The following is a 114,959-nucleotide window of genomic DNA, read 5'->3' as shown; positions in this document are numbered from 1 at the left end:
AGCGCGCCGCGCGCACCGTGCCGCGCGGTCTGCGGCGACGCGCGCACGCCGATCGCATAGCTGCCTGCGGCACCGACCTTGCCGACGAGCGCGCCATCGAAGGCCCGCATCAGCGCGGTGCAGAAACGATGTTCGCCGGCGACCAGTTCCGGGTAGGTGGTCATCGCGCGGTAGATGCGTGCGAGGGCTGCTGTGCGCGCATCCACCGCGTCTTCACGCGCGGTGCGGTCGGCGGCATCGGCGAGCTTCGCGAACAGCCGCGCGAGCCGGTCGAGCGGGAACGCGGGCGTCGGCAGATTGCAGCCGTCGATGCCCCATTGCACGGCGTCGTCGGGCAGATCGCAGACATCGGCGACCGTGTGCTTCACGCGAATCTGCAGCGGATGATCGGGAAGGTGATAATCGGCGATAGCTGCCCCGATCGCCTGCGCGCCCGCGAGCATCCCGGCGTGCTTGCCCGAGCAGTTGCTGCACACCGCGCCCGGCACGAAGTCGCGTTTGATCCACGCACGGTACACGTCGTCGGATATCGGCGGATGGCCGCCGCAGCGCAGGTCGGCTTCGCTCGCGTGCACTTTTTCGAGCATGTGCCGTACGCGCTCCAGATGGCGTTCCTCGCTGCTGTGCGAACCGCACATCAGTGCGAGATCGGCGTCGTCGAAACCGTAGCGCTCCAGCGCGCCGGTCTCGAGCACGGCAAGCGCCTGCGCGGGTTTTGCGGCCGAGCGCGGCAGCGTGACGCGCGACGGATCGCCGAATGCGTACAGCAATGTACCGTCTGCGTCGGTGATGGCGACATGGGCGGCGTGCGTGTTTTCGACTGCATCGCCGCGGTATTCGGTGGCGGCGATCGGTGGAACGGCGGGGGTCATTATCGGTCTCTGGAAGGGGGAGGCATCGGCATTGTACGGGTCGGTCCATTCCATGAGGGCAATCCGCGCACGTGGAATAAACCGGCGCGATCCGGCGTTATCGATAGGTCGCGGCAAGGTCAACGTTCCTCGACCGCCCTGTACAAGCCTGACGAAACCATCCGCTCAACCTTACATCTCGACGACGCAACTCCATGATTCCCGATACCCGAATCGAACTGTCCACGCAGCGGGCCGAGCCCGGCTCCGCGGCGCGCTACACGCGCACGGCGATGCTGCTGCACTGGATCATCGCGGTGCTGATCATCTGCAACGTGGCGTTGGGTCTTTCCGCCGACTGGCTGCCCGACGACTGGGTCCGCCCGGTGATCGACACGCACAAGTCGATCGGCATCACGGTGCTCGGCCTCGCGCTGCTGCGCATTCTGTGGCGCATCAGCCACCGGCCGCCCGAGCTGCCGAACGCGTTTCCGCGCTGGGAAAAGGCCGCGGCACACATCGCGCACGTGCTGCTGTATGCACTGATGATCGGCCTGCCGCTGTCCGGCTGGCTGCACGATTCCGCGTGGAAGGACGCGGCAACGCATCCGATGAGCCTGTACGGTCTGGTGCCCTGGCCGCGGATCGGTTACGTGATGCATCTCGCCCCCGCGCTGAAAGAGACGCTGCACGACCGTTTCGGCGCGCTGCACGCGTGGCTCGGTTATGGACTGTACGCGCTGTTTGCGCTGCATATCGGCGGCGCGCTTAAGCACGAGTGGATCGACCGGCATTCGGTTCTCAAACGCATGACTCCGTGACGCACGCGATGCGTCACGGCGGCCCGCGGTTTCGATGCGCGGCTTCGTACCGATTTAACGAGTGAGCATCTTGAAGACTTCTCTGGAACAGGCGCTGGCGGCCGCATCGCCGCGCATCGTGCCGCGCCCGGTCACGCTGACCGGGCTGCTGATTCACGGCAGCGTCGGCGTGCTGTGGTTGATCCTGTTTGCGCGCGCATTTTTTCTGCACGGCTTGGTGGCCTGGTCCACCGGCCTTGCGTACGTGATCTACGACACGCTGCTGCTCGTGTTCGTCACGCTGAAGGCGCTGCCGCTCGCATACGGCGCACGGCCCCGCAGTGTTGCGCCGGCCGGCGCAACACTGCCTTCGATGGGCGTGCTCGTCGCCGCGCACAACGAGGCATCCGTGCTGCCCATTACGCTGGCCGCGCTGCTACGCCAGGCGCATGGCCCCGCGCAGATCGTCATTGCCGACGACGGCTCGACCGACGGCACCGCCGCGCTGCTCGAACGCGAGTTCGGACTCGTCGCACCGCGCGAAGGCGAATTGAGTGCGCCGAGCACGCGCTATCCGAACCTGTACTGGCTACGCGTCGTGCACGGCGGCAAGGCGCGCGCGTTGAACGCGGCGATGACGCTGATCTCGACGGAAACCGTGATGACCGTCGACGCCGACACGCTGCTCGCCGACGACGCGACCTTCGCGATGCGCAGCGCGTTCGCCGAGCACGCGCGGCTTGTCGCGGCTGCGGGCATTCTCGTGCCGGTGTGCGGCAAGACCGTGTCGGGCCGGTTGTTCCAGTGGTTCCAGACCTACGAGTACATGCGCAATTTCATCTCGCGCTTCGCGTGGATGCGTGCGGACAGCCTGCTGCTGATCTCCGGCGCGTTCGCCGCGTTCAGACGCGATGCACTGCTCGCGGTCGGCGGTTTCGATCCGCAGTGTCTCGTCGAGGATTACGAGCTGATCCACCGGCTGCGCCGCTATTCGATCGATCGCGGACTCGGCTGGGATGTGCGCGTGATCGGCGATGCGCACGCGCGCACCGACGCGCCCGCGACGCTCGGCACGTTCCTGCGGCAGCGGCGCCGCTGGTTCGCGGGCTTCCTGGAGACGCAGTACTGGAACCGCGACATGACCGGCAATGCGCGCTACGGCAAGCTCGGTTTGCTGATGCTGCCGGTCAAGGCATTCGACACGATGCAACCGGTTTATGGGCTCACCGCGGTCGCGCTGCTGTTTGGTTTCGTATTCGGCGGTCACGGTGCGATCGTGCTGTCGATCTTTAGCGTGATCGGTTTGAAGACCGCGCTCGATCTCGCGTTCTATCTGTGGTGCGTGCATCTGTATCGCCGCTGGACTGGCGATCGCTCGAACTCCAGCCTGTGGGCGGCGACCGCCGCCGCGATTACCGAGCCGTTCACGTTCCAGCTGCTGCGTCATACGGGCGCGGTGCTGGGGTGGCTGCATTTTCTGCGCGGCGGGAAGTCGTGGGGGGTGCAGAAGCGGTCGGGGTTGGTGGCGGATGGTGAGTGAGGGCCTTCTTCGCATCACGCACGTCGGCCATCTAACGTGTCGAAAAGAGCCTCTACCATTCTGAGCGAAGCTCCTGCTGGTATTCAAGGCCATCGAGTTTCTTGTCTTTCCACAGCGCGAAAACGTCGACGTCGAGCGCATGTTTGTGCTGCGCGATATACGCGTCGATCGCCTCTCGGATAACAGCTGCCCTGGGGCGCCGTTCCGCTTCTGCGAGTGCAGTCAATTCTTCGACTTGCGCATCCGGCAGGTCGACCAGAATTCGACTCATCATCTTCTCCGCATCACGGCATACATGGCATATATCATGCGGCATGTTGGCACCAATACGCTTGCTGGAGCAAGTCGCTGGAGAGACAAAATCATGCAAGGCGATCGCCATTGACGCGCGCACTTTTCATCTGCAGCCGCAACCGGTTGCGTAGCCCCACGGCAGAAGAAGTATTCGCAAGCTGGCCCGGCATCGAAACCGATTCCGCGGGCCTTGCCCCCGATGCCGTGACGATCGTCTCCGCCGATCAAGTCGCATGGGCGGAGATCATCTTCGTGATGGAGCGGGCACACAAGGTGAAGCTGTCGAAAAAATTCGGCACGCACCTGAAGGACAAACGAATAGTCTGTCTGGATATTCCCGACAGGTACGCGTTCATGCAGCCCGAACTCATCGCGCTGCTGGAGCAAAAAGCTGGACGGTTTTTGCGGTCTTGAGCGAAGCGGCTTAAGCGACAGTCGACGCAGCCTCTACTTACCCAGCTCGTGTCCAATAATGCCGCCAGCCACTGCGCCGCCGACAGTTCCCACTGCGCTGTGGTTCGTGGCTTCATTCCCGATGACGCCGCCGGCTGCCGCACCGCCCAGCGTGCAGCCGCTGGCGACGCATAGCAGCAGCGCCGCGGCGCTCACGCGAATCGTTCGGAAGACAAAGCGACCTGTGCCATTACCGTTATTAATACAGATGCGATGCGTCATGACGTACTCCAAAAGCTCGATACCATCGAATCAGCAAACGGCGTGCCGCGCCGCCCCGCGTTGACCGTGTCAGCCGATAACAATTCGGCACTCATTGAATAGCCGATCGTCCCGATGTCGCATGCCGTACCGCATCGCGGCACCGCGGTTTGCCTGTGTCGGCACCGCTTGCTAGACTCCGATCGCGATCCGCCTGCGCCCACATTCGCGGCGCTTCCTGTCGGACTGACCACGGAGACTTCATGACTTACATGCTGCTCATCGTCGAACCCGCCGAACAGCGGAACGAGCGCACCGAGGAGGAAGGGCGCGCCCTGTACGACCGCATGCTCGGCTTTGCCGCGGATCTCAAGTCGCGCGGCGTGCTGATCGACGCGCAGTCGCTCGCGTCGACGAAACGCGCGGCGCGGCTGCAGGTGCGCGGCGGCGAGCGTCGGCTCGTCGACGGCCCGTTCGCCGAGGCCAAGGAAATGGTCGGCGGCTTCTTCCTGCTCGACTGCACAACCCGAGAAGAAGCGCTCGAATACGCCGCCGCGTGCCCGGCCGCGCAGTGGTGCACTGTCGAAGTCCGCGAAACCGCGCCCTGCTACGAGTAATCGCTGCGCTCGCTTGACCAGCGGCATCGATCGATCTCGGTATTTTCCCTGGGTACGCGCCAGTCATGTCGATTCGCCCGGGCGCCGTTCGTCGTGCGGGTAAGAGGCCGAGAACGGCTTCTTACCCAATACGGCCCACACCGAACGGAGAGAGTGCGATGCGATTCATGATCATGGTCAAGGCGAATGCGACGAGCGAAGCCGGCGGTATGCCCCCCGAAGAACTGCTCGCCGCGATGACGACCTATCACGAGGAACTGGAGAAGGCCGGCGTGCTGCTCGACGCCACCGGCCTGCATCCGAGCGCGAAGGGCTGGCGCATCCGTTACTCGAACGGGCGGCGCACCGTTCTCGACGGGCCGTTCGCCGAGACGAAGGAACTGATCGCCGGCTATACGCTGATCCAGGTGCGCACCCGCGAAGAAGCGCGTGAATGGGCGCGGCGCTTCCCGGCGCCGTTCGGCGAAACCGCGGACGGCGAAATTGAGGTGCGTCAGTTGATGGAACTGGACGACTTAGGGCCGAGCGACGCGGTCGAGCGGTTCCGCCAGATCGAAGCGGCCCGCTGAACGTCACGCGCTGATCGCACAAGGAACGTTTCATCATGCATCGACAAATCTACGTCAATCTCGCCGTCGACGATCTGAGCCGGTCGAAGGCCTTCTTCTCGCATCTCGGCTTCGAATTCGAGCCGAGATTCACCAACGATCAGGGTGCCTGCATGATCGTCGGCGAAAACATCTACGCGATGCTGCTCATCAAGCCGTTCTTCCAGAGCTTCTCGCACAAGCCGCTGTGCGATGCGTCGAAGAGTATCGAGGCGCTGATGTGCCTGTCGTGCGACAGCCGTGCGCAGGTGGACCGGCTGGTCACGAAGGCGGTGGCCGCGGGCGGTACGGCGACGCGTCAGCCGCAGGACTACGGCTTCATGTACGAGCACGGCTTCGAGGATGTCGACGGACACATCTGGCAGTTGATCCACCTCGATCCCGACGCGTCGGGCGCGGCTTCCTGAGGCCGGCCGTGTCGACGGCTGCGACTCATCGTGCGATCGAAGCGGTCTGGCGCATCGAAGCCGCGAAGGTCATCGCGCACGTCGCGCGCATCGTGCGCGACGTCGGGGTGGCAGAGGAGCTGGCGCAGGACGCGCTCGTCGCCGCGCTCGAACATTGGCCCGACGAGGGCGTGCCCGACAACCCGGGAGCGTGGCTGATGGCGACCGCGAAAAACCGCGCGCTCGACCGTCTGCGGCTCGACGCGCTGCAGGCGCGCAAACGCGAAGCGATCGGTCTCGACATGGATGCGCTCGAAGCGCACCTCGTGCCCGACTTCGTCGATGCGCTCGACGCTGCGCGCGAAGACGACATCGGCGACGACCTGCTGCGGCTCGTGTTCACCGCATGCCACCCGGTGCTATCGACCGACGCGCGCGTCGCACTAACGCTGCGTCTGCTCGGCGGCCTCACCACCGACGAGATCGCGCGCGGCTTCCTCGTACCCGAGCCGACCATCGCGCAGCGCATCGTGCGCGCGAAGCGCACATTGTCCGCCGCGAAGGTGCCGTTCGAAGTGCCGCAGGCGGACGCGCGCGCAGTGCGTCTCGCGTCGGTGCTCGAGGTGATCTACCTGATCTTCAACGAAGGCTATTCGGCGACCGCCGGCGACGACTGGATGCGCCCCGCGCTGTGCGAAGAAGCGCTGCGGCTCGGTCGCGTGCTGGCCGGCCTCGTGCCCGATGAAAGCGAGGTGCACGGGCTCGTCGCGCTGATGGAAATTCAGGCGTCGCGTACGCATGCGCGTGTCGACGCGCAGGGCCGTCCGGTGCTGCTGCTCGATCAGGACCGCGGCCGCTGGGATCCGCTGCTGATCCGTCGCGGACTCGTGGCGCTCGAACGCTCACAGGCGCTCGGCGGCGCGAGCGGACCGTACGCGCTGCAGGCGGCGCTGGCCGCGTGCCATGGGCGGGCGCGTACCGCTGCGGACACCGACTGGGTGCAGATCGTCGCGCTGTACGACGCGCTCGCGGAAGTCGCGCCGTCGCCGGTCGTCGAGCTGAACCGCGCGGTCGCGGTGGGGATGGCGTTCGGTCCGGCGGCTGGACTCGAGATCGTCGATGAGCTGGCCGCCGACCCGGCGCTCACGCATTACCACTGGCTGCCGAGCGTGCGCGGCGATCTGCTCGCGAAGTTAGGGCGGACCGACGAGGCGCGCGCCGAGTTCGAACGCGCCGCGGCGATGACGCGTAACGCGCGCGAGCGGGAGTTGTTGCTTGAGAGAGCGAGGGAGGCGGGAGGGCACGCCTGAGCGGGTGCTCCGGAAAGGGCAACAGGAAGGCAGCGCCCGGGCAGCGGACGCGCGCGGCGCTTTCGCTGCGACAGTTCTGGAGCGCAATGCCGGAGCCGCTGGAGTGTAACGACGCATCATGCACGGGAGCTGCGAGCGTGCACGCGATGCCCTCATGCACGCAGCGCTTATCGCAGAACCTGTCGCGGCACCGGCGGCTGGAACGGCAGATCGCGGGGCGGCGGCTCCTTCGGCGGCTCGAACGGCTCTTTCGGCGGCGTGCTCGACGTCATGCGTGCGGGGTTGCGGGCAGCGTGGTTCATGTTCGTGGCCTCCTGCTGTCGACCAGAGTTGGCGCTTTAGCGCTTACTCTGGTCCCATGCGCTTACTCTGGTCCCATGCAACATAGTGGCTGTCAATGCTTCTTGTGGGTCGGTGTCGGTGCGTGAACGTACCCGGTCGGCGGGCACCAGAAAACGTACCGGTCCTGCACGACGGGCGGCATGCTGCGGATGTCGACCGGTGCGGTGATTCTGATGTCCTGCGGCTTTTCGAAGTTCGTCTTGTTCAACCCGCCGAAATAGAACAGACCAAACACCACGACGGTCAGGATGGCCTCGACGAAAATCAGTTTGTTGATTCTCGCGATGTTCTTCGCGCGCTGATCGTTGATGCCGGCGTTGGTCTTCTGCGAATTCAAATAGTATTTGACCAGCAGTTTTTTGACTTCGCCGTCGGACGTCTTTCCGGCCGTCTCCTGAGGGTATTTTACGATCAGGTCGTCCCACTGCTTTTCGTATTCGACGAGTTCGAGCGAAGCGGGCAGGGTCTTGTAGGCGTCTTTCTGAAAGAACAGACCCGCGGAGGATCTGAAAAAGAAGGCGCCGGAAAGAGCGAGCAACGCGAACGTCACAAGCAGCAACGCGAAGAACACGTAGTCGAGCGTGTGGAACGCATGCCCGGTGTCGACGTTGCTGACGAGGAAACTGATCGCGCCGATCAGCGCAGTGGCGAGCGTGAACGATGCCTGGAGCCGCGTGTCGATCTTGTCGCGCATGTCCAGTTCGCGCCAGTGCGTGCTTTCGTACAGGTCTTCCGAAGTCAGCATGCCGCCTCCATAACGGTACCTGTCGCGAAAGGTCTTGTCGGACTCTAGCCGCGCAGCCGTCTCATTATAGTAAGCGGCCTTCGATCGCATATCGATCGAAACCCCTGGCGAGCGGTATTCAAAAGCAATTACTTGCGACCGGCTGCGTCTTGCTCTTTCCGGGAGTGGACGAAAGGCGGCACATCGCTTGTCGATCGCCGATCGCTAAATCGGCGAGCCTCGCCGCGCCGAACGGCCGACCCCGATTCTGTGCAACTGCGCGACGCGACGCACCTTGGCGGTGCAGCAGGATGTGGCAATAGCGGTGCTGCGCCCCATTGGATGTCACCGGATGCCGCCGCGCATCGGCATGGAAGTTGCGTTGTCTGCCTTGGCGCCTGGTTGTTCCGTCGTCGCAAGCCCTTGTTGGATGGGATTTCGCGATACGACGAAGTGCATGCCCGTCCGTGGACGAGGTAGCATGAGTGAGTTCAGGATCGGGCGAGCATCATGACTGACCGGCATGCGCCGTTGTGCTGCAACGACAACGCAACGGCAACGCACGCCGCCCCGATCGGAACCGCGTCGAGCGAGCGATGGCGAGTGCAACCAGGAGATGACGAGCTACCGCTCCGGCATGCACCTCAGAGGGAAGACCGGTTATGACGCAAGCATTCTTCAACGAGATGTTCGAACGCTCCGACATGCGGGCAACCGGATTGCCAGCGTCGGCATTTTCGGGCGCAGGCGATCCGCGTACGCACTATCGCGAGTTCTTCAGCTGGATGTGCGGGCAGAGCGAACGGCAGATCGCGAACAAGCGCGCGGAGGCGGAGCTCAACTTCCAGCGCGTGGGCATCACGTTCGCGGTGTACGGCGCGAAGGACGAAACCGGCGTCGGCACCGAACGCACGATTCCGTTCGACGTGATCCCGCGCATCTTCCCCGCTGCCGAATGGGCCTCACTCGAACGCGGCCTGCGGCAGCGCGTGAATGCGCTGAACCGCTTCATCCACGACATCTATCACGACCAGCGGATCATTCGCGCAGGCGTCATTCCGGCCGCGCAGATCATCGGGAACGCGCAGTACCGGCCCGAGATGCGCGGCGTCGACGTCGTGCGCGACATCTACGCGCACATCGCCGGCATCGATATCGTGCGTGCGGGCGAGGGCGAGTTCTACGTGCTCGAGGACAACCTGCGCGTGCCGTCCGGCGTGTCGTACATGCTCGAGAACCGCAAGATGATGATGCGGCTCTTTCCCGAGCTGTTCTCGCGTCACCGGGTCGCACCGGTCGCGCACTATCCGGACATGCTGCTCGACACGCTGCGCGCGGCGGCGCCCGAAGGCGCTGACAACCCGACCATCGTCGTGCTGACGCCGGGCATGTACAACTCCGCTTACTTCGAGCACGCGTTTCTCGCGCAGCAGATGGGTGTCGAACTGGTCGAAGGCCCGGACCTGTTCGTCGAGAACGACTATCTGTACATGCGCACGACCCAGGGACCGCAGCGCGTCGACGTGATCTACCGGCGCGTCGACGACGACTTCCTCGACCCCGAGGTTTTCCGTCCCGATTCGGCACTCGGCGTCGCGGGGCTGATCGGCGCATATCGCGCAGGGCACGTCACGCTATGCAACGCGGTCGGCACCGGCGTCGCCGACGACAAATCGATCTACCCGTACGTGCCTGACATGGTCCGCTTCTATCTCGGTGAAGAGCCGATCCTGAACAACGTGCCGACGTGGATGTGCCGCAAGCCCGACGACCTGAAGTACGTGCTCGACCATCTGCCTGAACTGGTCGTGAAGGAGACGCACGGCGCCGGCGGCTACGGGATGCTGGTCGGGCCGGCGTCGACGAAGGCGGAGATCGAAGCGTTTCGCGCCGCGCTGATTGCGCAGCCGGATAAATACATCGCGCAGCCCACGCTGTCGCTGTCCACCTGTCCGACGTATGTCGAGGCGGGCATCGCGCCGCGTCACATCGATCTACGGCCGTTCGTGCTGTCGGGCCACGACGTGCGGATGGTGCCCGGCGGCCTGACGCGGGTCGCGCTGCGCGAAGGATCGCTGGTCGTGAATTCGTCGCAGGGCGGCGGTACCAAGGACACCTGGGTGCTGGAGCGCTAGGCCGCCGCGAACGCTGGCCAATCGCGATCCAGTCCACGTCAACAAGCACTATCGGGAGCACCCATGCTAAGCCGCACTGCCGACCATCTCTTCTGGATGGCGCGCTATACCGAGCGTGCCGAGAACACCGCACGGATGCTCGATGCGAACTACCAGATGTCGCTGCTGCCGCAGTCCGACGAATACGCGGAACTCGGCTGGCGCGCGATGCTGTCCATCTCCGAGCTGAGCGGCGTCTACGCGTCCGCACATCAGGGAATGAAAAGCCAGGACGTGATCGAGTTCATGTCGCGCGACCTGTCGAACCCGTCGTCGATCGTCAGTTGCCTGCGCGCGGCGCGCGAAAACGCCCGCGCGGTGCGCGGCTCGACCACTACCGATCTGTGGGAAACGCTGAATACGACGTGGCTCGACTGCCAGCGGCTGCTGCTCGACGGCATCCTCGAGCGCGACCCGTACGAGTTCTTCGAATGGGTCAAGTTTCGCTCGCATCTGTCGCGCGGCGTGCAGCTCGGCACGATGGTGAAAGACGACGCGTTCTACTTCATGCGGCTCGGCACGTTCATCGAGCGTGCGGACAATACCGCGCGGATTCTCGACGTGAAGTTCGCGATGCTCGAACAGCGCGCCGATACGTCCGTGCAGTCACTCGATTACTACCACTGGGCCGCGGTGCTGCGTTCGGTGTCGGGCTTCGAGGTGTACCGCAAGGTGTATCGCGACGTGATTACGCCCGAGCGCGTTGCGGGCCTGCTGATCCTCAACGGCGACTGGCCGCGCTCGCTCGCGGCGAGCATGACGGAGGTCGAGCAGATCGTCGCGCGCGTGACGAACGGGCGCGGACGGGACACGGCGCGGCTCGCCGCGCAGCTGGCGACCGAACTGCGCAGCGGACGCATCGGCGACATTCTCGGCGGCGGCCTGCACGCGTATCTGGTGGATTTTCTCGCGCGCGTCAACGATCTCGCGAGCCGCGTGAGCCGCGATTTCCTCGTGCCGCTCGCGGTCGAGGAGGGAGTGGCCTGACGGCGTCGCGGAGGGTTACGGGGTGGCGGGCGGTTGCGGTTGCATTGCGGGCGCCTGCACCTGCACCTGCACCGGCGCTGTCACCCGTTCACCCGCCGCGATCACCCGATGCACGAAGCGCAGCTTGTCGACGACCGGCGGCGCGAGCGTGAACGGATAGCCGTCCTGCTGTCCGAGACTGCGGTTCAGGCTGTTGAGTACATAGGTCAGCGGAAACCAGCGTTTCATCAGGTTATCGAAGCTGGTTTCCTCGACGGGGGTGTGGTCGGTCAGCGTCGGCTCGTGCGGGCTGTCGGGGACGAGCCAGAGGCCACACGAGACGGCGGTGTCCAGGGTGTCGACGATATGCAGGTAATGAGCCCAGGTTTCCGCCCAGTCTTCCCACGGATGCATCGTCGCGTAGGCGCTGATGGAGCGCGCCGCCCAGTCGGCGGGCGCGCCTTCGCGGTAGTAGCGGTCGAGCGCCTGCGCGTAGTCGGTGCGCTCGTCGCCGAAGCACTTGCGAAACGGTTCGAGCCAGCGTGTGCCGGCAATCAGGCGATCGAAAAAATAATGGCCCGACTCATGACGGAAATGTCCAAGCAGCGTGCGGTACGGCTCGCCGAGCGCGGAACGGGTGCGCTCGCGGTTGGCGTCGTCGGCTTCGGCGATGTCGAGCGTGATGAGTCCGTTGTCGTGTCCGGTCGTCACGCTGGCGCCGCCAGGGTCCGCTTCGAGAAAGCGGAACTGCAGTCCGTACTGCGGATCGGTTTCGCGCGACCGCACCGACAGCCCGAGTGCCGCGAGCGTATAGAGCAGCCGCCGTTTCGCGGTCTCGAGCCGATACCAGTAGAGCCGGTTGTCGGGCGTGGTGAGATTCGGGATCGTGTCCGTCAATTGGCACGAGCGGCACAGCGTGTCCGGCGATTCGTCGGGGATCATCCAGTTGCAGACGTTTTCGACCGCGTAGTTGTGGCACTGCCGGAACAGCGCGCCGTTCGCCTGCGGATCAAGACTGCGCCAGCGACCGTCGCCGGCGTCTTCGAATGCGCTGATCTCGCCGGATTCGGGAACGTAGCCGAGCAGCGCGTCGCAACGCTCGCAGCGGATGTTCTCGAAGAAGACCATCTGGTCGCATCGGTTGCAGTGGAACGTTTTCATTCATTTGACCGGAAAGGGGGAGAGGAGCCGGCGTCGGGTTCGCCGGGTTCACCGGGTTTGCGTATCGACCCGCAAGGTCGTCGCAAGCTTCATGCCGCACCCACGTGTTTTCACACTTGTCATGCTTTTCCCGCGCGACGCAGGCATCATCGGCGGGGGCGCGGCCGCGCGACGCCGGTGATGTAGCCGGGCGCCGCGTCGCGACGGCAGGAATCGCTTATCGCTTTTTTACCGAGGAGTCCGGTGTGTCCATCAGAGTCGCATTGAACCATGTCACACACTACCGCTACGACCGTCTGGTCGCGCTGTCGCCGCAGGTCGTCCGGCTGCGGCCCGCGCCGCATTGCCGTACGCCGATCGTGTCGTACTCGCTGCGTATCGAGCCCGAAGAGCATTTCGTGAACTGGCAGCAGGACGCGTTCGCGAACTATCAGGCCCGGCTCGTGTTCCTGGAGCCTACGCGCGAATTCAAGGTGACGGTGGACCTTGTCGCCGAGATGGCCGTCTACAACCCGTTCGATTTCTTCCTCGAACCGGACGCCGAGGAGTTTCCGTTCACCTATCCGGACGAACTGAAGCACGAGCTCGCGCCGTACCTCGTCAAGCGCGAGCCGACGCCGCGCTTCGCGAAGTTCGTCGAGAGTATCGACCTGACGCCGCGCAGGACGATCGATTTTATGGTCGAGCTGAACCAGCGGGTGCAGCAGGACATCGGCTATCTGATCCGGATGGAGCCGGGCGTGCAGACGCCGGAGGAAACGCTCGTCAACGGTTCGGGCTCGTGCCGCGACTCGGGCTGGCTGCTGGTCGAGACGTTCCGCCAGCTGGGGATCGCGGCGCGCTTCGTGTCCGGCTATCTGCTGCAGCTCACGCCCGATACCAAGGCGATCGACGGTCCGAGCGGCACCGAAGTCGACTTCACCGACCTGCACGCGTGGTGCGAAATCTATCTGCCGGGCGCCGGCTGGGTCGGCCTCGATCCGACCTCGGGGCTGCTCGCGGGCGAAGGCCACATCCCGGTCGCGTGCACGCCGGAGCCGGGCAGCGCGGCGCCGATCTCGGGCGCGGTCGACGAGTGCGAAGTCGAGTTCGAACACACGATGACGATCGAGCGGGTGCTCGAAACGCCGCGCGTGACGAAGCCCTATACCGAAGCAACGTGGGACGCGGTGCAACAGATGGGTGCGCACGTCGATGCGCAGCTCAAGGACATGGACGTGCGGCTCACGATGGGCGGCGAGCCGACCTATGTGTCGGTGCGCGACCGCGACGGGGACGAATGGAACACCGATGCGCTCGGACCCACGAAGCGCGGCTACGCCGTCGCGCTGATGGACAAGCTGCGCGCGCGCTACGGCGCGAACGGCTTCCTGCACATCGGTCAGGGCAAGTGGTATCCGGGCGAGCAACTGCCGCGCTGGGCGCTGTCGCTGTACTGGCGCGCCGACGGCCAGCCATGCTGGCAAGACCCGTCGCTGTTCGCCGACGAGCGCGACCCCGACACGCGCACGTCCGACGACGCGGGGCGCTTCATCCGTCATCTGGCGGGCAAGCTGTCGGTGGACGCGCAGCACGTGCTGCCCGGCTACGAGGATGTCTTTTACTACCTGTGGCGCGAACGCCGGCTGCCGGTCAACGTCGACCCATTCGATTCGCGACTCGACGACGAGCTGGAGCGCGTACGGCTGCGTCGCGTGTTCGACGCGGGGTTGCCTTCGGTGACCGGCTACGTGCTGCCGCTCGGGCGCGAGGACGCATCGAGGATGGAGCCCAGCCGCTGGGTCAGCGGCCCGTGGTTCTTCCGTGAAGACCGCATGTTTCTGATCCCCGGCGATTCGCCGATGGGTTACCGGCTGCCGCTCGATTCGCTGCCGTGGGTATCGAAGGCCGACTATCCGTGGATTCACGAGCACGATCCGTTCGCGCCGCCGGCGCCGCTGCGCAGCGCGACCGAACTGCGGATGCAGTATCGCGGCGACGGGTTGAGCGATGCGGCGGATGCCGCGCGCGGTGACGGTGCGAACGGTGCAAAGGGCGACGCAGCTTCTACGGCCGCCCACTCGCACGAACACCCACCCGCGCACGGTGAATCTGCCAGAGAACTGCTGCGCACCGCGATCTGCGTCGAAGTCCGCGACCCCGCACGCGCGGCCGGTCCAAAAGTGGAGACCGCCGAGTTCGGCAGCGGCCACAAGATGCTGCACGTGTTCATGCCGCCGGTCGTCGCGCTCGACGACTACCTCGACCTGCTCGCAGCCGTCGAGGCGACCGCAGCGGACCTGAAGATGAGGATCATCGTCGAAGGGTATCCGCCGCCGCGGGATCCGCGGCTGAAGGTGCTGCAGGTCACGCCGGATCCGGGCGTGATCGAGGTGAACATCCATCCGGCGGCAAGCTGGGATCAGCTCGTCGACCATACCGAGTTTCTGTACCAGTCCGCGCACGAGATCTATCTGTGCCCGGAGAAGTTCATGGTCGACGGACGGCACACGGGCACCGGCGGCGGCAATCACTTCGTGCTCGGCGGCGCGACGCCGGCCGACAGTCCGTTCCTGCGGCGCCCCGACGTGCTCGCGAGTCTGATCACGTACTGGCATAACCATCCGTCGCTGTCGTATCTGTTCTCGGGGTTGTTCATCGGGCCTACGAGCCAGGCACCGCGCGTCGACGAGGCACGCAACGACCAGCTCTACGAACTCGAGATCGCGTTCAAGGAACTGCAGCATCAGATCGATCTGCTTGGCGGCCGCGAGAGCGCCGCGCTGCCGCCGTGGCTTATCGACCGGACGCTGCGCAACATCCTGATCGACGTCTCGGGCAATACACATCGCGCCGAGTTCTGTATCGACAAGCTCTATTCGCCCGACGGTCCGACCGGCCGGCTCGGTCTGCTGGAGCTGCGCGGTTTCGAGATGCCGCCGCACGCGCGGATGAGCCTCGTGCAGCAACTGCTGCTGCGCACGCTGGTCGCGCGGTTCTGGAACACGCCGTACACCGCGAAGCTCACGCGCTGGGGCACCGAGCTGCACGACCGCTTCCTGCTCGGCACGTTCGTGCAGATGGATTTCGACGACGTGCTCGACGACCTCGGTCACGCGGGCTATGCGTTCGAGCGCGAATGGTTCGCGCCGCACTTCGAGTTCCGCTTCCCGCTCGTCGGCGAATTGCAGACCAGCGGCATCGAGCTGACGCTGCGCACCGCGCTCGAACCGTGGCACGTGATGGGCGAGGAGGGCTCGCCGGGCGGGACGGTGCGCTACGTCGATTCGTCGGTCGAACGACTGGAGGTGCGGGCGCTCGGGCTGAACGGCAGCCGTCACGTGATTGCGGTGAACGGCGTGCCGTTGCCGTTGCAGCCGACGGGCCGCGTCAGCGAGCATGTGGCCGGCGTGCGCTTCCGCGCATGGGAGCAACCGACCGCGCTGCATCCGACGATCGACGTCCACGCGCCGCTCACATTCGATGTGATCGACACATGGACCGGCCGCTCGATCGGCGGATGCCAGTATCATGTCGCACATCCGGGCGGGCGTAGTTACGACACGTTCCCGGTCAACGCGTACGAAGCCGAAAGCCGGCGCCGCGCGCGCTTTTTTGCGATGGGACACACGCCAGGCGCGTCCATCGTCGAACCGCGCGAGCGCAGCCTGGAGTTTCCGTTCACGCTCGACCTGCGCTATCGTTGACGCGCGCCCGCACACCGGTCCGGACTCTGTATGCCCGGACCGGCGTGCGAACCGCACCGGTCGCCTGCCCTCGCCTTATTGCGATAGCAATTGGTATCGCAATAAGGCGAGGGCAGAACACGCAACCGTATAACGAACCCTTCGAAGCGACACGACCTTGGCTTTTCAATCTCAATCTCAATCGACCCTGCCTTTCGAGATTGCCGCGCCGCACGCGGATGCGCTTGCGCTGCTCCGCGCGCTGCCGGTCAGAGAGGGCCACTGGGACGAATTACGCGATACGAACGGCGCACTGCGCGGCTCGTGGCGGCAGTTCTTCGAGCTGCTCGGCGAAGAAGGCATAGCAGGCCTCGATCACGGGATTGCATCGGTCGCGCAACAGATCCGCGACAACGACATCAGCTACAACGTCTACGCCGACAAGGGCGAACCGCGGCCGTGGGCGCTCGACCTGCTGCCGTTCCTGATCGACGAAAACGAATGGGCCGCGATCGCGCGCGGCGTCGCGCAGCGCGCACGGCTGATGGAAGCGATCGTCGCCGACACGTATGGCCCGCAGACGCTGTTGCAGCGCGGGCTACTGCCGCCCGCACTGGTGTTCGGTCATCCGGGTTACCTGCGCGCGGTGCGCGGCTTTGCGCCCGCGTCGGGCCAGTATCTACAGATCGTCGCGGTCGATCTCACGCGTGCGCCGGACGGCGCGTGGGCGGTGATGTCGCATCGCACGGAGGCGCCGTCGGGGCTCGGCTACGCGCTGGAAAACCGCTTGATCGTATCCAGCCTGTTCGCCGACCCGTTCCGCGCGATGCGTGTGAGTCGTCTCGCGCCGTCGTATTCGCAGCTGATCGCAACGCTCGCGCAGGCCGCGCGCACGACGATGCGCGACGGCGAGCGCGGCGAGCCGCACATCGCGCTGCTCACGCCGGGTCCGTTCAGCGAAACCTATTTTGAGCACGTGTTTCTCGCGCGCTATCTCGGCGTGACGCTGGTCGAGGGCAAGGACCTCACGGTGCGCGACGACCGGCTCTATCTCAAAACACTGGCGGGACTCGAGCGCGTGCACGCGGTGCTGCGCCGCCTCGACGACGCGTTCTGCGATCCGGTCGAACTGCGCGCCGATTCGACGATCGGCGTGCCCGGTCTGTTGCAGGTGATGCGCGCGGGTAACGTAATGGTGTCGAACGTGCCGGGCGCGGGCTTCGCGGAATCACCGGCACTGCATGGCTTCCTGCCGGCCATCTCGCAGACGCTGCTTGGCGAGCCGCTCGCGTTGCGGTCGGTGCCGACGTGGTGGTGCGGCGAAGCGGCGGCGCGCGACGAGGCGTTCTCGCAGCGCGACACCGGTTTCGTGCTGCCGACGTGGCCAGGCCCGGACCAGGTCGCGCCGCAGGGCATCGCATCGGGTGCGCAGCGGCTTGCCGACTGGCGCGCGCGGATCGACGCCGCGCCCGATACGTTCACGATCCAGGCACCGCTGCCGTATTCGAGCACGCCGCGCTACGAAGAGGGCACGCTCGGCGGCCGGCCCTCGGTGTTGCGCGCGTATGCGATTGCCGGTCTCGACGGCGAGTGGAGCGTGCTGCCGGGCGGCTTCACGCGACTCGCGGCCGAGCGCCAGGCGACCGTGTCGATGCAGCACGGCGGCAGCAGCGTCGATACGTGGGTGCTGTCGAGCCACGCCGGCTCGACGTTCTCACTGCTGCCTTCGCCGATGAAACCCGGCGACCTCGCACGCAAGCATCGCACGGTGTCGAGCCGCGCGGCGGAGAACCTGTTCTGGGCCGGCCGCTATGGCGAGCGCGCCGAGAACAACGTGCGCCTGTGCCGGCTGATCCTCGGTTCGCTTGAAGGCAGCGACGCCGATGCGATGTTCGCGACGCTAGTCGAACTCGCGTCGCAGTGCGGGCTGATTCCATCGGTCGATACGCTCGCGCATACCTCGCCGCAGGCGTTCGAGCGCGTGCTGGTGGCTGGGCTCAACGAGAGCGGCGCCGCGACCAGCATCGGCCAGAACCTCGCGAGCCAGGCGCGCGCGTGCGGCGAAGTCCGTGGACGGCTGTCGAACGATCACTGGCGCACGATTCTCGCCGCGCGCAACGACTTCCGCGATTCGCTGCATCGCATTGCGCTTGCGAGCGGCGTCGGACGTTACGACCGCGTGATGCTCGCCGACGCGCTCGAATATCTCGCCACGCAACTGTCGGCGATCAGCGGCGCCCAGGGCGACCGGATGATGCGCGACGAAGCGTGGCGACTGCTGTTCGTCGGCCGGCATATCGAACGCATCGCGACGATGTCGACGTTCCTGCGCACGATCGCGGGCCAGGGCACGCTCGGCAAACCCGTGGGCTTCGATCTGCTGCTGCCGCTGTTCGACTGCACGCTCACGTACCGCTCGCTGTATCCGGGCCGCTTCGAGATGCCCGCGCTGATCGATATGCTGGTCGTCGACCAGACCAATCCGCGCGGCCTGTACGGTGTCTATACGCGGCTGCGCACGAAGCTCGACGAGATCGCGGCGGCTGCGGGCAGCACGCGGCGCATGCCGTTCGCCGAGCTGATGCCGCCGGTCACGTCGCTGCCGACGCTCGAGCAGCTGTGCGAAACCGATGCGGACGGCGGCTATCCGTTACTGATCGATCTATGCGACCGGCTGACGGGGCATGTCGTCGCGGCATCGAACGAAATCAGCGGACGCTATTTCAGCCACGCGAGCACGCCGTCCGCGCAGGTGTCCGCATGACGGCCGCTATGGGTTCAACTGGCGCAACGGTGCTCGCGGTGTCGCACCGCACCGCGTACCACTACTCGACGCCGGTCGAAACCGCGCAGCATCTCGCGACGATCCGGCCGCTCGCGTGTCCGTGGCAGCGTGTCGTGTCGCACCAGGAGCACATCGAGCCGGCACCGTCCTATCTGAACAGCCGCATCGACGCGTTCGGCAACGACGTGCTCTATTTTTCGCTCGACGCGCCGCACGAGTCGCTGCAGATGACGAGCGAGACCGTGGTCGAGCTGTCGCCGCGCTGGCACGCGCTCGACCCGGTCGCGACGCCGCCGTGGGAAACGGTCGCCGAGCGGCTGCGGTTTCGCGCGGGCAGCGCGTTTCTGCCGGAGTCGGAGTTCTGCTTTGCGTCGCCGAACATCGTGCTGCTGTCCGCGCTGCGCGACTACGCGTTGAAGAGCTTCGCGCCGGGCATGCCGCTCGTCGTCGGCGCGATCGACCTGATGCACCGGATTCACGCGGACTTCGAGTACAAGCCCGCGACGACGACTTTCGATACGCCCGCCGCGCGTGCGTTCGAGCTACGCATCGGCGTGTGCCAGGACTTCGCGCAGGTGATGATCGGTTGTCTGCGTTCGCTCGGGCTGCCGGCGCGCTACGTGAGCGGCTATCTGCGCAACGATCCGCCGCCGGGACAGCCGCGGCTGATCGGCGCCGATGCGTCGCATGCGTGGGTGTCGGTGCATTGTCCGGCGAGCGGCTGGATCGATCTCGATCCGACCAACGACGTGCTCGCGGACCTTGATCACGTGACGCTTGCCACCGGCCGCGACTATAGCGATGTGTCGCTGCTGCGCGGGATGATTCTCGGCGGTGGGGCGCATCAGGTGGAGGTGGGGGTTAGCGTGCTGGCGCTGTGAGGGCGCAGTCACGCTGCTGCTCACGAGATGGAACATCGGCAAGGGCAGGCGCCGCTCAAAACACAGTAGACCGAGTTTGGGATAAGCGGGTGAAAAGACGCCGGGCTTCGAAGCGCGAGAGGAAGGTCAGGCGGTGCCGCGCCGGCCTGATCGGGTTGCCCAGTTTCGGCAAAATGCCTGCAATAACTGGGCAAATTGCCAAACGAGGTGTGTATGTCGACCATCGCATTCAAGCCGACCGGCGCAGCGGATCCCCGCAGCACCGAATTCAGCATGCTCGAGCAGCTGCTGGATGCGCGCGTGCGCTCCGGTGCCGATCTCGCCGAACTCGCCAGCGCGCGGGTCGACGTCAGCCTGATCGACCGCCTGTCCGAACATGGGCTGAAATCGGATGAACTGGCGTTCATTATCCCGCGTCGCACCCTCACGCATCGCCGGCAGCATCAGGAATGTCTGTCGGCCGACGAATCGGACAAGGCGATCCGGCTCGCGAGGATTCTTGCGCAGGCGACGGCGGCCTTCGGCTCACCGGACAAGGCGATGACCTGGCTGCGTGCAGACCTCGTCCGTTTCGGTGGCAGATCGGCACTCGACATGGCGAGCACGGAACACGGCGCGCGTCTGGTGGAGGAGGCGCTGATCCAGATCGATGAAGGTTACGTCGCCTGATGTGGCTCTGGAGAATCAGTAACTACGCCGACCTGAAAGGCATCGGCGGGCTGCGCGCATCCGGGTGGTGGCACTACGCCGGGCAGCCCGTGGTCTATTTCGCGGAGCACCCCGCCCTGACCTTGCCACGTAGTGGAAGGCCATTCTCACGAAGCAAGGTCAGAAATCTCGAAGGTCGGAAGTGAAAGACTGAAATCGCGCGGAAGCGGGGGGCTCTGAAATCCTCGTGCGCAACGCACCGGGGAGTAACGGCGGGACTGCCGTTACGTTTGCTTCCGCAATGCTTCTATTTTCTCCTCTTCAATGTGCGCGCGCACCTGCCGAACGAACAAAGCCAATTCATCCCGGCTCTGTCATTTTCGGTGCCGAACTGCGACTTACGACCATGCCCGGCGCCGGGACGAGGCAAATTTCTGGCCGGTCCGAACGCGGGGCAGCGGGTTGCGCTTCTCCGCTGCGCAATACGTCTTTCAACAGTCACTCTAGCGGTGCACCAGACTTCGACGCTGCCATGGCACGCGCCGAACTCGCAGGAGAAACATCATGGAAAAGTCGACGTTTAGAATTCTGCTCGCCCGTGTCGCTGCCGTCTCACTCTGCGCGTGCGCTGCGACGTATGCGCAGGCTGGAGGCAATGGCAACGGTGGAAATGGCAGCGGTGGCGCTCACGGCGCGGCAACCGCAGGGATGACCTACCACGGCGAGCCCGTTTCAAGCCCGTGGAACCGGGTTCATGGCGACATGACAAAGAAGCCGCCAATGTCCGATATGGACATGCACGGTATGCCACGGGCCGATGATGGAATGCCTGCAAAGACCGTGCAGTAACTAGCTCAGGCAGATTGTCGGGCACCGCGCATCCCGCCCGCCAACCTGCCCGGTCGCATTCGTCAGACGTGTGGACGCGCCTGGCTTTCCTCACGTTCGCTTCCGTGTGAGCGCCGCTATGATCCGGGACACTTTCGATCGCATTGCCGGCTTCTGCGTTGCCAGTCGCTCGCTCTGCGTGCCGCTGCTGCTTTTCCTGGCGAGGCTCTGGTTTGGGCAGGTCGTGCTGGTACATCGCGTCATGGAGATGGCCACCGACGGAAATGCCGCACACGCGACCGCGATCCTGCGCGTGCCATCGGCCGTCGAAGCTGCCACACAGGGGGTGTTGCCACTGCTGCTGAGCGTCGGATTGTTCACGCGTCCTGTTGCGGTCATTCTCGTCATGAGTATGGCCGTGGATGCGTCCAGTCCCCTTGCGGCAGGTGCCATCGGTGCCAGGCTTGCGCTGCTAGCCTGGGTCGTCGTGAACGGGCCGGGTGCATTTTCTGTGGATCATCTGCTCGCCCGAGGCATGGCGTCGAGTCCGTTCGGTCCGCTGCGGATGATCTGCCAGCTGTACCAATGGATCACCCGCTTCGTGACACCGGTGATGCAGTTGCTGATTCGTGCCGGTCTCTTCCTGGCAATCACACCACTCACCGCGCTTTATGCTTCGTCGTTGCCGTTCGCGATGTTTGGCGATGCCACGTCGGCGCTGATCCGGCCGCAGTGGTGGGCACTCGTCATCGAAGGTGCGCTTTTGCTTGGTGCCGCGACGCGTGGTGCCGCGCTCGTGGTCGCCTTGACGATTCCACTGGCCGGCGTCGCGATGTCGATGGACGATCGCGCCGCGATCCTTCTGTTGCTGCTTTTGTTTGCGGCGTCGGGTGCAGGCGTGTTGTCGATCGATCAGTTACTCGATCTAGGCTTGCGCCGCTGGCTTCAACGCGGCCAGCAGGATGCGCAGAGCGCGCTGACGCATGTCGTCGTCGTGGGTGGAGGGTTCGGTGGCGTCGCCGCTGTTCGAGGTCTTCGACATACCAATTGCCAGATCACGCTGATCGACCAGCGCAATCACCAGTTGTTTCAACCGCTGCTCTATCAGGTTGCAACGGCCGCGCTGTCGCCCGCCGAAATTGCGGCGCCTATCCGAAGTCTGTTCCGTCGTCAGCGCAATGTGCGTGTCCGTTTGGGCGAGGTGACCGGCGTTGATTTCGCGGCCAGCGAAGTGCTGATCGACACGCTTCGCGTGAAATTCGATCGCCTGGTCATGGCCACTGGCGCGAGACATAGCTACTTCGGCAGGGATGACTGGGCGTCGTTCGCACCGGGGCTCAAGAGCGTCGAAGACGCAACCTCCATACGCGGCCGTCTGCTTCGCGCGTTCGAGGAAGCGGAGAATGCCGCCGATGAGCCCGCTCGGGTCGCGTGGCTTACGTTTGTGATCGTTGGCGGTGGCCCTACGGGTATCGAGCTGGCCGGGGCCATCGCTGAACTGGCCCGTCATGGCCTGGGTGACGAATATCGCGCGATCGATCCCGCGACTGCACGCGTGATCCTTCTGCAGTCCGGACCCCGCATCCTTCCTGCGTTTTCAGCGGCGTCGTCAGCGGCGGCAGAGCATTCGCTCAGGACTTTGGGTGTCGATGTGCGTTTGGGTGCGCGGGTGACATCGATCGACGGCGAAGGAGTCGATTTCGGTGGGCAACGTATCGCTGCGCGGACGGTGCTATGGGCAGCGGGTGTCGCGGCATCGCCTGCAGCCGAGTGGCTCGGAGTCGCCGCCGATTCGTCTGGAAGGTTATGCGTCGACCCGGACCTTTCCGTACCCGGTCGACCCGGGGTCTTCGCGATAGGAGATACGGCGCTTTCAACCGGGTGGAATGGAGCAGCGGTGCCGGGGCTTGCGCCAGCAGCCAAACAGCAGGGGGCCTACGTTGCCCGGGTCATCGATGCGTCGCTCAGAGGCCGTGCTGTACCACCGCCATTTCGCTACGCTCACGTTGGGAGTCTCGCCACGATCGGTCGACAGGCTGCTGTCGCCGAGATCGGCGGAATGCGGCTGTGGGGCGCGCCCGCATGGTGGTTCTGGGGCGCCGCTCACATCGCGTTTCTGGTCGGTGGCCGTAACCGGATGACCGTGCTTCTGGACTGGATCTGGGCGTTTCTGACCTATCAGCGAAGCACCCGACTGATCACGCGGTCGGGCAGGGAGTGATCGGTATGCCGTCGCGCGCTAGCGCACGGCGAGTGCGGCGACGAGGGCTTCGATGGCAGCGGTGGGACTGTCGAGCGCGATGCGGCCACGGCCGTTATGCAACCGCGTCGCGGCATCGGCCATCGATGCCTGCGCGAACGCGACGATGTGCGCGCCGCTGTCGTAGGCCTGGTCCGCGGCCTCGGCGATCGATGCGAGGTAGCCGGGCAGATCGCCGGCCTTGAAGCGGGCCCACGCGCCATCGATGAGACGCACGTCGACCGACGTGTCGGGCCACGCGGACGCGGCCACCGCGTCGGCGAACGTGCGGGTCGTGGGGACGAGCGTCGTTTGCACCGTGCACAGCACGACGACCGTGCCGCCTTCGCCTTGCGCCACCGCACGCTGCGCGAGCGCGGCATCGGCACGCAAGACCGGTACGGTCGAGCTTGCGGCGAACGCATCGGCGGCGGGACCAAGCGTCGAGCAGTTGAGAAGCACTGCGTCCGCGTCGCCGGCGAGCGCGCGCAGCGCGAGTTCGGTCTCGGCGGCGAGGTCGGGCGTCATCGCGCCTGCGTGTTCCGCGCGTTCGAGCAGATCGGCGCGGACCTCGTGTCGCAGCGCGAGCGGACGGCCGGCAGCAGCGGCGGCGCGCTCGAACAATGAGATGTTGCTGTGCGCGGTGTGCAGGCAGGCGATGCGGGCAGGGGTGGCGGGCAAAGAGGCTCCGGTGTCGAGGTGGATCACGTCCCGGAGTGCTTCAGCGCCGTGACTTCGATCTCGATCTTCATGCGTGGATCGGCGAGGCCCGCGGAAATCATCATCGCTGCGGGACGTACCGTTCCGAAATACTTTCTCAGCACGGGCCAGCATTGCTCGAACTCAGAGCCGTCAGGCAGCACATACGTGACGCGGACGACGTCCCGCAGGTCGGAACCTGCCTGATGAAGAGCCGCCTCGATATTTTTCAGGCATTGGTCGGTTTGCTCGACGATGCTGTCCGAGATCGTCATCGATGCGTAGTCGAAGCCCGTCGTACCCGAAACAAAGACCCAGTCTCCAGAAACCACTGCGCGCGAATAACCGATCTGCTCTTCGAAGGTCGAGCCTGAACTGATGAGTTGTCTCACTACGTGACTCCGTTGTCTGAAAATCGATGGATGGCATCGTGCATGGCTTAACGTGAACGGAATTATGCAGCGGATCGATGCTGGTCGCAGCATGCAGGAGTCTTCAAACCCACCCCTACCGCCCCTGGGTCAACTCCCCCAGCCTTCCCTCGATTCCCAGCTCCGCCTTCAATCCCGCCCACCCCACGGGCGTCACCTGCACGACGCGCGACGCCGACACCCGGCGCATCCAGCCGTTCTCGCACAGCGCGCTCATGAACTGCACGCCGAGCGGGCCGGCCAGGTGGTGCTCGCGTTCGGTCCAGTCGAGACACTGACGCGCGAGCCCGCGACGCGTGCCGCGCAGCCGGTCCATGTCGAGGCCGAGTTGACGGAACCATGCGGTGCCCGCGGGCGTCACATCGAAACGCTTGTCCGCTGCGGGTACGATGAAGCCGCGTAGCTGCAGCGCCTGCGCGATCGCCACGCCGACCTGTCCCGCGAGATGGTCGTAGCAGCAGCGCGCGAAGCGCAGGTTCTGCGCCTCGCGGCCGAGCGGCCGGCGGCGCACCGGTGCGACGGGATCGATCGCGGCGAGGTTTTCGAGCACGAGCGCGACATGCGGGCCGGATAGCCGGTAGTAGCGATGCCGTCCCTCGATTTCGACGGTGACGAGCCCGCCATCGAGCAGCTTGGCGAGATGCGTGCTGGCCGTCTGCGCGGTCACGCCGGCGGCATAGGCGAGCTCGCCGGCCGGCAGCGCCCGGCCTGCGACGAGCGCCATCAGCATGTTCGCGCGAGCGGGGTCGGCGATCAGGAACGCTGTGGATGCGATATTCGGTTGCGGGCACATGTCCGTCTCCTTCGATCCATCCATCATAGAGGAGGCGGTCTTCCGCACGTTTCGACGCGTATCGAAACGTGCCGGGCGGTGAAAACGCCCGCGAGGCCGATAGAATGCCCCATCACGTATCGAGACAGGTACCGCCAGATGAATAAAAACGAGGCGAGGCCGCAAGCCGACCGCCGGCAATTGCAGCAGATCGTCGCCGGCCTGACCGAGGGCATCGTCCTCATCGATCCGGACGGATCGATCGTCTGGGCCAACGAAACCGCGCTCGCGATCCATGGCGTCGAAGACGTCAACGGGCTAGGCGGCACACCGCGCGGCTTTCGCAAGACGTTCAAGCTGATCTATCGCAATAATCATCCGCTGCAGGCCGATCAGTATCCGATCGCGCGCGTGCTGGCCGGCGAACTGTTCAGCGACGTGATCGTCGAAGTAACGAAACCCGCCGACGAAGATTTCCGCCACGTGCACCAGGTGCGCAGCCTGGTTCTCGTGGATGCGGCCGGCGAGCCCGAGTCGCTTGCGCTCGTGATCCAGGACGTCACCGAACGCTTCAGCGCGGAGGAGCGCTTCGAGAAGACCTTCAACGCGAACCCGGCACCCGCGGTGATCTGCCGGCTCGCCGACCTGCGCTACGTGAAGGTCAATCAGGGTTTCCTGGAGATGACCGGCCACGCGCGCGAGAACGTGATCGGCCGCTCGGCCTACGAAGTGGACGTGCTCGAAGGCGCGGAGCGGCGCGAGCATGCCATCGAGAATCTGAACGAAGGGCGCACGATCGGTCAGATGGAAGCGATGCTGCAATTGCCCGACGGCACGACCAAGCTCGTGATAGTCGCGGGCCAGCCGATCGAGATCGGCGAAGAGAACTGCATGCTGTTCACGTTCATGGACATGGAGCCGCGCCGCAAGGCCGAAGACGCGCTGCGGCACACGGAAGAGCGCTTTTCGAAGGCGTTCCGGCTCGCACCGGTGCCGATGACCGTCAGCTCGCTCGACGACTTCGCGCTGATGGACGTCAACGATGCGTTCGCCGAAACGACCGGCTATGCGGCTGAGGAAGTCGTCGCGCGGACGTTCGACGAACTGGGTCTGTGGACCGTGCGTGAAGCATCGGCGGATCTGCAGGCGGCGATGGAAAAGCACAGCAGCGTGCGCAACTATGAGATCCAGTTGCAGACGAAGTCGGGTGCGACGATTGACTGCCTCGTGTCGGCGGAGGCGGTGACGATCCACGGACAGCGCTGCGTGCTGAGCGTGATCCAGGACATCACCGAGCGCAAGCGTTCGGAAGTGGAACTGCTTGCCGCGATCGAGGCCGTGATGAAGGACACGTCGTGGTTCAGCCGCACGGTGATCGAAAAGCTCGCGCAGATCCGTCAGCCGAACGGCGTGGCGGCGAGTGGTGGCGAATTGTCGGAACTGACGTCGCGCGAACGCGAGGTGCTCGGGCTGATCTGCCAGGGGTACGACAACGAGGAGATCGCGCGGACGCTGAACCTCGCGCCGAACACCGTGCGCAATCACGTGTCGACGCTGTACAGCAAGATCGGCGTGCACCGGCGCAGCGCCGCGATCGTGTGGGCGCGCGAGCGGGGCATCGTCGGTTACGAGAAGCCGCGGCGGCGCAAGGGTGGTACATAAGAACAGTACGCGGACAGGCGACAAATCAGTACGGAAGTACCGGTTCGACCGGTACTGCGTGATCTAGGCCGGCTTGCATCGCGACGGTACATTGGGCGTCATCCACACGGATCACAGGTGGATTGTCATTCGCACAACCGTACGGAGTCGTCATGGACAAGGATCGCATCAAGGGTGCAGCAAAGGAAATCAAGGGTTCGGTGAAAGAGGTGGTCGGCAAGGTGACCGGCGACCGCGCGACCGAAGCCGAAGGCAAGGTCGAGAAGGCCACCGGTACCGTGCAGCGCAACGTCGGCGAAGCGAAGGACAAGCTTCGCGACGCGATCGATAAAAAGTGACCCGCCGTCGCCGGCGGGCGTGGCTGCGAAGGCCACTCTCGCCAGCGATGTTTTTTCCTGAGCCGCCCCGGCGCATGCGTCGGGGCGGCTCGCACGCGTGCGAGAACATGAACGACGACGACCACTACAACAGCGACCGGCATCCGGATGACCGGAGCCGCCGCACCCAGAAGAGTTTCTACGCGCTGCTGTTCGCGGTTTCGCTGGCGCTCGTCTGGATCCTGCTGCCGTATTTCGGTTCGATCTTCTGGGGCACCATTCTCGCGCTGCTGTTCCAGCCGCTGCAGCGCAGCCTCACGGTGCGCTTCGGCAACCGGCCCAATCTCGCCGCGCTGACCACGCTCGTGCTGTGCGTGCTGATCGTGATCTTGCCGGTGAGTGTGATGATCGGCACGCTGGTTCAGGAAGTGGCCTTTGCGTATGCGCAGATCCAGCACGGTCAATGGGATTTCGCGCTGGTTTTCCAGAAGGCCGTGCAGGCGCTGCCCGAGTTTGCGCAACACGCGCTCGACAACGTCGGTCTCGCCGACATGCACGGCGTGCAGGCGAAGCTCGCGGACGGTGCGGCAAAGATCAGCCAGTTCGTCGCCAGCCAGATGGTCGTGATCGGACAGAACACGCTGCAGTTCGCGGTTGGCTTCGGCATCATGCTGTACCTCGTGTTCTTCCTGCTGCGCGACGGCGGCACGATCTCGCGACGCATCCGCGACGCGGTACCGCTCGAACGCTCGCACAAGGAACGGCTGCTCGCCCGCTTCGCGACGGTCGTGCGCGCGACCGTCAAGGGCAACATCGCGGTGGCCGCGGTGCAGGGGCTGCTCGGCGGGATCATCTTCGCCGTGCTCGGCATCAAGGGCGCGCTGCTGTGGGGCACGCTGATGGCGTTCCTGTCGCTGCTGCCGGCGATCGGCTCGGCGCTCGTCTGGGTGCCCGCGGCCGCGTACTTCCTGCTCGCGGGTCCGCTGTGGAAGGCCATCGTGCTCATCCTGTTCTGCACGCTCGTGATCGGCACCGTCGACAACGTGCTGCGCCCGATTCTGGTCGGCAAGGATACGAAGCTGCCCGACTGGGTCATACTGATTTCGACGGTCGGCGGGATGTCGGTGTTCGGCATCAACGGCTTTGTGATCGGGCCGTTGATTGCTGCGTTGTTTATCTCGTGCTGGGATATTGCGACGCCGCCGGGGGAGGGGGATGCGGCCGAAGTGGCGCTGCCTGGCAAGGGCGACAGCGTTGGTGTCGGTGTTGCGACTGATGCGAGCGCGTCGGATACGTCGAGGCCACCCGGCGCGTAGAGGTGCAATCGTCTCGGTTGGTGAACCGCTGGCTCGAGACGCCGCTCTATCATCCTTCGTTTCCTGCGGTGCGCGGCGCCGAATATTGCCGGAACGGGACGCCCTGACGTTCGTCAGGCTGTCACACCGCCGCTCGCGCCGGTTTCGCGCGGGCGGCGGTGTGCGAGTGCGTCACTCGTCGCTTGTCGGGCCGGCTGCCTTGCGCGCACGGCGCGGTCGCGGTGGCGACTTGCGAGCGGGCTTCTTTGCCGCGGGCTCTTCGGCGACGGGTGCGGGCGGCGTGTCGGTTGCCGCAGTCTTCTTTGCAGTGGTCTTGCCGCGACGCGGTGCCGCGCGTTTGCGAGCCGGTGCGCGAGGTTGGGTGGGCTCGGGCTGCGCGTCGGGTTGTGGGTCGTTGTGCGAGTCGCTCTGTGAATCGGCCCACAAATCGGGCTGCTGATCGTGATCGACGGCCCCATGCGCTTCAAAAAATTCCGTCGATTCCTCGTCAACCTCGTACCGCGGCGGTTCATCAGCATCGGCGAACACCGGCTCGACGGCTGGTCGCTGCCCGGAACCCGCGTCGTTGCGGCGACCCTTACGTGGCTTATCCTTGTTCCCCTGATTCTTCTTCGCGCGTCCTTCATTGCCCGTGTTCACAGGCGCATCGGCGGACGCGGGCGTCGACCGGTAAACGAACGCGCCCGACTTCTCGTCGCGGCCCACTTCGAACAAACCGCGTGCCTGCACTTCGTCGAGCAGATTGCCGAACGCGCGGAAGCCGTAGTACGACTCGTTGAAGTCCGGCTTGCGACGCTTGATCGCGCTCTTCAGCACCGATGCCCAGATCTTGCCGCTCTCGCCGCGTTCGGCTGCGAGTGCATCGAACGTCTCGACGGCGAGCGCGATCGCGCGCGCCTTGCGCTCCTCGACCTCCTTCTTGCGCTGCCGGTCTTCGTCGGGCGAGCGCTTCGGACCCGCGGCAGTACCGGTACCCGCGTCCTGATCGCGCCGCGCGGCGGCGCGCTGCTGTTCGCGCACGAGGTCGTCGTAGAAAATGAATTCGTCGCAGTTCGCGACGAGCAGATCGGAGGTGGATTGCTTCACGCCGACGCCGATCACTTTCTTCGCGTTCTCGCGCAGCTTCGATACGAGCGGCGAAAAATCCGAGTCGCCGCTGATGATGACGAACGTGTCGACGTGCGATTTCGTGTAGCAGAGATCGAGTGCGTCGACGACGAGCCGGATGTCCGCCGAATTCTTGCCGGACTGGCGCACGTGCGGGATTTCGATCAGCTCGAAGCTCGCCTCGTGCATCGCGGCCTTGAAGCCCTTGTAGCGATCCCAGTCGCAATACGCTTTCTTCACGACGATGCTGCCTTTCAACAGCAGCCGCTCGAGAATCGGCTTGATGTCGAACTTCTCGAACTTGGCGTCGCGCACACCGAGCGCGACGTTCTCGAAGTCGCAAAACAGCGCCATGCTGGCGCTTTCCTGTAATGAGGCCATGAATTCTCCAGCTGTCCGCCGCGGGTGCGGCAGAGGGTAATGTGCACATCATAGCGGGTTGCGCGGGACATTCCGTTTAGGGTGCGTTTAGCGCGTGCCGCGGGTCGAAGTGCGTACGAATGAAATGAAGCGCTTCACCACCGCATCGTCGCGGCCGGTTTGCCATGCGAGACCGACGTGCCAGCGCGTCGACGGATCGCGCAGCGACAGTACGCGTGCGTCGCGCAGCAGATAGCGCACGCGCGAAGGCAGCAGTGCCGCGCCGACACCCGCCGCGACGGCGGCCAGCACCGACTGGATGTCGTCGGCCTGCTGGATCACGCGCGGCACGAAATCGTGCTTGCCGCACCAGCGGTCGATCTGCGCGTTGAGCCCCGGCCCACGTACGCGTGACAGCGCGATAAAGCCGATCTCGTTCAGTTCGTTCAGATCGGCAGGCAGGCGTTTCCACCGTGCGTGCTCGGGGACTGCGAGTGCAAGTGCTTCGTCGACGACCGCGAACGCCGACAACCCCGTGTCGGCCGGCAGGCGCAGAAAGCCGACGTCGAGCGTACCCGCGAGAATGCGCCGGGTCTGCTCGGCCGACGACAGATCGTTGAGCGTCACACCGATGTCCGGATAGCGTTGGCGGAATTCGGCGATCAGCTTCGGCGTATGGGTGAGCGTGGACAGCCCGAGCCCGATGCGCAGATGGCCACGCTTCCCGGACGCCGATTCGCGGGCACGCGCGAGGATGTCGTCGGCCTGACGCACCAGTTGCTCCGCATCGCCGGCGAAGCCTGTACCGAACGCCGTCAGTTCCGCGCCGTGCCGGCCGCGCTCGAATAGCCGCGCGCCGAGCGATGCTTCGAGTGCCGCGATCTGCTTGCTGAGCGCGGGCTGGCTGACGTGCAGCGCATCGGCGGCGCGGCCGAAATGCCCAAGCTCGGTCACGGTCAGAAACGCACGCAGCAGTTTCAGTTCCATCCGGATTCCATTCTTTCAGGTAATCGAATCGGTAAAAACATTCATTTTACTTATCGAAGGCCGGGCGGTCCAATGGAGTTTATTGGTCGTTTTGGGAGTGCGTCGTGGCTGCATCGACGTTGCGGGTCGCATCGATACCGTTCGTTTCGCGTGACGGCGACAACGCGCACAACGCCGCACGGATCGCTGTGCTGCTTGGCGATGCAGCGCGCGAAGGCATCTCGCTCGCGGTGTTTCCGGAAAGAAGCCTGAGCGGGCATGCGAATACCGCGAGGCTGCAACGCGCACAGCTCAATGCGCTTGCGGAGCCGCTCGATGGGGCGTCGGTTCGCATGATTGCCGATGCGGTCGATCGGACTGGTGTTGCATGTGGTGCTGGGTTGATCGAGCGGGCGCCGGACGGGCGTTTGTTCAATAGCTACGTGGTGTGTCTGCCGGGTGGCGAGCGGCATTGCCATCGACAGTTGCATGCGGACGGACATCGGCGGATCAGCAGTGGCGACGCGTTCACCGTGTTCGATACTGCTTGGGGGATACGTATCGCGATCCTGATCGGCAGCGACAGTTATCCGGTCGAGAACGTGCGGATGACTGCGTTGATGGACGCGACGTTGGTTGTTGTTGCGCATCGGCGCGAGAGGGCGCGCGATGTCGTTGTCGACGATGTGCTGGACGCGGCGGCGTTGTCGGCGCGGGCGGCAGATAACGGGATGTTTGTCGTGTTTGCCGATAGCGCCGATGGCGTTGACGACGCTATGGCGATGATCGTCGATCCATCGGGACACGTGCTGGCTACGTGCAATGCGGCAGGAGCCGGCGCGGTAGCCGATCTCGACGTGACGCTCGCTGGAGGTAGCCGCGGACGTCGCTGGCTCTCGGCGCGGCGGCCGGATCTGTATGGGCCGCTTGTACAACAGCCGTCGAATGGACGCGCGTTGCTGGCTGATTCACCGCGTGTGGTTGCGAAGGGTGCGGTGGCGGTTGCGTTTGCGGTGGTGAGTCGGCACCGGTTGCTGCGGTAGATGCGATTGGGTGTGGCGACGCTCAGAATTGACATGCATCAGAAGACCCAAACCCAGATGGTCGCCGATGGCGTCTCGATCCACACAGTGAGCCGCAGGATGTTTGTGCCGTTACGTAACGTGCCCGGGGTTGTCGTAACCGCAGGCGAAACATCTGCCATTCCTCGTCCGATGGGCGACGGCTTCAATTCGCTGTCTGGCGCGATTTCTATACACCGCAACGCGAAATATGCACTTATAGGGTAGTGGCATAAACATTGCATAAATGGCGCGCAATGAGAAAACAAGACACCTACAAGAGCCTCTACGATGCGGCAGACACCACGCGTGAGTGCACCGGATGCGTCCGTTGCACTGTCATCCAGACCAAAACTCAATGCGTTGACCAGCTTGCGGTTCTTTGCGGCATTCGGGATTCTCGCGCTTCACTATCGCGACATGCTCGGACCGCTACCCAACTGGTTGCTGGGGACGCTTGTCGCCGGTGAGTACGGCGTCACGTTCTTTTTCGTGCTGAGCGGTTTCATCCTCACGTACAACTATGTCGACTGGTTTCGCGATGGAGTGAGCGAGTCGCGTTTCTGGCGTTTCTCGCGACTTCGCTTTGCACGCATCTACCCACTGTATATGGTGGGTCTGTTACTCGATGCCCCGTGGCATCTGTTTGAACGATTTCAATCCGGTCAGCTCGCAAGCTCCGGCGGAGAGCTATGGGCATCGTGGTTGCTCAATCTGGTCGGTTTGCAGGCGTGGGTACCGGCGACGCCCTACGCGATGGTTTTCAATACGCCGTCGTGGAGCTTGTCCACGGAGTTTTTCTTCTACGCCACGTTCCCGTTTGTGTTGCACTGGCTGATCAGGCATCTGCGAACGGAACGTGCACTCATCGTTACTTTTATTGCGGCAGTGATTGGCAGTACGGCGATATACATGGGTGTCGTCTACTGGCTCTATTACCTTTTGAAGGTGCAGGTATTGACCGGTTATATGGTTATTTCATACAACCCGCTGCTCCGCTATGCCGAGTTCTTTGCAGGTTGTCTCACGGGACTTTATTTCCGGAACATCTCGGGGTCAGGCAAGCACCCGCTTTCGTTCATGTTCTCCACCACAGCACGGCGTAACGTGACGATTGCATGCTGTCTTGCCCTGAGCGTCTATCGCGCATGGCACCCCAACTACAGCGGTCCGAGTGCTGTGCTATGGATTCTCGACAATGCGGTGCGCTATAGCTGGTTCATCGGTCCTTTCGCACTTGTCATCATCGCGATAGCGTCGGGGCCAACCATGTTGACGAGAGTGCTTGAGATGCCGCTGTTCGTGCTACTGGGTGAATCCAGCTACGCGCTGTACATCACGCATTGGTCCGGCGTGAGTTTTCTCAAGCTGGTATTGCCGGGCAGTGGCGTGGGATTGCATCTGTTGTTCATGGCGGCGTCGGTTCCGGTCTCCGTTGGCTTGTTCCTCTATGTCGAATGCCCGATGCGGAGATGGCTCACGCAACGTAGGGAATATGAGGAGGTGGGTGGTTTTTCCAAAGTTTGATGCTGGTTTTCTGTGACCGCCGATGCGCAGAATAGAGTCTGCGGAGCTTTGCGAATCGAGCGGCGTCGGCGCATGTCTGTTTGGCGAGCGCTTCACCTCAGCTCGCGGATAGTTCTTTAATCGCCTCGCACACAAAAATACGGACAGGTTCCGTCCTGGAGACAACACGCGAAAATAGCCGCCGATCGTGGCGCCAGCGAACGCCGCGTCAAGCAAACGAAATCACCAGCTTCTTGCCACACGCGGCAGCGTATTTGCGCAGTGTCGCGAACGACGGTGAATGTTTTTCACTCAACAGTGACGCCTCAAGGCGAGACACCGCCGAAGCTGTCGTGCCCATGCGCTCCGCAATCTGCGCCTGCGTCAGCCCAGCTTCGCGACGGGCGGACAGAATCGCGCGCAGCGCCGAGTATTCATCGTCCAGCGCATCGTATGCTGCCTTGACTACCGGCTTGCTGAGCAGGCGCGCCGTGTCATCCCTCGTGTGCCGCACCGGCTTGAATCCTTCCGTGCGTACGTGCTTCGATTGAGCCTTAGCCATTAAGTACCTCCGTCAGACACCCCGAAAACTCACCGCTCCAGCAACATCGCACTCAACACCGTAAACGCCGTCCCCGGCAGCTCATGCAGCTTCCGCACGACAATACTCCGCGGATAAAACGCCTCGACCGCATCGTCGAGAATCCCCACGCCGATCAGCTCGATCCCCGCGTTGCCGATCGCATCGATACGCGCGTGCAGGTCGGTGCGCAGCACGGCCGGATCGCCGTCCCCGGTAGCTGGGTAGCCGTCGGAAAACACCATCAAAATCTTGCGTTCGGCACGGTGTGCGGCGAGCCGCGTGGCTGCCCACGCTAAAGCTTCGCCGTCGGGATTCTCATGACCGCATTCGAGCATTGCGAGACCGCTTGGGTCCGCCGCACCGAAGCGTTTATAGATTTGCAGATCGAGGCGCTCGACGGTGCGGTTGAACGCACTCATATCGACACCAGCCGCGCGACGCCTTTCGTATAGCTGTTTCATCTCCGCCGATTCGACCGAGCTATAGCCGAGCACTTCGGAATCGAAGCCGAGCTGCGTCAGCGCGTCGCACAACGCAGCCGCGCACAGGCGCGCGAGTTCGATCTTTCGGCCGGCCATCGAACCGCTGCGATCGATGAGCAGCGTTACCGCGGCATCACGTCCTTTCGTCACGCGCTTCACGCGAAACGGCGTCCGATAGCCCGGCGAGCGCGCGAGCCGTGCAAGTGCCGTGCGATCGATTTCGCCGCGTTCCTGTTCGCGCTTCCAGTGTGTGAGTTCGTCGGCCTTCAGTGCGCGCTCGAGCTTCGCTTTCAGCGGTGCCGTTTCGGCGCGCGCCAGCGTGCGCAGTGCGTGCCAGTCGCGTGCGTCGCCGCGGCCGGTCAGATCGGTGACGACGTCGAACTCGGTCGTGAGCGGCACCGACAGTAGTGGCCGGGTGCGTTGCGCAATCACATTGGGCGTAGTCGGAGCGGTGTCCGGTCCTTCCGCTGCCGCAGGCTGCCCGAGTGGCGCATGACCCATGCCCGCGGCGTCGGTCGCATTCGCGTTCGCGCCTCCCGTGGAATCGCTCGCGGCGCGATCGTGTGCGGCGGTGCCGTCTCCTTGCGCTGGAAGATCGGGCGCATCGAACGTCGCTAAAACCGATTCCGCGTCGTAACCATCGGCAGCGTCTACCGTGAACATCATGTTGTGCGCGCCACCCGTCGACGCAAGCGCGCGCACGGTCGCGATCACCGCGTGTGCTGCCGCGATGCTGTCGTGCGTCGAGCGGCTCGTGCGCGCAGCTGCGAGCGATTCGTCGACCGCATGCAGCGCCGCCGACAACGACGGACTCAGTTCGGTGACGTCAGGCGTCTCGTCCCACAGCCGCCGCTCGACAAGCCAGATCAGCCGGTCGCGCCACGACAGTTTTTGCCAGCGTTGCCGCGCATCATGCGCGGCGTGGCGGCGCAGGTGACCGATGAACCCACGCGCGCCGGGATAGCGTTCGAGCAGTTGCGCGCAGACGCGCCGGTCTTCGATCACCTGCGCGAGTCGCCGGTCGGTGCCGTTACCGAGCGCGGCGAGTGCATCGTTGGCCGAATACTTCGCGCGCGCGACGAGCAGGTCGAGATAGCCGACGAGCGTATCGCGATCGCGCTCGTCGACCACGTCCCACGACGGAATCACGATCCGGCCGCGTTCGACGCGCGGCCCTTCCGGACTGAACGCGACCTCGATGCCGTACTGGCCCGTCAGCACGCGCGCGATCTTGCCGAGCGTCGATTCGAAGCCGAACGTATCGGCGCCGCGTGCGGGCTGCATGACGTTACGCGCGCGGCGCGATGTAATGCCGGATGATGCTGCGGATCAGCGCGGCATCTTCCGGACTAACCTTCGCGTAGATCGCGGGGCCGGCCGCTCGCTCGGGGTCACCGGTGCGCAGCATCAGTTGCGCCCAGTCGAGCAGGCGACGCGTCGAGAACGCGCTCGCGAGATCTTCGCGTGCGAACGCAGCGCGGCAGTCGGCGGCGATCGCGGCGAGCGTGCGCGCCATGGCGGGCGTCAGATGTGGCGCGAGCGTGCGCACGAGTACGTCGGCTTCTTCATCGGGCGCGAGATAGTCGATCAGATACACGCGCCAGCGATCGAGGAACGCTTCATTCATCAGATTCGCGCCTTGATACAGGTGGCGGAACTGGCTCATCGCGCCAACTGCATTTGCTGTCGCGAACAGGCGGAACGACGGATGTGGCGCGACGATGTCGTTGCCTTTCTCCTTCAGCAGCAGACGGCCGCCCGGTTCGAGCACCGCGGTGAGCACCGCGAGAATCGCCGGTTCCGCGAAGTCCACTTCGTCGACGATCAGCCAGTGGCCGTCGCGCATCGCGGTGGGCAGCACGCCGTCGACCCACACGGTTTCGCCGCCCTTCACGGTCCAGAAGCCGACGAAATCGCCGACCGTGGTCTGGCCGTTCATGTTCGAGCGCAGCACGCCGTACTGCGCTCGCGCGGCGATCTGTTCGATCAGGCTGGTCTTGCCGGAGCCGGTGTGCCCGATCAGCATCACGCGTCGATTCTCGACGATGTCTTCGACGATATCGTCGAAGCGTTCGGGAAACAGGTACGCGGGATTGATCGCGGGCACGAGCGGGTTTGGCGTACCGACCGGCATGTCGACGCGGCCGATCGTGACCGACGGTTGCGCGTCGTTGCGCGCGGGACGCACCGCTGCTGCAGCCGCTGCATACGTCTGCGACGCGCGATCGAGATCCGCGGCGAAGCTTGCCGAGTAGATGGACGCATCGTCGTCGCGGGCGCGTTCGTCGTCGGACAGATAGCCTTCGCGATGCCATTTCTGCAGCTTCGCGTCGAGGTTCTCGCGATCGACGACGGTGTCGATATCGACCGAACCGTCGTCGTGGCCGTGCTCGATCCGGTACATGAACGGACGTTCCGACAGCGACACGCGCCACCATTCGGTGCCGTCGCCGAGCGCGCGCGTATAGATGCCGAGGCCGTTGCTCGCGGGCGGATCGTCGGGAAGCGGGGATGCGTTCATGATCGGTGAGGGCAGGGTGAAGGAGTGCGAACGGGCCGCCGGCACTGTAACGCGCGCGAAAGCTGCTGCCGGTCGATGCTATCAGCAACCCCGCAGCGGTGCAAAACCGTCGCCCGTGCAGTCATAATCGAACCTTTCGTATGGGGCGACGATGCCATGACGATAGAACTGGACAAGGACGTTCGCAGCGAAGCGGTCGCGTCGATTCAACGCTACTTCGACGAGAACTTCGAGGAACGGATCGGCAACATTCAGGCGGGCGCGCTGCTGAATTTCTTCGTCGAGGAGTTGGGCCCGGCGATCTACAACATCGCGATTCAGGACGCGCAGGAGCGGATGCAGGCGCGCGTGTCCGAACTCGACCTCGAGTGCCACGAAGAGGCGTTCGGCTACTGGAAGCGCTACGACAAACGACGCTAGCTAGCGCTCCGGAACGGACACGCGATGAAACGCGTAGAACGCGTCGACCGGCGCCTCGAGCGTGAGCGGTTGCAGCGGAAAGCATCCGGCGAGGTCATCGGGATGCGTGGCGCGTGCAACGCGTTCGATGAATTGCGCGGCCGGATGCGGCCGGACGTCGCCGTGCCGGTCGAGAAATTGCCCCCATAGCGGCATGTTGCGAAAGCGCGCCGGCGCGACCGTCGCGCTCGCCAGATAGGCGTCGGGGAACAGACGCCGGTAACCGGTGAGGTGATAGAGCCATGACGTGCCCGCAACGCACCGCGTCTGCGGCCGGTTGTGCGCGACGTGCACGAACAATGCGTGCAGCTCGGCGAGTCGCGCCGGCATACGCTCGATGCCAAGCGCGGCTGCGCCCGTCGGGTCCGCGTACTGGAAGTGAAGGCGGATCAGATCGTCGGATTCGTCCGCATACTTGAAGCAACCGAACGTTCCGGCGGCGTGAGGCGGCGGCGTTTCGTGCGCGTATGTTTGATAGAAATGCCACGTCCACGCGGATGCATCATCCGCGGTGCGCAGGCCGTCCGCATACTCGCGCCATACCGGATGCATGCGGTCGAACGCACGGCCGAGGCCGAAGCGTATATACAGGTTCGTGTAATCCAGCAGTGCGTCTTCAAACGACAGGCCGGCGAGTGCCGCGACGCGGTCCGCGAAACGGAGCTGCAGGTCGAAGAATTCGCGGCTCGGCTGCATGCGGTTCAGTTCCAGTTCGGTTCGATCGTTTAGTTTGGAGAGACATTCTGGCATGTTCGCGTAGCGCCGCGAACGCCGACGAATCGGCAGTGCACGTGTGCGACAAACCGATGTCGATTGAGCTTGAACGGTTTACGATCCCCGCTTTACCATGCAACCGACGCGCACGGACGCCGGTCGTCAGCGCGACGATATCGTCATACCGATAGCCGCTGCGCGACCGAAGACGGAACCGCACAACGATTTCAGGAGAATGCAGATGCGGGCTTCGACACCAGCCGAACCGGTGCAGCGCGCCGCACCGGGCGACGATGCGCCCGGACTCGACGTTCACGACACCGCGGCCTCGCGCGACCTTCACGAAACAGGCGAGACCGGCTCGCTCGTCGCGCTTTGTGCGCTGTGCGGGATCGGACTGCTGGTCGGCAGCGTCGCGGTGATCGGGCCGTCGCACGTTGCGATCGCGGTCGCTGAAACGGTGGCGGTGGTCGGCGTGGTGCTGGTCGCCGCGCTCGTGGGCATCGCGCTCGGCGAGCGTCACGGGCGCGAGTGACGCGGCACTCGCGTCATTTACCAGGCCGCAGCCTTCGGCAGTTGCCATCCGTACGTCACAGCCAGCATCCGCAACACGAAGCACACCGCGCCGCCGAGCAGCGCCGCGGCAACCGGCGGCACTCCAAAGCGCCGCGCGGCAACGAGCGCAACGCCGCCGACGAACGCAGCGCTCGCATAGATATCCGCGACCAGTACGAGCGGCGTGCGCGCGAGCAGCAGGTCGCGGATGACGCCGCCGCCCACGCCGGTCACCGTGCCCATCAGCGTCGCAATGAATGGCCCGATGCCGTAATTGATCGCCTTCTGCGCGCCCGCTACCGCGAACAGCGCGAGCCCGGCCGCATCGAGTGTGATCACGAGCAGCGCGGGCAGCTCGCGCGCCGCGCCGTGAAAGACGAAGGTCAGCAGCCCGGTCGCGAAAGCGAGCGCCGGATAGCGCCAGTCGCGCACCGCGTTCGGCGGCGTTGCGCCGATCAGCAGATCGCGGATCACGCCGCCGCCCAGCGCGACGACGAACGACAGCACCATCACGCCCAGCAGATCGAGGCCGCCACGCATCGCGGCGAGCGCGCCTTCGAGCGCGAACACGGCGGTTCCCGCGAGGTCGGCTGCGAGCACGACTGTTTCGATTCTTTTCATGGGCGTCGAGGGCTGGGCGAAGGAAAGGACCGGAGGTACGCCGTCCGGCAACTGACTGCGATGATAACCGTGGCCTGTCTGCGCGTGCTTCATGTGCCGCACGTGCCGCGTGTGCATCGATGGATTGATGTCTAGAATGCTCACCTGTGCTGTGCGGTCCGCGCATGCCCGACTCGCGACGGCGAGCCTGTCCATCGATAGAACCGACGCAACCGACGCAACCGATACACAACGATTACGCGCCCCACAGCGCAGAGACGATACATGAACGCCACAAGAGAGAACGTAGAACTGTCGCGCGCGACGAGCCTGCTCAATCACGGCCCGGTCACGATCATCACGAGCGCGCACGACGGCCGTTCGAACGTGATGGCCGCATCGTGGGCGATGCCGCTCGACTTCAATCCGCCGAAGATCGTCGTCGTGATCGATAGCCACACGTTGACGCGTCAGTTGATCGAAGCGAGCGGGGTATTCGGGCTGCAGTTGCCGTCGGTGAGTTTCGCGCGGCAGACGCTCGCGGTCGGCTCGAATGCGGGCGAGGACTTCGACAAGTTCGCCGCGTTCCAGCTGGAGACCTTCGCGGCCCGCGAGATCGACGTGCCGATGCTCGCCGGCTGCGTCACGTGGATGGAGTGCAAGGTGATTCCGGACGCGAGCCAGCGGCACGATCTGTTCATCGGCGAGGTGGTCGCCGCGTATGCGGACAGCCGCGTGTATTCCAACAATCGCTGGCACTTCGACGACCCAGACCTGCGCACCTGTCACTACGTCGCGGGCGGCACGTTCTTCGCAACCGGCGACGCGTTCGAAGTCGAGCCGACCGGACGCCTGCCGCGCGCGTAGCGCGTCATTCAATCAGGAGCACACCGACGATGAACCGATTCTCACGCTGGGCGGCGACGCTCGTAGTGTTGTCCGGCAGCGGCGGCACATTCGCGGCCACGGCAGAAGCCGCTGCCACTCAACCGCCGCGCGCTAACTGCGCGAACCCCGCCGATCAACTGACGATGAACCGCTGCGCCGATCTCGACTTCCGCGCGGCCGACCACAAGCTGAACGACACCTACGCGCAGCTGACCCGGCGCGTGACTCCGCAGGGCCAGGCGTCGCTGCAGAAGGCGGAGCGTGCGTGGCTCGCGTACCGCAACGCGCAGTGCGACTTCCTGACTTCCGCGCAGACGTCGTACAGCGCGCAGCCGATGCTGTATTCGATGTGTCTCGCGCGGCTCACGCGTGCGCAGACCGCGCTGCTCGATGAGCAGTTGCATTGCGCCGAAGGCGATATCGGCTGCGGCCAGCAGCAGAAGTAACAGGCGGCCCTCGACGCCGCACAGATAACGCCCGGCCACGCATCGCTCGCCGATATAAAAATATGAAAATGGCGTAATGACGACTTGTCGTCCGGGCACTACCGCGTTTTAATTGCTGCTGGCGATGCATCGCAGTCGAATCAACCCGGCCAGAAATGATGGAAAAAATCGCGAGAAAAATCGTGAGCCATATCAAGTCGGAGTGGTAAGACGTTGCAAGGCAAATATTCCGTCGAGAAAACAGAAAAGGAAAAGCGTGCATACATTCCATTTCATATCGGGTCTACCGAGAGCCGGCTCCACGTTACTGGCTGCGTTGCTCCGGCAAAATCCCCGCTTTCACGCGAACATGAGCGGACCTGTCGCCGGCATGGTGCTCGCGATGCTCGGCGAAATGAGCGATCGCAATGAGTTTTCGCTATTCATCGATAACGATCGGCGGCGTCGTCTGCTGCGCGGCATATTCGAAAATTATTACGGCGACGAGGTCACCGCCGACGTTGTCTTCGATACCAGCCGGGTCTGGTGTTCGAAGCTGCCGCTCATGCACGAGCTGCTTCCAGGCGCAAAGACGATCGCCTGCGTGCGCCACGTATCGTGGATCATCGACAGTATCGAGCGGGTCGTTCGCGGGAATGCACTGCAGCCTTCGTCGATCTTCAGCTATCAGACGGGCGGCACCGTCTATAGCCGTGCCGAAGGGGTCGGCAACGCGGAGGGCATGGTCGGTTACGCGTACAACGCGTTGAAGGAAGCCTTCTACGGCGAGCACGCGCAGCAACTGATGCTCGTGCAATACGAGACGCTGGTGCGCGATCCCGCCGCGGCGATGGCGGCGATCTATGAATTTATCGGCGAGCCGCTCTTTCAGCACGACTTCGAGAATGTCATCTTCGATGCCGAGGCGTTCGACGCACGCGCCGGCACGCCGGGTCTGCATAAAGTGCACAAAAAGATTGCCCTACCCGAGCGCACGACGATATTGCCGCCCGATGTTTTCCGGCGTTTCGAGAATGACGCTTTCTGGATTAATCCTCAAACAAACGTTCGAAATGTAAGAGTGGTGTAAGAGCGCCGCACTGCAATAAATCGGGCTCGTTAGATTATCAAAAAAGTTGTTGAACCAACCGATAACCTGCGTCACGATACGTCGCTAACTCGTTTCGCATTAAAGAAATACCGTGCAATACGGTCCCGGGATGCGACCGCGCGAATATTCGCGCCGGTTTGCGACTCGACGGAACCGCTTTGCCGTAAATATTAGCCGCGACGAGGCGTCATACGGTGCGGCACTTGGGGGAGGTCCAGTGAACCGTGTCTATCGACTCGTATGGAATCGGTCGCTTAATGCTTTGCAGGCGGCCCCTGAAAACGCGCGCACTGCCGGGGGATCGGCCGGCGGCCCGACGTCCCGCGCGCTGCGCCGCAATCCATTCGCGCTAGCCGTCGCGACCCTCGTGCTCGCGACGAGCGCGCCCGCGTGGAGCCAGAGCTGCACGCCGACCAGTCCATCGGGATGCGCCGCGACGGGTGGCCAGGGGACCCGTCAGACCCGCAACAACAATGGCGGTTCCGGCAATGGCACGGGGGGCGGTGCGAGCTTCTTCAACCCCGACAGCACCGAAGCCGTGGGGAGCGCCGCCAGCAACGGTAATGGCGGCGCTGGCGCCGATGGTTTCTATAACGCCCAGGGGAACAACCTCACGTCGACGGGCGGAAGCGGTGGCCTGGTGGGCGCGACCGGATCGGCCGGCGTCAACGCATCGGTCACCGGCGGCACTGGCGGCACTGGCCAGGCTGCGCCCGCGAACAGCTTCGTGGGCGGCGGCGGTGGTGGTGGCGGCGCGGGCGTGTTCATCAATGATGCCAATTCGCTGCCGACCGTCGCGGCCGGCACGACGATAACCGGCGGCCAGGGCGGCGTGGGTGGCTACGCGAATACCGGCTTCACTCCGGGCGGCAGCAGCGGCGCCGATCCGGGCGGCGGCGGCGGCGGCGGCGCGGGCGTGATCATCGGGGCAGGCGCGGGCGCTGTGTCGCTTACCAATAACGGCAGGATTGGGGGCGGCGCGGGCGGCGCGGGCGGCAGTGGCGGCTATGCCGGCAGCGGTGGCGCTGGCGGCGATGGTTTGCTGGTGCTCGGCGCCGGTGCCAGCATCACCAACGGTGCGGGCGGCAGGATTACCGGTGGTGCTGGTGGTGCCCCCGGTACGTTATTTAACGCAGACGCGCAGGCGGGTGGTTATGGCGGTGGCGGCGCCGGCGTCAACCTCGTCGGTGCGGGCTCATCTCTCAACAACGCAGGTGCGATTGTCGGCGGCGCCGGCGGCTATGTCGGCCCGGGGACAGTCACGCAGCTGACTGGCGCACCGGGAGTCGGCGTGCGTGGATGGGGCGGCGCCGGCGTTACGACGACCGGCTCGATTCAGGGCGGCACCAACAGCAGCGGTTTGCAAGGCGATTCCGTGCTGTTTTCAGGCGGCGGTAACCAGTTGACGATCGATCCGGGCGCCATCTTCACCGGCAACATCGAAAGCCAGAGCGGCACCACCAACGGCGGCGATACGCTGATCCTGAGCGGCAGCGGTACCGGCACGCTCAACTCGGGGCTGATCGTCGGCTTCGCCAACAACATCAAGAACGGCGCCAGCACATGGGCGCTGACTGGCACGGGCAACGCGGGCATTAACTGGACCGTCCAGCAAGGGCAACTGATCGGCAGCGACACCGCGTTCGACGGCAACCTGACTTTTGCGAGCAACGGTATCGGAACCCCTTCGGCCGAGTTCAATCAGGGGGCGTCCGGCATTTACGCCGGCACGATCAGCGGACAGGGCCAACTGATCGAGACCGGTGCAGGCACGCTGTCGCTGTCCGGCAATCTCTCCGGGTTCACCGGTCAATTCGCCATCAACCAGGGCTCGGTGGCGCTCACGGGCAGCGGCGACATGCACGGCGCCGAGGTTTCCACGACCAGCAGTGGGTTAGACGTCTCCGGCATCAGTGGAACCAGCGCGACGCTCGCCGGTATCTCGGGCAGCGGCACCGTGACGTTGGGTACGCGTACGCTCGTTCTCGACAATCCGGCGGCCGACACGTACAGCGGCGTGATCAGCGGCACGGGCGCCGTCACGTTGCAGAGCGGCACGGAGACGTTCACGGGCGCCAATACCTACAGCGGCGACACGACGATCAACGCGGGCACGTTGACGCTGACGGGCGCCGGCACGATCGGTTCGGGCCAGTCGCGACTCGCGCTGAACGCGGGCACGCTCGACGCTTCCGGTCTGACGGCCGGTTCGACGCTCGGCATTCGCAGTCTTGCAGGCGGTGGCAGTCTGACGCTCGGCGCGAACAACCTCGCGATTGCAACGGGCGCCGATACGTTCAGCGGTGTCATCAGCGGCAGTGGCGGTGTCACGCTCAACGGCGGCACGGAGACGTTCTCGGGCGTCAACACGTACAGCGGCGGCACGACCGTCAACGCAGGCACATTGAAGCTGACGGGCGGCGGACAGATCGGTCAGGGGCAGTCGCGTGTCGCACTGAACGGTGGCGCGCTCGACGCCTCAGGTCTGACGGCGGGCTCGACGCTTGCCATTCGCAGCCTGGCCGGCGGTGGTGGCGTCACGCTCGGCGCGAGTAACCTCTCGATCGCAACAGCCGCCGATACGTTTAGCGGCGCGATTAGCGGCACGGGCGGCGTCGCGCTGCAGGTCGGCATGGAGACGTTCACGGGCGTCAACACGTATAGCGGCGACACGTCGATCAACAACGCCAGCACGCTGGCGCTGACGGGTGCCGGCGCGATCGGTCAGGGTCAGTCGCGAGTCGCGTTGACCGGCACGCTCGATGTCTCCGGTTTGACCGCCGGCTCGACACTCGCCATTCGCAGTCTTGCTGGCAGCGGTGGCGTCACGCTGGGCGCGAACAACCTCTCGATTGCCACGGGCGCGGATACGTTCAGCGGTGTCATCAGCGGTAGCGGTGGTGTCGCGCTCAACGGCGGCACGGAGACGCTGTCGGGTGTCAACACCTACAGCGGCGACACGACGATCAACGCCGGCACGTTGGCGCTGACGGGCGCCGGCGCGATCGGTCAGGGCCAGTCGCGAGTCGCGCTGAACGGCGGCACGCTCGACGCGTCCGGTCTGACGGCCGGTTCGACGCTCGATATTCGGAGCCTGGCCGGTAGCAGCGGCGTGACGCTCGGTGCGAATAACCTGGCGATCGAAACAGGCGCCGATTCGTATAGCGGTGTGATCGGCGGCACGGGTGGCGTCACGCTGCAGAGCGGCACGGAGACGTTCTCCGGCGTCAACACCTACACCGGCGACACGTCGATCAACAACGCGAGCACGTTGGCGCTGACGGGTGGCGGCCAGATCGGTCAGGGCCAGTCGCGCGTCGCGCTGACGGGCACGCTCAATGTCTCCGGTTTGACCGCCGGCTCGACACTCGACATTCGTAGTCTTGCCGGCAGCGGCGGCGTGACGCTCGGCGCGAACACCCTCGCGATCGCAACAGGCGCCGATACGTTCAGCGGCGTGATCGGCGGCACCGGCGGCTTCACCGTCAACGGCGGCACGGAGACGCTGACCGGCAACAACACCTACACCGGTACCACCGCGATCGGCGGCGGCACACTCGCGTTCAGCGGCGGCGGTCAGATCAACGGCTCGAGCGTGCAGATGACGAGCGGCACGCTCGATGTCTCGGGCAAGACGGCAGGCAGCAGCCTGAACATCGTCAGCCTGGCCGGCGGCGGTGGCAATGTCACCCTCGGCAACGTGGGCATCGCGCTCAGCAGCGCGACCGGCACGTACGACGGCGTGATCGCAGGAGCGGGAACGGTGGGCATCAATGCCGGGAGCGAAGTCTTCAACGGCGCGAACACCTACAGTGGTCTCACCAGCATCGCGTCGGGGGCGACGCTGCTCGTCGGCGACAGCACGCATGCGACGGCCCAGGTGGGCGGCGACGTCGCTGTCAATGGCGGCACACTCGGCGGCTACGGCACGGTCCGCGGCAGCGCGACGGTGTCCAACGGCGGAACGCTCGTGCCGGGCGCCGCGGGCGCGATCGGCACACTGACCGTCAATGGCGATCTCGTCGTCGGCGCCAACTCGAAACTCAATTTCGACTTCGGTGCACCCGGCGCGAACTTCAGCACCTTCGGTCAGAGCGACCACGTGGTGGTGAATGGCAATCTGTCGGTCGACACGTCGACGCTCAACGTCAACAATCTCGGCAGCATGGGGCCGGGGTTGTACAACCTGTTCGACTGGGGCGGTTCACTGTCCATCGTGGGCGGTGGATTCGCACCGCCGTCCGGCATGTCGCTGCAGATCCTGACCACCGACAAACAGATCAACCTGATCGATACGCTTGGCCTGACACTCAACGAGTGGGACGCGAACGGCCAGGCCAGCGCCAGCGCCAGCGCGATGGGTGGCGGCAGCGGCACATGGAGCGCTTCTTCGAACGTCTGGGCCAATACCAACGGCACCGTCGTCGGGCCGATGTCGCCGCAGCCGAGCTTTGCGATCTTCGGCGGTGCTGCGGGTACGGTCACGGTGGACGACAGCAGCGGCGCGGTCAGCACGACCGGCATGCAGTTCATCAGCGACGGCTATCACCTGACCGGCGATGCGCTCACGCTGGTCGGGCAGGGCGGCGTCGCGCCGGTCGTGCGCGTCAGCAGCGGTGCGACGGCAACTGTCGACAACGTACTGAACGGTACCAGCGGCCTGAACAAGACCGACGCCGGGACGCTGGTGCTGACCGGCAGCAATCTCTATCAAGGGAATACGACGCTGAGCGGCGGCTTGTTGTCGGTGGCGTCGGAGGCGAATCTGGGTTCGAGCGCCAATGCGCTCGATTTCGAAGGCGGCGCGCTGAAGATCACCGGCACCGGCTTCACCCAGACGACGCGCAACATCATCTGGGGCAGCGCAGGCGGCGGTTTCGATATCGACGATGCGGCGAATACGTTCACGGTGACGCAGGCGCTGACCGGCACCGGTGGTCTGCTGAAAAGCGGCGCGGGGATGCTGCTGCTCAACGGCAGCAACACCTATAGCGGCGCCACGATGGTAAACGGCGGCACGCTCGAAGTGGGCGACGTCGATCACTCGAGTGCGAGCGTCGGAGGCGACGTGCAGGTCAATGCGACCGGCACGCTGCGTGGCCACGGCACGGTGGTGGGCAACATTGCGAACAACGGCGGCACGGTCACGCCGGGTGGATCGATTGGCATGCTCAACGTCGGCGGCAACTACACGCAGGCGAGCAACGGCGTGCTCGCCGTCGAGGTCAGTCCGACGGCGGCTTCGCTGCTCAACGTCACCGGCTCGGCGACGCTGAACGGTGTGCTCGCGATTACCTACGATCCGGGCACCTACACCGCGAAGCAATACACGCTGGTCTCCGCGGGGCAGGGCATCAACGGGCGTTTCAGCAGCGTGACGGGCGCGATGTCGTCCGGCGCGGTGCTCGGGTCGCTGCAGCAGGGCGTGACCTATTCCGGCAACCAGGTGGGACTCACGCTGGCGAATGCCGCAGTCGGACCGACCAACCCCGTCACCCCGGTCACGCCCGTTACGCCGGTCGTCATCGCGCCGACCGGCATCAGCATCTACACCGCGCTCGGGTCCAGCGTGTCGATCGGCGCGCAGGCCGCCAACACGGCGTTGCTTGCGAGACTGAACCATCTTTCCGATGCGACGGCCGGGGCTCCGGACGGCTGGATCGATGCGACCGGCGCGCAGACCCACGTCGGCGGCACAAGCGGCGAGCCGGGTTATCAGGCCAACCGTTATGGCTTCCTCGCGGGCCTCGATAATAAGCTCGGCGATTACACCGTGGGTATTGCGGCCGGCTATACACATACGGACGTCGACGAACAGCAGACCGGCGACTCCGGCACCGCCGACACATTGCGCGTCGCGCTGTACGGTAGCCGCTGGTTCGGTCCGGTCGGCGTGTCGGCGACCGCAGGCTATGCACTCGATTTCCTGTCGCAGAAGCGGCCGTTCGGCGCGCTCGGCACGGCGGAGGGCGATCACATCGGCAACGAGTTCACGGCCGGCGGCCAGGCGAGTTTGCCGATGACATTCGGCAGCATCGTCGTCACGCCGAGCGCGGGACTGCGCTACGCGTATTTCCGCGCGAACGGCTTTACGGAGAGCGGTGCTGGCGGGCAGGATCTCGGCGTCGGGACCGACAACGTACGCAGCCTGCAACCCTATGCCGAGGTCACCGTCGACAAGGCATTCGGCGACGCACTGCGGCCCATCGATCTGCAGGTGCGGCTAGGCTACGCACAGGAACTGCTCCACACGAACCGCGCGGTGTCCGTGACGGCCCAGGACGGGACACTCTTCGCGGCGCCGGGGACGAGTCTGCCGCGAGGCTATCTGACCGCGGGCGTGAGTCTAAGCATGCAGCCGACCAAAGCGATGACGGTGTCGGTGGGTTACGACACGTTGATCAACACGACGCATGCATCGGCGCAGGCCGCCAGTCTGAAGCTCGGATACAGGTTCTGAGCGGCGGCCGTTGCGTCAGGTCTTCAACGGCAACCAGATCTCGAAGCCGCCCATGCCGGTGAGCGGATCGAACGCTTCGTCGTAGCGTTCGAATAAGGGCGCGTCGGCGGGCGTATGTCCGGACTCGGGCAGCCAACGGTTCCAGATGGTGTTCCATGCGCTGCGTATCGTCGAGATGTGCTCGGGATGCGCGAACACCGCATAGCGCTGCGCGGGAATGCGCAGATGGGTCAGCTCGGCGGGCACCGTGGAGAAATCGCGCACCGCGACGCCGCACAGATAGTCGAACTGGCCCGCGTCGTCGGCGTTGTAGTTCACACCGTACGCGACGTTGCCGATCTGGCCGGGGATCTTGCCGATGTGCGTGGAAAAGCGTTGCCATTGCGACGGAATGCCGGTGCTCGAGTCGCAGGTGTAGCGCGCCGACAGTCCGGCGACGAGAAACGGCGCACCGTCTTCGATGCGCGGCGACGCGAGAGCGGGAAGCGGGGTTTCATTCATTTTCAGAGGCTCCATCAGATCGAGGTTGTCGACGCGGCGTTGTGCGCGCACCGCTTCGGGTGTGAGTCCGAACTGGTCGCGAAACGCACGCGTGAATGCCTCATGAGAGCCATAGCCGGCAACGACTGCGACCGCGAGAATGTCGGGGGCGCCGTCTGCGAGCTGGCGTGCGGCTTCGGTCAGACGGCGCCGGCGGACATAGCGCATCACCGGGTAGCCGGTTGCCGCTTCGAATGCGCGCGCGAGGTGGAAGCGCGACACGCAGCCGCTGCCGGCGATCGCGTCGAGCGTCAGCTCGTTCGCGAAGTGGCTTTCGATAAACCAGAGCGCTTTTCCTACCGGATTCATCGGCGGCTCTCATCAAGGCATGAACCGAGCATAGCGAGCGCGGCCGTTGCGCATTTGATCGATCTTGCGCATCTGCACGGCCTGCGTGATTCGTTATCCCATTGCTCTCACGTTCGCGAAACGTGTTCCTCTAGCGAGCCGGATCTGATGCGTCTGGTTAGCCGTTTCCGGCTGCGGTGTTGCGTTGCCGGACGCGCGGGGAGGCTTCGTCTGCTGGCGCGTCATGGCTGCCCGACTGCACGCCGGCACGCATGAAAATGCCGCCGAGCAGCGCCGCGACCGCGGCGAACACCGCGCCGAACACGAACGCCACGTGGTACCCGCCGTTCAGCGCCGCCGCTTCGTCGATGTGCGCGGCGACGAGCATGCTGGAGCGCGCATCCGCGAGACTCGCGAGCACCGCGAGACCGAGCGCGCCGCCCATCATGAACGACGTGTTGACCATGCCCGACGCGAGGCCCGACTCGTTCGGCTCGACGTCGCTCATCGCGCCGAGCAGCAGCGGGTTGAACGCGACGCCCGCGCCGAGGCCGAGCAGGATCATGCCGGGCAACGTATCGACGACGAACTGCCCATCGACCGGCGCGCGCGCGAACAGCAGCAGCCCGACAGCGGCGACCGCAAGACCGCCCGCGAGCGGCACGCGGATGCCAAAGCGCATCACGAGCTTCGCCGATAGCCCCAGCGAGAACACCGCCATGATGATGTTCGCCGGCAGGAACGCGAGGCCGACCTGCATCGGCCGGTAGCCGAGCACGCGCTGCAGGTAGAGCGCCGAGATGAAGAACCACGCGAACATCGCGGCGGCCCACAGCACGGCGACTACGTTCGCGGTCGCGACGTTGCGCAGCCGGAACAGGCCGAGTGGCATCAACGGATGCTGCACACGCGACTCGATGCGCAGAAATGCGGCGAACAGCACGAGCGCCACCGCAAGCAACCCGAGCGTTTGCGTCGAGAGCCAGCCCGCCTGGTTGCCGTTGACGATCGCATAGACCGCGAGCATCAGCGATGCCGTCACCGTGATCGCGCCCGCGACGTCGAGCTTTTCGCCTTCGGCGTGACCGCGGCCGTCCGGCAGCAACGCGATGCACAGCGCGTACACCGCGATGCCGATCGGCAGGTTGACGAGGAAGATCCAGTGCCAGCTGAGCAGATTGGTCAGCAGTCCGCCGAGCAGTACGCCGATGCTGCCGCCGCCCGCGCACACGAAGCCGTACACGCCCATCGCTTTCGCGCGTTCGGCGGGTTCGGTGAAGAGGTTCATGATCAGCGACAGCGCGACCGCCGACACCACCGCGCCGCCCAGCCCCTGGATCGCGCGGGCGCACACCAGCAGCACCTGCGAGTTCGACAGGCCGCACGCGAGCGACGCGACCGTGAACGCGACGATGCCGCCCAGAAACAGCTTGCGGTGCCCGTACAGATCGCCGAGCCGGCCGCCCAGCAGCAGGAAGCCGCCGAACGTCAGCATGTACGCATTGACCACCCACACGAGCGAGGTCTCGGAGAAGCCGAGATCCGCGGCGATCGACGGCAGCGCAACGTTCACGATGGTCGTGTCCAGCACGATCATCAGCACGCCGAGACAGAGCACGATCAGCGCGAGCCAGCGCTTGCGGCCTTCGATGGAGTGGGTCATGCAGCAGCTCCTGAATGACGGCGGGCAGTGCCTGCCGGTTTATAGGGGATGTGGGTTGCCGTTGATCGCCCACGGTGTGCCGAAGCGGTCGATCGCCATGCCGAACGATTCGGCCCAGAAGGTCTTTTGCATCGGCATGTTGACCGTGCCGCCTTCGGCGAGTGTGTTGAAGATACGATGGGCTTCGTCGACGGTCGGGATATTCAGCGCAAGCATGAATCCTTTCATGCCTTCGTACGGATGTCCAACCATTGTGTCGGAGGCCATCAGCAGCCGGCCGTCGAATTCGAGTGCCGCATGCAGGATGCGCTGCGCGTTTTCGGGGGGCATCTGGTCCGCCAGCGGGGATTCCGCGTGCGTCATCATCGCCTTCATCCTGCCGCCGAGTGTGCGCTCGTAGAAACGCATCGCTTCGGCACAGGTGCCATCGAACATCAGGTACGGATCGGGGGACATGACGAACTCCTCATCGTGGGGTGAGGTTTTAGTCTAGCACTCGTTACTCCTAAAATACAACTAAAAATTCCTGATCCGGAATGATGGGCTATACTGCAGACAGGATCGACTTTCCGGCGACGATGTCATGGCAATCAAACGAAGCTACAACGAAGGCTGCGCGGGTTCTCACGCGCTGGATCTGATTGGCGAGCGGTGGGCGCTGCTGGTCGTGCGCGAGCTGGTGTTCGGCCCGAAGCGCTTCACCGACCTGCGGGCGGGCTTGCCGGCCATCAGTCCGAACGTGCTGACGCAGCGTCTCGACGAACTGGAACTGGCGGCGGTCGTGCGCCGCCGGCAGCTGCCGCCGCCCGCTGGCGTATGGGTGTACGAGCTGACCGAGTGGGGTCATGAACTCGGGCCGATCCTGATGGAACTGGGACGCTGGGGTGCGCGTTCGCCGGCGCTGCCGCGCGGGCTGCCGATCAGCATCGATTCATTGATCCTGTCGTTCCGGACGATGTTCGACAAGGAAGCTGCGGGAGAACTCGAGGGGCGCTACGAGCTGCGGCTCGGCGCCTATCGGTTCGACGCGAAGATCGCTGCCGGCCAGTTGAAGATCGGACGCGGCAATGCGGATCAGCCGGACGCGATTATCGGGAGCGATCCGGACACGCTCGCCGCCATCGCTTACGAGGGTCGCAAACTCGACGATGCAGTGCGGGCCGGCGACGTGAAGATCGAAGGCAGCAAGGCCGCGGCGAAGCGTTTCCTGTCGCTGTTCACGCTGCCCGAACCGGCGGCGCCGAGCGAACGTGCGCTCATGCAGGACGCAGCCAATGGTTGACGCGCGTAGTGCGACGCGGCACTGACCTTCAACTGAGCAGATCGTAACGGCCGCCGCGTTCGAGCGCGCGCTGGTACGCGGGCCGCGCATGAATGCGCGCGAGGTAGGCAGCGATCGCCGGGAACCGCTCGTTCACGCCGCCGCGCGAACTCGCGGCCTCTAAAGGAAAGCTCATCTGGATGTCGGCAGCGCTGAACGCATCGGCGACGAACCAGCCGGTCGGACGCAGCGCATCCTCGATGTACGACAGATGCAGCGCGATCTGCGGATCGACGAAACTGGACTGCAGCGTGCCGGCGATTTTCTTCGCGATCGGCTTCGCGAAGAACGGCATCGGCGCGCTCGCGATACGCAGCGCGACGAGCTTGAGCAGCAGCGGCGGCATCGCGGAGCCTTCCGCGTAATGCAGCCAGTACGAGAAGCGACGCCGTTCGGGCGTGCCCGTCGGCGGCGCGAGTCGCCCGTCGCTATAGCGCTCCAGCAGGTACTCGACGATCGCGCCCGACTCCGCGATGGTTTCGCCTTCGTCGGTGATGACCGGCGATTTACCGAGCGGATGAACGGCGCGCAGTTCGGGCGGCGCGAGCATCGTCTTCGGGTCGCGCTGGTAGCCTTTTATTTCGTACGGCACGCCGAGTTCTTCGAGCAGCCACAGTACACGCTGCGAACGGGAGTTGTTCAGGTGATGGACAGTCAGCATGGTGGCTCGGGCTCAAGGCTCGGGAAGTGAAGGCGAGCGTCATCATATCGGCGGGCGATCGAGCGGGGGCTCTATTTCAAGCCCGGCCCGCCCGAACAGATAACCGATCGGGCAGGGCGACGTCACTACGGTCGTGTCACTGCGTCTGCGCTCCAGGCACGAGATGGATGCGCTTTTCCGTGGCCTTTTCGACGGCGGCGCGCGTGTAGAGCAGCGGGAAGTACTCGCCGTTCAGCCACATCTGCGTGAGATCGCGATAGTGCGGGTTATCCGGATCGCCGGACTCGCCGGGCAGATTCACCGCGCGCGAATTGTCCCAGTTGCCCACGTCGACGATCACGCGAAACGACGGACCGTTGGTCTGCCGGAAGTCATTCGCGCGATAGCTCGACTGGTTCGGCGTATAGGCGCTGCCGCCTTTGCCGATCGGACCGACGTTGAGCTTCGCGCGCATGTCGGCGTCGACGAGATCGGCGAACGGATGCGCATTGAGGTTCGTCTGCAGCTTGCCCCATTGCCATGCGCTGCTATCGGCGCCTTGCAGTTGCACCATCTCCCGATACGCGTCGTGCAGACTGGCGAGCAGCACCGCGTCGCGTTTCGCCTGCGCGGCGGGTGCGTTGTCGCCGAAGCGCGCTCCCGGATGCTCGAGCGAATCCAGCATGACGGCCGTGTCCGGTGCGCCGAATGCATCGGCTGCCGCTTTCGGCAACACCGTTGCCTTGAATGCGCGGCCGAGGTGATGGCTCAGCCACACTTCTTCGAGTGCCGCCTGCGCGGAGTCCGCACGCATCTGCGCGTCCCAGCCCTTGAGCATCGCCAGCGCGGCGCCGGTGTCGGGATCGTCGCTCGAAAGCGGCGCGAGCAACGCGACCAGCCTGCGCGCGGGGATCGACACGATGTCGTTCTGCAACCGCTCGCTGTCTTCGATCGACACCTTTGGTAGCGACGTCAACACTTCATCGATGCGTTGATGGCGCGACCCGTTGGTCCATTCGAAGCCGAGCTTGCGCTCGCGGTACGGGTAATCGGCGGGCAGGTTCATCTCGTTCGACGTGGTGAAGTAACCGTTGCCCGGGTTGTAGACAGACGGCATTTCGTCGCGCGGCCAGAAGCCGGCCCATTCGTAGCGACCGTCGCCGGGGACAGGCATCAGACCGTCCCAGTTCGGGCGCTTCGGCGCGAGCCCGCTCGGCACCCAGCCGATGTCGCCGTGCGTGTCGGCGTAGACCTGATTGACGGTCGGTGCGCCCCAGGTCGACAGATCGCGTTTGAACTCCGCGAAGTTTTTCGCGCGCATGTAGCGTATCGAATCGAAGTACGGCGACATACCCGGCTGCAGCCACGCGGTGCGCACGGCGAACGCGCGATGCTTCGCGCTTTCCGTATAGATGACGGGACCGTGCCGCGTGAACGCGAGTTCGGCATCGACCGGCGCGCCACCGCGCACGGCGATCTGCTCGTGCACGATCTGCATCGGTTCCCAGCGACCCTTGTAGCGGTATTCGTGCGGATTCGCGGGATTCAGCTGATAGACATACAGATCTTCCTGATCGATGTTGAAGATCGTGAGACCGTACGCGATCGTGCCGTTGTGTCCGATCGAAATGCCCGGCGCTGACGGCTCGCCGCCACCGATGATGTCGAGCGTCGGCGTGCTGATCTGCTGGATGTAGCGCAGGCTCGGCGCCGCGTACGCGCGATGCGGATCGTTGGCCATGATCGCGCGACCCGTCGCGGATTTTCCCGGTGCGATCACCCAGTTGTTGCTGCCTTCCGTGACTTCCTCGGGATTGTCGGCGGCGGCGATCATGGTCGTCGACGCATCGGCGCTCTTTAGCGAATCGCGCGTGACGTGCACGCTTTGCGTCGCGAGCGTGAAGACCTTGAGCACGTCGTCCGGCAGGCAAGGATCGAGTCCTTCGGGCACTTGCGTCTTCCATGGTGGCTGCAGACCGAAGCGCACGGTATCGGCATCGACCGAGCTTTTGCATGCGACTTTCGCGCGCGCGACCTCGCTGGTCAGATTGCGCGTGAGCCCGTGACTGCGAATGCGCACGATGTCGTCGGCGCTCCATCTCGCAGGCCAGTAGCCGACCTTGCGAAACTCATAGGGCAAACGATCCGGATGTGCGGCAAGCCAGTCGATATACGCATTCACGCCCGCCGCAAAGCGGGTAGCGACGGGTAGCGCGTCGGGTCCGTAGCGTTTCCATTCGGCGGACATGTCGCCGCGATAGAGAAAGAGGCGCGTTGCCTTGTCCTGTTCGACGTAGGCGGGGCCGAAGACTTCGGCGAGGTCGCCGAGTCCGCGGCGGCGCCACAGATCGATCTGGAACATGCGGTCGCGCGCGGCATTGAAGCCCTGCACGAAGAACGCGTCGCGCTCGTTGTCCGCGAAGATGTGCGGCACACCCCACTTGTCGATGAGGATATCCACGGGATGAGACAGGCCTTCGACGGTGATCGTCTCGTCGGGAGCCGCATCAGCGTATGCGGATTGAACAGGCAGCGCACCGAGCGCGGCGCAGGCAAAAATGACTGTGAGAGAGCTTCTTGTCGGCACTTGTTTCCTCCTCGTGGTTTTTGCGCGTGTGCTTCTTGCTGTACCTTGTTTGACGTATTCTGACGACTCCATGTTATGACGCGGACTGATGTGAGGACAACCCGATGTCGGTTGAAATGGATCAAATGCTGTTTGAGGTAAGGGACTATCGAGCCGTCGAACTTGTGCATAGCGACATCCCGGTCATCCAGAGATTCTTGACTGAGAATCCGGAATACTTCCTGTCGGCAGAAGGTTGCATGCCGGCCGATACTCAAGCAAAGGAGGAGTTCGAGAGCGAGCTGCCGGAAGGCTGGGCGTACACCAGGAAGCACGCGATTGGATTCATCGATGCGAGCAACGAGCTGGCCGCTTTTGCCACACTCGTCTCGGATCTTTTCGCTGATGGCGTGTGGCATCTGGGACTGTTCATGCTGTCGACTGACAGACACGGTCATGGGGTGGCCCGATACCTGTACGACGGCCTCGAGAACTGGCTGAAGGCATCGGGAGCGAAGTGGTTGCGCCTTGGTGTCATTGCGGGAAACGTGCGAGCGGAGCACTTCTGGGAACGGAACGGCTACCTCGAGACGCGCCGCCGGCATGGCGTCGCGATGAGAAATGCCACGCATACGTTGCGGGTCATGATCAAGCCGCTGGGTGAGGCGGGCTTAAGCGAATACCTGAATCTGGTTAAGCGGGATCGGCCGGACGCGTCGTAATTTATGTCCTCTTCGAGCGCAACGCGTACTCACTCCCTTCCGCCGGGCAGCATCGGTAGCATCGTCGCCTCGATGTTCTGCTTTGCCGTGGTGGATGCGTTGGCGAAGCGGGTTGCACTGCAGTATCCAGCCAATGAGGTGACATTTTTCCGGATGCTGTTCGGTCTGGTTCCGGCAGTGGCGATGTGCTGCAAGGGGCCGCTTTCGTTGACTCAGCGACTGGCGAATCTCGATGTCAAAGGGCAGACAGTGCGGGCGTTGATGCTTCTGGGCGCATCAGGTTTGTTCTTTGCCGGATTGCCTTATGTTCCATTGGGTGAAGCGGTCGCACTCGCGTATTCGGAGACGTTGATCGTCGTCCTGCTCGCACCGCTGATTCTGCGAGAGCGCCTGACGGGACGAGGGGTAGCGGCAGCAGTTGTCGGATTTTTGGGCGTATTGCTCGTGGTGCGACCAGGTGGCGGCCAGTCGAGCTGGCTCGGCCCGATGTTCCTTCTGCTGAGCGCCGTCTTTGGCGCGCTGTCCATCCTGCAGATAAAACGCCTACGTTCCACCGACGACTCGAAGACCACGGTGCTCTTCTTCACTATCGTGGGGACGGTTGTTGCCGGATGCACGCTCGTCATCAACTGGAAGACGCCAGCCGTCGAAGCGTTGGCGATCATGGCGATTCTTGGTGCGTTCGCGACCGCGGGACAGCTACTGATGACGATGGCTTTTCGCCGTGCGGACGTTGCAAGACTGGCGCCCTACAACTACACAAGCGTCGTGTGGGCGGCTATGTTCGGCTATGTCTTCTGGGGTGAGACGATGCAAGCGTTGTCGCTACTCGGGATTGCGTTGATCGTCGGTAGTGCAATTGCCGTTGCGATAAACCGGAAGGATGCCGAGGGCCCGCTTGCGTGAAGGCGCCGCGCGATCATCGCAAACTCGTCGTTCGCATTCACAACGGCACCTGCTGACGACACACCCTGAGCACAAGCTCCCGAAGCCAGCGATGAACCGGATCAACCTCCAAACGAGGATGCCACATCTGCGAAACGGTAAAGCCATCGGTCGCCACAGGAAGATCGAACGAGTGCGCGATGACGGATGCAGCGGATTGAGTCTGCATAAAAGAAGCGGGCAGCAGCGCGACCAGATCGGATGCTCGAACCACGGCCAGCGCAGCCGGAAAACTCGGCACCCTCGCGACGATCGTTCGCTCCAGTCCTGCCAGAGCTATCGCAGCATCGAGAGACTCGGTTATCTGACGCCCGTACGGCGTAGCAACATGACCAAACGCTGCGTATCGCTTAAGCGTGACTTTCCGTTCCCGTTCGAGCGGATGCCCCTTTCGAATGACGCCCAGGAAGCGGTCCCTGAACAGCGCCCGCACGCGTACTTCAGGGCCCATTTCTTCCAGCACACCAATCTCGAGATCAGCGGAGCCCTCTCGTAGAGAGGTAGCACTCTTCTCCGGTTTGGACGCAAAGTGCAAACGCACAAACGGAGCAAGCGAGGTGACTTCCGCAATCAGCTGCGCGCCGAACGCTTCCACAAACGACTCATTGGCGCGAATCGTGAAGGTCCGTCGCAACGTTGAAAAATCTGGGGCTACCGGCGCGGGGCGGAGCACGGCACGCGCGTCACGAACGATATTCTCGGTTCGCTCGCGAATCTCCTCGGCATACGGTGTCAACACCATATCGCGCCCGGCCCGGACCAGTAACGGATCGCCGGTCTCGGCACGGAGCCGGGTCAGCGTGCGGCTCATCGCCGAAGCACTCAATTGCAACGACCGGGCAGCGCGCGTCACGTTTTTCTCGGTGAGCAACGCGTTGAGCGCGAAAAGGAGATTGAGGTCCGGTTCAGCCATTTCGTGGTCGTGGTAAGTGGCGATTAGATAAGGCGTCTGATGCATAGTGTAGTTGCATTCCACGCGCCTTCCGCCGTTTCCGATGCGCCGATATATTGGCGCACTGTAGTCATTCAAGAGGTTCGTTCTCCGGGCTTTCAGGTTCGAGAGCGGCTTCGCTTACCGGGAACACTCATGTCAAACACACTTTCACAGAAAACCGTTCTCCTCATCGGCGCGTCCCGTGGCCTCGGACTGGCGATGGTGGAGGAGTATTTGAAGCGCGGCTACCACGTCATCGCCACCGGGCGGGCGGCTTCCACGGACAAGCTTCGTGATATCGCTAAAGCGTCCGCCGGCGCGCTCGAAGTAGAGACGGTCGATGTCACCGTTCCACAGCAGGTTGCGGATCTGCGCGCTCGCCTCGCCGATCGACGTGTCGATGTGCTTTTCGTGAATGCGGGCGTCACGAACGACGATCGCGAAACGATAGCGGATGTCTCGACCGAGGAATTCGTCCGGGTGATGGTCACGAACTCGCTGAGTCCGATGCGGGTCATCGACGCGTTTCAGGACCTCGTCCCGCCGACCGGAACGATCGGTGTGATGTCTTCGGGTCAGGGGAGTCTCACGAACGCCACTAACGCGAACCACGAAGTCTATCGAGGCAGCAAGGCCGCGCTCAATATGTTTATGCGCACCTTCGCCGCTCGCAGTGCCGACTCCCCCAGGACCCTGCTCCTGATGGCGCCGGGATGGGTCAAGACGGACATGGGAGGCAGCACGGCGCGCCTGACCATCGAAGAGAGCATTCCGAACCTGGTCAACACGATCGAAGCCCATGAAGACCGCTCGGGATTGCACTACCTCGACTACCTCGGACGAGTCGTTCCGTGGTGACGAGCGACATCGCTACATCGTGCGCAACGCGAAGCGTTTGAGCTTGCCCGTCTCGGTGCGCGGCAACGTGTCGGTGAACACGATCACGCGTGGGTACTTGTACGGCGCGACCGTCTGCTTGACGAACGCCTGCAGTTCGGCGACGAGCGCATCGCTCGCATCGAAGCCCGGCCGCAGCACGATGAATGCCTTCACGATCTGGCCGCGCGTCTCGTCGGGTGCGCCAACCACGCCGCATTCGGCGACGGCCGCATGCTGCATCAGCACGCTTTCCACTTCCGGGCCGGAGATGTTGTAGCCGGACGAAACGATCATGTCGTCGGCGCGTGCCTGGTAGAACACGTAGCCGTCTTCGTCGAGATAAACCGCATCGCCGGGCAGGTTCCAGCCGTCGCGCGCGAACTTCGTCTGGCGCTCGTCCGCGAGATAGCGGCAGCCCGTTGGCCCGCGCACCGCGAGCTTGCCGATCTGGCCGGGCGGCAGCGGCTGCATCGCGTCGTCGACTGCGCAAACGACGTAGCCCGGCACCGCGCGGCCGATCGCATGCGGCCGCACGTCCGCGCCCGCCGATGAAATGAAAATATGAATCAGCTCGGTACCGCCGATGCCGTCGATCATCTCGATGCCGCTCGCGTTACGCCACAGGTCCCGTGTCGAATCGGGCAGCGCTTCGCCGGCCGAGACGGTTTTCCGCAGGCTCGATGTGTCGAAGCGCGGCACGAGTGCGGCCATCTGCCGGTAGAAGGTCGGCGCAGTGAACATCACGGTCGCGTGAAACCGTTCGACCGTTTGCAGCAGCGTTTCCGGCGTGAGCTTTTCGATCAGCACCGTCGATGCGCCAACGCGCAGCGGAAAACACAGCAGTCCACCGAGCCCGAACGTGAACGCGAGCGGCGGCGTGCCGCAGAACACGTCGTCGGCGGACGGCTTCAGCACGTGACGCGGAAACAGGTCGCACATCGCGAGCACGTCGCGATGGAAATGCATGCAGCCCTTCGGCGCGCCGGTCGTGCCGCTCGTGAACGCGATCAGGCAGACGTCGTCGGACGCGGTGTCGCACGCGTCGAACTGGGCCGATTGCGCGGGCAATGCGGCGGCGAGCGTATCGAGCGAATCGGGCGCGTCGTCGTGGAAGAAACACACCTGACGCAGACCTTCGCAGAAGTATTCGTCTTGCGGATCGCGACAACGCGCGATTTCGTCGGCGAGCCGCGCGTCGCACAGTGCCGCCGCGATCTCCGCCTTGTCGACGATCTGCTTCAATTCTTTCGCGCGCAGCAGCGGCATTGTCGGTACGACGACGAGCCCGGCCTTCAGCGCAGCGAGACACGCGACCGCCATCTGCAGCGTGTTCGGCCCGCGCAGCAGCACGCGATTGCCGGGCCGCAGCCCCAGTTCGTCGACCAGCACGTGTGCGGTGCGGTTCACGCGTTCGAGCAGTTCGCCATACGTGGTTGCGTGCGGCACGCCGTCGACGTCGGACCAGATCGCGGGCCGGTCGCGATGACCCGCCGCGATCGTGCCGTCGAGCAGTTCGGTCGCGCAGTTGAAGCGGGCCGGGTAGTGCACGTCCGGATTGTCGAGCAAAAACTCCGGCCATTGCGACTGCGGCGGCAGATGATCGCGCGCGAACGTGTCGACGTGAGCAGACGGTTCCATCGTAGACTCCCAGGCAGTGGCTACGGCTAGGCTTCGTCCGGAATGACGGCGGTCGCTTCGATCTCGACCTTCGCGCGGTCTTCGATCAGCGCGACGACCTGGACCGCGCTCATCGCGATCCGGTAGTCGCCGATCAGCTCGCGAAAACCGCGGCCGATCTCTTTCAGCGCATCGAGGTATTCACGCTTGTCGGTGACGTACCACGTCAACCGCACCAGATGCTCCGGCTTGCCGCCGGCCTCGCGCAGCACCGCGACGACGTTGCGCAGCGCCTGTACGGCCTGCTCGGCGAACCCGTCGCTGTGAAAGCGGTTCTGCTCGTCCCAGCCGATCTGGCCGGCGACGAATACCTGCGTGCCGCGCGCGGCCACGCCGTTCGCATAGCCGCGCGGCGGTGTCCAGCCTGCGGGCAACAGATCTTTCTTCATGAACTTGTTTCCTCAGAGTCGGTATCGGTGAAATCTTCAGAGGGTGCAGTCGCGGATTGCGCCGCGAATGTCGCAAGCGCGGCGGCGATGTCGTTGGGGATGTCGATCGACTGGCCGCTTTCGAGCGACGTCGTGACGAGCACCTGATGCGCCCGAAAACGCACTTCGTCGCCGCTGTGGCACACGATCGCGATGCGGACCGAGCGCTGGCCGATCGCTGCGAGTGCGAGTGACAGCGTGACCGTCTCACCCATCCGGCTCGGTCGCGCGAATTCGCAGTCGAGCTTGACGATCGGCAGACCGACGCGGCGCCGCGCGATCATGTCCGCGTAGTCGATGCCGAGCCGTTCGGTGAACCAGTCCTCGACGAGCGCATTAGTCATCACCAGGTACTGCGGATAGAACACGATGCCGGCCGGATCGCAGTGCGCGAAGCGAATGCGCACCGGCATGTCGAATGTGCCGGCACTCATTTCGTACGCTCCAACGCAGCCGTGTGTGCTTTCAGCACATCGCGCCCGACAATCAGTTGCTGCACTTCGGTCGCGCCTTCGTAAATGCGCAGCGCACGGATCTCGCGGTACAGCGTCTCGACCATGGTGCCGCTTTGCACGCCCATGCCGCCCCACAGCTGCACGGCCGCATCGATAACCTGCTGTGCACCTTCGCTCGCGTGCCACTTCGCCATCGCGGCTTCACGCGTGACGTTCTCGCCGCGATCGCGCAACCATGCGGCGCGATAGACGAGCAGCGCGCTGCTGTCGATCGTCAGCGCCATCTGCGCAAGCTTTGCCTGCGTCAACTGAAAATCGCCGAGCGTCTGACCGAACATCTTCCGCGACGCCGCGCGCGCGAGCCCTTCGGCCATCGCGCGACGTGCAAAGCCGAGCGACGCAGCTGCGACAGATGTGCGGAAGATGTCGAGCGTGCGCATCGCGAGCTTGAAGCCCTCGCCGCGTGCACCGAGCAACTGGCCGCGCGGCACACGTGCGCCCGCGAAGCGTAGTCGCGCGAGCGGATGCGGCGCGATGACGTCGATACGCTCGGCGATCTCGAGCCCCGGCGTGTCGGCGTCGACGATGAACGCGGTGATGCCGCGCGCGCCCGGCGCTTCGCCGGTGCGTGCGAACACCACGTAGAAGTCGGCGATCCCGCCGTTCGAGATCCACGTCTTCTCGCCGTCGAGTACCCAGGTATCGCCGTCTTCGCGCGCGGTCAGCGCCATCGCGGCGACGTCGGAACCGGCGTCGGGCTCGGACAGCGCGAACGCGGCGAGCGCCGTGCCGTTCGCGACACGCGGCAGATAATGCAACTTCTGCTCATGTGTGCCCGCGAGCGAGATCGCACCGGAGCCGAGCCCCTGCATCGCGAGCGCGAAGTCCGCGAGGCCTGCGTGCTTCGCGAGCGTTTCGCGCAGCAGGCACACCGCGCGCGTGTCGATCGTATCGCCGTGGCCGCCGTAAGCGGTGCCGCCGACGCCGTACTTCAGCCAGCCCGCCGCGCCCAGTTCGCGCACGATGGCGCGACAGGTGGCATCGACGTCGTCGTGGGGCAGGTCGCGCAGATGTGCAGCGGACCACGCTTCGATGTCGGCGGCGAGCGCACGGTGGCGGTCCTCGAAAAACGGCCACGCGAGCGCGCTGTGCGGATCGGATGCGCTCACGTCAGTCTCCTTCGAACACGGGGCGTTGCTTCGCTGCGAACGCGCGATACGCTCGCTCGAAATCGCGCGTGTTCATGCAGATCGCCTGCGCCTGCGCTTCGGATTCGATCGCTTCGTCGATACTCATGCTCCACTCCTGATGCAGCATTTTCTTCGTGATGCCATGCGCGAACGTCGGGCCCGCGGCGAGATCGGCGGCAAGTTGAGCGGCTTCGCCGAACAGCGCGTCCGGTTCGCACAGCCGGTTGTAGAAGCCCCACGCGTAGCCTTCGTCGCCGCTTGCCGCGCGGCCGGTGAACAGCAGTTCGGCGGCACGCCCCTGGCCGATGATGCGCGGCAGGATCGAGCACGCGCCCATGTCGCAGCCCGCGAGGCCCACACGCGCGAACAGGAACGCGAGCTTGCTGCGCGTGGTGCCGAGGCGCAGGTCCGAGGCCATCGCGAGGATCGCGCCGGCACCGGCGCATACGCCGTCGACGGCCGCGACGATCGGCTGCGGGCAATGGCGCATCGCCTTCACGAGATCGCCAGTCATCCGCGTGAACAGCAGCAGTTCCGGCATAGGCAGATCGATCAACGGCGCGATGATTTCGTGCACGTCGCCACCCGAACAGAAGTTGCCGCCTGCACCGCCGATCACGATCGCTTTCACGTCGGTCGCGTACGCAAGCTGGCGGAACAGGTCGCGCAATTCGGCATACGACTCGAACGTCAGCGGGTTCTTGCGCTCGGGGCGATTCAGCGTGACGGTGCCGATGCCATCGGCCACGTGCCACCCGAAGTGCTGCGCGGAGTAGCCGGCGAGCGTCGTGCGATTGCCGGCGAGCAGCCGGTCGACGAGGCCGCGGGTATCGCCTGTATCGCCGGCGGCAGGGGATGAGGTCATCGGTGTTGTCTCCTTCGGTTCGGAGCGGGTCAGCGGCTCACGTTATCGAGCAGGTGTTTCTTGAGCTTGCCGAGGCGCTGATGCATCCGCGATTTGTCGTCGAGGCCGAGGCCGCCGAACAGTTCGACGACCCATTGTTCGTGCGCAACCGCCATCCGGTCGAACTGCGCGCGGCCGGCCGGCGTGAGCTTCACGCTGATCGAGCGACGATCGTTCGGATCGACGTCGCGCACGACGAATCCTTCGTTCTCGAGTTGATCCGTAATGCCGGTGATGTTGCCGCCGGTCACCATCAGACGGCGCGACAGCTCGGTCATCTTCAGGCCGGCAGGATGGCGTTCGAGCTGAGCCATCATGTCGAAGCGCGGCAGCGTCGTGTCGAATTCGGCGCGCAGGCGCTTGCGCAGCTCGGCTTGCACGAGGTTCGTCGTGGTCAGCATGCGCAGCCACAGACGCAACCCCATATGGCTGTCGACGCCAGTGCTCATCTCGAGATCGACGACGTTGTCGGCGGGCTTCGCGACGCCCTTGCGCGGGCTGCGCGTTTCCGCGGTGGTTTTCTTCGGGCTGGCAGCCTGGGTCACGTGATTTCTCCACCGGAGACGGAAATGGACTGGCCGGTGATCGACCTCGAGCCGGCCGTGCACAGCCACAGCACGGCGTTCGCGACTTCGTCCGGAGCGATGAAGCGGCGTTGCGGGTTCTGACGCAGCAGCGCGTCGCGAGCGTCCTGTTCGCTGCGTGCGGTCTTCGTGATGATCTGATCGAGCGATGCCTGCAGCAGATCGGTTTCGGTGTAGCCCGGGCATACCGCGTTGACGGTGATGCCGCGCGTCGCGACCTCGCGTGCGAGCGAGCGAGTGAGACCGATCACGCCGTGCTTCGCCGCACAGTACGCGGCGACGTACGCGTAGCCGGTCTGGCCCGCGGTGCTCGCGACGTTGACGATGCGGCCGAAGCCACGTTCGAGCATCGCCGGCAGCACGGCGCGCGTGCACAGGAACACCCCCGTCAGATTGACGTCGAGCATGCGTTGCCACAGCGCGGTATCGGTCGCGGCGAACGGGGAGGCCTGGGCCTGGCCCGCGTTGTTGACGAGGATGTCGATGGGACCGAGCTGTGTGACTGCGGCGGCGAACGCATCGGTGACGGCCGTTTCCTGCGTGACGTCGACGCTCACACAGTTGATGCGGTCCGGTGCGGCGAGTGCGTCGCGTTGCGCGGAAAGTCTCGTTGCGTCGCGGCCCATCAACGTGACGCGCGCGCCGGCGTGCAACAACGCCGCTGCGGTCGCCGCGCCGATTCCACTGCCGCCGCCGGTGACGACTGCGTGCCGTCCCTCCAGCGTGGTGTCGTGTGGTGTGGTCATACCGTGCCCTCCGCGCGCTGCGCAATTTCGAGCGGCGAGAGTCGCGCGTTTTCCAGCGCGACCGCGCGTTCGCGTTCGTAGTTGCGTTCGAGCTGCGACTTCGCGGCCGTGTACTGCTTCGGCCACATGACGTCGAAATAGCCGATCTTCGCGGCCTCGTTGAGCGTCCACGACGGATTCGCAAGATGCGGTCGTGCGACCGCGCACAGATCCGCGCGACCCGCTGCGATGATGCTGTTCACGTGGTCCGCTTCCGAAATCGCGCCGACTGCGATCGTTGCGATGCCGGCTTCGTTGCGGATGCGATCGGCAAATGGCGTCTGAAACATCCGGCCGTACACGGGCTTTTCTTCCTTGCTGACCTGACCCGACGACACGTCGATCATGTCGGCGCCCGCGGCCTTGAACGCACGCGCGATCTCGACGGCGTCGTCCGGCGTCGTGCCACCGTCGACCCAGTCGTTCGCTGATATGCGTACCGATATCGGCTTGTCGGCGGGCCACACTGCGCGGATCGCGGCGAAGATCCGCAGCGGATAGCGCAGGCGGCTTTGCAGCGAACCGCCGTACGCGTCGGTGCGATGATTCGTTAGCGGCGACAGGAAGCTCGACAGCAGATAGCCGTGCGCGCAGTGCAGTTCGAGCCAGTCGAAGCCGGCTGCGGCGGCCATTTCCGTTGAGCGGACGAACTGCGCTTCGATCTGGTCGAGGTCGTCCGCGGTCGCTTCACGCGACCACTGGCTCACGTCGGTCAGATACTGCTGCTGCGATGCCGACACGAGCGGCCAGTTGCCGTCGGGCAACGGCCGGTCGATACCGTCCCAACTGACACGCGTCGACGCTTTTGCCCCCGCGTGGCCAATCTGCATGCCGATCTTCGCGTCGCTGTTCGCGTGCACGAAATCGACGATGCGTTGCCATGCGGCCTGTTGTTCCGCTGTGTACAGGCCGGGGCAGCCGGGCGTGATACGCGCGTCGGGCGATACGCAGGTCATCTCCGTCATCACGAGCGCCGCGCCACCCATCGCGCGCGCGCCGAGATGCATCAGGTGATAGTCGCCGGGCACGCCGTCGACGGCCGAGTACTGCGCCATCGGCGACACGACGACGCGATTTTTCAGCGTGACGCCGCGCAGCGTGAACGGCGTGAACATCGGCGGCACTGAATGTTGTTCCGGTGCATGCGTAACGCCCGAACGCGCGGCGAGCCAGTCTTCGAATGCGGACAGATAGTGGGCGTCGCGCGAGCGCAGGTTTTCGTGCGAGATGCGCTGCGAACGCGTGAGCAGCGAGTAGGCGAACTGCTCGGGTTCGAGCGCCGTGTAGCGGTCGACGTTCTCGAACCACTCGGTGGAATTGCGCGCGGCATTCTGGATGCGCAACACGCCGACGCTGCGTACGTCGGTGTAGTGCGCGAGCGCGGCGGCGAGGTCGTCGGGATGCGCGCGCAGGCTGTTCGCGAGTTCGATCGCATCTTCGAGTGCGAGCTTCGTGCCCGAGCCGATCGAGAAATGCGCGGTGTGCGCGGCGTCGCCCATCAGCACGACCGGCGTGGTGCCGCCGTGCGCGTTGGCCTTCCAGTGCACCCATTCGCTGTTGATCACGCGCGGGAAGCGGATCCATTGCGACGAGCCGCGCAGATGCGCGGCATTCGACAGAAGCGGCTGACCGTCCAGATACTTCGCGAAAAGTCGCTCGCAGAACGCGATGCCTTCTTCCTTGCTCATCGTGTCGAGACCGGCTGCGCGCCACACGTGCTCCGGCGTCTCGACGATGAACGTCGACATCTCGCCGTCGAAGCGGTACGCGTGTGCCTGAAACCAGCCCCATTCGGTTTCTTCGAACGCGAACGTGAATGCGTCGAACAATTTGCGCGTACCGAGCCAGACGAAGCGGCAGTCGCGCATGTCGACGTCGGGGCGGTATGTGGTGGCGTATTTCTGGCGGATCGCGCTGTTGGCGCCATCGCACGCGATGATCAGGTCGGCGTCGTAGACGTCGTCGTCGGTGACCTGGGTTTCGAACACCAGCTTCACGCCGAGTGCTTCGCACCGTTCCTGCAGGATATTCAGCAGACGCTTGCGGCCGATGCCGCAGAACCCGTGACCCGACGAACGGATACTCCGGCCGCGGAAATGGATTTCGATGTCGTCCCAATGATTGAACGCGTCGAGGATGCGCGCGGCGCTCGGCGCATCGGCGCCTTGCAGATTGCCGAGCGTCTGGTCCGAGAAAACCACACCCCAGCCGAACGTGTCGTAGGGCCGGTTGCGCTCGACCACGGTGACTTCGTGCGCGGGATTGCGGCTTTTCATCAACAGGCCGAAATACAGGCCGGCCGGGCCGCCGCCGATACAGACGATGCGCATGCTCGTTCCCTCGGGTAGATGTCGAGGGTTAATTTAGTTGTTGATAGTTTAGATGTCAAGTAAAAGGAGGGGTGGGTTTTCCCGGCGGGAGGGCGGAGTGGCCTGCACAGGAATAGAAGCACTTCGTAAGCGTACGAGGTGCAAATCTGGTCGTTCAGCGGGTCCCAACTGGCCAATCGTTCCCCGGGTGCGCGCAGGCTGCGGCATCTCGGCGAATATATCGTCGTGCGCACGATCTCGCGTGTCTGTCCCGCAAGCGTCGAAGCTTGAGTTCCCGAGCGGCAGGCGTTCTTTTGATCGCAATCACGGTGCCCATAAAAATCAGGTCGAATATCTGACGATCCAGCGGGCCGATTCTAGCCAGCGATTTGACCACCGGCATGTTTCAACCTGGAATGTACTCGCAGAGATGCCGGAAAAAACATAACGATTCGTGAGGGAGGTGGCATGACGAGGACAAAACTTTTCTGGCGTTCAACGGTGTTGCTGGTTGCAGTCGTTACGGTCACCGCGGTATGGCGATACGAGACGCCATCGAGCGCGGCGACTATCCCGCGGACGCAATCCACGCCAACCCAGCCAGCCGCTGCAGCGCCCGACACACAACCGGCCGCCTCCGCAACGGTTGCGGGCCCCGCGGAACGACGTCTGGATCTCGCCGCGTTACGCAGGAGTCTGGCCGGCCGTGCGGATAGCGAAGCTGAGGTGCAGCGCATCCTTGCCTTCGCCCGTTTTCAGGACCAGGTCGCCGCATACGGCAAGAACCGGCAAGACATGTCGGATGCCGACCGGCGTGTGCTAGCCCAGCAGATTCTCGGCGAACTGCCTGAGCACGTAGCAAACGACGAAGTCCTGCCAGTCCAGGCCGAAGCGCTCAGTGCCGCGCTGATGACCGACGTGTATTCCGATCCGGGTACGCGAAGCGCCGCGCTCCAGACGATGCAACAGCAGTGGAACGCCTACGCGCAACAGACTGTCGGTCCTTCGCCCGCACAGGATCCGCGCTTTCAGACGTATCAACAGCAGGCCCAGCAGATCGTTCAGCAGGTCCACGCCAGCGTGCAGGACCCCGAGCAACAGCAGGTCGTACTTGGACAGCGTCTGCAGGCATTGCGCACTCAGCTCTATGACGGCGCGCCGCAGTCCGGTACGCCCTGACAGCGCTTCGCGCGCGGCCTGGCCGCCGATTTCCCGGTAGTAAAAACACTTTATGTGATTGACAAGGAGGGGGAGATGTTTGCGTCGAAATATATGAAGCAACTCGGCATTGCCGGCGTGCTGGGCATGGCGATGCTGGATGGCCATGCGGATACGACCATGCCGGATCCGTCCATTCCGTATTACTCGTGGTACGAAGTCACGTTGCCGGAAAGCAGCGGTGCGTCGTGCGGCAACGGCACACCGCTGCGCTTCTACGTGAACCGCGCGCAATCCGACAGCATGCTGTACATGATGGAGCCGGGTGGTGCGTGCTGGGACTACGGGACCTGTACGGAAACCTCGACCGGCGCGGAAGCGGGCCTGGGGGGATTTAACCCCGACGGCATCCCGCATAACTACATGAACGGCACCGCGAACGAAAGTCTGCTGTCGTCGTTCCTCTCTCCGCTGCTGACCCGGATGGACCTCGAGCATATCCTCGTGGGCGAGCCGCAGGTAGAGACGCAGAACTGGACTCAGGTGTTTGTTCCGTACTGCTCGGGTGACATCCACATGGGTAGCGCGGTACGCAACTACACATCGCCGACCGGCGACTGGCGCATCCAGCACTTTAGCGGCGTCAAGAATATTCAGGCGGTCTCGCAATGGCTGGTCGCTCACGGCTTCGGCAAACCGAATCGTCTGCTGGTCTACGGCATGAGCGCCGGTGGCTACGGCACGCTCGGCAACTACGCGACGATCCGTAACACGTTGCAGCCCCAGGCATACAGCTCGCTGCTCGACGATGCGGGCACTGTTTTCAACTCGCCGTTCAACGCCGACCCGGCGACGCATCCATCGGTGGGGTTGTACAACAAGGTGCGCAGCGAATGGGACATGACCGGACCCAGCGGCATGATTACGATCAATAGCAAGCTCGCCAAAGGCTTTGATCCCAACAACTTGGGGAGCGTCTACGCGGCGCTGTCGGCAACTTACCCGCATGACCGGTTCGGGTTCACGACCTACCAGCAGGACAAGATCATCGCGGCGTATCACTACCGTGAGTTCGTGCCCGCGGTGATCGCGGCGCAGGGCGATGCTGCCAAAGACTCGCTGTCGCTCTCGCTGTTTGCCCCGGAACTGGAGGGCCTCAAGGAGACCCTGAACCCACTCCCGAACTTCGGTTATTACATGCCGTGGGCACGCGACGATTTCATCGACAACCATCAGGTCACCGCAGTCAGCTTCACCGGATCGGGTATTCACGAGAACGGCATCGACGCGAACGTCGGCGACTTCGTCAACAATCTGCTCGATCAGCAGGATCCGTCGCGGACGCCGGTGATGAAGGAATTCAGGACCCAGCAATGGTCCGACTTCACGTTCTCGGCGTTCCTCGCGTTTATCGACAGCCTTTTCAATCTCACTGGGGAAGCGGGTCCGATCTCTACCCATAAGGCCTGACTTGCTTTTGCGACGACTGAAAATTGATGACGCGAACGGCACTCGCGCCTGCGGAACACCCTGGGAGCTAAAGAGGTCTTCTGAAGCCGTCCCACTTTATAGGGGCTGCAGGCGCGAACTTTATCGTGGCGCGAGGAGCAGTCCGCACAACGACTCCGAATTGATTTATGCAGGCCAGCAACGAAATCGAAAAGCAGCCTTGCAAAAGCTAGGGCATAGATTTCTTGCGAGCACCCGGGATCCTGTTTTGCTCGCATGCCTGTCGCTTTTTTAGAATTTCGAGTCGCATTCCAGCAGGATTTCTCACTTGCGAGGTAGTCATACTGGTCTCATCGACACATGCTTATGATCGCGTTCCGCGAGAGACGCTATGCATCAAGCACGGAGAGAATCTTCACTGGTTTGGCTAACATAGCCCGGCGTTAAACCACGTACGAATCCAGTAGGTCGTCCCGACGCTATTGGATTTTCCTGGCAAACGGATAAGGCAGGCTATCGCCTTCCTCATCGACGAATCAGGTCGCGTGCTCGCTTCAGTGCTTCATTTCGTCGGTCCTGTTGAGTGAATCCGAAGAAACGGTACAACTGAACGTTGCGCCGTGAATTTCCTTAACCAGCGCTTCTCTCGCCGGGGCTTCGTCCCTCGATGTATCGACGAAAAGAGAGCGTCAGATCCGGGCTTGCTTGAGCCCTGACCCACCGCTAGCGGTAAACACCGATGACCATCCTGATATCGACACGACATCAAGCGCTCAGAATGCTGGTGCTGGCAACCTCGCTCGGTGCGCTGCTCGCACCCACGGCAGGTGTGCACGCGCAAACGGTCTCGGAGAGCATTGCGCCCGCCAGTTCCAATCTGATCGTCAACGGTGACGCCGAGGTCGCGCCGCTTCCCGTCTACTCGACGACCAGTGTCAGCACGCTCGCAACGGTTGGCATGCCGCCTGCGAGCGGGCCCTACACTCCGCCAACCATACCCACGCCCTGCACGAACGACTGGGCTGCGGTCACCTCGGTGCCCGGCTGGACGGTGATGCAAGGCAGCCCGTCGATCGTCTGCTATTCGATCCAGGGTGTGAGCAACATGCCGCACATGCCGGCAAGCGGGAACAAGGCGTTTTTCGCGGCCGGTCCTTATGGCGACTCCGGACTGGCGCAGCGGATCAACGTCACGTCGGCGCGCGAGAAGATCGACACGGGTACCGTGACCTTTGCGCTCAGGGGCTCGCTTGGTGGCTACACCTCGTACGCGGGGGCGGCGGTCGTATCGGTGGCGTTCCTCAACCAGCAGGGGCAGCAGCTCGGCTCGACCGTACGGCTAACGGGCGCCACGCCCGCGGAGCGCCAGTACGCGACCGATTTTCTGCCGGCTTCCGTACAAGGTAAGGTCCCCGCGCAGACGCGCTTCATCAACGTGCTCGTGCAGTTCATCAACAACTGGGTCTGGGACCCGCTCGGCGGACACAACAGTCAGACCGGTTTCGCCGACGATCTCTCGCTAACGCTGTCGACCGACGTGTCGCCTGCGCCGGCGCTCGAGATGCCCGTTTCGGTCGTGCCGTCGTTCGATCACGTCTTCGTGATCATGATGGAGAACACCAGCTATTCGCAGGTGATCGGCGACAGCTCGGATGCGCCGTATACCAACGGGACGCTCGTGCCGATGGGCACGCTGCTGTCCAACTACAGCGCGGTCTACCATCCGAGCGACGAGAATTATCTCGCCATCGTCGCTGGCGATGCGCTCGCGCGCGGCAGCGTGGGCTGGCCGGGCATTGCATCGAGCGCGCTCAGTCTCGCCGACCGGCTGGAAGAGGGCAAGAGCGTTAGTGCGGCAAAGCGTGCGTGGTCAACCTATATCGAAGGGATGGGGAACGGTGCTGCATGCGTGCTGGCGCCGTCGAATCCCACTGCTGGCAGCCACTATTTCTATTCGGACTTCTTCCCAGACGATTCGCCGTTTCCGAACTTCACCGATATCGTAGGAACCGGCAACGCGAAGGCGGCTAACTGGATTGCGCCGCAGCGTTGCAAGGATCATGTATTCGATCTGGGCACGCTCGCCACCGATCTACAGAACGGCAACGGGGCGAATTTCGGCAACGTCGCGCGCTTTGTGTGGGTCAGCCCGGACGACTGGAACAACGGGGAAAAATCGGGCAACGGTAGCGCCGGTAGTCTGTCAGTGCAGGACCAATGGCTGAAGACGAACGTGCAGCAGATCTTCAACTCCTACGCATGGAAGATGCAGAGGTCGCTGCTGATCCTGACCTGGGACGAGTCGAGCGAAGGCGCGTTTCTGTCGCTGCAGGATATCGCAGCCGGGCTCATCAACCAGCGCGCCGAAAACTCCAACGGCAGTCCCGTCGACAAGACCAACCAGGTCGCGGCCATCCTGATCGGCTCGCAGCCGGGAACGGTGCGTCAAGGGCTTGTCAGCAACACGAACTACAGCCACTACAGCACCGCGCACACGATCGAGGACGCGCTGGGTTTGCGAACCCTGAACCAACGGCTGACGATGAACGACGCCTACGCGCAGCCGATTAACGACGCGTTTCGGCCGGTCCCGCAGCCTTCGTATGCGGGGCTGTCCACGCCGACTCCGGTGGTGAGCAAGGGCACGGTGATGACCTTCGTTTTGCCGAAGTCTCTTCCGGCGACGGCCGATGCAAAGGACTGGGTCGGGATCTATCCGGTCGGCGTCAATCCCGCCGATGCGCCGGCGCCGGCCCGCTCGCACTGGGTCTATGCGCCGGTCCCGTCGACGACGGCGCGGTACGACACGTCCGATCTCGCGCCTGGGCAATACGCGGCCTGGTTCTTCCTCGACAATAGCTACATCGTGTACGACGGCCCGACATACTTTACGGTGCGGTAGGGAGCGTTCGACTAGAGGCGCGACATGTCGTGATATAGCAAGCCGTCAAGCACACGCGTCGAGTCCCGGATTGTCGTGGTTATCGGCTCCGCTGCCGGTGTAGTTCGCCGGCGAGTTGCTGCGCCAGCATGACCGCGCTGTTCGTCTGCAGCGCAAGCTCGCTCAACCCGTCGCGCCTCCCCACCTTGCCGCTTCTCTGGCCGGATCGGACCCATCTAACGGCCGCGTTCACCCTTGGTTGGGCACACGCCGGCCGCTACTCTCGTCTGTCAGTAACAGGCCGTACCCGCGACAACCCCTCGCGCGTCGCGGTTCTTCTCGCGCAACCGGCGCACCTTAAAACGACCGAGACAGCCCATGAACGGCGCCGCTCCTTCCCATCCTCGCGATCCTGCCCGGCAGCCGGAGCACGACTACCCGTACTACCGCGACGCGCTCGCGGGACACACATTGCCGGCCGCGTTCATCGATCTCGATCACTTCAAGATCAATCTCGAACGGCTTCGCGTACGGGCAGCCGGCATGCCGATCCGTCTGGTCACGAAATCGGTCAGATCGGTTGCAATGATTCGCCTCGCGCTGGCCGCAGGCGACTTCATACGCGGCCTGCTGTGCTACTCGCCCGCGGAAGCCGCATGGCTCGCAAGCGAAGGGCTCGACGACATCGTCGTCGCGTATCCATCGGTGGAGCACGCGGATCTGCGCGCGGTGGCCGCACAGTTGCGCAACGGACGATCGATCACGCTGATGGTCGACAGCATGGCTCAGGTCGAGCAGATCGATGCGCTTGCGCGCGCAGAAGGCGTCGTGATGCCGCTGTCGATCGATCTCGACATGTCGTCCGCGCTTCCGGGAATCTACTTTGGCGTCTACCGGTCGCCGGTCCGCGACATCGCCACCGCGGTCGCTCTCGCGAACGGCATTGCCGCATGTCCCGGTGTGCGGCTCGAAGGGCTGATGGGCTACGAAGGACAGATCGCGGGGCTGATGGATGAAGTGCCGGGACAGGCGCTCAAGAACTGGATCGTGCGCTATCTGAAGCGGCGCTCGATCCATGAAACCAACGCTCGACGCCGGAACGTGGTGCAAGCGCTTGCAGCCACCGGGCATCCGTTGCGCTTCGTGAACGGCGGCGGCACCGGCAGCATCGAAAGCACAAAAAGCGATCCGTCCGTCACGGAGGTGGCCGCCGGCTCCGGACTCTACACCCCCGCATTGTTCGACCACTACGCGGTATTCCAGGCACTGCCCGCAGCAGGTTTCGCACTGCCGGTCACGCGCCATCCCAGGGACGGCATCCTCACCTGCTCGGGCGGCGGATACATCGCGTCCGGTCCCGCAGGCAAGAACCGCTTGCCGCAACCGTGGTTGCCCGCCGGCTGCACGCTGATCGACAACGAAGGCGCGGGCGAGGTCCAGACACCCGTTCGGCACCCCGCCTCTGTCGCGTTGAAGATCGGCGAACCCATGCTGTTCCGTCACGCGAAGGCCGGCGAGCTTTGCGAGCGCTTTAACGAAATCCTGCTGATCAAGGGCGGGCGCGTCGTCGATCGGGTGACGACCTATCGCGGCGACGGTAAGTGTTTTTTCTGATTTTCCAGCTGGAATCTAGACACAACACAAGGAGACGGCGGACTATGTGGCGTAACTGGTCGGGGTATGTGAGCAGCCCGAAGGCAACGGTCATGACACCCGGATCGCGTAGCGAACTGGTTGACGCGCTACGCGGCGCCGCCAGTTCGAACGCGCCCGTGCGGGTGGTCGGAGCCGGACATTCGTTTGCGCCGTTGGCCCAGACCGATGGAGTGATCCTGTCGCTCGACAGGTTGCAAGGCCTGATTCACGTTGACGCCGCACGCCGCGTTGCACGCGTGCATGCGGGTACCCGCCTCTATGCGGTCGGCGCGGCGCTGGCCGCGCATGGCCTCGCGATGGAAAATCTCGGCGATATCAACGTGCAGTCGATTGCCGGCGCGACGAGCACCGGGACGCATGGCACCGGCATCACCCTGGGCAATCTCGCGACCCAGGTCGCGGGTCTGCGCTTCACGACCGCCGACGGCAGCGAAGTCTTCGCCTCTCCAGACGAAAACGCGGACCTGTTCGAAGGCGGCCGGATCGGACTCGGTGTACTCGGTGTGCTGACGGAAATCGATCTTCACCTGGTGCCGTCGTTCAGGCTCAAGCTGCAACGCGCGAAGATGGACCTTGAAGAATGCCTCGCCCAGGCTGACACGCTGGTCGCAAGTAACCGTTCGTTCGAACTCTACTGGCTGCCGCACACGGACACGGTGTTGACGAAAGCATGGAACATCACCGACGAACCGGCCGACCCGGTGCACTGGAGGCGCTACGTTACCGAAGAACTGCTCGAGAACACCGCATTCGGTCTGCTGTGCGGCCTGGGCAAGACGGCGCCCTTGCTCTGTCCGTCGATCAGCCGGCTTTGCGCATCGTTGATTTCGCCGGGCCAGCAGGTTGACGCAAGCCATTCGATGCTGTCGACCGTGCGGCGCGTGCGCTTCAACGAAATGGAATGGTCGGTGCCCGCGCATCGCGGCGCCGATGCGCTGCGCGAGATCCGCACGTTCATCTCGCAGAAAGCGTTCCCGTTGATGTTTCCGCTGGAATACCGCTGGGTGCGTGGCGACGACATCTGGCTTAGCCCGAACTACGGCCGGGACAGCGTTCACATCTCGGTTCATCAATACAAAGGCATGCCCTACGAAGCGTACTTTGCAGGCGTGCAGGCAATCTGCCTGAATCATGGCGGCCGGCCGCATTGGGGCAAGGTGCATGCGCTGACCGCGCACGATCTTTCCAGGCTTTATCCGCGCTGGGACGACTTTCTCGCCTTGCGCGAACGCATGGATCCGCACGGCCGCTTCCTCACGCCTTACCTGCGCGGTTTGTTCGGCCACTGATGTCCGGACTCGATATCGATCCCCTGGCTGGCGTTTCGCCAAAGGAGACTCCCATGAAGTTTTCGCCGGATCAGACGGAGATGCCACCGGATCTGCATGCGCTGCTGGCATTGCAGCGTGACGACGTCCGGCGCCACGGCGCACCCTCGTACGCACAGCGGATCGCGGCACTCGACGCATTGTCGAACATGGTCAAGCAGCATCGTCACGAACTGGTGCGAACGATCTCTGCGGATTTCGGCAACCGGGCAGCCACGGAAACCGAACTAAGCGAACTGATGTCGGTCCGGAACGGCATCAAACACGTGCGTACCCACCTGAAATCGTGGATGCGGCCGCAACGGCGCAAGGTAGGCATCGCGTTCCGGCCCGCTAGCGCGCAGATCGTCTATCAGCCGCTTGGCGTGATCGGTATTCTCGCGCCCTGGAATTATCCGTTGACGCTGACGCTCGGCCCGCTCACCGAAGCGCTCGCGGCCGGCAATCGCGTCATGATCAAACCGTCCGAGCTGACACCTCGCACGTCGGCGCTATTGGGCAAGCTGATCGGCGAAACTTTCCCGGTCGAACAGGTCACGGTCGTCACGGGCGGGCCTGACCTGGCGGAAGCGTTCTGCACGCTGCCCTTCGATCATCTGTTGTTCACCGGTTCGACGCATGTCGGCCGGCAGGTCATGATCGCCGCCGCGCGGAATCTGACGCCGGTCACGCTGGAGCTGGGCGGCAAATCTCCGGTCGTGCTGTGCCGCGACTATCCGCTCAGGAAAGCAGCGCGCATCATTGCGATCGGCAAGTTCTTTAACGCCGGCCAGACGTGCGTCGCACCCGACTACGTCCTGGTGCCCCGCGACCTGACCGAGACTTTCGCCGATGCGCTGTTTGACGCAGCCCGCGAGTTGTACCCGACCATCGCCGGCAACGACGACTACACGTCGATCATTTCAGACCGCCACTATCGGCGCCTGGCGGGCATGATCGACGAAGCGGAATCCACCGGTGCAAAGATCAGGCAGATCGCGGACGTACATGCCGCCGCAGAGCGGAAAATCCCGCCAGCAATCCTCACAGGCGTAGTGGCCGACGCTACGATCATGCGCGACGAGATTTTTGGTCCACTGGTGCCGGTCGTCGGCTATGACAGCCTTGACGACGCGATCAACTTCATCAATAACCGACCCAAGCCGCTTGCGCTCTACTGCTTCTCTCACCGCTGCGCCGTCATTGCAGATCTGCTCGAGCGAACCCGTTCCGGTGGCGTTACGGTCAACGGCACGATGCTGCACGCCGCCCAGGAGGACCTGCCGTTCGGCGGCGTGGGAGAAAGCGGCACGGGCGCCTACCACGGCTACGATGGCTTCGTCAGAATGTCGCATAGCCGCGGCGTGCTTCGCGTGAACCGCTTTAACATGTTCGACCGTGTCGCGGCACCGTATGGAAAACTATCGCGACTCGTCACCCGGATCATGCTTGGAAAATAACACCTATCCTTGCCCGCACAGCCCTCTGACCTTCGACGATAAGGATGACTCAATGAGCTCGACAGTCCCCGCCGCTCTCCCGGTGCTCCGGGCCGAACTGCCTAAAAGGACGGTCGCCCGTCTGGCGCTTGCCTATGCCATCGCGACGAACGGGATGATCCTCACGCCGTTTCTGGTCGCAGCCGTGATGCTGCGGTTTCATCTTGAGGAAGGCATCGCCACCCAGGTGGCAGGCGTGGAGATTCTCGGCGTGGCGCTAAGCTGCGCACTGCTGCCGCGCTGGATCTCCCGCGCTGCGGGATTCTTTACGGTCGCGGGTCTCGCAGGAACGATCGCGGGACAGGCGCTAAGCGTGATTGCACCGACCGTCCTGCTGATCGGTATTGTGCGCGGCGTGACCGGCATCTTCGAGGGCGTGCTGTTCGTCGTCGTCGCGTCGAGCATCTCGCAGCGTGCATCGGCGGACCGCCTCTGGGGGCAAATCAACGTGTTTGCCGGCATCATCAACGGCAGCATTCTCGTCGTGATTGCTTACCTGCCTGCTTCGTGGCTGGGGCGCGGCGTGTTCATGCTGTTGGTCGGCGTCTGCGTCGTGATGGCGCCTGCCGTTCACGGCATTGGCGAGTTTGCACGCCATGTGACGCAAGCGCGCTCGCGAAACCGGTTGCCGCGCAGACTCGTACTGACGATCTGGGCCGTGACCGTGCTGATTTACGGTGTGCAGGCATCGCAATGGGCCGTCGCGGGAATCGTCGGCACGCATGCGGGGTTGTCGACCGGGACCATCGGCATCCTTTTGTCGCTGTCGTCGCTGCTCGGTTTCGCCGGTGCGGTCATTCCTTCGCAACACGCGAGCCGCAAGCACCGGCTCGCGATCATCTACGTCGCGCAGATGGTGATGATCGGCTCACTCATCTGGTTCTTCGGCTCGACCGGAAGCAAGTCCTACTTCCTGAGCCAGCTCGCGTTGAATTGCGCGTTCTTTGCGATCATCCCGTTCCTGACGGGGTTGCTTTCCGAGGTCGACCCGGATGGTTCGCTGGTTGCGCGAACGGTCGTCGTCACGTTCATCGGTGGCGGCGTCGGTACTGCGATGGCCGGCGATCTGTTCGCCCAGTACGGCGGCATGCGGTTTGCCTACGTACTGTGCGTGGGCGTGGCGGCCGCGCTGCCGTTCGTCTGGCTTGCGCTGCGCGGCGCAACCTCGCACGGGGTTCAGACGGCCGGACATCAGCCGTCCTGATTGCCAGGTTGCGGCGCGCCGGGAATCCGAACGCTCTCCCTTGTGTATCACCCGCCTTGATGCCGTGTTGCAATGCAACGCCGCGTCGAAGACGAGTCATGTGTGACGGTTCCGCGTTCACGAACCCATGATGGCCGGAACGAACCATGCGAATGGCCGCTTTAGCCCCGGCGAACCGAAAATTGACTCTCTAGATTCTGGGTCAGGAGGAGGATGCCGTCGATTGCCCGACCGGCCAGATCGAAAACGGAGTGGCCAGTCATGGCATGAGCATCGAATCGATATGGCCTGATCCGACGCTGCATGCGATAGAGAAAGAAGCTCCACAGAACGCGCGGAAAGCGGAGTGCCTGGGTCGCGCCGGCCAGGTCCCTGGAGGCGACACGCTCCGCCCATCCGCAATGCAGTCGATAATCAGGGAGACGACCGTCAAATGAAAAAGCAAACCTTGCTGTGCGCGGTATTGCCGCTGTGGTGCGGAGTGGCCTGGGCCCAAACCAGCCTTACGCTGTATGGCGTGATCGACGAGGGGCTCCGGTACGAGACACATGGTGTGAGTTACGGCGCGGACGGAACACCGGTCTCGACCGGCAGGAAGCTGTCCACCACGACTGGCGGAGGACTCACCGAAAGCTACTGGGGCCTGAAAGGCCAGGAAGACCTGGGCGGTGGCAATCAGGCTTTGTTCCAGCTCGAAAGCCACTTCGATCCCAGCAGCGGCAGCATCGCGCCGCAAGGCTCGGTGAATTTCTTCCAGATTGCCTCTGTGGCCCTGCTGTCGCCAACGCTGGGGCAGCTTGCTTTGGGGCGGCAGTACAACGTGGCCTTCGAAGGCATGACTCTCGCCTACGGCTCCAATCTGTGGGCCGGCGGTCAGGACCCCTACGTCAACCTCTTCAAGCCGGAGCAGACCCTGCTTGGCGGCGCACGCACCAGCAGCATGATCCAGTACGGCGCGCAGTTGGGCGGCCTGATCATCCTCGCGCAATACGCGCCCGGCGGACACGCGGGCGGCGGACAGGCAGGCAGCCAGGTCGGCGCGTCGATTTCCTGGGCACCCGACAAGGGGCCGGTCAAGGCAGGCGCTTCCTTTCTGCGCAGCCGCGACGACGTGACGAACGCAAAGTTCGATATCTACACCGGGGGCGGCTCGGTCAGCATCGGGAACGCTACGGTCAACGTCGGGTATCTCGAGAACGCACGCGACAACGACTTTACGATGCTCGACAACGGCCCGTTCAGTTCGACGGATCTGGCCGGCCTCGGCATTATTTCGCCACAGCAGGTGGTCGACCCCACGCTCCCAGGCGGCTTCAACAAGCGCAAGATGATCGTCGCCGGTTTGACTTACCGCTTTACGCCGGTATTCACGGTCGCACTCAATGGATGGTGGACGAGACAAACCGGGTACACCGCCGATTTCAACGGCACCGCGCAGCAGTACGAAGTCGTGGCCGGGTACAACCTGTCGAAGCGCGACATGCTGTATGCGGAAGTCGATTATTCGCGGTACAGCGGCGGTCTGGTCGGTGCGCAACTGGTCGGCGTCAACGGTCAGGCGCCGAGCGTGAGCACGACGCAAACCGGCATGATGGTCGGCTTGCGCCATTACTTCTGATCGCACCTGCGAGCACCGCAACGTGAATCCGGGTTCACTGCAGGTCGGGCGCTGCCGCCGGGCGCGCAAAACAGCAGGTGTCGCGCAGCGGGGAAAAAGACGGTATAAAGCGACGATGGACGCGACCGGCCGATATACGACTGCCAACCTGCAGGTCTATATGCTGCGATTTCTTGCGGGCATGAGCAAGGATCTCGGCATCAACCCTGCGCGGCTATGCATGGGGCTCGGATTCGACGTGGCAGACCTGTCGAATCCGGACTGCCGGCTGTCGTTCCGGCAGGCCAGCTCGATGATCCGCCGCGCGATCGAACTGTCGCCGACCCAGGGCCTCGGGTTGCGCATCGGCACCGCCGAAACCATCGCCTCGATCGGGCTTGTCGGTTATGCGATGCTCACCTGCCGGACGTTCGGCGATGCCATTACGCTCGGCATCAACATGCAGAATCATGCGGGCGCGCTGCTTGACTTCGATATCGAGCAGGATAAAACGGGGATCACGATCTACGCGGCCAGCCGCTTCCATGAGCCCGACATCGAAATGTTCCTGGTCGAAGAGGCGTTCGGCAGTTTCCCCAAGGTCGCGCATGCGCTCGTCGGCGAAGCGTTCAGACTCGCCTCGGTCGATCTGAGCTACCCAAGGCCGGCTTACGCAGAGCAGTACGAACAGTTCTTCAAATGCCCGGTGCGGTTCGAGCAGAGCCGGAACGCGGTGGTCTGCGACGCGTCGTGGGTCGAGCGGCCGCTTGCGACCTACGATCCGCTTAGCAACCGGCAGGCGCTCGAATTCCTGCAGATGGCGGTGTCTCAGGAAGACACGGGGGCCGAGTTTCTGGAATCGATCGAACGCATCGTGCGGCGCGATCTGCGCAATCCCCCGACGCTCGGACAGGTTGCCGCTCAACTCTGCATGAGCGATCGCACGTTGCGGCGCCGGCTGGCCGACAGCGGCGTGTCGTACCAGACCGTACTGGACAATATTCGTCATGCACGCGCGATGGCGCTTTTGAGTACCCCACGCCTGTCGATTGAAGAGATTGCCTACGAAGTCGGCTTTAGCGACTCTCACAACTTCCGCCGGGCGTTCAAACGATGGACTGGCCACGGGCCACGCGAATCACGTTAGCCGGTCCGGCCTGACGTAGCCGATGAGCGGCGCGAACGCGTAAGCGTCAGTCTGGGACTCGCTGGTTTCAGCAGCTTTGGGTTCGCCATCGTTTGCTGAACGATGGACACACCTGACAATCTTGTCCCTCTGAGCGGCAACGTGACAAACCCCGGTCCTCTGCTAGCGCGAGACCACCTCCCCAAGCCGCAGCGGCAGTTCGTCCAGCCGCGACACCATATGGTCGGGTTGCTGGCCGAGTTCCTCGAACGTGCCGCCGGCCCGGTTGATCCAGCAGACGGGATAGCCGAAATGCCGCGCCCCGGAGGCATCCCACGCGTTCGACGACACGAACAGGATTTCCGACCGGTGGAGTCCCATCGTCTTCTCCGCCAACGCGTAAACGTCAGGATGCGGCTTGAACACCTTGACGTGTTCCACACTGATCAGATATGCGAATCGTCCTTCGAGCCCGGAATGATTCACCACGCTCTGAATCGAGCGCACCGATCCATTAGACAGGATCGCCAGCGGCAGGCCCATTGCCTGAAGTTCGGCGAGCGCCGCCGGTACCTCCGGATACGGCTGGATTTTCAGGTACTCGTTGCACAGTGTGGCTCGCACGTCTTCCTTGAGCGGCAGTTTCAGGTGGCTGCAGGTGTAGCGCAATGCATCGTCGGTCGCTTCCTCGAAGGACAGGTAATGCCCCATCAGACTGCGCAGCCACGTATATTCGAGTTGCTTCTGCCGCCAGATCATGCTGATTTCGAGCCCACGGCCAGGAAAGTATTCGCTGCAATGTCGAGCGACCGAATGCACGTCGTAGAGCGTGCCATACAGGTCGAAAACGATGCCTTTGATAGTTGTCATGTGATTTCTCCGGGATAGATGCAGGAAGGCCGACGCCGGATCGGTGGCGCGGCCAAAAACGGGTTGGGCAGATTACTTCGCTGTGTGCTGACGTTCGGGATCGAAGCCTGTGTGTGCCCTGAACACGAAGGCATCGAAGCGCGCTTCGTGCGCCTCACGGATGGCTCGCCGCCCGTTGCGACTCGTGATCATGGTGCCGGCCCACGCGCCCAAAAACCCGAGCGGCATGCTAAGGATGGTCGGATTCACGATCGGGAAGATGGCGTGTCCCTTGAGGAAGGCAGGCCCGATGAAGGCGAGAATCACCGACGACGCGAGTCCGGTCGCCATCCCGCCAATCACGCCCGCCGTGTTGAAGCGGCGCCAGAATATCGACAGCAGGATCACCGGGAAGTTGGCCGATGCCGCAACTGCAATCGCGAGAATGACCAGTACGCCAACGTTGATGCCTTGCGCGAGCAGCCCCAGCAGTACGGCCAGGATGCCAACCACCAGGGTGGCGAGTCTCGCGATGCGCACCTGCTCCGCTTCGCCAACTTTGCCGTCGTTCATCACGTTCACGTACAGATCGTGTGCGATTGCGCCGGACGATGCCAGCGTCAGACCGGCGACCACGGCGAGGATCGCTGCGAACGCAATTGCGCAGATGCACGCGAGAAAGATCTGACCGCCCAGGGTTCCCGCTCCGCCACCGAGATATTGTGCGAGCAGCGGTAGCGCAAGATTGCCGCCCTTGTCTGCTGCCCGGATCGCATCCTGTCCCACGAAGGTGGCCGCGGCAAAGCCGATCAGGGTCGTCACAAGAAAGAAGCTACCCGCGAGGAACATCAGCCACAGTACGGATTTGCGCGCGGTCCGCGCGTCGCGCACCGTATAGAAGCGCGTCATGATGTGAGGCAGGCCCGCAACACCAAAGACAAACGACAGGAACAGTGACAGCGGATCGAGCGGATGCTGGAAATAGCCGCCTGCGACGAGCATGCGTGGGCCGTAGAGATGCTCTACCGACGCGAACAGTGTCAGGGCGTTGAAATGCACGGCTGAGAGCAGCATCAGCACCAGTACAACAGCCGCGACGAGCAGCAGAACCGCCTTGACGATCTGTACCCAGGTCGTCGCGATCATGCCGCCGAACAGCACGTACACCATCATGCCGATACCGACCAGAACGATCGCCAGATCATACGGAATGCCGAGCAACAGCTTGATCAGCGCGCCCGCACCGGCCATTTGCGGGATCATGTACGCCAGATTGACGACCACCGTACCGATCACGGCCGCAAGCCGCGCATGACGGCTGCGCATGCGCTCGGCAATCACGTCGCCGAAGGTGAAGCGGCCCGTGTTTCGAACCGGCTCCGCAATGAGCATCAGCACGACGAGGAAAGCGACCAGCGCAGCCACGGCATAGAGGGAGCCATCCATGCCGTACAGCGACACGAGACCCGAGAAGCCGAGGAAGGCCGCGGCGCTCATCCAGTCGCCCGCCAGCGCAAAGCCGTTAGCGCGTGCCGACAGGTTACCGCCCGCAGCATAGAACTCGCTGGTGGTATGCGTGCGGCGCGCCGCCCACCATGTGATGGCGAGCGTAAGCATAAGAATGAGCAGAAAGATGCCGATAGTCATCGCTTTCATGTCGGGCCCCAGCGGCGGGCGTCGTCGGCCGCCAGTGCAGCCTGCACGTCGAACCGGCTATTGGCTGCATAGACGTAAATGCAGGCCACTGCCCAGCTCAGCCCGTACATGAGCAGCACGAGCAGATACCCGACGTTAAAGGCCCCCACCACCTTCTTCGCCATCAGCGGATGATCGTAGCCGGCGAGCAGGGCGGTGCCGAGGATGAAGAGAAGACTAAAACCCAGCAGCGGCGCGACGACGCGGATTTTTACGTTGACGAGCGCCCGGAAGCTCGGCAACTGTACCGCTGAGACTGGCGCCTCCGACGACCCTTCAGCGATGCGCAACGGGACTAGCGGAGGATTTTGCGGCGGATGCGGGTCGTGCGAGAGTTCGATCATCTATGTCTCCATGCTTTTGTAAGTGTGTCCGCGGACGCAGGCAGGATGAGGTGGCGAGCCACCCGCTGTTCGCCCCAGCCTGCGCACCGAAAAGAGCAAGGTCCGCGCCAGCGGTCAGCGGACATGCCGTGAGCAGACCGCGCAGTGCTTGCAATGAAGGCTTGAGAGCGGGCGCTGCGCACGTATGCGTCCATGCCCGGTCCTTCACAATTAACCGCTGACACCGCTTCAGGATCGCCAGGCGAACCAGTTTTGATGGCCGCTGATTCAGATCTGACTCAGGCCTCGGCTGGATTGGCGGTCTGCAGTTATCCGGTGTTGCAGGTGTATGCTGGATCGTCGAAAAATACGGATGGTGTATGGACAACAGGGCCCTGATGGCGACGCTGGATGATTTGCCGGTTGGCGTCGCGGTGATCCGGGATGGACGGATCGAGTGGCAGAACGCCGTGGTTCGTGACGGCATTGCAAGGGACCCGCGAGAGCCGGGGGTGATCCACGAGTCGTTCGCGGCGCTGGTTTCGATGGCCGCCGCCGGAACGGATCAGGTAGCCACGCAGGTAGAGTTGGGCGGCGCCTCGTATTACGTCGGCGTGCATGTGTCCGTCGAGTCGGCGTTGTTGTTGCTGATGGCTGGCAGCGATTCGGAAACCCCGTTTCCCGAGATCGTGCGGCTGCGCCAATTGTGCCAGGACCTCGAAGAAATTTTTCGCCGTTCGTTTGACGGCATCTTCGTTGCAGACGGTCGCGGCGTGACGCTGATGGTCAACGAGGGCTGCGAGCGCAACTACGACCTGAAGGCGGCCGACATGATAGGCCGGCATGTGTCCGAGTTCGAGCAGAAAGGCTGGATCCGGCCGGTGGTCGCGCAGCAGGTTGCCAGAACCGGGCAGCGCATTTCCACCACGCAGCACACGCATACCGGCAAGACCATTATGGTCACGGGTATTCCGCTGTTCGACACGCTTGGCCACGTGCGCAAGGTAATCATCAATTCGCGGGACACGACCGAGTTGATCCAGCTTCAGGATGCCCTTGCCAGGGCGAAGGCGGACCTCCAGCGCGTGGACGCGGAGATCGAAGCGCTGCGTTTGCAAAACGTGAAGGTGGACGGCCTCGTTCTACACAGCGAACCGATGCAGCGCGTCGCGAGCCTCGCGGCGCGCGTGGCAAAAGTTGATGCCACAGTGCTGATTACAGGTCAATCAGGTGTCGGCAAGGACGTGGTCGCGCGGCTCATCCATCGGGAGAGTTTCCGTGCGAACGGACCGCTGATCAAGATCAATTGCGGCGCGCTGCCACGCGAGCTGCTCGAGTCGGAGCTGTTTGGCTACGAGCCCGGGGCGTTCACCGGGGCGCAGCGGCAAGGTAAATCCGGACTGATCGAGCTGGCGCACCGCGGTACGCTCTTTCTGGACGAAATCGGCGATCTGCCGCTTGATCTACAGGTCAAACTGCTGCAAGTCCTGCAGGACCGCATCATCGTCAGGCTCGGTGGCACGAGGTCGATTTCCGTCGACGTACGTGTCATTGCGGCGACGAACCGTGACCTCAAGGCAATGGTATTGGAACGCAGCTTTCGGGATGACCTGTACTACCGGCTCAACGTCGTGCCGATCTCAGTGCCGGCGCTTGCGGAACGTAAGGACGACATAGCGCCGCTCGTGCTTCAGTTCGTCGACGAATTCAACGAACGATACACGTTGCGCCGCAAGGTCTCCGAGCAGGCGATTGCGTTGTTGCTCACCTATGACTGGCCGGGCAACGTCCGCGAACTGAGAAACGTGGTCGAACGGCTCGTCGTGACGAGCCAGGCCGACGTGATCGGGCCAGAATTCCTCGATGGCGTGCTGCCGGTCGATGTACTGGACCAGGAGCCAAACACGTTTCGCCAGCGGGTGGAGCGCTTCGAGTGCCGGTTAATCGAAGACGCGTTGCGCAAACATGGCAATACGCGTGAAGTCGCGAAAATGCTGGGGCTCAGCCAGTCAAGCGTGGTGCGCAAGCTCAGGCGCGGCAAATAGAGGGGATTTCGCCGGCGTCGGTGCCGCAACGATCTGCTCTACCGAGTACTGTTTGCGTTTCATCGCCAACCTCCCGTTCGTATTGGGAAAATTGCTCCGAAACACCAACACTCAATTCTGTCCAGGTTTCCTGCAGCAGATCACCAGCTCGCCTGCCTGACGATTGCCGTGGGTTGGGTACTCACTGCCGGGCGCGCCATGCGGCATCAACACTGTACTGTTTTGCGGGGCGTTCACGTCGTCCTGTTGCGTCAACCCCTGGGCATTGGCCGTCCCTACGCTCAGGGACAAAAGACAGGCAACTGATGCGCTCAGACATGCGGCGATAGGTTTCATGACAAATTCCTTCCGTGGAAAGGGGGTCCGTCTGGATCCTTCGACCGTCGATGCGTCATCGGATCCTCACCCTGTATACGCAGGGAACAGCCAACCGGATTCTCTATCATGAGCGGTATTGGCCAGATTGGCGACGATGGCGCTACTGTCGCCGATCCACCGAAGGCCTGTGCGACGATACGTATATGTCTATACAAATAGTCCTTTGCCGCTAGCATACCGCGCAGCCCACAACGCAGGTTCCGTCCCCTGAGCGACCTTGTCTAACGAGTTAAATGTCAGCTCGCCTACTCCCGGAAGAAATCGGCAATATCGAAGATCCGCCATGCCGGTGATTTGTATAGACAACATTTTTTGTCACTGCTACCGTCAGGAAACTAGCGGTGACCGGAAGCTGTTTGTGCGATTCATCGCATGTTGAACGGTCGGTCACGAGCTTCCTTGACACGGGCGGAGTGCGCGAAATGGACGGAACGAACGTGGCGGTCAGCAAACGGAAGGCGTGGGCGATCGTTGCACTCGTCTTTCTGTTCATGCTGATCAACTACGCCGACAAGGCCGTCATCGGGCTTTCGAGCGCTTCGATCATCAAGGAGCTCAGGCTTAGCCACGCGCAGTTCGGTGCGCTCGGCAGCGCGTTTTTCCTGTTGTTCTCGATCTCCGGTGTGGTCGTCGGGTTTCTGTCCAACCGGGTGGCAACCAAACGCATCATGCTGGTGATGAGCATCATCTGGGCGCTCGCCTTGCTGCCGATGACCGGCCCGGTCAGCTTCGCGGTGCTGCTCGGTAGCCGGGTGATTCTCGGCGCAGCGGAGGGTCCGGCCTTTCCGATCGCGCTGCATGCTGTCTACAAGTGGTTCGGCGACAAGAGACGCGCCGTGCCGACCAGCGTGGTTGCCTGCGGCGCCGCGTTCGGTGCCGGCGTGGTTGCGCCGCTGATCACGTGGATCATCGAACACTACAGCTGGCATGCAGCGTTTGCAACGCTTGGTGTCGCGGGCTTCTTCTGGGCGATCGTATGGGCGGTCGTGGGCAAGGATGGCCCGGTCGGGCAAGCGACCGGAGTGCCTGGCGCGTCGTTGCACATTCCCTATCGCGACCTGATTCTCAGCCGCACCGCCATTGGCGTGTACATCGGTGGATTTGCCGCCTACTGGATGATCGCGCTCAACATCGTGTGGCTCGCCAACTATCTGATCAAGGCCGTTCACCTCACACCTTCGACCGCGGCATGGGTCATCGTCCTGCCCTCCGCCATGCAGATCGTGCTCGCTCCGTGCTGTGCGTTCCTGTCGCAACGGCTGACGATGGCCGGATATCCAAGCCGCCTCTCGCGTGGCGCCTTGGGTTGCACGTGTATCGTGATTGCGGGCCTCGCCACGATCTGCCTGCCGATCGTTCCGCTCGGGCCGCTGAAAATCCTGCTGGTCGGCACCGCTTTTTCGATCGCCAGTGTGATCTTCACGCTCGGTTCGACCTTGATCGGCGAGATTTGCCCCGCACCGCAACGCGGTGCCTTGCTAGGCATCACGAACTCGATTCACACGCTTGCCGGATTGATCGCACCGGTCGCGATGGGGCTGATCGTGGACATCGGTGCAGATCCTGTCGACGGCTTTCGTACCGGCTACCTCTGGGCAGGGGCGCTGGTCGCCACACTGGGCATCATCGCTGCCTGCCTGATTCATCCGGAAGCGGACCTGCGCCGCTTCCGCCGTATCGGTGTCGCGGCCGAGCCGTTGACCACCGGCGAGCGCACCGCGTGACGGCGCGCTGCCCACAGGCGCATGCCGCCATCACCGCCGGCAGCATGCTGGCCTGAGTCACACGCTAACCAGGGAGACCCTGTTTCATGCAATCGATCTACCTCACTTACCTCAATCGACTGGATGTCGAACAGCTCGCGCTGACCGACGCGGAAATTCTTGAAGCCGTCGAATCGGCGCTCGAAGCACAAGGTAACCGGCAGACCGTGATCGAGCCGCGCATGCATCTCGTGCCGAGGGATTCCGCGGAAGGGCACTTCAACGTGCTGCGCGGCGTTATCCACCCGCTCGGACTGGCGGGCGTCAAGGTCGTCGGCGACTTCGTCAACAACTACAAGCGCGAGCTTCCTTCGGAACTTGCGGTGCTGAATCTGTTCGATCCGGAGACGGGTGCGCCGAAGGCGATTCTGGATGCAACGTCCATCACCGATATGCGCACGGGTGCAATGACCGCGCTCGGTGCCAAGCATCTGGCGCGCAAGAACAGCAAGGTGCTGGGGCACATCGGTGCGCGAGGTACGTCCTACTGGAACGTACGTCTGCTCGACCATCTGTTCAATTTCGACGAAATCCGTGTTCACTCCAAACGGGAAGAAAGTCGCAATGCATTTGCCGAGCGCCTCTCGCACGATCTCGGCAAGCCGGTGCATGCGATGGACGACTGGGAATCCTGCGTGGTCGATGCCGACATCGTGGTCGAAGCGTCGCGTCTGCCGGAGCCGCAGCCGTTGCTGAAGACCGAATGGATCAAGCGGGGCGCGCTGGTCATGCCGTACGGAACCATGAGCGCTGTCGAGCTTTCGCTCACCGATATCATGGACAAGATGGTGGTCGACGACTGGGGCCAATGCCGCAAAGGGCTGCCGTTCGGCGCGTTAAGGCAGCACGTGGACAGCGACCGGCTGTCGGAGGAAACGCTGCACGCGGAACTGGGAGAGATCGTTGCCGGCAAGAAGGCCGGTCGTGAAAGCGATGATGAAACGATCCTGTTCTGGCATCGCGGTTTGAGTCTTAGCGATATCGGGCTCGGTCACGCGATGCTCGAAAAGGCGAAGCAGATGGGTATCGGGCAGTCGCTGCGGTTTGCCTGAAGCCAGCGTTTATCCGACCGGCCTGGGTTTTGCAAAAGACCCGGGCCGGCTGTGCGGCCAGGGCAAAACGTACCCGATTGCGTCAGCGAATCGTGTCGTACGACGGGAAGGTTTTCGCGAGTTCGAGCAAGGTTCCATATGCCGCGATATCGGGCGCAATGAACTTGCGAACCAGCACGTCGCGCATGAGCGCTTCATAACCGGCCATGGTATGTAGCGCTCTTAGCGCTTCGCCAATGGCTGCGATCTCGCTTGAAGGCCGCGCCGAGGATGCCACCAGCAACGGAATCGGTGTCCACGACGTGTAGCCGACCGTTCGAAGATTCGCGATGCTCTCCGGAGCGTGATGACGAACGAGATCCAGATAGAAACTATCGACGGCGGTCAGGTCGATCTCGCCGGCATTGAGCGCGTTCAGTACGCGAGCCGGCGTATGCAGCGGTCCTTTTGATTCAGAAAACAACGGCTCCCCACTGTTCGACAACGCGCCAAGTGCTGCGCGCGGGGCCTGATAGCCCGATTGCGAATCCACCGCCATCCAGCCGATGCGTCCGCTCAGCGCTTCGCTTAACGAGCGCGCCTCCGAGCTCCGATGCACCAGAAACTCGCTGCGATAACGAGGCAGACCCGCATAGCTCGCGGGCTCGGGAACAGGAACGGCGAGCGGCACGACTCGACGGCTTGTGTCGTTGACAAAGGGCCAGCCACACATGAACCCGCAGGCGAGATTGTCTCTTGCCCAGAGCTCGCTCAAGGGTAGAGGCCACGCATGGGCGACGATGTCGATGCGCAAGCCCAGCTCGGCGAACAGCATGCGAAACAACGCATGCCACGCGTCGGCCGTCCTGGTCGACGCGTTGTACATCCGGAACGATGCGATTCCTGCGGTCATACTCGCGCTTCCTCCTGCAGACATGCGTCAATCCGCGTGTTCATGATGGATTCGATCGAAGCAGGACATCACACCCTGGTGTCCGCTTCGCGCAAGAATCATCGAGCCGAAAGTGCGCGTCGCTCAAAACCTGTGACGAAGCGCAATGCGCATCACGGCCTGACGATCGTTCGACGAATCGCCCAATCCACCGATGTTCGCGACCGCCGCACTACCCGTGGAACTGATACCCGATGCCTTCTGCACCGATGCCGTGAAATAGGCATCCGTGCGTTTGGACAGAAAGTAATCGGCCAGCACGGCAACCTGATGATAGTGTTGATCGCCTAGCGTTGTGCCATGCGCCTCTACGCCGGTGCTTGTCGTGTAGTTATAGGCGATGCCTGCGAAGAACGCCGGTGTGAACTGCCAGCGCAAACCGGCTTCGATGTCGTTGAATTTCGGAGACACGCCTCCGAGCGAAGCGACATTGCCGTACTGCGTATTGGAGTACGTCAGTCCGACCAGCGCCGGACCGATTGCATAGGTACCACCTACCGCTGCGACCTGATACGAACTCGCGGTGATGTAGTTGCTGTTCAATACGCCGCTTAGCGAGTTCGATCCGTTCACGTTGTCGGTGAACAATCCTGTCCCTGCCGTCTTGCCCGTTGGGTTCTTGAAGAAGTTAAAGCCGGCGCCGAGCGTAACCGGGCCATGGACATAGGACGCACCAAACGAGTAACCGCCGCCGCCGGTGAGGTTGCCCGGCTGCCCGCCCAGACTGACTTCGGCGCCGAAACTCAGACCGTTGAAATCCGGGCTTGCGTACTTGATGCTGTTGTTGACGCGTAGCGTATTCACCAGATTGTCGAGATCGACCGGGTGGCCGAACGTCGTCGACCCGCCAATGTAGCCCGTGCTCGTGACCGGCTGAACGTAGGCCACGACGAGATCGTATTGACGGCCGAGCGTCACCGTACCGTAGCTGCGGCTGCTCAATCCGACATAGGTTGTCCGGCCGAATGGGGTCGCGCCTTGCGCGAACGCACCGGTATTCAGATTGATGCCGCCTTGAATATCAAAGATCGCCTTAAGCCCGTCGCCGAGATCTTCCGCGCCGCGAATTCCCCACCGGCTTCCGTTCAGGCCGTTGATCGAATCGACCGTCAACTGGCGACCGCCGACGTTGACGCCTTTGACCACGTTCTTTGCATTGGTGTTGAACTGGAATCCCTCGTCCAGAATTCCGTACAGCGTCACGTTGCTTTGCGCATGTGCCGCTAATGAAGGGACACCCGCGAGGGCGGCAGCCAGCCAGATTTTTTTCATCGTGGTCATCCTCTTTTAATTCGAAGCAGTGAATGCAGCGCGTCACGCTCCACACGCGTACGAAACGACAGACAACAGATCGCCCTCACGCGCAGCAGGCGTGTTTCAATTTCCCGTTATTGCTGGAATTGCTGGACCTGCAGAAAAAATCCGGACGGATGGTCCGTTGCGCGACCTCTGGTCCGCGAGATCGCGCAGCAGTGCGCGGTTATTGCCGGTATTGCCGGAGCAGCTTCGCAGCGGCACGAAATTCGGGGGTGAACGGCCGGTCGTCGTCCCGGAAGGGGACCACCGTGCGCAGATCGTCGAAGAGCTTTTTCGTGTCCGGCGACAGCGTGAAGCCTTTGCCTTCCCTCTGGCGCAACTCGACGGCTTGTGCCGCCGAAATCAACTCGATCGCGAATAGTTCGAATGAATTGTCGATCTGGGTTTGCACGCGACCCATGACGCTCGGCGCGTTAGTCGCGATGTCTTCGATGTCGCCTGCCGCGGGCAGATAGTCCATCGAAACCGGCATGGCCAGCTGCCTGTTTGCTTCGGCCAGCGCGAGCGGCGGCTTTTCCATCGCACCGAACGCATGCAGCGTGTGGTCGGTGCCGAGAAACCGGCTCAAGTGCGTAAAGCGCGGATCGTTCATCTTGATGATCCGCTGTGCCGATGCAAGCGAGTTGTGCGCCAGCGCGATGCCGGTTTCTTCGAATGACAGCACGAACGGCAGTGGTTCGAAGTTGGCGTTGGGCAGGACGGCGCCGTAGACATCCTTCCCTTGCAGGTAGCTGCGCTTTGCCTGCCAAAGGTCACTCTTCGGTTTGACGCCGACTGCGACGCCGGGGTTGTCATCGGAAGAGTTCAACTGGATCTCGATGAGGCGACGATCCTCGTCGTAGCTCTTGTCGATCTCCGCCAGCAGATAGGGCGCATCGCGAAAGCTGAGTGGGTCTTGCAGCGCACGGGCATCGTCCTGTTGCCAGAGGCTGCTCCCCGCGAGGATCTCCCGCAACGCCGCGCCGGTGCGAATCACCTGGGGATAGGGGTGCAGTGCCAGCGTGTCTTCGAGAAACGGCGACACGTTACCGTTCAGCCCTTGCAAGCTCATCGCATACACCAGCTTTTCGACGGCGCTCAACTGCTTGAGATCCACTAGCGCAAGCGACGCCATACCGGTCGAGTAAGCGTTCGAGCTGAGAATGCCTAGCGCGTCCTTGCCCCAAGGGCGGATCGGTGCGATGCCGGCGGCGTTCAGCGCGGTCGCCGCGGGGACCTTTTCACCGTGGTAGTACACATCGCCCTCACCCATCATGGTCAGGCCGACATGACTCAAAATCGTGATGTCCGCTTCGCCGACCGAGCCTTCGGTCGGGATCGACGGGGTAATGCCGGCGTTCAGGAACTGGGCGTATTTTTCAACCACGGCCGGCTGTACGCCGGCTGCGCCGACGAGCATCTGATTGAGGCGCGTCGCCATGGCCGCGCGGGCGGTGCGGACGTCCATGTCGGGACCTACGGCTGCCGAGTGCGCATGCAGCAGCGCAGCATTGAAGCGCATCGAGGCCTCGATCACCTCAGGCGTGAGCTTGCCTTGCGCATCGACCATCTGGCGGTCTTTATTCATGCCCACGCCGACGGTCAGCCCATAAATACGCTGCCCCTGGGTGGCCGCGTCGAGCAGCAGGTCGTAGCCTTTGGCGACTCGCCTGGCGCCTGCCGGTGCAATGACAACCTCATCGCCCGTCGCAATGCTGGCGATCATCTCCGGTGTGGCCGACTTGCCATCCAGAGTCACGGCCGCATGGCACACCAGTGCGGGGAGCAACAGCAGTGCACCGATCATTCGTCTGACAGCGTGAGACATGACATTCCCCGTATGAAAGCTTTGCGCTGGTGTCCGCGTTTATCGGATGGACGAGCGCGTTATCGCGGTGAGCAACCATTGCAGCAGAGTACTTGTATATACATATGCACGCAATTTTTCAAAATTCGATGTGAAAGGAATTTAGTCGATCAGCCGGTTCCGGCACCTCGCAGGCAGACGCGTGAGCGTTAAGGGCTGATCTGGCGGTCTTTGGGATGTGCGTATCGAGGCCGGGGTCGTCCAGTTTTCGGATGGGCCTGTGTCGATATGTGTATACAAATGCGAGGGTCGTGCGCGGCGCCAGCGCCACGCCACGCATCGGGACGAAGCGTGCTGTCGATGCCTGTCGCTAGAATTGCCCGCTGAACTGGTATCGGCTCGCGGGATGCCACAGGACAACGTCGGTCGCTATGCAGCCCCGGACCCGCGTACGCCGATGTAGAACGAGGCAGGGTTCGCCGATCGCCATCTTTAATATCTGTCGAACCGTCGCTGGGGCTTGACGGGCCGTCACCCAGTACTGCGCGCCCTGGGCAGGCGCCATCCTTGTCATGTACTCGTTCGGCGTCTGTAGCTCGAAGTTCTGGTCGATATAGTCGGGGAACACAATACCGTTGACGTTTCGGTCTTCGAGCTGGATCGGTACGTCGTTTTCGAAGTGGACGATGCGGGAATGGAAGGCCAGCGCGTCGTGCGGCAATTCGAGCGTTTGCAGTGTCACCGGATCATGCGTCTGTTCGAGCAGCAGTACCTTGCTCGTATGCTGATCGCCACGGCTCTTGATTTCTTCGGCGATGCTGCGAATTTCGATAAGCGTCGACTGGTAGCGCGTATCGGCAATGAAGGTCCCGCGACCCCGGATGCGCATCAGTACGCGCTCTGTCACGAGTTCGCGCATCGCGCGGTTAACCGTCATCCGCGATAGGCCGAACTCTTTTGCCAGCGCTTCTTCTGTGGAAATCATGTCTCCGCCGCGCCACGTTTCGGTCTCGATCATGCGGAGCACATACGCCTTCAACTGTTGATAGGCGGGTGCGAGCGAGGGCGGCTTTTTATTCATGGCTGGTGGTGACTACCGTGAGAACACGAATTGTATAGGTTGATAGGGCGTGACCGACCTGGTTGTGGTGCAAATACTTGAATCGGAAGCGAGCGAAGCGTGTTCAACCAGGGCACTTCAAGCGGCGGGCACGGCACCCCAGATCGCAGACGGAGTCGGGTCTTTGATATGCAAACGGCCGATAGCAAACTGGCCTTTGCGAATGCGATGCAGCAACTCGACACCGGCAAGTGTGAGCGCGGTGCAGTCGACTGGAAAGCGGCCATGAACCAGTTTGCTATTCTGTTTGGTGAGCGCTTCACGCTCACCCGCGGCTAGAAATCTTTAAACCGCCTCGCACACAAAATTGCGGACAGGTTCGAGGAACGTGGGGCGACCATACCGCGAGCAATTAACCGATCGTCGGCGCTTACTGATTTCATTCCGCCGCAGCATCGCCGAACCACGGTCTCATCGCTTTATGACGGGGACTTTATTGTTGCCGATCACCTGGCGCACCTGCCTTTTCCTGTCCTGCCGCAATGTGTCCGCAACCAGCGACCTGAACCAGCGATGCCCCGCATCGTTGTGACGCCGCGCATGCCAGAACTGCTGCACCGTCAGGTCGGGCAGGCTGATCGGCAACGGGAACACGTCGACGTCGGCCATCTTCGAGAACAGCTCCGCGAGTTCGTCCGGCACGGCGGCGATCAGATCCGACATCGCGACAAGGCTCGGCACCGCTAGCAAATAGGGTACTTCGATGCCGACGCGCAGTCGCGCGCCGTGCCGGCGTAGCTCCTTCTCCAGTAGCTGATTCGTGATGGCGAGCGTCGCGGAGACGGCGTGTTCGGCTTCCACGAACTGCTTCAGCGTCAACGACACGCGCCGTCGCGACGAGCCGCCTCGAATGATGCCGACGAGCGACCGCTCGAATAGCGGCTGCTGATGCAGGTTGTCGCCAAGGCGGCCGAGATAGCCGATCGCCAGGTCGATCCTGCCGTCCTGCAACGCGCCCGCCAGTTCGAGCGATGGCAGCTGGATCGGCTTGAGCGTCGCGAGCGGCGCCTGCCGCCTTAACGCGGCGAGCAGACGCGGCAGCAGCACGATCACGCCCATGTCGCTGAGACACACCGAAAACGTCCGCCGCGTGGTCGACGGATCGAACGCGACGTTGCTCCAGATTTCATCTTCCACGGCGGCCAGCACGCGCTCCACCCCTTCCACGAGGCGTTCGCCGATCTGCGTCGGCGCCATCTCGTTGCCTGCGCGCACGAACAGATCGTCATGAAACGTCGTCCGGAGTTTCCCTAGCGCATGGCTCACCGCGGGCTGCGTGATCCCGAGTCGCCGCGCGGCCCGCGACACGCTGCGCTCCTTACCCAGCGCCTGAAGCACGAACAGGAAGTTAAGGTCTTTGGTTCGCATCATGCATCCAATTCATTCTAGATATGAATTGCATTGTATGGATTTATACAGAGGTCCGCACTATCTTGGGCGCAAAGCATGAAACCCAGGAGACAGGAATCAGATGGACTGCGACATCATCATCGTTGGCGGTGGGCCGGTTGGCCTGTATCTCGCGGCCGCGTTGGGGCAGCGCGGCATCCGCGTCGAGCTGTTCGAAGCGCGGGATGGGATCAGTCGGCATCCGGCCGCCAATGCAAACAGCGCACGCACGATGGAGCATTTCCGGCGCATCGGTGTTTCCGGGGCGATACGCCGGTTAGGGCTACCGACGGACTATGCCCCCGACGTCGCGTATTTCACCAGCATCACCGGTCATGAACTCGCGCGTCTGCATCAGCCGCCGTCGGGCGAAGCCGAACGCTGGGCACAACTGCACGCGTTCACGTGGCCGACGCCCGAGCCGCCGCATCGCTGTTCGCAGCTCTATGTCGAACCTGTGTTGCTCGATGCGGCGCGCGCGTGTCCGTCGGTGAAGGTCCATTTCGGCGCGCGTGTCGTCGAGTTCGTGCAGGGCGCCGATTCGGTGACTGCCAGGGTGGTCGACACCGCCGACGGTGACGACGGCGAAGATGCCGTTCCGCGTTCGATTCGCGGCCGCTACCTGGTGGGCTGCGACGGCCCGCGCAGCTTCGTGCGCAAGTCGCTCGATATCCGGTATAGCGGCGTCACGGGCGAGAAGCGCGACTTCATGGGCGGCCTGATGGATGCGGTCTACTTCTACGCGCCGGATGTGTATCGCGTGTCGCCGCATGCACCGGCCTGGCAGTACTGGACCTTCACGCCAAAGCAGCGCGCATTGATGATCGCCGTCGACGGGAAAGGGCACTTCATCATCAACGTGCAGGCCCGCGAAGGCGAGACCGCCGACCCCGAGGCAATCCGCACGCGGATTCGCGATGCGATCGGTGTGGACGTGCCGTTCGAAATCCTCAGTACGTCGCGCTGGACGGCGGGTTATACGCTGGTCGCCGATCGCTTCGCGGCGGGCAACGTGCTGCTGGCCGGCGATGCCGCGCATCTGTTCACGCCGACCGGCGGCCTCGGTTACAACACGGGCATCGACGACGCAGCGAATCTGGCGTGGAAGCTCGACGCCTCGATTCGAGGCGACGGCGGTGAGCGCCTGATCGACAGTTATGAGGTCGAACGCCATCCGGTCGCGCTGCGAAACACCGCGTTTGCGCGCGCGTTCGCCGACAGCATCGGGCACGTGTCGGTGCCGGCGAATCTGCTCGACGATAGCGACGCGGGCGTCGCGTCGCGTGATGCCCTGGGTGCGTTTCTTCAGTTTCATGCGAGCCTGGAGTTCGCGATTCCCGGCGTGCATCTGGGCGCGCGATACGAGACCTCGCCGCTGACGATGCAGGAAGACGGCACGCCGCCTCCCGACAATCCGAACCTGTACGTGCCATGCGCCCGCGCGGGACATCGCGCGCCCCACGTCTGGATGGAGGATGGCGCATCGCTGTACGACCGGTTCGGCACCGGCTTCACGCTGCTCTGCACCGGCACGCCCACGCTGACTACGCAGGATCAGCGCGCGGTGGACGCTGCCCGCTCGACCCATGCGGCGCTGACCGTCGTGTGCACCGACGATCCGCAGGTGAGCGTGCTCTACGACGCGAGCTACGTGTTGATCCGGCCGGATCTGCATATCGCCTGGCGCGGTCATGCGCTCGAAGGAGCGCTGCAGACCGCGCTCGATCGCGCGCTGGGTCGCGATGAGTCCGCCTCCAGTCACGCTGCGATGACGGAGCGGCCCGCCGCGTGATGCAGGTCTGAATACACGAGCAGCACGCGTAGCACGTGCCGCGAGCGACGGCGCAGGACGTACCACTAAAACAATCATCGGAGACATTCATGCACGCAAACACAACGGCGGACGTCGCCGCGAGGACGGAGGCCGGCAGGCCCGCGGCAGTACAGATACTGACACTCGTACTGTGCTTTCTCGTGGTCGCGGCCGATGGCTTCGACGTCGCGTGCGTGAGTTACGTCGCACCGCTGCTGAAGAAGCTGTGGACGCTGACCCCAGCGACATTGGGGCCGATTTTTGGCGCGGGTCTTTTCGGTCTTGCGGTCGGCAGCTTCGTGTTCGGTCCGCTCGCGGACCGGATCGGTCGCAAGCGCGTGATCGTGATCTCGCTGCTGCTGTTCGGCGCCGGCAGCCTGGCGTGCGCGGCGGCGCCGTCGGCGGGCTGGCTGATCGTGCTGCGCTTCGCGACCGGCGCGGGACTCGGCGGCGCGATGCCCAACGCGATCACGCTGTCGTCGGAATTCGCGCCGCCGCGCAACCGCGCGCTGCTCGTCACACTGATGTTCTGCGGCTTCACACTCGGGCTCGCGTTCGGCGGCGTGGTGGCGTCGCTGCTGATTCCATCGTTCGGCTGGCAGGGTGTGTTTGTGTTTGGCGGTCTGTTCCCGCTCGTGCTGGCGCCGTGCATCTGGATCTGGTTGCCGGAGTCGCTGCGCTTCATGGCAGGCAAGCCGCGTTACGCGAGCGAAGCGCAACGCGTGACGAGGCGTCTCGGCGACGCCTCGCACGCGCTGCTTCAAGGCACCCACGCTGAAGCGAACGACGCCGGCGACGCGCGCCGCGAGCGCGTGACGAGTGTGCTGTTCGGCCCGCGCTACCGCGCCGGCACGGTGCTGCTGTGGATCGCGTTCTTCTGCACGCTGTGGGTCTATTACCAGATCAGCAGCTGGTTGCCGCTCGTCATCACGGGTGCGGGCATCGATCCGGTTCACGCCGCTCGTGTGGGCGCGATGATGCCGCTTGGCGGCACGATCGGTTCGCTCGTCAACGCGCGGTTGATGGATCGCCACAATCCGTTTCTCGTGCTTGCCGCTTCGTATGCAATCGCTGCGGCGGCCATTGCGGCGATCGGCGTCTCGATCCACCTGCCGTCGCTGATCTATTGCTCGGTGTTTGTCGCGGGATACGGCCTGTCCGGCGCACAGACCGCGGCGAATGTGCTGGTCGCCGGCTTCTACACGACGGCTGCGCGCGCGACCGGCGTGAGCTGGGCGCTCGGTGTCGGGCGGATCGGCTCGATCTTTGGTTCGATGACGGGCGGCGCGATCCTCGCGCTGTTCGGCCACGTCGAACTGGCGTTCATCGCGTTCGCGTTGCCCGTCGTGCTGGCCGGTGTGTCGATGGTCATCGCCGGGCGGTGCTATCCGCGCGGCAGTCTTGACCATGCGCGCACGCAATCGGCGCCGGTCGGGCACTGAACCGGCGACTCACTATCCACGATTAAAAACAAGGGGAATGGAGACATGAAACTACGTGTGTTGTCACTGGCCGGGCTTGCAGCCTGCCTGCATTTGAGCGCGGCGTCGGCGCAAAGCAGCGTCACGCTGTACGGCATTCTCGATACCGGCATCGAAATGGTCACGCACGCCGACGCGGCAGGCGACCGCATCGTGCGGATGCCGGGTATCACCGGCTCGATGCCGTCGCGCTGGGGATTGCGCGGTAACGAAGATCTCGGTGGAGGACTCTCGGCCATCTTCGTGCTGGAGGACGGCTTCAACACGCGCGCCGGCGACATCAACCAGGGCGGGCGGCTGTTCGGACGCCAGGCGTGGGTCGGGCTGTCGAGTCCGTACGGTGCACTGACGTTCGGCCGGCAGTACACGATGACGTACTGGGCGATCATCGACGCGGACATTCTCGGGCCCGACATCTACGGCGGCGTCGGCTCGCTCGACGCCTACGTGCCCAATTCGCGCAGCGACAACACCATTGCGTACAAGGGCTCGTTTGCGGGATTCACGGGCGGCGCGACCTGGTCGTTCGGCCGCGATTCCGCCGGCACCGGCAATTCGCCAGGGCAGGGCACGTGTGCGGGTTCGCTGCCCGGCAATGCGCAGGCGTGCCGCCAGTGGTCCGTGATGCTGCGCTATGACGGAAACAATTTCGGCGTGGCGAGCGCCTACGACGAGCAGCACGGCGGCCCGGGCGCTGCCGCGAACATTTTCAACGGCGCGGTGCCGTTGCCGTTGACCGCGAGCGGCGACAAGGACATATGCATGCAGCTCAACGGTTACTACAGGCTCGGCGGGTTCAAGGTCGGCGCGGGCTGGCTCGGCCGTCGCGTGGAGACGGTGTCGCCCGCTGTGCCCGACGTGCACACGGATACCTGGTACGTCACCGCCAGCTACTTCGTCACGCCGACCGTAATCGTCGACGGCGGCGCATACCGGACCATCGATTCGCAGCAGGACACACGCGGCACGATCACGACCGTGCGCGGCACCTATCTCCTCTCGAAGTCGACGGCCGTGTACCTGCAGACCGGTTATCTCTTCAACAGCGCGAAGGCGAAATACACGCTGAGCCAGGGCGGACCGGGCGCGACTCCCGCGGCGGGCGTCGGCCAGCTCGGCGTGATGGCGGGCATTCGCCATAGCTTCTAGGGCGTTTCGTATGCAACAGGCAATTTCCTGTTCGATTATTACGGGTGACCAATCATGAGACAAACTGCAAACCGATGGTTCGTGACGGCACAAGTTGCAGCCGGTGTTCTCGCGCTGTCTCTGCTGGAGGCGCCGATGCCGGTGTTCGCGATGCCTTCCAGCGCGGGCAGCGTCACGATCGTCGAGTCGGGCGCTATCGCGGGTAATGCGCCGGACGCGTCGGGCGTCGTCAGCTACAAGGGCATTCCTTATGCGGCACCGCCCGTGGGCTCGCTTCGCTGGCGCGCACCGCAGCCGGCCCAGCCCTGGACCGGAGTACGCGATGCGAAGCAGTACGGCCATCCGTGCTGGCAGGGCACGGCGTTCGGGCCGGTCGATAACAGCCAGGCGAGCGAGGATTGTCTGACGCTCAATGTCTGGAGTGCGGCAAGAGGGCCAGGCGAACGACGGCCGGTGATGGTCTGGCTGCATGGCGGCGGTTTTCAGTTCGGCACATCCGGCGACCCGCGCTGGGAAGGCGAGAATCTCGCGAAGAAGGGCGTCGTCGTGGTGTCGATCAACTACCGGCTCGGCGTGTTCGGCTTCCTCGCGAGAAACGATCTCGACCAGGAATCGTCCGGCAGGTCGTCGGGGATGTACGGCATTGAGGACATGATCGCTGCGTTGCGTTGGGTCAAGGCGAATGCAGTAGCTTTTGGCGGCGATCCCGCGAACGTCACCGTGTTCGGTCAGTCGGCGGGTGCGCACGCGGTTGGCATCCTGATGGCGTCACCGCTTACCGGTGGGTCGTTCGACAAGGCGATCGCCGAGAGTGGCGCGTTCTGGGAAAGCCCAAAGGGTGTGATGGCAAGTCACGCGACTGCGGCGCAGATCGGTGCGCGACTCGGTGCGTCGTCGGGGGCACAGACGCTCGAGTCGCTGCGCAGCCTGCCGGCCGCCCAGCTGATAGCCGATCCGACCGAGCCCGCGTATAGCCCGAGCATCGACGGTTTCGTGTTGCGTACCGATCCCGAGACGCAGTTCGCACAGGGCCGGCAGCGCGACGTACCGTTGCTCGCGGGTCAGGTCGCGGACGAAGGCACGATCTTCGCTGCGGTATCAGGCATACCCGGCGATTCGGCACAGGACTTCATCGCCGCGGCGACGACTGCATTCGGGCCGTCCAGCATCGACCGCTTTCTGCAACTCTACCCGGCCGCCAGCGACGCACAGGCGCAGCAATCGCAGGTACTGCTCTCAGGCGATCTCATCATCGCGTCACAGACGTGGCAGATGGCCAACCTGCAGCTGAAGACATCGCACGCGCCGGTGTATTCGTACTACTTCAGCCAGACGTCCGCGTACAACCCGCTGCCGATCCATGTCTCCGAGGTGCCGTACGTGTTCGGTGATCTGGTACCGAACGGCCACGGCGCGCCCAACGCGAGCGACGTGGCGTTGTCCGACGCGATGTCGTCGTACTGGACCAACTTCGCGAAGACAGGCAATCCGAACGGCGCAGGGTTGCCCGGCTGGCCGGTCTATACGGGCGCAGGCGGCCTCGTGATGGGTCTCGCGACACCGTTGCAGCCGCAAGCCGAAGTGGGCACCGCGCGCTTCGAGTTTCTGAACAGCTTCCGGACGCCTGGCAATCTCGGCTTCCATTTTTGATGCAGTGACAGCAGTGACGGTTAGCGCTGGCGCCTGCGATCTGGCATGTGCAGCAACAGGAACAGATTTCGATTCACCGGCGTCAGCCAACAGGAAAGGAGCAGGACATGCGTTTCATCAGTTTCGAGGAAAACGGCCGGGCGATGCTGGGCATTCGGGAAAGCGAACACGTGCAGGTCGTCGGCGAGGTGTCGCTGGAGTCGCTGCTTGCGGACGGCGTGGATCTGACGGCTTATGCTCGCGCGCATGCCAGCGATAAACGGCTCGCGTTCGGTGATCTGAAGTTATTGCCGCCGCTGTCGCGGCCGCCGAAGATTATTTGCGTGGGCCTGAATTTCGCGGACCACACATCCGAGAGCAACTATCAGCAACCGGACTATCCGACGCTTTTCTTCCGCGTCGCAACGAGCCTCGTCGCGCATGGCCAGCCGATCGTTCGTCCTGCTGTTGCGGATTGCGCGGGCGTGGACTACGAAGGCGAGATCGCGGTGGTGATCGGGCGGGGCGGCCGGCATATCCCGCTCGACGACGCGCTGTCGCATGTCGTCGGCTATTCGCTTTTTAACGACGGTTCGGTGCGCGAGTATCAGTTCAAGACGCCGCAATGGACCGTCGGCAAGAATTTCGATGCGACGGGCGCGTTCGGTCCGGATCTCGTGACTGCGGACGAACTGCCGCCAGGCGTCAAAGGGCTGAGGCTGGAGACGCGCCTGAACGGAGAGGTCGTGCAGTCGGCCAGCACCGACGAGATGGTGTTCGATGTCGCGAGCCTGATCAGCATCATCAGCGAGGCGATCACGCTGGAGCCGGGCGACGTGATCGTGTCCGGCACGCCGTCGGGGATCGGCTGGGCGCGCGATCCGAAGCTGCTGATGCGCGCGGGCGACGTGTGCGAAGTGACAGTCGAGAAGATCGGCACGTTGCGCAATGTGATTGCCGACGAGATCGTTGCGTGACGCTACGCGCCACGCGCTGCGTATCGTTCAGGGAGAACCTCATGACTGACGCTGAAACCGACCTGGCCGCCGTTCATTCGATCGATCATTTCGCGCTCAACGTGCCGTCGCTCGACGAGGCGCGACGCTTCTACGAGGCGTTTGGACTTGATGTGCGGACTGCCGCGGGCACCGCAGGCGAGTTCGATCTGTACGCAGGCGATGGACATCGCTGGGCGCGCATCCTGCAGGCGGAGCACAAGTCGCTCGCGTACCTGTCGTTCGGCTGCTTCGAGCGCGATCTGGCGCGTCTGCATCGGCAGATCGCGGCAACCGGCGTGGAAGTGTCGGCGGACCCCGAAGGGCTATGGTTCCGCGATCCGGATGGCAATACCGTGCAGGTGAAGGTCGGCCCGAAAACGAGCCCGTCGGGCAAGACGCGTTCGCTGCTCACGGGCGTGCCGGCAGACGAACGCGGTGCGCACGCGCGCTCGGCCGCGGTCATGGTCAGGCCGCACAGGCTGTCGCATGTCCTCCTGTTCAGCCCGGACGTGCTCGCGGCGTTCGCATTCTACGAACGCGCGCTTGGGCTGCGGCTCTCGGACCGGTCGCGCGACATCATCGTCTTCACGCATGCGCCGCACGGCAGCGATCATCACCTCATCGCGTTCGCGAAGAGTCACGCGCGGGGATGGCATCACTGCGCGTGGGATGTCGACGACATCAACAGGGTGGGCGAGGGCGCCGCGCAGATGGCGGCGGCCGGTTACACGAAGGGATGGGGCACGGGCCGGCACGTGCTGGGGTCCAACTATTTCCACTACGTCGAAGACCCGTGGGGATCGTTCTGCGAGTTCTCGGCCGATATCGACTACATCTCGGCCGGCGCGCGGTGGGACGCGGGCGATTTCCCGCCAGAAGACTCGCTGTATCTGTGGGGACCGCCGGTACCTGAAAACTTCGTCAGAAACAGCGAGGGCGGTTAGACGGTAACGCGCGGACCGCCCCGGTCTGCCACGGGTTGCGCGGATGACGCGCGGCCGATGCAGCCGCGCGCCAACGGGGATGCGCCTAGCGAGCCGCGATCCCTTGTGCCCCTGGCGGTACACCCGTGACTGGGCCAAGCGACTCGAGTGTTCCGTCTGGCATCACGCGAAAGCCGCCTACAGAGCCGTTGCCTTCCCGAACGTAGAGGAATTTGCTGTAACGACTGAGTGCCATGTCGAGGGGCGCGTTGAGCGTGCCTGCAGATGCATTGAGCAAGCGCATCGTACCGTCTACCGCGATCCGCAGACTGCTGATCGAGCCGCTACCGGCATTGGCCGTATAGGCAAAACGTCCATCGCCTGTGGTGACAAGCCAGCAAGGGGCGCTCTGACCCAGAGGAATCGCTGCGCTGATCGAAGTCAGATGCTTGCTGTCCTCGACCTCATAGGAGGAAACTGAATTCGAGCCGGCTTCGGAGACGATGGCATAACCTCGGGGCGTGATCGAAAAGCCGAACGGCGTGACGCCGTTTGACGCATGGGGTGTTGCAGTCGAGGCGTAGCCGGTGAAGCCGACATAGTACGAATCGATGAGTTGTGTGCCCTTTTCGGTCACGAGGAGTTCGTTGCCTTCCGGCGCGAATTTCACTTGCGCGGGCTGGGCGGAATTTCCGCCGGCGAGTGGCCGCTGTGAGCCTGGTAACGGAACGATGTGCTTGCCAAACGGATCGACGATAAAGCCACTGATGTTCGGTGTGCCGCCGGCATTAAGCACATAGGCGATGGGCCCCCTGACGGCCACACTGACGGGCATTTGACCGCCCGATGGCTTTCTGTCGAGCAACGTCAGTTTGCTGCCGTCGACCGCGAACAGCGAAACATCATTGCTGCCGGCATTCACGGCGAACAGAAAGCCCGATGCCAACGTCAGCGAACCCTGCGAACCTAGAGGATCGGCCCCCGTGCCTGCCCCCTTGCCGCCGGTCGAGTAGGTGGCTTTGTAGGTGAGCATTCCGTTGGCTGCTCGCGAATAGACAAGAACCGAATTCCCGGTAGGCTGGTTTGACAGAACGTATACCGCCCCTGGCGGATCGACCTCCGAGTCGGCTTGCGCAATGCTGATCGAAGCGAATCCTAACGCTGTCGCGAACGCGATGGTTCGCAATAGAAACGATGAACGGTACGTGACAGATGGCATGGCGAACTCCTTGTTTGAGAGACGACCGACACGAGTAACGTTGCATGGACGACTGAGCGCAGGGCAGGTATCTGGATGCCCCGTTAAACCGGACTACAACTCCAGCTGGATATCGTTGAACAGACAGGAACAGCACTATGAGCGCCCGTCTTTCTGTCGGGCGTCGCGTGATTCAGGGTGGCGCTACCCAATTTGACGATGATCGGCTCTGGTACGATGAGCGACTCATACTGACTCAGACTGATAGCCGGCAAGAACTATCTGGCAATCGCCTCCAGCGCAGCGACAACCGTTTCAGGTTCCGCGCGGCCCAGCATGTAGTCCACGTCGACATGCGCAAAACGGATGACCCCCGTCTTGTCGATGACGTACGTTGCTGGAACCGGAAGCTCGTAGGAATCCTCGCCGTTGCGGAGCGCGAGGTCATTTTTGAAAACGTTCTTCGAGAACTCCTTTAGCTCCGGGCCGACCTGGAACACGATTCCGAACTGCCGCGCGACCGCGTTGCCGAAGTCGCTGAGCACCGGAAAAGTCAGCTTGTTCTTTTCGGTTGCGATGATTCCGTGATCCGGCTTCTCGGGGGAGATCGCGATCAAGGTCGCGCCGAGCGCCTCAATTCCCGGCAGCGCCTCTTGCAGGCTGCGCAGTTCGATATTGCAGAACGGGCACCATTCGCCGCGATAGAAACTGATCACCACCGGACCCCTGGCAATCAGATCCTTAAGAGAGACTCCATTGCCAAATGCATCCGGCAGAGTGAATTCCGGTGCGGCTTGCCCCGCCTTCAATGCACCATCAACCGTGCCCGCCTTTCGGACACGCTCCATGTCGCCAGCAATAATGCTGAATTTCTCTCCCAGCTTTTCCTGGACCATTGCCTTGTACTCTGCCGCGGCTTGCGTTATGGACATTCGAATCTCCTGGGTCTTGATTATCTGTAGCGATAGCTACAGAATGATGACGAGCGCGAGCCCTGTCAAGAATTTTTATCAACCGCTACGATTGGGGAGGCCACATGGCGCGCGGGTTGGAGTTTGACTACACGATCGCTCTCGAACGAGGGGCTCGTCTCTTCTGGGAGACCGGCTACTCCAACGCATCGCTACGCGATTTGCTCAAGAGGATGGGGATCGGCGAAGGATCGTTCTACAACACGCTCAAGAGCAAAAAGAACGCGTATCTGGAGTGTTTGAAGCACTACAACGCGACCGTCAACGGCCCTCGCGGCGAGGCACTTTTTTCAGCATCCACAGCTGCTTTGGGGGTTCGGGCGCTCTTCAAAACCGTGCTGGACTGTCTGGACGATCCTGATACGCCGTCGCGAGTTTGCCTGATGGCAGGAAGCATCGCTCCTGAAGTATTGGCTGAGCCCGAGTTGCGCGAATACGTGGAGCAACAGATGTCGATGGCTGCAGAGGGAATGGCCGCGCGTCTGACCGCCGATAAGGAAGCTGGACTCTTGCCAGAAGAGTTCGCCCCGCAGATTGTGGTGCCGATCATCATCACCTATCTGCAAGGCGTATGGCGCATGGCCCTGGTTTCCTATGATCGCGCCAGATTTGAACGTCAGATCGACCTGTTCCTGACCTGCCTGGGACTTTGATGATTCCCGCGCAAGACGTTGACGTTTCACAATGTTTCATCCGGCTAACTTAACCCGCCCTGTGTCGACTGCGTATCAAGAAACGCATTTTCGGGTACGCTGGAGCGATCGACGAACCCACCCGCCGGGCGATGATGCAAGCCGCATGACGATGAACAGCAGGACACCCGACCGGGATCGAACACTTTGCTACGCTTTCGCCGCACTGCGCGGCGTCATCGTACGAGCGCGTACGGAAGCACCGTGCAACGCAGTCTAGAGCATGGAGCTTGCGTGCTGTCGAGCGCCCATGAAGTCCGGCATGGCGCCGGGCCGACGGCGACCATTCTGCGTGAGTCACATGGAGGAACGGAACGATGCAATGGACTACTCCTCGCTACACCGATATCCGTCTAGGCTTTGAAATCACGATGTATATCGCAACGCGTTAAGTCTGCATGGGCCGCAGTACGCGGCCCTTCTGCAGAGCGTGCAGTTCACCAGCCAACCCAACCAGCCCCGTGTTTCCCTCGACGCTCCATGAACGCTCAATGGTCGCGATGCCGCTGTGCGGTTATTCCGGTTCGTCGTTCGACGGCTACGCGAAGAGGTTGCCATGACGAAGCACAGCCGGCGGCGCGCAACGCCGCCGCTCGAGATCGACACGCTGCGCACACGCGACGGCCATTGTGTGTCGTTTGCGGTGGCAGGCGCTGAGGACGGTGTGCCGGTCGCGGTACTGCACGGCGGTCCGGGCAGCGGTAGCCAGCCGGGCGCACTGCGGCTCTTCGATCTCGCGCGCTTCAGAGTGGTATTGATCGATCAGCGCGGTACCGGCGCTTCGACCCCTCACGGCAGCATCCGTCACAACCGCACTGACCACCTGATCGACGATCTCGAAGCGATTCGCACGCGACTCGGCTTCGAACGCTGGGGCGTACTCGGCGGATCGTGGGGGGCAGCGCTTGCACTCGCGTATGCGGGACAGCATCCGCAAGCGGTCTCGGGCGTCGTGCTGCGTGGGCTGTTCCTGACTTCCGCACGCGAGGTGCGTGATCTCTTCGTCAGATCGCGCCGCCGCGCGCCGCATGCCGCGTCCCGGTTGTGCACCGCTGCACGCTGTGCGTGGCCCACGGCTTTATTCACCCGTTGCCACGCAGCGCTGCAAGATGGCACGGACCCCGCGCGGCAACGTGCGGTCGCGCTGGCGTGGCGCAACTATGAAGAGGCCGTGCTCGGTCGTGCCGATGCGCGTCAGGACCGCTCTGCGGCAGCGGGCTCGCCGCGCGACACACGCAAACTGATCGGCAAATACCGCATCCAGGCGCACTACCTCGCGCATCGCTGCTGGCTCGGCGAGAACCGTCTGCTGCAGCTTGCGCGCTCCGCCGCGGCGGCCGGCGTGCCGCTCGCCGCGGTGCACGGCACACGCGATCCAGTCTGTCCTCGAGGTAATCTGCGGCGCCTTGCACGCGCGGTACCCGCGGCGCAGGTCGAATACGTCCGCGGGGCGGGCCATCTGGCAAGCGATCCTGCACTCCACGAAAGCGTCGCCCGCGCGCTCGAAACGATGTTCGGCTCATCCGCTCACGAGGGGCGCATCGCGCGCCGCGCAGCATGAAGATCAAGGTGCTCGGCTCGTCGGCAGGCGGCGGCTTTCCGCAATGGAACTGCAACTGCCGCAATTGCGACGGTGTACGGCGCGGCACGCTGAAGGCGACGCGTCGCACGCAGTCGTCGATCGCGATCAGCGCGAACGGCGATGACTGGCTGCTCGTCAATGCGTCGCCCGATCTGCTCGCGCAGATTGCTGCCCATCCGGAATTGCAGCCGGCTCGCCGCGCACGCGACAGCGGCATCGTCGCGGTGCTGGTCATGGACGCGCAGATCGATCACGTCACCGGCCTGCTGATGCTGCGCGAGCGCGACACGCCGCTGCCGCTCTACGCCACCGACGCCGTGTGGGATGACCTGCGCAGTGGTTTCCCGGTCGGCCCGATCCTGTCGCACTACTGCGGCGTCGAGCATCGCCGCATCGCACTCGACGCCGTGCCGCTCGCCGTCGCGGCGCTGCCCGGCGTACAGATCGACGCACTGCCGCTGTCGAGCAAGGCACCGCCTTATTCGCCGCACCGTAACGCTCCCGAACGCGGCGACAACATCGGCCTCGTGATCACCAACCGGGTGTCCGGTAAGCGCGTGTTCTACGCGCCGGGCCTCGGCGCCATCGAGCCGCACGTGCTCGCGGCGATGCGCGAGGCGGACCTGTTGCTGGTCGATGGCACGCTCTGGACGGGCGACGAAATGATTCGCCTCGGGCTGTCGAAGAAGAGCGCCGCCGACATGGGTCATCTACCGCAGTCGGGGGCAGGCGGCATGATCGAGGTGCTCGACTCGCTTGGCGCAGGGTTTGGCACAGACCGCGCGCGCAAGGTGCTCATCCATATCAACAACACGAATCCGATCCTCGTCGAGGATGGTCCCGAACGGCGCGTGCTGGCCGAACACGGGATCGAAGTCGCCTATGACGGGATGACCTTCGAACTATGAACGGAGACGGCATGAACGATAACGACGCCGCGCAGCCGGCCTGGACTCGCAACGAATTCGAAGCGCAGTTGCGCGCGAAAGGCACCGCGTACCACATCCATCATCCGTTCAACGTGAAGATGAACAGCGGTGGCTGTTCGCGCGAACAGATTCGCGGCTGGGTCGCGAACCGCTTTTACTATCAGATCAACATTCCGCTGAAAGACGCGGCCATTCTGTCGAATTGTCCGGATCTCGACACGCGCCGCCGCTGGGTGCTGCGCATTCTCGACCACGACGGCTACGGCGGCGAGGAGGGCGGCATCGAAACATGGGCGCGTCTTGGCGACGCGGTTGGTTTGTCGCGCGACGAACTGTGGTCGCTCGAGCACGTGACACCAGGCGTGCGTTTCGCCGTCGATGCCTACGTCAACTTCGCGCGACGTGCGCCGTGGCAGGAAGCCGTATGTTCGTCGCTGACCGAGATGTTCGCGCCGCAGGTGCATCGCGACCGGCTTGCGAGCTGGCCGGAGCACTATCCGTGGATCGATCCGGCGGGGCTCGCCTATTTCCGTTCGCGCATTTCGCTCGCGCAGCGCGACGTGCAACACGGGCTGGAAGTCACACTCGATTACTTCACGCGGCGCGAACAGCAGGAACGCGCGCTCGAGATCCTGCAGTTCAAGCTCGATATTCTGTGGACCATGCTGGATTCGATCGAAAAGGCCTTCCCGCAATGAGCGACCTGCCACATACCGCCGGCGATGGGTCGATGCTCCATCGTCCGAAGATCAGAGCGTTGTTTCGTCTTCAATGGGAGCCGGCGCAAGACGCGTATGTGCTGCTCTATCCGGAGGGTATGGTGAAACTCAATCAGAGTGCAGCGGAAATCCTCAAGCGCTGCGACGGTACGCGCGACGTGGACACGCTGATCGCCGATCTGGAGCGGGCGTTCAACACGACCGGACTCGGCACCGAAGTGCATACGTTCCTCGCCGATGCACAGGCGCACGGCTGGCTGGAATAGCGATGAGCGACTCCTCGCCCGCGATTGCTATGGCCGCTGCACAGCCCGACGCCGGTATAGCGCCACCGCTCTGGCTGCTGGCGGAGCTCACCTATCGATGTCCGCTGCATTGCGCGTTCTGCTACAACCCGGTCGACTATAAGGAGCACAGCCGCGAGCTCGATACCGCGCAATGGATCGACGTATTGCGCCAGGCCCGCGCACTCGGCGCGGCGCAGCTCGGGTTTTCCGGCGGCGAGCCGCTCGTACGCGACGACCTGGAAATGCTGGTGAAAGAAGCGCGCGAACTCGGCTTCTACACTAATCTGATTACCTCCGGCGTCGGCCTCACCGACAAACGGCTCGGCGACCTGAAAGCTGCGGGCCTCGATCACATCCAGCTGTCGTTTCAGGATTCGACGCAGGAACTGAATGACTTCCTGAGCAGCACGCGCACCTTCGACCTCAAACGAAAAGTCGCCACGTCGATCAAGCAGCACGGCTTTCCGATGGTGCTCAACTGCGTGCTGCATCGCTACAACCTGCCGCACGTCGACAGGATCATCGACATGGCACTCGCGATGGGCGCGGAATACCTGGAGCTCGCGAACACGCAGTATTACGGCTGGGCGCACACGAACCAGGCGCAACTGATGCCGACGCGCGAGCAGCTCGACGAAGCCGAGGCCGTGGTGGAACGTTATCGCCGCACGCATGGCGAGCGCTGCAAGATTTTCTTCGTCGTGCCGGACTATTTCGAACGTCGCCCGAAGCGTTGCATGAACGGGTGGGGCACGGTGTTCCTCGGCATCGCACCGGACGGCGCTGCGTTGCCGTGTCATAACGCACGCAGCCTGCCGGGACTCGATTTGCCGAACGTGACGCAGATGCCGCTGCGTGAGGTCTGGTATGAGAGTGCGGCCTTCAACCGTTTTCGCGGCTTCGACTGGATGAAGGAGCCGTGCCGCAGTTGCGACGAGAAAGAACGCGACCTGGGCGGCTGCCGCTGCCAGGCTTACCTGCTCACCGGCGACGTGGCGAACACCGACCCGGTCTGCGACAAGTCGTCGGCGCACGATACGGTGGTGCAGATCGTCCGTCGTGCGGCCACGTCGACGGTTGCAGCCACCGCCATTCAATCGCGCGAGCAACCGATCCTGTTTCGCAACGATGCTAATTCGCGTCGTTTAGCGGTTAAGCCGGTATCCGTGCCCTAGAGCGTGTCAGGCACTTCAGTCCAGACCGGGTGGCCTGGCGGGATGAACGAGCGCACGGGGATCGCTCAAACGCATGGACCGACCTTCGCGAGAAGCGGCGACCAGGAAGCTATAGACGTATAATTTGCAGAGATATCACTAGAAAAGCGCAATATGAACATTCCTTTCTCAGGCGGATGTGCATGCGGGTCGGTCCGCTATACAGTTGTGCGGGAGCCGATAGCCATGGTCAACTGCCATTGCAGAGACTGCCAGCTCTCAAGTGGCGCTCCTTTTGCGTCAGGCATCGTTGTCAGGACCGCCGACCTCGAGATCATAGGTATACCGAAGACGTATGCAGTTCGTGCAAGCAGCGGAAGTCTCGCAATTCGCAGTTTTTGCCCCAACTGTGGCACTCCTTTGTTCACGCAAAGCGAAGCTTACTCACAAGCTACTTCTATCCGATTTCCCTCGCTTGACGATATCTCGGACTTCAAGCCAATGCTGGACATATATACCGCGAGTGCACAAGAGTGGGTTTGCCTTGATCAGACAATCCCTCACTTTCCTCAGTCGCCCCAGTAGTTCAATGAACCTGATGCCTAAGTAGCGTTCCACCGAACGGTCTTAGGCCTTAGTCCGATACATCCGTCGGGTAGGGACCGAAGTGCCCAACACGCTCTAGAACTCAGGCAACTCAGGCAATGCAGAAGCGGGTCCCCGATCCCCTGGCGCATCGTCGAACGATGCGCCAGGGACCGCTGGGTTGCAGGGGAGTCGACCTCACTGCCCCTGATGCCCTATCGCCCACACATAGGCCGTCACCGCCTTGAGGTCCTTCTGCGACAGTTGCACGCCACCCATCGGCGGCATCAAGTCGCTGTGCTCCTTCGGGTGCGGCACACCTTTGGCGATTGTCTCGTGGAGGCCCGACAGGCTGCCATCGCTCCACAGCCAGGTACCCTTCGTCAGATCTGCGCCGATCCCTGAGCCCTTGCCGTTCGAGCCATGGCAACCGGCGCAGGTCGCGCCGCCCACCTGGCCGAGGAACACGCGTTCGCCGAGTGCGACCTCCGCTTTCGACGAGCCCGGCGGCACAGGCAAACCGGCGGCCTGCTTGCCGGCGTCCGGATGGATACCCTCGGGCGGCAACTGCGAGCCTGACGACGACTGCGCAGTCGTCGGCGTCGGCGCGGCCGCGATCGGTGCGTTCGGGTCGCCGTTGTAGGTTACGCGCCAGATCCGGCCGTGGACGTCGTCGGAGATGAAGAGTGCGCCGTCAGGGCCCACCGCGAGGCCGCTCGGACGAAACGCGGCCTGTCCCGGCTCCTTCACGGCTCCCGCGAAGCCATCCGCGAAGACCACGTAGTTGCCGACCCCCTTGCCATCGCGGAACGGCTGGAATACGACGTTGTAGCCAGCTTGACGGGCAGGTGCCCGATTCCACGAGCCGTGAAAGGCCACGAACGCACCGCCTCGATACGCGCTCGGAAAGCCGCTTTTGGCTTCATAGAACGTCATGTCGTTCGGCGCCCAGTGACCCGGAAAAGAAGCGACTGGCCAGGTGCGATTAGCACACAGTCCGATCTTTTTTCCATCGCCGCCGTATTCCGGCGCCAGCATCAACTTTTTCTTCATTCCGTCGTAATAGCATTCGGGCCAGCCGTAGTCGGCACCCTGTTTCAATGCGACGATGACTTCTGCCGGCAACTCCTGACCCTCCTTCGCGGTGAAGCGTTCCGGCCAGTCTTCGTGAAGCTGATCGCGGCCATGCTGGGTCGAGAAGACCCGGCCCGCGCCGTCGATCGCGATCCCTTCGCCGTTGCGCAGGCCGCTGATATAGCGCTCGGCGGGCGAGAAGGTTTGACCCGTCTTGTTCGCGTCATAACGCCAGATGCCAGCGCGGGTTTCCTTTTCGGTACACGGCTGGTTGCCTGGCGAATGCGGCGTGCGGTTCTGCTTCTCGCAGGCGTTGGTCGCCGAGCCGAGATCGACCAGTAGATCGCCCGTGGACGTGATCGCGATAGGGTGCATCGGGTGATCCCCGGTCACCGGCAAGCCGGACACGACGACTTCGCCTTTACCGGTCGGCGCCACGTCACCGGGCTTGAGTGCATAGCGCATGATGCGGTCGTTGCTTTCGGCATAGACCGCGTTGTTGTAAAGCTTGATGCCCGTGCCGCCGTGACCGCCCTCGGCGGCGGTCTCGCCGAAATGCTGGATCACGTCCGCCTGACCCGCGCCTTTAGTGTCCTTTAGCGCGACGAGGTAACCACCGTCAGGCGGCGTGTTGACCTGGTAGTAGCGACCGCTCCACATGTTGACGTAGAGCGTGCCGTCCGCTGCAACCGCCATCTGCCGCACGTGACCCAGGTTATCGGCAAAAACCGTCGCGCAAAAACCCTTGGGCAACGAGATGCCGGTTGCCTCGTTATTACAGGTCGCAGCGCTTTCAGCTGCCTTGACCGGTTTGACCAGATGAACACTGGGTATGAGGGCTAGCGACACGGCTGCAAAGCCTGCTGCACTGGCCAGTCGAGTAAGGAAACCAACGGTTGACGCGGACGGAACACGCATTGGAGGAGCCTCCCTGGAGCGGGTAGCAAACGGAATGGGAATGAAACGAAAAGCGGCGGAACGCAGCATCGAAATCGATGCGACGCAATGGTGCGCCCGGAGGCGCCGGTCGCCGGGAGTTGCGCTCAGCAATCAGCAGTCCATGCGGTGTGCCCGCATGGACCTGTCTCCATGATGTCATCTGCGATGACCTCATTCTTTGGAATTCGCAAGGAGCCCTTGCCTCTCTTTACGGCAGGCGAATGTGCAAAGACTTCCTGATTCCAGATTGAAAGGCTGAATTGAAGAAAAAAGACCCGACTCAAAGAATCGGGTCTGTCCAGTATAGGTGAAAAGCGGAAAAGCGTCAGAGAAGGAAAATCTGTGCGGAATGCAATTAAAGCGGTGAAAAATGGAATGGAAAATCTTAGGGAAATTTAAGCAAATCGCATAAGCCGGGATAGGCTTTTCAGCAACTAGCAAGGGCTTTTCGATTTCATTGAATGACGATCCAAGGAGAGCTCTGGGTTATTGTCACGACGTACTATTCAGCGACGTTTCCAGCGAACGGATAACTGGCTCCTGCAGCGCCTTCGAGTCGAGAAAACGCTGTCACTGGATCAGGTCGTTTTCTGGGCAGGGGTCGACTGGGGCACTAAGCGGGATCTAACCTTCGGTCAGATCTTCGTATTCGCAGATCGTGCCGGTCGCGTTCAGATGTTCGTCGTCGATCGGATCGTCGATGTTCTCCCTTCATTCTGCCGTGCTTGAAAACTTCCGCTCACGTGCCACTCAGAGGGGAAACACGCCAAGCACGACGCACGCGATCGTCATCAGCACCGACGCGGCAAACAGGAACGGTATGGCGAACTTCTGGTGATCGGACAGCTCGACACCCGCGAGTCCGACCAGCAGGAACGTCGCGGGCGTCAACGGGCTGACCGGAAACCCCGTCGTCATCTGTCCCAGCAACGCGGCCTGCGCCACCTGGATCGGCGGCACCCCCAGTTGCTGGCCCGCGCCCGCGACAACCGGCAAGATGCCGAAGTAAAACG

At 63.5% G+C, this 114,959-nt stretch carries 97 protein-coding genes and 4 pseudogenes (1 of these 101 running past the window's edge); 57 read left to right on the top strand and 44 right to left on the bottom strand.

What is annotated here, in order from left to right; all coding sequences use genetic code 11:
- Positions 1–872, bottom strand: partial view of an asparaginase gene (locus tag ACREXZ_RS21885; protein ID WP_431766208.1) — the 5' portion only. The gene continues 202 nt to the left of window position 1, outside the view; the window shows 872 of its 1,074 coding nt (coding positions 1–872); its start codon is at positions 870–872; its stop codon lies beyond the left edge, outside the window.
- Positions 873–1,066: 194 nt separating this feature from the next.
- Between ACREXZ_RS21885 and ACREXZ_RS21880 the strand changes: the two genes are divergently transcribed.
- A complete protein-coding gene (locus ACREXZ_RS21880) occupies positions 1,067–1,672 on the top strand; it encodes a cytochrome b (protein WP_431766207.1) in 606 nt (201 codons plus the stop codon).
- A 70-nt stretch (positions 1,673–1,742) separates the two neighbouring features.
- Positions 1,743–3,191, top strand: coding sequence for a glycosyltransferase family 2 protein (locus ACREXZ_RS21875; RefSeq protein WP_431766206.1), 1,449 nt, complete (start codon positions 1,743–1,745; stop codon positions 3,189–3,191).
- Positions 3,192–3,243: 52 nt separating this feature from the next.
- Here ACREXZ_RS21875 and ACREXZ_RS21870 read toward each other — a convergent pair whose 3' ends face one another.
- Positions 3,244–3,462, bottom strand: a complete 219-nt coding sequence (locus ACREXZ_RS21870) for a ribbon-helix-helix protein, CopG family (protein WP_431766286.1) — start codon at positions 3,460–3,462, stop codon at positions 3,244–3,246.
- A gap of 110 nt (positions 3,463–3,572) precedes the next feature.
- Here ACREXZ_RS21870 and ACREXZ_RS21865 point away from each other — a divergent pair, with 110 nt between their 5' ends.
- Positions 3,573–3,899: a low molecular weight protein tyrosine phosphatase family protein gene (locus ACREXZ_RS21865; protein ID WP_431766205.1), complete on the top strand. Its 327-nt coding sequence runs from the start codon at positions 3,573–3,575 to the stop codon at positions 3,897–3,899.
- Between the two features lie 33 nt (positions 3,900–3,932).
- Here ACREXZ_RS21865 and ACREXZ_RS21860 read toward each other — a convergent pair whose 3' ends face one another.
- Positions 3,933–4,100 carry a glycine zipper 2TM domain-containing protein gene (locus tag ACREXZ_RS21860; protein ID WP_431766285.1) on the bottom strand — a complete coding sequence of 56 codons (168 nt, stop codon included), beginning with the start codon at positions 4,098–4,100 and terminating at the stop codon, positions 3,933–3,935.
- Positions 4,101–4,402: 302 nt separating this feature from the next.
- Here ACREXZ_RS21860 and ACREXZ_RS21855 point away from each other — a divergent pair, with 302 nt between their 5' ends.
- From ACREXZ_RS21855 to ACREXZ_RS21840, 4 genes are all read left to right on the top strand, one after another.
- Entirely contained in the window at positions 4,403–4,756 is a 354-nt protein-coding gene (locus ACREXZ_RS21855; protein ID WP_431766204.1) for a YciI family protein, read from the top strand.
- 158 nt (positions 4,757–4,914) lie between these two features.
- Complete coding sequence (locus ACREXZ_RS21850) at positions 4,915–5,325, top strand: YciI family protein (RefSeq protein WP_431766203.1); 411 nt, start codon at positions 4,915–4,917, stop codon at positions 5,323–5,325.
- Between the two features lie 35 nt (positions 5,326–5,360).
- On the top strand, positions 5,361–5,771 hold the full coding sequence (locus ACREXZ_RS21845; protein WP_431766202.1) for a VOC family protein: 411 nt from the start codon (positions 5,361–5,363) through the stop codon (positions 5,769–5,771).
- An 8-nt stretch (positions 5,772–5,779) separates the two neighbouring features.
- Positions 5,780–7,060 carry an RNA polymerase sigma factor gene (locus ACREXZ_RS21840; RefSeq protein ID WP_431766201.1) on the top strand — a complete coding sequence of 427 codons (1,281 nt, stop codon included), beginning with the start codon at positions 5,780–5,782 and terminating at the stop codon, positions 7,058–7,060.
- Positions 7,061–7,227: 167 nt separating this feature from the next.
- On the opposite strand, the gene ACREXZ_RS21835 is transcribed toward ACREXZ_RS21840, so the two are convergent.
- Together ACREXZ_RS21835 and ACREXZ_RS21830 are read right to left on the bottom strand one after the other, a co-directional pair.
- Complete coding sequence (locus ACREXZ_RS21835) at positions 7,228–7,362, bottom strand: hypothetical protein (protein ID WP_431766200.1); 135 nt, start codon at positions 7,360–7,362, stop codon at positions 7,228–7,230.
- Positions 7,363–7,454: 92 nt separating this feature from the next.
- On the bottom strand, positions 7,455–8,147 hold the full coding sequence (locus tag ACREXZ_RS21830; protein WP_431766199.1) for a hypothetical protein: 693 nt from the start codon (positions 8,145–8,147) through the stop codon (positions 7,455–7,457).
- Positions 8,148–8,788: 641 nt separating this feature from the next.
- Between ACREXZ_RS21830 and ACREXZ_RS21825 the strand changes: the two genes are divergently transcribed.
- Complete coding sequence (locus ACREXZ_RS21825) at positions 8,789–10,261, top strand: circularly permuted type 2 ATP-grasp protein (protein ID WP_431766198.1); 1,473 nt, start codon at positions 8,789–8,791, stop codon at positions 10,259–10,261.
- A 63-nt stretch (positions 10,262–10,324) separates the two neighbouring features.
- Positions 10,325–11,287, top strand: a complete 963-nt coding sequence (locus tag ACREXZ_RS21820; protein ID WP_431766197.1) for an alpha-E domain-containing protein — start codon at positions 10,325–10,327, stop codon at positions 11,285–11,287.
- A 15-nt stretch (positions 11,288–11,302) separates the two neighbouring features.
- Here the strand turns inward: ACREXZ_RS21820 and ACREXZ_RS21815 are convergent, their stop codons facing one another.
- Positions 11,303–12,427 (bottom strand): zinc-binding metallopeptidase family protein, encoded by a 1,125-nt coding sequence (locus ACREXZ_RS21815; protein WP_431766196.1) that lies wholly within the window; start codon positions 12,425–12,427, stop codon positions 11,303–11,305.
- A gap of 245 nt (positions 12,428–12,672) precedes the next feature.
- Here ACREXZ_RS21815 and ACREXZ_RS21810 point away from each other — a divergent pair, with 245 nt between their 5' ends.
- From ACREXZ_RS21810 to ACREXZ_RS21780, 7 genes and pseudogenes are all read left to right on the top strand, one after another.
- Positions 12,673–16,113 (top strand): DUF2126 domain-containing protein, encoded by a 3,441-nt coding sequence (locus tag ACREXZ_RS21810; protein ID WP_431766195.1) that lies wholly within the window; start codon positions 12,673–12,675, stop codon positions 16,111–16,113.
- A 157-nt stretch (positions 16,114–16,270) separates the two neighbouring features.
- On the top strand, positions 16,271–18,856 hold the full coding sequence (locus ACREXZ_RS21805; RefSeq protein ID WP_431766194.1) for a circularly permuted type 2 ATP-grasp protein: 2,586 nt from the start codon (positions 16,271–16,273) through the stop codon (positions 18,854–18,856).
- On the top strand, positions 18,853–19,758 hold the full coding sequence (locus ACREXZ_RS21800) for a transglutaminase N-terminal domain-containing protein (RefSeq protein ID WP_431766193.1): 906 nt from the start codon (positions 18,853–18,855) through the stop codon (positions 19,756–19,758). The genes ACREXZ_RS21805 and ACREXZ_RS21800 overlap by 4 nt, the downstream gene beginning before the upstream one ends.
- A gap of 213 nt (positions 19,759–19,971) precedes the next feature.
- Positions 19,972–20,427 carry an antitoxin Xre/MbcA/ParS toxin-binding domain-containing protein gene (locus ACREXZ_RS21795; protein ID WP_431766192.1) on the top strand — a complete coding sequence of 152 codons (456 nt, stop codon included), beginning with the start codon at positions 19,972–19,974 and terminating at the stop codon, positions 20,425–20,427.
- Positions 20,424–20,552 (top strand): annotated as a pseudogene (locus ACREXZ_RS21790) (RES family NAD+ phosphorylase); the annotation flags it as partial. The gene ACREXZ_RS21795 and the pseudogene ACREXZ_RS21790, both read left to right, overlap by 4 nt.
- A gap of 418 nt (positions 20,553–20,970) precedes the next feature.
- Positions 20,971–21,255, top strand: a complete 285-nt coding sequence (locus ACREXZ_RS21785; RefSeq protein WP_431766191.1) for a hypothetical protein — start codon at positions 20,971–20,973, stop codon at positions 21,253–21,255.
- 118 nt (positions 21,256–21,373) lie between these two features.
- On the top strand, positions 21,374–23,455 hold the full coding sequence (locus ACREXZ_RS21780) for an FAD-dependent oxidoreductase (protein ID WP_431766190.1): 2,082 nt from the start codon (positions 21,374–21,376) through the stop codon (positions 23,453–23,455).
- Between the two features lie 18 nt (positions 23,456–23,473).
- On the opposite strand, the gene ACREXZ_RS21775 is transcribed toward ACREXZ_RS21780, so the two are convergent.
- The 3 genes from ACREXZ_RS21775 to ACREXZ_RS21765 all read right to left on the bottom strand — a co-directional run bounded on the left by ACREXZ_RS21775 (position 23,474) and on the right by ACREXZ_RS21765 (position 25,396).
- Complete coding sequence (locus ACREXZ_RS21775) at positions 23,474–24,154, bottom strand: aspartate/glutamate racemase family protein (RefSeq protein WP_431766189.1); 681 nt, start codon at positions 24,152–24,154, stop codon at positions 23,474–23,476.
- A gap of 23 nt (positions 24,155–24,177) precedes the next feature.
- Positions 24,178–24,564 carry a RidA family protein gene (locus ACREXZ_RS21770; protein WP_431766188.1) on the bottom strand — a complete coding sequence of 129 codons (387 nt, stop codon included), beginning with the start codon at positions 24,562–24,564 and terminating at the stop codon, positions 24,178–24,180.
- Positions 24,565–24,679: 115 nt separating this feature from the next.
- Complete coding sequence (locus ACREXZ_RS21765) at positions 24,680–25,396, bottom strand: ArsR/SmtB family transcription factor (RefSeq protein WP_431766187.1); 717 nt, start codon at positions 25,394–25,396, stop codon at positions 24,680–24,682.
- Positions 25,397–25,534: 138 nt separating this feature from the next.
- Here ACREXZ_RS21765 and ACREXZ_RS21760 point away from each other — a divergent pair, with 138 nt between their 5' ends.
- The 3 genes from ACREXZ_RS21760 (at position 25,535) to ACREXZ_RS21750 (ending at position 28,670) form a co-directional block, all read left to right on the top strand.
- Complete coding sequence (locus ACREXZ_RS21760; protein WP_431766186.1) at positions 25,535–27,037, top strand: PAS domain S-box protein; 1,503 nt, start codon at positions 25,535–25,537, stop codon at positions 27,035–27,037.
- 152 nt (positions 27,038–27,189) lie between these two features.
- Entirely contained in the window at positions 27,190–27,375 is a 186-nt protein-coding gene (locus tag ACREXZ_RS21755; protein ID WP_431766185.1) for a CsbD family protein, read from the top strand.
- 107 nt (positions 27,376–27,482) lie between these two features.
- Complete coding sequence (locus ACREXZ_RS21750) at positions 27,483–28,670, top strand: AI-2E family transporter (RefSeq protein ID WP_431766184.1); 1,188 nt, start codon at positions 27,483–27,485, stop codon at positions 28,668–28,670.
- A 171-nt stretch (positions 28,671–28,841) separates the two neighbouring features.
- On the opposite strand, the gene ACREXZ_RS21745 is transcribed toward ACREXZ_RS21750, so the two are convergent.
- Together ACREXZ_RS21745 and ACREXZ_RS21740 are read right to left on the bottom strand one after the other, a co-directional pair.
- On the bottom strand, positions 28,842–30,158 hold the full coding sequence (locus ACREXZ_RS21745) for an NYN domain-containing protein (protein WP_431766183.1): 1,317 nt from the start codon (positions 30,156–30,158) through the stop codon (positions 28,842–28,844).
- A gap of 87 nt (positions 30,159–30,245) precedes the next feature.
- On the bottom strand, positions 30,246–31,124 hold the full coding sequence (locus ACREXZ_RS21740) for a LysR substrate-binding domain-containing protein (RefSeq protein ID WP_431766182.1): 879 nt from the start codon (positions 31,122–31,124) through the stop codon (positions 30,246–30,248).
- Between the two features lie 104 nt (positions 31,125–31,228).
- Here ACREXZ_RS21740 and ACREXZ_RS21735 point away from each other — a divergent pair, with 104 nt between their 5' ends.
- Both ACREXZ_RS21735 and ACREXZ_RS21730 read left to right on the top strand, forming a co-directional pair.
- Positions 31,229–32,146, top strand: a complete 918-nt coding sequence (locus ACREXZ_RS21735; RefSeq protein WP_431766181.1) for a nitrilase-related carbon-nitrogen hydrolase — start codon at positions 31,229–31,231, stop codon at positions 32,144–32,146.
- Positions 32,147–32,455: 309 nt separating this feature from the next.
- Positions 32,456–33,691, top strand: coding sequence for an acyltransferase family protein (locus ACREXZ_RS21730; protein ID WP_431766180.1), 1,236 nt, complete (start codon positions 32,456–32,458; stop codon positions 33,689–33,691).
- Positions 33,692–33,899: 208 nt separating this feature from the next.
- Here ACREXZ_RS21730 and ACREXZ_RS21725 read toward each other — a convergent pair whose 3' ends face one another.
- Genes ACREXZ_RS21725 through ACREXZ_RS21715 form a run of 3 tightly spaced genes read right to left on the bottom strand, consistent with a single transcriptional unit; the run spans position 33,900 to position 37,256 of the window.
- A complete protein-coding gene (locus ACREXZ_RS21725) occupies positions 33,900–34,232 on the bottom strand; it encodes a helix-turn-helix domain-containing protein (RefSeq protein WP_431766179.1) in 333 nt (110 codons plus the stop codon).
- A 29-nt stretch (positions 34,233–34,261) separates the two neighbouring features.
- Positions 34,262–36,019: a cobaltochelatase CobT-related protein gene (locus tag ACREXZ_RS21720; RefSeq protein ID WP_431766178.1), complete on the bottom strand. Its 1,758-nt coding sequence runs from the start codon at positions 36,017–36,019 to the stop codon at positions 34,262–34,264.
- A gap of 4 nt (positions 36,020–36,023) precedes the next feature.
- Entirely contained in the window at positions 36,024–37,256 is a 1,233-nt protein-coding gene (locus tag ACREXZ_RS21715; RefSeq protein ID WP_431766177.1) for an AAA family ATPase, read from the bottom strand.
- A 156-nt stretch (positions 37,257–37,412) separates the two neighbouring features.
- Here ACREXZ_RS21715 and ACREXZ_RS21710 point away from each other — a divergent pair, with 156 nt between their 5' ends.
- On the top strand, positions 37,413–37,676 hold the full coding sequence (locus ACREXZ_RS21710) for a DUF2164 domain-containing protein (protein WP_431766176.1): 264 nt from the start codon (positions 37,413–37,415) through the stop codon (positions 37,674–37,676).
- Here the strand turns inward: ACREXZ_RS21710 and ACREXZ_RS21705 are convergent, their stop codons facing one another.
- Positions 37,677–38,411 (bottom strand): hypothetical protein, encoded by a 735-nt coding sequence (locus ACREXZ_RS21705; RefSeq protein WP_431766175.1) that lies wholly within the window; start codon positions 38,409–38,411, stop codon positions 37,677–37,679.
- A 259-nt stretch (positions 38,412–38,670) separates the two neighbouring features.
- Between ACREXZ_RS21705 and ACREXZ_RS21700 the strand changes: the two genes are divergently transcribed.
- Positions 38,671–38,964: a hypothetical protein gene (locus ACREXZ_RS21700; protein WP_431766174.1), complete on the top strand. Its 294-nt coding sequence runs from the start codon at positions 38,671–38,673 to the stop codon at positions 38,962–38,964.
- Between the two features lie 17 nt (positions 38,965–38,981).
- On the opposite strand, the gene ACREXZ_RS21695 is transcribed toward ACREXZ_RS21700, so the two are convergent.
- On the bottom strand, positions 38,982–39,605 hold the full coding sequence (locus ACREXZ_RS21695; RefSeq protein WP_431766173.1) for a trimeric intracellular cation channel family protein: 624 nt from the start codon (positions 39,603–39,605) through the stop codon (positions 38,982–38,984).
- 264 nt (positions 39,606–39,869) lie between these two features.
- Between ACREXZ_RS21695 and ACREXZ_RS21690 the strand changes: the two genes are divergently transcribed.
- The 4 genes from ACREXZ_RS21690 (at position 39,870) to ACREXZ_RS21675 (ending at position 48,468) form a co-directional block, all read left to right on the top strand.
- The gene (locus tag ACREXZ_RS21690) at positions 39,870–40,451 is read left to right on the top strand and encodes a flavin reductase family protein (protein ID WP_431766172.1); all 582 of its coding nucleotides are present in this window, start codon (positions 39,870–39,872) and stop codon (positions 40,449–40,451) included.
- A gap of 29 nt (positions 40,452–40,480) precedes the next feature.
- The gene (locus tag ACREXZ_RS21685) at positions 40,481–40,918 is read left to right on the top strand and encodes a lysozyme inhibitor LprI family protein (RefSeq protein WP_431766171.1); all 438 of its coding nucleotides are present in this window, start codon (positions 40,481–40,483) and stop codon (positions 40,916–40,918) included.
- A 112-nt stretch (positions 40,919–41,030) separates the two neighbouring features.
- A complete protein-coding gene (locus ACREXZ_RS21680) occupies positions 41,031–41,987 on the top strand; it encodes a sulfotransferase family protein (RefSeq protein WP_431766170.1) in 957 nt (318 codons plus the stop codon).
- Between the two features lie 238 nt (positions 41,988–42,225).
- The gene (locus ACREXZ_RS21675) at positions 42,226–48,468 is read left to right on the top strand and encodes an autotransporter-associated beta strand repeat-containing protein (RefSeq protein ID WP_431766169.1); all 6,243 of its coding nucleotides are present in this window, start codon (positions 42,226–42,228) and stop codon (positions 48,466–48,468) included.
- A gap of 15 nt (positions 48,469–48,483) precedes the next feature.
- Here ACREXZ_RS21675 and ACREXZ_RS21670 read toward each other — a convergent pair whose 3' ends face one another.
- From ACREXZ_RS21670 to ACREXZ_RS21660, 3 genes are all read right to left on the bottom strand, one after another.
- Positions 48,484–49,317, bottom strand: coding sequence for an AraC family transcriptional regulator (locus ACREXZ_RS21670; RefSeq protein ID WP_431766168.1), 834 nt, complete (start codon positions 49,315–49,317; stop codon positions 48,484–48,486).
- 157 nt (positions 49,318–49,474) lie between these two features.
- Complete coding sequence (locus ACREXZ_RS21665; protein ID WP_431766167.1) at positions 49,475–50,959, bottom strand: DHA2 family efflux MFS transporter permease subunit; 1,485 nt, start codon at positions 50,957–50,959, stop codon at positions 49,475–49,477.
- A gap of 39 nt (positions 50,960–50,998) precedes the next feature.
- Positions 50,999–51,415 carry a VOC family protein gene (locus ACREXZ_RS21660; RefSeq protein WP_431766166.1) on the bottom strand — a complete coding sequence of 139 codons (417 nt, stop codon included), beginning with the start codon at positions 51,413–51,415 and terminating at the stop codon, positions 50,999–51,001.
- A 127-nt stretch (positions 51,416–51,542) separates the two neighbouring features.
- Between ACREXZ_RS21660 and ACREXZ_RS21655 the strand changes: the two genes are divergently transcribed.
- Positions 51,543–52,241 carry a winged helix-turn-helix transcriptional regulator gene (locus ACREXZ_RS21655; protein WP_431766165.1) on the top strand — a complete coding sequence of 233 codons (699 nt, stop codon included), beginning with the start codon at positions 51,543–51,545 and terminating at the stop codon, positions 52,239–52,241.
- Positions 52,242–52,269: 28 nt separating this feature from the next.
- Here ACREXZ_RS21655 and ACREXZ_RS21650 read toward each other — a convergent pair whose 3' ends face one another.
- A complete protein-coding gene (locus ACREXZ_RS21650) occupies positions 52,270–52,941 on the bottom strand; it encodes a glutathione S-transferase (RefSeq protein ID WP_431766164.1) in 672 nt (223 codons plus the stop codon).
- A 136-nt stretch (positions 52,942–53,077) separates the two neighbouring features.
- Entirely contained in the window at positions 53,078–55,507 is a 2,430-nt protein-coding gene (locus ACREXZ_RS21645; protein ID WP_431766163.1) for a penicillin acylase family protein, read from the bottom strand.
- 104 nt (positions 55,508–55,611) lie between these two features.
- On the opposite strand from ACREXZ_RS21645, the gene ACREXZ_RS21640 reads away from it, so the two are divergent.
- Positions 55,612–56,208 carry a GNAT family N-acetyltransferase gene (locus ACREXZ_RS21640; RefSeq protein WP_431766162.1) on the top strand — a complete coding sequence of 199 codons (597 nt, stop codon included), beginning with the start codon at positions 55,612–55,614 and terminating at the stop codon, positions 56,206–56,208.
- A gap of 3 nt (positions 56,209–56,211) precedes the next feature.
- On the top strand, positions 56,212–57,114 hold the full coding sequence (locus ACREXZ_RS21635) for a DMT family transporter (protein WP_431766161.1): 903 nt from the start codon (positions 56,212–56,214) through the stop codon (positions 57,112–57,114).
- Positions 57,115–57,151: 37 nt separating this feature from the next.
- Here the strand turns inward: ACREXZ_RS21635 and ACREXZ_RS21630 are convergent, their stop codons facing one another.
- Positions 57,152–58,066, bottom strand: coding sequence for a LysR family transcriptional regulator (locus ACREXZ_RS21630; protein WP_431766160.1), 915 nt, complete (start codon positions 58,064–58,066; stop codon positions 57,152–57,154).
- Between the two features lie 174 nt (positions 58,067–58,240).
- Here ACREXZ_RS21630 and ACREXZ_RS21625 point away from each other — a divergent pair, with 174 nt between their 5' ends.
- Positions 58,241–58,945, top strand: a complete 705-nt coding sequence (locus tag ACREXZ_RS21625; protein ID WP_431766159.1) for an SDR family NAD(P)-dependent oxidoreductase — start codon at positions 58,241–58,243, stop codon at positions 58,943–58,945.
- A gap of 12 nt (positions 58,946–58,957) precedes the next feature.
- Here the strand turns inward: ACREXZ_RS21625 and ACREXZ_RS21620 are convergent, their stop codons facing one another.
- From ACREXZ_RS21620 to ACREXZ_RS21585, 8 genes are read right to left on the bottom strand one after another with little or no spacing between them, the layout of a single operon-like run.
- Entirely contained in the window at positions 58,958–60,604 is a 1,647-nt protein-coding gene (locus ACREXZ_RS21620) for an AMP-binding protein (RefSeq protein WP_431766158.1), read from the bottom strand.
- A gap of 26 nt (positions 60,605–60,630) precedes the next feature.
- On the bottom strand, positions 60,631–61,032 hold the full coding sequence (locus ACREXZ_RS21615) for a RidA family protein (protein WP_431766157.1): 402 nt from the start codon (positions 61,030–61,032) through the stop codon (positions 60,631–60,633).
- Positions 61,029–61,505 carry an acyl-CoA thioesterase gene (locus ACREXZ_RS21610; protein ID WP_431766156.1) on the bottom strand — a complete coding sequence of 159 codons (477 nt, stop codon included), beginning with the start codon at positions 61,503–61,505 and terminating at the stop codon, positions 61,029–61,031. Before ACREXZ_RS21610 ends, ACREXZ_RS21615 begins: the two co-directional genes overlap by 4 nt.
- Positions 61,502–62,695, bottom strand: a complete 1,194-nt coding sequence (locus ACREXZ_RS21605) for an acyl-CoA dehydrogenase family protein (RefSeq protein WP_431766155.1) — start codon at positions 62,693–62,695, stop codon at positions 61,502–61,504. Before ACREXZ_RS21605 ends, ACREXZ_RS21610 begins: the two co-directional genes overlap by 4 nt.
- Position 62,696: 1 nt before the next feature.
- Positions 62,697–63,581 carry an enoyl-CoA hydratase family protein gene (locus ACREXZ_RS21600; protein WP_431766154.1) on the bottom strand — a complete coding sequence of 295 codons (885 nt, stop codon included), beginning with the start codon at positions 63,579–63,581 and terminating at the stop codon, positions 62,697–62,699.
- Positions 63,582–63,610: 29 nt separating this feature from the next.
- Positions 63,611–64,165: a MarR family winged helix-turn-helix transcriptional regulator gene (locus tag ACREXZ_RS21595; RefSeq protein ID WP_431766153.1), complete on the bottom strand. Its 555-nt coding sequence runs from the start codon at positions 64,163–64,165 to the stop codon at positions 63,611–63,613.
- Positions 64,162–64,950 (bottom strand): SDR family NAD(P)-dependent oxidoreductase, encoded by a 789-nt coding sequence (locus ACREXZ_RS21590; protein ID WP_431766152.1) that lies wholly within the window; start codon positions 64,948–64,950, stop codon positions 64,162–64,164. Before ACREXZ_RS21590 ends, ACREXZ_RS21595 begins: the two co-directional genes overlap by 4 nt.
- Positions 64,947–67,319 carry a bifunctional salicylyl-CoA 5-hydroxylase/oxidoreductase gene (locus ACREXZ_RS21585; RefSeq protein ID WP_431766151.1) on the bottom strand — a complete coding sequence of 791 codons (2,373 nt, stop codon included), beginning with the start codon at positions 67,317–67,319 and terminating at the stop codon, positions 64,947–64,949. Before ACREXZ_RS21585 ends, ACREXZ_RS21590 begins: the two co-directional genes overlap by 4 nt.
- 447 nt (positions 67,320–67,766) lie before the next feature.
- Between ACREXZ_RS21585 and plcR the strand changes: the two genes are divergently transcribed.
- The 9 genes from plcR (at position 67,767) to ACREXZ_RS21540 (ending at position 81,196) form a co-directional block, all read left to right on the top strand.
- A complete protein-coding gene (gene plcR, locus ACREXZ_RS21580; protein ID WP_431766150.1) occupies positions 67,767–68,477 on the top strand; it encodes a phospholipase C accessory protein PlcR in 711 nt (236 codons plus the stop codon).
- A 75-nt stretch (positions 68,478–68,552) separates the two neighbouring features.
- Complete coding sequence (locus ACREXZ_RS21575; RefSeq protein WP_431766149.1) at positions 68,553–69,926, top strand: pectin acetylesterase-family hydrolase; 1,374 nt, start codon at positions 68,553–68,555, stop codon at positions 69,924–69,926.
- A 718-nt stretch (positions 69,927–70,644) separates the two neighbouring features.
- Positions 70,645–72,807, top strand: coding sequence for an alkaline phosphatase family protein (locus tag ACREXZ_RS21570; RefSeq protein ID WP_431766148.1), 2,163 nt, complete (start codon positions 70,645–70,647; stop codon positions 72,805–72,807).
- Positions 72,808–73,164: 357 nt separating this feature from the next.
- A complete protein-coding gene (locus ACREXZ_RS21565; protein ID WP_431766147.1) occupies positions 73,165–74,400 on the top strand; it encodes an amino acid deaminase/aldolase in 1,236 nt (411 codons plus the stop codon).
- Between the two features lie 44 nt (positions 74,401–74,444).
- The gene (locus tag ACREXZ_RS21560; protein WP_431766146.1) at positions 74,445–75,731 is read left to right on the top strand and encodes a D-arabinono-1,4-lactone oxidase; all 1,287 of its coding nucleotides are present in this window, start codon (positions 74,445–74,447) and stop codon (positions 75,729–75,731) included.
- Positions 75,731–77,209, top strand: coding sequence for a coniferyl aldehyde dehydrogenase (locus ACREXZ_RS21555; protein ID WP_431766145.1), 1,479 nt, complete (start codon positions 75,731–75,733; stop codon positions 77,207–77,209). The genes ACREXZ_RS21560 and ACREXZ_RS21555 overlap by 1 nt, the downstream gene beginning before the upstream one ends.
- Before the next feature lie 52 nt (positions 77,210–77,261).
- Entirely contained in the window at positions 77,262–78,452 is a 1,191-nt protein-coding gene (locus ACREXZ_RS21550; protein WP_431766144.1) for an MFS transporter, read from the top strand.
- A gap of 433 nt (positions 78,453–78,885) precedes the next feature.
- Positions 78,886–80,070 carry a porin gene (locus ACREXZ_RS21545; RefSeq protein ID WP_431766143.1) on the top strand — a complete coding sequence of 395 codons (1,185 nt, stop codon included), beginning with the start codon at positions 78,886–78,888 and terminating at the stop codon, positions 80,068–80,070.
- 115 nt (positions 80,071–80,185) lie between these two features.
- Positions 80,186–81,196: an AraC family transcriptional regulator gene (locus ACREXZ_RS21540; RefSeq protein ID WP_431766142.1), complete on the top strand. Its 1,011-nt coding sequence runs from the start codon at positions 80,186–80,188 to the stop codon at positions 81,194–81,196.
- Between the two features lie 162 nt (positions 81,197–81,358).
- On the opposite strand, the gene ACREXZ_RS21535 is transcribed toward ACREXZ_RS21540, so the two are convergent.
- The 3 genes from ACREXZ_RS21535 to ACREXZ_RS21525 form a co-directional block, all read right to left on the bottom strand.
- Positions 81,359–82,045: a haloacid dehalogenase type II gene (locus ACREXZ_RS21535; RefSeq protein ID WP_431766141.1), complete on the bottom strand. Its 687-nt coding sequence runs from the start codon at positions 82,043–82,045 to the stop codon at positions 81,359–81,361.
- A gap of 72 nt (positions 82,046–82,117) precedes the next feature.
- Complete coding sequence (locus tag ACREXZ_RS21530; RefSeq protein WP_431766140.1) at positions 82,118–83,680, bottom strand: solute symporter family protein; 1,563 nt, start codon at positions 83,678–83,680, stop codon at positions 82,118–82,120.
- Positions 83,677–84,063, bottom strand: coding sequence for a DUF485 domain-containing protein (locus tag ACREXZ_RS21525; RefSeq protein ID WP_431766139.1), 387 nt, complete (start codon positions 84,061–84,063; stop codon positions 83,677–83,679). The genes ACREXZ_RS21530 and ACREXZ_RS21525 overlap by 4 nt, the downstream gene beginning before the upstream one ends.
- A 359-nt stretch (positions 84,064–84,422) precedes the next feature.
- Between ACREXZ_RS21525 and ACREXZ_RS21520 the strand changes: the two genes are divergently transcribed.
- Positions 84,423–86,087, top strand: a complete 1,665-nt coding sequence (locus ACREXZ_RS21520) for a sigma-54 interaction domain-containing protein (protein WP_431766138.1) — start codon at positions 84,423–84,425, stop codon at positions 86,085–86,087.
- Between the two features lie 144 nt (positions 86,088–86,231).
- Here the strand turns inward: ACREXZ_RS21520 and ACREXZ_RS21515 are convergent.
- Positions 86,232–86,423 (bottom strand): annotated as a pseudogene (locus ACREXZ_RS21515) (hypothetical protein); the annotation flags it as partial.
- Positions 86,424–86,887: 464 nt separating this feature from the next.
- Here ACREXZ_RS21515 and ACREXZ_RS21510 point away from each other — a divergent pair.
- Positions 86,888–88,189 (top strand): MFS transporter, encoded by a 1,302-nt coding sequence (locus ACREXZ_RS21510; RefSeq protein WP_431766137.1) that lies wholly within the window; start codon positions 86,888–86,890, stop codon positions 88,187–88,189.
- Positions 88,190–88,275: 86 nt separating this feature from the next.
- A complete protein-coding gene (locus tag ACREXZ_RS21505; protein WP_431766136.1) occupies positions 88,276–89,280 on the top strand; it encodes an ornithine cyclodeaminase family protein in 1,005 nt (334 codons plus the stop codon).
- A gap of 82 nt (positions 89,281–89,362) precedes the next feature.
- Here the strand turns inward: ACREXZ_RS21505 and ACREXZ_RS21500 are convergent, their stop codons facing one another.
- The 6 genes and pseudogenes from ACREXZ_RS21500 to ACREXZ_RS21475 form a co-directional block, all read right to left on the bottom strand.
- Complete coding sequence (locus ACREXZ_RS21500) at positions 89,363–90,145, bottom strand: phosphate/phosphite/phosphonate ABC transporter substrate-binding protein (protein ID WP_431766135.1); 783 nt, start codon at positions 90,143–90,145, stop codon at positions 89,363–89,365.
- 150 nt (positions 90,146–90,295) lie between these two features.
- The gene (locus tag ACREXZ_RS21495; RefSeq protein WP_431766134.1) at positions 90,296–91,483 is read right to left on the bottom strand and encodes a porin; all 1,188 of its coding nucleotides are present in this window, start codon (positions 91,481–91,483) and stop codon (positions 90,296–90,298) included.
- A 208-nt stretch (positions 91,484–91,691) separates the two neighbouring features.
- Positions 91,692–93,335, bottom strand: a complete 1,644-nt coding sequence (locus ACREXZ_RS21490) for an HAL/PAL/TAL family ammonia-lyase (RefSeq protein ID WP_431766133.1) — start codon at positions 93,333–93,335, stop codon at positions 91,692–91,694.
- Between the two features lie 349 nt (positions 93,336–93,684).
- Positions 93,685–94,395, bottom strand: coding sequence for a UTRA domain-containing protein (locus ACREXZ_RS21485; protein ID WP_431766132.1), 711 nt, complete (start codon positions 94,393–94,395; stop codon positions 93,685–93,687).
- 117 nt (positions 94,396–94,512) lie between these two features.
- A pseudogene (locus ACREXZ_RS21480) lies at positions 94,513–94,644 on the bottom strand (IS6 family transposase); the annotation flags it as partial.
- A 201-nt stretch (positions 94,645–94,845) separates the two neighbouring features.
- Positions 94,846–95,805 (bottom strand): LysR family transcriptional regulator, encoded by a 960-nt coding sequence (locus tag ACREXZ_RS21475; protein WP_431766131.1) that lies wholly within the window; start codon positions 95,803–95,805, stop codon positions 94,846–94,848.
- A 100-nt stretch (positions 95,806–95,905) separates the two neighbouring features.
- Between ACREXZ_RS21475 and ACREXZ_RS21470 the strand changes: the two genes are divergently transcribed.
- The 6 genes from ACREXZ_RS21470 (at position 95,906) to ACREXZ_RS21445 (ending at position 103,837) form a co-directional block, all read left to right on the top strand.
- Positions 95,906–97,615 (top strand): FAD-dependent monooxygenase, encoded by a 1,710-nt coding sequence (locus ACREXZ_RS21470; RefSeq protein ID WP_431766130.1) that lies wholly within the window; start codon positions 95,906–95,908, stop codon positions 97,613–97,615.
- An 89-nt stretch (positions 97,616–97,704) separates the two neighbouring features.
- The gene (locus ACREXZ_RS21465) at positions 97,705–99,078 is read left to right on the top strand and encodes an MFS transporter (protein WP_431766129.1); all 1,374 of its coding nucleotides are present in this window, start codon (positions 97,705–97,707) and stop codon (positions 99,076–99,078) included.
- A gap of 45 nt (positions 99,079–99,123) precedes the next feature.
- Positions 99,124–100,266 (top strand): porin, encoded by a 1,143-nt coding sequence (locus ACREXZ_RS21460; RefSeq protein ID WP_431766128.1) that lies wholly within the window; start codon positions 99,124–99,126, stop codon positions 100,264–100,266.
- 54 nt (positions 100,267–100,320) lie between these two features.
- A complete protein-coding gene (locus ACREXZ_RS21455) occupies positions 100,321–101,916 on the top strand; it encodes a carboxylesterase/lipase family protein (protein WP_431766127.1) in 1,596 nt (531 codons plus the stop codon).
- 107 nt (positions 101,917–102,023) lie between these two features.
- On the top strand, positions 102,024–102,872 hold the full coding sequence (locus tag ACREXZ_RS21450) for a fumarylacetoacetate hydrolase family protein (protein ID WP_431766126.1): 849 nt from the start codon (positions 102,024–102,026) through the stop codon (positions 102,870–102,872).
- A gap of 41 nt (positions 102,873–102,913) precedes the next feature.
- Complete coding sequence (locus tag ACREXZ_RS21445; protein ID WP_431766125.1) at positions 102,914–103,837, top strand: VOC family protein; 924 nt, start codon at positions 102,914–102,916, stop codon at positions 103,835–103,837.
- Between the two features lie 85 nt (positions 103,838–103,922).
- Here ACREXZ_RS21445 and ACREXZ_RS21440 read toward each other — a convergent pair whose 3' ends face one another.
- Positions 103,923–105,035 carry a lactonase family protein gene (locus ACREXZ_RS21440; protein ID WP_431766124.1) on the bottom strand — a complete coding sequence of 371 codons (1,113 nt, stop codon included), beginning with the start codon at positions 105,033–105,035 and terminating at the stop codon, positions 103,923–103,925.
- 257 nt (positions 105,036–105,292) lie between these two features.
- Entirely contained in the window at positions 105,293–105,946 is a 654-nt protein-coding gene (locus ACREXZ_RS21435) for a peroxiredoxin-like family protein (protein WP_431766123.1), read from the bottom strand.
- A gap of 104 nt (positions 105,947–106,050) precedes the next feature.
- On the opposite strand from ACREXZ_RS21435, the gene ACREXZ_RS21430 reads away from it, so the two are divergent.
- The 8 genes from ACREXZ_RS21430 to ACREXZ_RS21395 all read left to right on the top strand — a co-directional run bounded on the left by ACREXZ_RS21430 (position 106,051) and on the right by ACREXZ_RS21395 (position 111,933).
- Complete coding sequence (locus ACREXZ_RS21430) at positions 106,051–106,638, top strand: TetR/AcrR family transcriptional regulator (protein ID WP_431766122.1); 588 nt, start codon at positions 106,051–106,053, stop codon at positions 106,636–106,638.
- 356 nt (positions 106,639–106,994) lie between these two features.
- Positions 106,995–107,069 (top strand): pyrroloquinoline quinone precursor peptide PqqA, encoded by a 75-nt coding sequence (gene pqqA / locus ACREXZ_RS21425; RefSeq protein WP_431766284.1) that lies wholly within the window; start codon positions 106,995–106,997, stop codon positions 107,067–107,069.
- Between the two features lie 164 nt (positions 107,070–107,233).
- Positions 107,234–108,238 (top strand): alpha/beta fold hydrolase, encoded by a 1,005-nt coding sequence (locus ACREXZ_RS21420; protein WP_431766121.1) that lies wholly within the window; start codon positions 107,234–107,236, stop codon positions 108,236–108,238.
- Positions 108,235–109,167 carry a pyrroloquinoline quinone biosynthesis protein PqqB gene (pqqB, locus tag ACREXZ_RS21415; protein ID WP_431766120.1) on the top strand — a complete coding sequence of 311 codons (933 nt, stop codon included), beginning with the start codon at positions 108,235–108,237 and terminating at the stop codon, positions 109,165–109,167. The genes ACREXZ_RS21420 and pqqB overlap by 4 nt, the downstream gene beginning before the upstream one ends.
- An 11-nt stretch (positions 109,168–109,178) precedes the next feature.
- Positions 109,179–109,886, top strand: coding sequence for a pyrroloquinoline-quinone synthase PqqC (pqqC, locus tag ACREXZ_RS21410; RefSeq protein ID WP_431766119.1), 708 nt, complete (start codon positions 109,179–109,181; stop codon positions 109,884–109,886).
- A gap of 32 nt (positions 109,887–109,918) precedes the next feature.
- Complete coding sequence (gene pqqD / locus ACREXZ_RS21405) at positions 109,919–110,173, top strand: pyrroloquinoline quinone biosynthesis peptide chaperone PqqD (protein ID WP_431766283.1); 255 nt, start codon at positions 109,919–109,921, stop codon at positions 110,171–110,173.
- A 2-nt stretch (positions 110,174–110,175) separates the two neighbouring features.
- Complete coding sequence (gene pqqE, locus ACREXZ_RS21400; RefSeq protein WP_431766118.1) at positions 110,176–111,369, top strand: pyrroloquinoline quinone biosynthesis protein PqqE; 1,194 nt, start codon at positions 110,176–110,178, stop codon at positions 111,367–111,369.
- A 153-nt stretch (positions 111,370–111,522) separates the two neighbouring features.
- Positions 111,523–111,933 carry a GFA family protein gene (locus ACREXZ_RS21395; RefSeq protein ID WP_431766117.1) on the top strand — a complete coding sequence of 137 codons (411 nt, stop codon included), beginning with the start codon at positions 111,523–111,525 and terminating at the stop codon, positions 111,931–111,933.
- 198 nt (positions 111,934–112,131) lie between these two features.
- On the opposite strand, the gene ACREXZ_RS21390 is transcribed toward ACREXZ_RS21395, so the two are convergent.
- Together ACREXZ_RS21390 and ACREXZ_RS21385 are read right to left on the bottom strand one after the other, a co-directional pair.
- The gene (locus ACREXZ_RS21390; protein ID WP_431766116.1) at positions 112,132–113,856 is read right to left on the bottom strand and encodes a c-type cytochrome; all 1,725 of its coding nucleotides are present in this window, start codon (positions 113,854–113,856) and stop codon (positions 112,132–112,134) included.
- Positions 113,857–114,696: 840 nt separating this feature from the next.
- A pseudogene (locus ACREXZ_RS21385) lies at positions 114,697–114,959 on the bottom strand (citrate transporter); the annotation flags it as partial.

Origin of the sequence: Paraburkholderia sp. (assembly GCF_050742655.1) — a bacterium.
In the GTDB taxonomy this organism is placed as follows: Bacteria; Pseudomonadota; Gammaproteobacteria; order Burkholderiales; family Burkholderiaceae; genus Paraburkholderia.
Note: the sequence above shows the minus strand (reverse complement) of the source record. Positions and strands in the feature narration are given on the sequence as shown.

What these genes read in the sequence shown, in the direction of transcription:
- ACREXZ_RS21850 (WP_431766203.1), top strand. Translation starts at nt 4,915, where the DNA reads ATGCGATTCATGATCATGGTCAAGGCGAATGCGACGAGCGAAGCCGGC.
- ACREXZ_RS21445 (WP_431766125.1), top strand. Translation starts at nt 102,914, where the DNA reads ATGACTGACGCTGAAACCGACCTGGCCGCCGTTCATTCGATCGATCAT.
- ACREXZ_RS21725 (WP_431766179.1), bottom strand. Translation starts at nt 34,232, where the DNA reads ATGGCTAAGGCTCAATCGAAGCACGTACGCACGGAAGGATTCAAGCCG.
- ACREXZ_RS21740 (WP_431766182.1), bottom strand. Translation starts at nt 31,124, where the DNA reads ATGGAACTGAAACTGCTGCGTGCGTTTCTGACCGTGACCGAGCTTGGG.
- ACREXZ_RS21615 (WP_431766157.1), bottom strand. Translation starts at nt 61,032, where the DNA reads ATGAAGAAAGATCTGTTGCCCGCAGGCTGGACACCGCCGCGCGGCTAT.
- ACREXZ_RS21795 (WP_431766192.1), top strand. Translation starts at nt 19,972, where the DNA reads ATGTCGACCATCGCATTCAAGCCGACCGGCGCAGCGGATCCCCGCAGC.
- ACREXZ_RS21455 (WP_431766127.1), top strand. Translation starts at nt 100,321, where the DNA reads ATGAGACAAACTGCAAACCGATGGTTCGTGACGGCACAAGTTGCAGCC.
- ACREXZ_RS21835 (WP_431766200.1), bottom strand. Translation starts at nt 7,362, where the DNA reads ATGAACCACGCTGCCCGCAACCCCGCACGCATGACGTCGAGCACGCCG.
- ACREXZ_RS21785 (WP_431766191.1), top strand. Translation starts at nt 20,971, where the DNA reads ATGGAAAAGTCGACGTTTAGAATTCTGCTCGCCCGTGTCGCTGCCGTC.
- ACREXZ_RS21530 (WP_431766140.1), bottom strand. Translation starts at nt 83,680, where the DNA reads ATGAAAGCGATGACTATCGGCATCTTTCTGCTCATTCTTATGCTTACG.
- ACREXZ_RS21535 (WP_431766141.1), bottom strand. Translation starts at nt 82,045, where the DNA reads ATGACAACTATCAAAGGCATCGTTTTCGACCTGTATGGCACGCTCTAC.
- ACREXZ_RS21550 (WP_431766144.1), top strand. Translation starts at nt 77,262, where the DNA reads ATGAGCTCGACAGTCCCCGCCGCTCTCCCGGTGCTCCGGGCCGAACTG.
- ACREXZ_RS21450 (WP_431766126.1), top strand. Translation starts at nt 102,024, where the DNA reads ATGCGTTTCATCAGTTTCGAGGAAAACGGCCGGGCGATGCTGGGCATT.
- ACREXZ_RS21510 (WP_431766137.1), top strand. Translation starts at nt 86,888, where the DNA reads ATGGACGGAACGAACGTGGCGGTCAGCAAACGGAAGGCGTGGGCGATC.
- ACREXZ_RS21420 (WP_431766121.1), top strand. Translation starts at nt 107,234, where the DNA reads ATGACGAAGCACAGCCGGCGGCGCGCAACGCCGCCGCTCGAGATCGAC.
- ACREXZ_RS21495 (WP_431766134.1), bottom strand. Translation starts at nt 91,483, where the DNA reads ATGAAAAAAATCTGGCTGGCTGCCGCCCTCGCGGGTGTCCCTTCATTA.
- ACREXZ_RS21755 (WP_431766185.1), top strand. Translation starts at nt 27,190, where the DNA reads ATGGACAAGGATCGCATCAAGGGTGCAGCAAAGGAAATCAAGGGTTCG.
- ACREXZ_RS21590 (WP_431766152.1), bottom strand. Translation starts at nt 64,950, where the DNA reads ATGACCACACCACACGACACCACGCTGGAGGGACGGCACGCAGTCGTC.
- ACREXZ_RS21505 (WP_431766136.1), top strand. Translation starts at nt 88,276, where the DNA reads ATGCAATCGATCTACCTCACTTACCTCAATCGACTGGATGTCGAACAG.
- ACREXZ_RS21650 (WP_431766164.1), bottom strand. Translation starts at nt 52,941, where the DNA reads ATGCTGACTGTCCATCACCTGAACAACTCCCGTTCGCAGCGTGTACTG.
- ACREXZ_RS21640 (WP_431766162.1), top strand. Translation starts at nt 55,612, where the DNA reads ATGTCGGTTGAAATGGATCAAATGCTGTTTGAGGTAAGGGACTATCGA.
- ACREXZ_RS21635 (WP_431766161.1), top strand. Translation starts at nt 56,212, where the DNA reads ATGTCCTCTTCGAGCGCAACGCGTACTCACTCCCTTCCGCCGGGCAGC.
- ACREXZ_RS21435 (WP_431766123.1), bottom strand. Translation starts at nt 105,946, where the DNA reads ATGTCCATAACGCAAGCCGCGGCAGAGTACAAGGCAATGGTCCAGGAA.
- ACREXZ_RS21825 (WP_431766198.1), top strand. Translation starts at nt 8,789, where the DNA reads ATGACGCAAGCATTCTTCAACGAGATGTTCGAACGCTCCGACATGCGG.
- ACREXZ_RS21460 (WP_431766128.1), top strand. Translation starts at nt 99,124, where the DNA reads ATGAAACTACGTGTGTTGTCACTGGCCGGGCTTGCAGCCTGCCTGCAT.
- ACREXZ_RS21715 (WP_431766177.1), bottom strand. Translation starts at nt 37,256, where the DNA reads ATGAACGCATCCCCGCTTCCCGACGATCCGCCCGCGAGCAACGGCCTC.
- ACREXZ_RS21730 (WP_431766180.1), top strand. Translation starts at nt 32,456, where the DNA reads ATGCGGCAGACACCACGCGTGAGTGCACCGGATGCGTCCGTTGCACTG.
- ACREXZ_RS21625 (WP_431766159.1), top strand. Translation starts at nt 58,241, where the DNA reads ATGTCAAACACACTTTCACAGAAAACCGTTCTCCTCATCGGCGCGTCC.
- ACREXZ_RS21760 (WP_431766186.1), top strand. Translation starts at nt 25,535, where the DNA reads ATGAATAAAAACGAGGCGAGGCCGCAAGCCGACCGCCGGCAATTGCAG.
- ACREXZ_RS21560 (WP_431766146.1), top strand. Translation starts at nt 74,445, where the DNA reads ATGTGGCGTAACTGGTCGGGGTATGTGAGCAGCCCGAAGGCAACGGTC.
- ACREXZ_RS21610 (WP_431766156.1), bottom strand. Translation starts at nt 61,505, where the DNA reads ATGAGTGCCGGCACATTCGACATGCCGGTGCGCATTCGCTTCGCGCAC.
- pqqD (WP_431766283.1), top strand. Translation starts at nt 109,919, where the DNA reads ATGCTCCATCGTCCGAAGATCAGAGCGTTGTTTCGTCTTCAATGGGAG.
- ACREXZ_RS21780 (WP_431766190.1), top strand. Translation starts at nt 21,374, where the DNA reads ATGATCCGGGACACTTTCGATCGCATTGCCGGCTTCTGCGTTGCCAGT.
- ACREXZ_RS21765 (WP_431766187.1), bottom strand. Translation starts at nt 25,396, where the DNA reads ATGTGCCCGCAACCGAATATCGCATCCACAGCGTTCCTGATCGCCGAC.
- ACREXZ_RS21585 (WP_431766151.1), bottom strand. Translation starts at nt 67,319, where the DNA reads ATGCGCATCGTCTGTATCGGCGGCGGCCCGGCCGGCCTGTATTTCGGC.
- ACREXZ_RS21555 (WP_431766145.1), top strand. Translation starts at nt 75,731, where the DNA reads ATGTCCGGACTCGATATCGATCCCCTGGCTGGCGTTTCGCCAAAGGAG.
- ACREXZ_RS21440 (WP_431766124.1), bottom strand. Translation starts at nt 105,035, where the DNA reads ATGCCATCTGTCACGTACCGTTCATCGTTTCTATTGCGAACCATCGCG.
- ACREXZ_RS21545 (WP_431766143.1), top strand. Translation starts at nt 78,886, where the DNA reads ATGAAAAAGCAAACCTTGCTGTGCGCGGTATTGCCGCTGTGGTGCGGA.
- ACREXZ_RS21470 (WP_431766130.1), top strand. Translation starts at nt 95,906, where the DNA reads ATGGACTGCGACATCATCATCGTTGGCGGTGGGCCGGTTGGCCTGTAT.
- ACREXZ_RS21540 (WP_431766142.1), top strand. Translation starts at nt 80,186, where the DNA reads ATGGACGCGACCGGCCGATATACGACTGCCAACCTGCAGGTCTATATG.
- ACREXZ_RS21700 (WP_431766174.1), top strand. Translation starts at nt 38,671, where the DNA reads ATGCGGGCTTCGACACCAGCCGAACCGGTGCAGCGCGCCGCACCGGGC.
- ACREXZ_RS21855 (WP_431766204.1), top strand. Translation starts at nt 4,403, where the DNA reads ATGACTTACATGCTGCTCATCGTCGAACCCGCCGAACAGCGGAACGAG.
- ACREXZ_RS21815 (WP_431766196.1), bottom strand. Translation starts at nt 12,427, where the DNA reads ATGAAAACGTTCCACTGCAACCGATGCGACCAGATGGTCTTCTTCGAG.
- ACREXZ_RS21620 (WP_431766158.1), bottom strand. Translation starts at nt 60,604, where the DNA reads ATGGAACCGTCTGCTCACGTCGACACGTTCGCGCGCGATCATCTGCCG.
- ACREXZ_RS21820 (WP_431766197.1), top strand. Translation starts at nt 10,325, where the DNA reads ATGCTAAGCCGCACTGCCGACCATCTCTTCTGGATGGCGCGCTATACC.
- ACREXZ_RS21870 (WP_431766286.1), bottom strand. Translation starts at nt 3,462, where the DNA reads ATGAGTCGAATTCTGGTCGACCTGCCGGATGCGCAAGTCGAAGAATTG.
- ACREXZ_RS21520 (WP_431766138.1), top strand. Translation starts at nt 84,423, where the DNA reads ATGGACAACAGGGCCCTGATGGCGACGCTGGATGATTTGCCGGTTGGC.
- ACREXZ_RS21575 (WP_431766149.1), top strand. Translation starts at nt 68,553, where the DNA reads ATGTTTGCGTCGAAATATATGAAGCAACTCGGCATTGCCGGCGTGCTG.
- ACREXZ_RS21800 (WP_431766193.1), top strand. Translation starts at nt 18,853, where the DNA reads ATGACGGCCGCTATGGGTTCAACTGGCGCAACGGTGCTCGCGGTGTCG.
- pqqE (WP_431766118.1), top strand. Translation starts at nt 110,176, where the DNA reads ATGAGCGACTCCTCGCCCGCGATTGCTATGGCCGCTGCACAGCCCGAC.
- ACREXZ_RS21690 (WP_431766172.1), top strand. Translation starts at nt 39,870, where the DNA reads ATGAACGCCACAAGAGAGAACGTAGAACTGTCGCGCGCGACGAGCCTG.
- ACREXZ_RS21475 (WP_431766131.1), bottom strand. Translation starts at nt 95,805, where the DNA reads ATGATGCGAACCAAAGACCTTAACTTCCTGTTCGTGCTTCAGGCGCTG.
- ACREXZ_RS21525 (WP_431766139.1), bottom strand. Translation starts at nt 84,063, where the DNA reads ATGATCGAACTCTCGCACGACCCGCATCCGCCGCAAAATCCTCCGCTA.
- ACREXZ_RS21670 (WP_431766168.1), bottom strand. Translation starts at nt 49,317, where the DNA reads ATGAATCCGGTAGGAAAAGCGCTCTGGTTTATCGAAAGCCACTTCGCG.
- ACREXZ_RS21750 (WP_431766184.1), top strand. Translation starts at nt 27,483, where the DNA reads ATGAACGACGACGACCACTACAACAGCGACCGGCATCCGGATGACCGG.
- ACREXZ_RS21685 (WP_431766171.1), top strand. Translation starts at nt 40,481, where the DNA reads ATGAACCGATTCTCACGCTGGGCGGCGACGCTCGTAGTGTTGTCCGGC.
- ACREXZ_RS21720 (WP_431766178.1), bottom strand. Translation starts at nt 36,019, where the DNA reads ATGCAGCCCGCACGCGGCGCCGATACGTTCGGCTTCGAATCGACGCTC.
- ACREXZ_RS21570 (WP_431766148.1), top strand. Translation starts at nt 70,645, where the DNA reads ATGACCATCCTGATATCGACACGACATCAAGCGCTCAGAATGCTGGTG.
- ACREXZ_RS21600 (WP_431766154.1), bottom strand. Translation starts at nt 63,581, where the DNA reads ATGACCTCATCCCCTGCCGCCGGCGATACAGGCGATACCCGCGGCCTC.
- ACREXZ_RS21705 (WP_431766175.1), bottom strand. Translation starts at nt 38,411, where the DNA reads ATGCAGCCGAGCCGCGAATTCTTCGACCTGCAGCTCCGTTTCGCGGAC.
- plcR (WP_431766150.1), top strand. Translation starts at nt 67,767, where the DNA reads ATGACGAGGACAAAACTTTTCTGGCGTTCAACGGTGTTGCTGGTTGCA.
- ACREXZ_RS21665 (WP_431766167.1), bottom strand. Translation starts at nt 50,959, where the DNA reads ATGACCCACTCCATCGAAGGCCGCAAGCGCTGGCTCGCGCTGATCGTG.
- ACREXZ_RS21845 (WP_431766202.1), top strand. Translation starts at nt 5,361, where the DNA reads ATGCATCGACAAATCTACGTCAATCTCGCCGTCGACGATCTGAGCCGG.
- ACREXZ_RS21565 (WP_431766147.1), top strand. Translation starts at nt 73,165, where the DNA reads ATGAACGGCGCCGCTCCTTCCCATCCTCGCGATCCTGCCCGGCAGCCG.
- ACREXZ_RS21465 (WP_431766129.1), top strand. Translation starts at nt 97,705, where the DNA reads ATGCACGCAAACACAACGGCGGACGTCGCCGCGAGGACGGAGGCCGGC.
- ACREXZ_RS21660 (WP_431766166.1), bottom strand. Translation starts at nt 51,415, where the DNA reads ATGTCCCCCGATCCGTACCTGATGTTCGATGGCACCTGTGCCGAAGCG.
- ACREXZ_RS21630 (WP_431766160.1), bottom strand. Translation starts at nt 58,066, where the DNA reads ATGGCTGAACCGGACCTCAATCTCCTTTTCGCGCTCAACGCGTTGCTC.
- pqqC (WP_431766119.1), top strand. Translation starts at nt 109,179, where the DNA reads ATGAACGATAACGACGCCGCGCAGCCGGCCTGGACTCGCAACGAATTC.
- ACREXZ_RS21745 (WP_431766183.1), bottom strand. Translation starts at nt 30,158, where the DNA reads ATGGCCTCATTACAGGAAAGCGCCAGCATGGCGCTGTTTTGCGACTTC.
- ACREXZ_RS21395 (WP_431766117.1), top strand. Translation starts at nt 111,523, where the DNA reads ATGAACATTCCTTTCTCAGGCGGATGTGCATGCGGGTCGGTCCGCTAT.
- ACREXZ_RS21695 (WP_431766173.1), bottom strand. Translation starts at nt 39,605, where the DNA reads ATGAAAAGAATCGAAACAGTCGTGCTCGCAGCCGACCTCGCGGGAACC.
- ACREXZ_RS21485 (WP_431766132.1), bottom strand. Translation starts at nt 94,395, where the DNA reads ATGAATAAAAAGCCGCCCTCGCTCGCACCCGCCTATCAACAGTTGAAG.
- ACREXZ_RS21430 (WP_431766122.1), top strand. Translation starts at nt 106,051, where the DNA reads ATGGCGCGCGGGTTGGAGTTTGACTACACGATCGCTCTCGAACGAGGG.
- ACREXZ_RS21710 (WP_431766176.1), top strand. Translation starts at nt 37,413, where the DNA reads ATGACGATAGAACTGGACAAGGACGTTCGCAGCGAAGCGGTCGCGTCG.
- ACREXZ_RS21500 (WP_431766135.1), bottom strand. Translation starts at nt 90,145, where the DNA reads ATGTACAACGCGTCGACCAGGACGGCCGACGCGTGGCATGCGTTGTTT.
- ACREXZ_RS21830 (WP_431766199.1), bottom strand. Translation starts at nt 8,147, where the DNA reads ATGCTGACTTCGGAAGACCTGTACGAAAGCACGCACTGGCGCGAACTG.
- ACREXZ_RS21655 (WP_431766165.1), top strand. Translation starts at nt 51,543, where the DNA reads ATGGCAATCAAACGAAGCTACAACGAAGGCTGCGCGGGTTCTCACGCG.
- pqqB (WP_431766120.1), top strand. Translation starts at nt 108,235, where the DNA reads ATGAAGATCAAGGTGCTCGGCTCGTCGGCAGGCGGCGGCTTTCCGCAA.
- ACREXZ_RS21490 (WP_431766133.1), bottom strand. Translation starts at nt 93,335, where the DNA reads ATGTCTCACGCTGTCAGACGAATGATCGGTGCACTGCTGTTGCTCCCC.
- ACREXZ_RS21880 (WP_431766207.1), top strand. Translation starts at nt 1,067, where the DNA reads ATGATTCCCGATACCCGAATCGAACTGTCCACGCAGCGGGCCGAGCCC.